General features: G+C 70.8%; 94 protein-coding genes and 5 pseudogenes (2 of these 99 cut by a window edge). 47 read left to right on the forward strand and 52 right to left on the reverse strand.

Annotated features, from left to right (window positions below; translation table 11 throughout):
- Both OG858_RS24115 and OG858_RS24120 read right to left on the reverse strand, forming a co-directional pair.
- Positions 1-2,478, reverse strand: the start of a protein-coding gene (locus OG858_RS24115; RefSeq protein WP_328544465.1) for a non-ribosomal peptide synthetase/type I polyketide synthase. Its footprint begins 10,395 nt before the window's first position; only the first 2,478 of its 12,873 coding nucleotides appear in the window; it begins with the start codon at positions 2,476-2,478; its stop codon lies off the left edge, out of view.
- Positions 2,479-2,782: 304 nt separating this feature from the next.
- The gene (locus OG858_RS24120) at positions 2,783-3,355 is read right to left on the reverse strand and encodes an AMIN-like domain-containing (lipo)protein (RefSeq protein WP_327744429.1); all 573 of its coding nucleotides are present in this window, start codon (positions 3,353-3,355) and stop codon (positions 2,783-2,785) included.
- 469 nt (positions 3,356-3,824) lie between these two features.
- On the opposite strand from OG858_RS24120, the gene OG858_RS24125 reads away from it, so the two are divergent.
- Complete coding sequence (locus OG858_RS24125) at positions 3,825-4,631, forward strand: hypothetical protein (RefSeq protein ID WP_319067713.1); 807 nt, start codon at positions 3,825-3,827, stop codon at positions 4,629-4,631.
- A gap of 43 nt (positions 4,632-4,674) precedes the next feature.
- Here the strand turns inward: OG858_RS24125 and OG858_RS24130 are convergent, their stop codons facing one another.
- A complete protein-coding gene (locus tag OG858_RS24130; RefSeq protein ID WP_328544464.1) occupies positions 4,675-5,415 on the reverse strand; it encodes a hypothetical protein in 741 nt (246 codons plus the stop codon).
- Positions 5,416-5,553: 138 nt separating this feature from the next.
- The gene (locus OG858_RS24135) at positions 5,554-6,129 is read right to left on the reverse strand and encodes a peptidase inhibitor family I36 protein (protein WP_086746665.1); all 576 of its coding nucleotides are present in this window, start codon (positions 6,127-6,129) and stop codon (positions 5,554-5,556) included.
- 419 nt (positions 6,130-6,548) lie between these two features.
- Between OG858_RS24135 and OG858_RS24140 the strand changes: the two genes are divergently transcribed.
- Positions 6,549-9,494: a SpoIIE family protein phosphatase gene (locus tag OG858_RS24140; protein ID WP_327748636.1), complete on the forward strand. Its 2,946-nt coding sequence runs from the start codon at positions 6,549-6,551 to the stop codon at positions 9,492-9,494.
- Positions 9,495-10,053: 559 nt separating this feature from the next.
- On the opposite strand, the gene OG858_RS24145 is transcribed toward OG858_RS24140, so the two are convergent.
- Complete coding sequence (locus tag OG858_RS24145) at positions 10,054-11,709, reverse strand: alpha/beta hydrolase (RefSeq protein ID WP_328544463.1); 1,656 nt, start codon at positions 11,707-11,709, stop codon at positions 10,054-10,056.
- Positions 11,710-11,958: 249 nt separating this feature from the next.
- Between OG858_RS24145 and OG858_RS24150 the strand changes: the two genes are divergently transcribed.
- Both OG858_RS24150 and OG858_RS24155 read left to right on the forward strand, forming a co-directional pair.
- Positions 11,959-12,462 (forward strand): signal peptide protein, encoded by a 504-nt coding sequence (locus OG858_RS24150; protein ID WP_327744431.1) that lies wholly within the window; start codon positions 11,959-11,961, stop codon positions 12,460-12,462.
- 264 nt (positions 12,463-12,726) lie between these two features.
- Positions 12,727-13,200, forward strand: a complete 474-nt coding sequence (locus tag OG858_RS24155; RefSeq protein ID WP_086746661.1) for a carboxymuconolactone decarboxylase family protein — start codon at positions 12,727-12,729, stop codon at positions 13,198-13,200.
- Between the two features lie 164 nt (positions 13,201-13,364).
- On the opposite strand, the gene OG858_RS24160 is transcribed toward OG858_RS24155, so the two are convergent.
- The 6 genes from OG858_RS24160 to OG858_RS24185 all read right to left on the reverse strand — a co-directional run bounded on the left by OG858_RS24160 (position 13,365) and on the right by OG858_RS24185 (position 19,838).
- The gene (locus tag OG858_RS24160; protein ID WP_037690053.1) at positions 13,365-13,715 is read right to left on the reverse strand and encodes a hypothetical protein; all 351 of its coding nucleotides are present in this window, start codon (positions 13,713-13,715) and stop codon (positions 13,365-13,367) included.
- Between the two features lie 97 nt (positions 13,716-13,812).
- Complete coding sequence (locus tag OG858_RS24165) at positions 13,813-14,997, reverse strand: Rieske 2Fe-2S domain-containing protein (RefSeq protein WP_319260591.1); 1,185 nt, start codon at positions 14,995-14,997, stop codon at positions 13,813-13,815.
- An 82-nt stretch (positions 14,998-15,079) separates the two neighbouring features.
- Positions 15,080-16,321, reverse strand: a complete 1,242-nt coding sequence (locus OG858_RS24170) for a serine hydrolase domain-containing protein (RefSeq protein WP_328544462.1) — start codon at positions 16,319-16,321, stop codon at positions 15,080-15,082.
- 125 nt (positions 16,322-16,446) lie between these two features.
- Positions 16,447-17,406 (reverse strand): response regulator, encoded by a 960-nt coding sequence (locus OG858_RS24175; protein WP_327748633.1) that lies wholly within the window; start codon positions 17,404-17,406, stop codon positions 16,447-16,449.
- Between the two features lie 14 nt (positions 17,407-17,420).
- Complete coding sequence (locus tag OG858_RS24180; RefSeq protein WP_455681693.1) at positions 17,421-18,647, reverse strand: sensor histidine kinase; 1,227 nt, start codon at positions 18,645-18,647, stop codon at positions 17,421-17,423.
- A gap of 165 nt (positions 18,648-18,812) precedes the next feature.
- On the reverse strand, positions 18,813-19,838 hold the full coding sequence (locus tag OG858_RS24185; RefSeq protein WP_319068701.1) for a LacI family DNA-binding transcriptional regulator: 1,026 nt from the start codon (positions 19,836-19,838) through the stop codon (positions 18,813-18,815).
- 483 nt (positions 19,839-20,321) lie between these two features.
- Between OG858_RS24185 and OG858_RS24190 the strand changes: the two genes are divergently transcribed.
- Positions 20,322-22,382, forward strand: coding sequence for an RICIN domain-containing protein (locus tag OG858_RS24190; RefSeq protein WP_086747051.1), 2,061 nt, complete (start codon positions 20,322-20,324; stop codon positions 22,380-22,382).
- On the opposite strand, the gene OG858_RS24195 is transcribed toward OG858_RS24190, so the two are convergent.
- Positions 22,337-22,858, reverse strand: coding sequence for an SUKH-4 family immunity protein (locus OG858_RS24195; protein ID WP_327724537.1), 522 nt, complete (start codon positions 22,856-22,858; stop codon positions 22,337-22,339). The two genes, OG858_RS24190 and OG858_RS24195, sit on opposite strands and share 46 nt — an antisense overlap.
- A 582-nt stretch (positions 22,859-23,440) precedes the next feature.
- On the opposite strand from OG858_RS24195, the gene OG858_RS24200 reads away from it, so the two are divergent.
- Positions 23,441-24,202, forward strand: a complete 762-nt coding sequence (locus OG858_RS24200) for a GNAT family N-acetyltransferase (RefSeq protein WP_319260608.1) — start codon at positions 23,441-23,443, stop codon at positions 24,200-24,202.
- Between the two features lie 351 nt (positions 24,203-24,553).
- Here the strand turns inward: OG858_RS24200 and OG858_RS24205 are convergent, their stop codons facing one another.
- Positions 24,554-24,751 (reverse strand): hypothetical protein, encoded by a 198-nt coding sequence (locus OG858_RS24205; RefSeq protein ID WP_328544461.1) that lies wholly within the window; start codon positions 24,749-24,751, stop codon positions 24,554-24,556.
- Positions 24,752-25,509: 758 nt separating this feature from the next.
- On the opposite strand from OG858_RS24205, the gene OG858_RS24210 reads away from it, so the two are divergent.
- The 5 genes from OG858_RS24210 (at position 25,510) to OG858_RS24230 (ending at position 29,255) form a co-directional block, all read left to right on the forward strand.
- Positions 25,510-26,262, forward strand: a complete 753-nt coding sequence (locus OG858_RS24210) for a GntR family transcriptional regulator (protein WP_327724538.1) — start codon at positions 25,510-25,512, stop codon at positions 26,260-26,262.
- An 86-nt stretch (positions 26,263-26,348) separates the two neighbouring features.
- Positions 26,349-26,840 carry a hypothetical protein gene (locus OG858_RS24215; RefSeq protein ID WP_327724539.1) on the forward strand — a complete coding sequence of 164 codons (492 nt, stop codon included), beginning with the start codon at positions 26,349-26,351 and terminating at the stop codon, positions 26,838-26,840.
- Positions 26,841-27,197: 357 nt separating this feature from the next.
- Positions 27,198-28,091 carry a sigma-70 family RNA polymerase sigma factor gene (locus tag OG858_RS24220; protein WP_086751821.1) on the forward strand — a complete coding sequence of 298 codons (894 nt, stop codon included), beginning with the start codon at positions 27,198-27,200 and terminating at the stop codon, positions 28,089-28,091.
- 350 nt (positions 28,092-28,441) lie between these two features.
- Positions 28,442-28,930, forward strand: coding sequence for a carboxymuconolactone decarboxylase family protein (locus OG858_RS24225; RefSeq protein ID WP_107482442.1), 489 nt, complete (start codon positions 28,442-28,444; stop codon positions 28,928-28,930).
- A 136-nt stretch (positions 28,931-29,066) separates the two neighbouring features.
- Positions 29,067-29,255, forward strand: a complete 189-nt coding sequence (locus OG858_RS24230; RefSeq protein ID WP_086751823.1) for a hypothetical protein — start codon at positions 29,067-29,069, stop codon at positions 29,253-29,255.
- 149 nt (positions 29,256-29,404) lie between these two features.
- Here the strand turns inward: OG858_RS24230 and helR are convergent, their stop codons facing one another.
- Both helR and OG858_RS24240 read right to left on the reverse strand, forming a co-directional pair.
- Complete coding sequence (helR, locus tag OG858_RS24235; RefSeq protein ID WP_327744438.1) at positions 29,405-31,660, reverse strand: RNA polymerase recycling motor ATPase HelR; 2,256 nt, start codon at positions 31,658-31,660, stop codon at positions 29,405-29,407.
- Positions 31,661-31,873: 213 nt separating this feature from the next.
- Complete coding sequence (locus tag OG858_RS24240) at positions 31,874-33,364, reverse strand: nucleotide disphospho-sugar-binding domain-containing protein (protein ID WP_328544460.1); 1,491 nt, start codon at positions 33,362-33,364, stop codon at positions 31,874-31,876.
- 403 nt (positions 33,365-33,767) lie between these two features.
- On the opposite strand from OG858_RS24240, the gene OG858_RS24245 reads away from it, so the two are divergent.
- From OG858_RS24245 to OG858_RS24255, 3 genes are all read left to right on the forward strand, one after another.
- The gene (locus OG858_RS24245) at positions 33,768-34,040 is read left to right on the forward strand and encodes a hypothetical protein (protein WP_319260618.1); all 273 of its coding nucleotides are present in this window, start codon (positions 33,768-33,770) and stop codon (positions 34,038-34,040) included.
- 10 nt (positions 34,041-34,050) lie between these two features.
- On the forward strand, positions 34,051-34,431 hold the full coding sequence (locus OG858_RS24250; RefSeq protein WP_327744441.1) for a hypothetical protein: 381 nt from the start codon (positions 34,051-34,053) through the stop codon (positions 34,429-34,431).
- Positions 34,432-34,745: 314 nt separating this feature from the next.
- Positions 34,746-36,323 carry a carbohydrate-binding protein gene (locus OG858_RS24255; RefSeq protein WP_319260623.1) on the forward strand — a complete coding sequence of 526 codons (1,578 nt, stop codon included), beginning with the start codon at positions 34,746-34,748 and terminating at the stop codon, positions 36,321-36,323.
- Between the two features lie 41 nt (positions 36,324-36,364).
- Here the strand turns inward: OG858_RS24255 and OG858_RS24260 are convergent, their stop codons facing one another.
- The 3 genes from OG858_RS24260 to OG858_RS24270 all read right to left on the reverse strand — a co-directional run bounded on the left by OG858_RS24260 (position 36,365) and on the right by OG858_RS24270 (position 38,642).
- Entirely contained in the window at positions 36,365-37,162 is a 798-nt protein-coding gene (locus tag OG858_RS24260; RefSeq protein WP_256960378.1) for an alpha/beta fold hydrolase, read from the reverse strand.
- Complete coding sequence (locus OG858_RS24265) at positions 37,057-37,878, reverse strand: hypothetical protein (protein ID WP_327744442.1); 822 nt, start codon at positions 37,876-37,878, stop codon at positions 37,057-37,059. Before OG858_RS24265 ends, OG858_RS24260 begins: the two co-directional genes overlap by 106 nt.
- A gap of 134 nt (positions 37,879-38,012) precedes the next feature.
- Complete coding sequence (locus OG858_RS24270) at positions 38,013-38,642, reverse strand: hypothetical protein (RefSeq protein WP_330346566.1); 630 nt, start codon at positions 38,640-38,642, stop codon at positions 38,013-38,015.
- On the opposite strand from OG858_RS24270, the gene OG858_RS24275 reads away from it, so the two are divergent.
- The 6 genes from OG858_RS24275 to OG858_RS24300 all read left to right on the forward strand — a co-directional run bounded on the left by OG858_RS24275 (position 38,632) and on the right by OG858_RS24300 (position 48,568).
- Positions 38,632-39,015 carry a hypothetical protein gene (locus OG858_RS24275; protein ID WP_330346567.1) on the forward strand — a complete coding sequence of 128 codons (384 nt, stop codon included), beginning with the start codon at positions 38,632-38,634 and terminating at the stop codon, positions 39,013-39,015. The two genes, OG858_RS24270 and OG858_RS24275, sit on opposite strands and share 11 nt — an antisense overlap.
- A gap of 356 nt (positions 39,016-39,371) precedes the next feature.
- The gene (locus OG858_RS24280; protein ID WP_086748150.1) at positions 39,372-39,626 is read left to right on the forward strand and encodes a three-helix bundle dimerization domain-containing protein; all 255 of its coding nucleotides are present in this window, start codon (positions 39,372-39,374) and stop codon (positions 39,624-39,626) included.
- A 5-nt stretch (positions 39,627-39,631) separates the two neighbouring features.
- Complete coding sequence (locus tag OG858_RS24285) at positions 39,632-40,621, forward strand: polyphosphate kinase 2 family protein (RefSeq protein ID WP_086748154.1); 990 nt, start codon at positions 39,632-39,634, stop codon at positions 40,619-40,621.
- 70 nt (positions 40,622-40,691) lie between these two features.
- Complete coding sequence (locus tag OG858_RS24290) at positions 40,692-43,412, forward strand: cation-translocating P-type ATPase (protein ID WP_327744444.1); 2,721 nt, start codon at positions 40,692-40,694, stop codon at positions 43,410-43,412.
- 57 nt (positions 43,413-43,469) lie between these two features.
- The gene (locus tag OG858_RS24295; RefSeq protein WP_327724544.1) at positions 43,470-48,068 is read left to right on the forward strand and encodes a DNRLRE domain-containing protein; all 4,599 of its coding nucleotides are present in this window, start codon (positions 43,470-43,472) and stop codon (positions 48,066-48,068) included.
- Positions 48,065-48,568 (forward strand): hypothetical protein, encoded by a 504-nt coding sequence (locus OG858_RS24300; protein WP_143677168.1) that lies wholly within the window; start codon positions 48,065-48,067, stop codon positions 48,566-48,568. Before OG858_RS24295 ends, OG858_RS24300 begins: the two co-directional genes overlap by 4 nt.
- Positions 48,569-48,823: 255 nt before the next feature.
- Here OG858_RS24300 and OG858_RS24305 read toward each other — a convergent pair.
- A pseudogene (locus OG858_RS24305) lies at positions 48,824-48,991 on the reverse strand (VOC family protein); the annotation flags it as partial.
- Between the two features lie 324 nt (positions 48,992-49,315).
- Here OG858_RS24305 and dacB point away from each other — a divergent pair.
- Positions 49,316-50,659, forward strand: a complete 1,344-nt coding sequence (dacB, locus tag OG858_RS24310; RefSeq protein ID WP_319068721.1) for a D-alanyl-D-alanine carboxypeptidase/D-alanyl-D-alanine endopeptidase — start codon at positions 49,316-49,318, stop codon at positions 50,657-50,659.
- A gap of 441 nt (positions 50,660-51,100) precedes the next feature.
- On the opposite strand, the gene OG858_RS24315 is transcribed toward dacB, so the two are convergent.
- From OG858_RS24315 to OG858_RS24330, 4 genes are all read right to left on the reverse strand, one after another.
- Positions 51,101-51,688, reverse strand: coding sequence for a tellurite resistance TerB family protein (locus OG858_RS24315; RefSeq protein ID WP_037690444.1), 588 nt, complete (start codon positions 51,686-51,688; stop codon positions 51,101-51,103).
- Between the two features lie 582 nt (positions 51,689-52,270).
- A complete protein-coding gene (locus OG858_RS24320; protein WP_086749132.1) occupies positions 52,271-53,914 on the reverse strand; it encodes a DEAD/DEAH box helicase in 1,644 nt (547 codons plus the stop codon).
- 93 nt (positions 53,915-54,007) lie between these two features.
- Entirely contained in the window at positions 54,008-54,211 is a 204-nt protein-coding gene (locus OG858_RS24325) for a cold-shock protein (RefSeq protein ID WP_005483357.1), read from the reverse strand.
- 357 nt (positions 54,212-54,568) lie between these two features.
- Positions 54,569-55,447, reverse strand: coding sequence for a hypothetical protein (locus OG858_RS24330; protein WP_328544456.1), 879 nt, complete (start codon positions 55,445-55,447; stop codon positions 54,569-54,571).
- A 165-nt stretch (positions 55,448-55,612) separates the two neighbouring features.
- On the opposite strand from OG858_RS24330, the gene OG858_RS24335 reads away from it, so the two are divergent.
- On the forward strand, positions 55,613-56,560 hold the full coding sequence (locus OG858_RS24335; protein WP_086752991.1) for a hypothetical protein: 948 nt from the start codon (positions 55,613-55,615) through the stop codon (positions 56,558-56,560).
- Positions 56,561-56,613: 53 nt separating this feature from the next.
- Here OG858_RS24335 and OG858_RS24340 read toward each other — a convergent pair whose 3' ends face one another.
- Positions 56,614-58,050 (reverse strand): APC family permease, encoded by a 1,437-nt coding sequence (locus OG858_RS24340; protein WP_328545310.1) that lies wholly within the window; start codon positions 58,048-58,050, stop codon positions 56,614-56,616.
- A 487-nt stretch (positions 58,051-58,537) separates the two neighbouring features.
- On the opposite strand from OG858_RS24340, the gene OG858_RS24345 reads away from it, so the two are divergent.
- Positions 58,538-61,018: a SpoIIE family protein phosphatase gene (locus OG858_RS24345; protein ID WP_328544455.1), complete on the forward strand. Its 2,481-nt coding sequence runs from the start codon at positions 58,538-58,540 to the stop codon at positions 61,016-61,018.
- A 21-nt stretch (positions 61,019-61,039) separates the two neighbouring features.
- On the opposite strand, the gene OG858_RS24350 is transcribed toward OG858_RS24345, so the two are convergent.
- Complete coding sequence (locus OG858_RS24350) at positions 61,040-61,789, reverse strand: DUF2637 domain-containing protein (protein ID WP_319068729.1); 750 nt, start codon at positions 61,787-61,789, stop codon at positions 61,040-61,042.
- A gap of 191 nt (positions 61,790-61,980) precedes the next feature.
- Here OG858_RS24350 and OG858_RS24355 point away from each other — a divergent pair, with 191 nt between their 5' ends.
- From OG858_RS24355 to OG858_RS24375, 5 genes are all read left to right on the forward strand, one after another.
- Positions 61,981-63,216 carry a serine hydrolase domain-containing protein gene (locus OG858_RS24355; RefSeq protein WP_086752770.1) on the forward strand — a complete coding sequence of 412 codons (1,236 nt, stop codon included), beginning with the start codon at positions 61,981-61,983 and terminating at the stop codon, positions 63,214-63,216.
- A gap of 54 nt (positions 63,217-63,270) precedes the next feature.
- On the forward strand, positions 63,271-64,311 hold the full coding sequence (locus tag OG858_RS24360; protein ID WP_086752768.1) for a YihY/virulence factor BrkB family protein: 1,041 nt from the start codon (positions 63,271-63,273) through the stop codon (positions 64,309-64,311).
- 47 nt (positions 64,312-64,358) lie between these two features.
- Positions 64,359-64,625 (forward strand): DUF4235 domain-containing protein, encoded by a 267-nt coding sequence (locus OG858_RS24365; RefSeq protein WP_319260648.1) that lies wholly within the window; start codon positions 64,359-64,361, stop codon positions 64,623-64,625.
- A 153-nt stretch (positions 64,626-64,778) separates the two neighbouring features.
- The gene (locus tag OG858_RS24370) at positions 64,779-65,840 is read left to right on the forward strand and encodes a right-handed parallel beta-helix repeat-containing protein (RefSeq protein ID WP_319068736.1); all 1,062 of its coding nucleotides are present in this window, start codon (positions 64,779-64,781) and stop codon (positions 65,838-65,840) included.
- A 41-nt stretch (positions 65,841-65,881) separates the two neighbouring features.
- A complete protein-coding gene (locus OG858_RS24375) occupies positions 65,882-66,988 on the forward strand; it encodes a methyltransferase (protein ID WP_373420752.1) in 1,107 nt (368 codons plus the stop codon).
- Positions 66,989-67,042: 54 nt separating this feature from the next.
- On the opposite strand, the gene OG858_RS24380 is transcribed toward OG858_RS24375, so the two are convergent.
- From OG858_RS24380 to OG858_RS24420, 9 genes are all read right to left on the reverse strand, one after another.
- Positions 67,043-67,375: a TcmI family type II polyketide cyclase gene (locus tag OG858_RS24380; RefSeq protein ID WP_086746136.1), complete on the reverse strand. Its 333-nt coding sequence runs from the start codon at positions 67,373-67,375 to the stop codon at positions 67,043-67,045.
- 34 nt (positions 67,376-67,409) lie between these two features.
- Entirely contained in the window at positions 67,410-67,889 is a 480-nt protein-coding gene (locus tag OG858_RS24385) for an SRPBCC family protein (RefSeq protein WP_319068737.1), read from the reverse strand.
- A gap of 1 nt (position 67,890) precedes the next feature.
- Entirely contained in the window at positions 67,891-68,148 is a 258-nt protein-coding gene (locus tag OG858_RS24390; RefSeq protein WP_086746134.1) for an acyl carrier protein, read from the reverse strand.
- A gap of 64 nt (positions 68,149-68,212) precedes the next feature.
- Entirely contained in the window at positions 68,213-69,463 is a 1,251-nt protein-coding gene (locus OG858_RS24395) for a beta-ketoacyl synthase N-terminal-like domain-containing protein (RefSeq protein ID WP_328544454.1), read from the reverse strand.
- Positions 69,460-70,731, reverse strand: coding sequence for a beta-ketoacyl-[acyl-carrier-protein] synthase family protein (locus tag OG858_RS24400; RefSeq protein ID WP_086746132.1), 1,272 nt, complete (start codon positions 70,729-70,731; stop codon positions 69,460-69,462). The genes OG858_RS24395 and OG858_RS24400 overlap by 4 nt, the downstream gene beginning before the upstream one ends.
- Positions 70,728-71,189 (reverse strand): cupin domain-containing protein, encoded by a 462-nt coding sequence (locus OG858_RS24405; protein WP_037690155.1) that lies wholly within the window; start codon positions 71,187-71,189, stop codon positions 70,728-70,730. Before OG858_RS24405 ends, OG858_RS24400 begins: the two co-directional genes overlap by 4 nt.
- Before the next feature lie 82 nt (positions 71,190-71,271).
- A complete protein-coding gene (locus tag OG858_RS24410; RefSeq protein ID WP_086746131.1) occupies positions 71,272-72,426 on the reverse strand; it encodes a SchA/CurD-like domain-containing protein in 1,155 nt (384 codons plus the stop codon).
- A gap of 226 nt (positions 72,427-72,652) precedes the next feature.
- Positions 72,653-73,150, reverse strand: coding sequence for a hypothetical protein (locus OG858_RS24415; protein WP_086746130.1), 498 nt, complete (start codon positions 73,148-73,150; stop codon positions 72,653-72,655).
- Between the two features lie 813 nt (positions 73,151-73,963).
- Positions 73,964-75,679 (reverse strand): FAD-dependent oxidoreductase, encoded by a 1,716-nt coding sequence (locus tag OG858_RS24420; protein ID WP_328544453.1) that lies wholly within the window; start codon positions 75,677-75,679, stop codon positions 73,964-73,966.
- Positions 75,680-75,870: 191 nt separating this feature from the next.
- Here OG858_RS24420 and OG858_RS24425 point away from each other — a divergent pair, with 191 nt between their 5' ends.
- A complete protein-coding gene (locus OG858_RS24425; RefSeq protein WP_319260662.1) occupies positions 75,871-76,284 on the forward strand; it encodes a hypothetical protein in 414 nt (137 codons plus the stop codon).
- Here the strand turns inward: OG858_RS24425 and OG858_RS24430 are convergent.
- Positions 76,257-77,813, reverse strand: a complete 1,557-nt coding sequence (locus OG858_RS24430) for a flavin-containing monooxygenase (protein WP_086748986.1) — start codon at positions 77,811-77,813, stop codon at positions 76,257-76,259. The two genes, OG858_RS24425 and OG858_RS24430, sit on opposite strands and share 28 nt — an antisense overlap.
- 1 nt (position 77,814) lies before the next feature.
- Positions 77,815-78,825: a patatin-like phospholipase family protein gene (locus OG858_RS24435; protein WP_328544452.1), complete on the reverse strand. Its 1,011-nt coding sequence runs from the start codon at positions 78,823-78,825 to the stop codon at positions 77,815-77,817.
- A gap of 160 nt (positions 78,826-78,985) precedes the next feature.
- Here OG858_RS24435 and OG858_RS24440 point away from each other — a divergent pair, with 160 nt between their 5' ends.
- On the forward strand, positions 78,986-79,594 hold the full coding sequence (locus OG858_RS24440) for a TetR/AcrR family transcriptional regulator (RefSeq protein ID WP_086748984.1): 609 nt from the start codon (positions 78,986-78,988) through the stop codon (positions 79,592-79,594).
- A 1-nt stretch (position 79,595) separates the two neighbouring features.
- On the opposite strand, the pseudogene OG858_RS24445 reads toward OG858_RS24440, so the two are convergent.
- The 4 genes and pseudogenes from OG858_RS24445 to OG858_RS24460 form a co-directional block, all read right to left on the reverse strand.
- A pseudogene (locus OG858_RS24445) lies at positions 79,596-79,820 on the reverse strand (DUF899 family protein); the annotation flags it as partial.
- Between the two features lie 121 nt (positions 79,821-79,941).
- A complete protein-coding gene (locus OG858_RS24450) occupies positions 79,942-81,213 on the reverse strand; it encodes a sugar ABC transporter permease (RefSeq protein ID WP_373420817.1) in 1,272 nt (423 codons plus the stop codon).
- A complete protein-coding gene (locus tag OG858_RS24455) occupies positions 81,204-81,980 on the reverse strand; it encodes an ATP-binding cassette domain-containing protein (RefSeq protein ID WP_234440984.1) in 777 nt (258 codons plus the stop codon). The genes OG858_RS24450 and OG858_RS24455 overlap by 10 nt, the downstream gene beginning before the upstream one ends.
- Positions 81,981-82,013: 33 nt before the next feature.
- Positions 82,014-83,144, reverse strand: coding sequence for a sugar ABC transporter substrate-binding protein (locus tag OG858_RS24460; RefSeq protein ID WP_319068749.1), 1,131 nt, complete (start codon positions 83,142-83,144; stop codon positions 82,014-82,016).
- A gap of 223 nt (positions 83,145-83,367) precedes the next feature.
- Between OG858_RS24460 and OG858_RS24465 the strand changes: the two genes are divergently transcribed.
- The 3 genes from OG858_RS24465 (at position 83,368) to OG858_RS24475 (ending at position 85,608) form a co-directional block, all read left to right on the forward strand.
- Positions 83,368-83,685 (forward strand): hypothetical protein, encoded by a 318-nt coding sequence (locus OG858_RS24465; RefSeq protein ID WP_328544451.1) that lies wholly within the window; start codon positions 83,368-83,370, stop codon positions 83,683-83,685.
- Positions 83,686-84,096: 411 nt separating this feature from the next.
- Positions 84,097-84,426 carry a hypothetical protein gene (locus OG858_RS24470; protein WP_330346568.1) on the forward strand — a complete coding sequence of 110 codons (330 nt, stop codon included), beginning with the start codon at positions 84,097-84,099 and terminating at the stop codon, positions 84,424-84,426.
- A gap of 465 nt (positions 84,427-84,891) precedes the next feature.
- Positions 84,892-85,608, forward strand: a complete 717-nt coding sequence (locus OG858_RS24475; protein WP_319068750.1) for a polysaccharide deacetylase family protein — start codon at positions 84,892-84,894, stop codon at positions 85,606-85,608.
- Between the two features lie 3 nt (positions 85,609-85,611).
- Here OG858_RS24475 and OG858_RS24480 read toward each other — a convergent pair whose 3' ends face one another.
- From OG858_RS24480 to OG858_RS24495, 4 genes are all read right to left on the reverse strand, one after another.
- Positions 85,612-85,965, reverse strand: coding sequence for a MerR family transcriptional regulator (locus OG858_RS24480; protein WP_086749612.1), 354 nt, complete (start codon positions 85,963-85,965; stop codon positions 85,612-85,614).
- Between the two features lie 856 nt (positions 85,966-86,821).
- Positions 86,822-87,025: a cold-shock protein gene (locus tag OG858_RS24485; RefSeq protein ID WP_030600152.1), complete on the reverse strand. Its 204-nt coding sequence runs from the start codon at positions 87,023-87,025 to the stop codon at positions 86,822-86,824.
- Between the two features lie 256 nt (positions 87,026-87,281).
- The gene (locus OG858_RS24490; protein ID WP_319068753.1) at positions 87,282-87,749 is read right to left on the reverse strand and encodes a DUF5990 family protein; all 468 of its coding nucleotides are present in this window, start codon (positions 87,747-87,749) and stop codon (positions 87,282-87,284) included.
- A gap of 100 nt (positions 87,750-87,849) precedes the next feature.
- On the reverse strand, positions 87,850-88,689 hold the full coding sequence (locus OG858_RS24495) for a hypothetical protein (RefSeq protein ID WP_319068755.1): 840 nt from the start codon (positions 88,687-88,689) through the stop codon (positions 87,850-87,852).
- Positions 88,690-89,802: 1,113 nt separating this feature from the next.
- Between OG858_RS24495 and OG858_RS48200 the strand changes: the two are divergent.
- From OG858_RS48200 to OG858_RS24525, 7 genes and pseudogenes are all read left to right on the forward strand, one after another.
- Positions 89,803-89,931, forward strand: a pseudogene (locus OG858_RS48200) (mandelate racemase/muconate lactonizing enzyme family protein); the annotation flags it as partial.
- 279 nt (positions 89,932-90,210) lie between these two features.
- Positions 90,211-91,299 carry a multiple monosaccharide ABC transporter substrate-binding protein gene (chvE, locus tag OG858_RS24500; protein ID WP_086748430.1) on the forward strand — a complete coding sequence of 363 codons (1,089 nt, stop codon included), beginning with the start codon at positions 90,211-90,213 and terminating at the stop codon, positions 91,297-91,299.
- A 231-nt stretch (positions 91,300-91,530) separates the two neighbouring features.
- A pseudogene (locus OG858_RS24505) lies at positions 91,531-91,898 on the forward strand (zinc ribbon domain-containing protein); the annotation flags it as partial.
- 69 nt (positions 91,899-91,967) lie between these two features.
- Positions 91,968-92,138: a DUF4287 domain-containing protein gene (locus OG858_RS24510; RefSeq protein WP_086748429.1), complete on the forward strand. Its 171-nt coding sequence runs from the start codon at positions 91,968-91,970 to the stop codon at positions 92,136-92,138.
- A gap of 102 nt (positions 92,139-92,240) precedes the next feature.
- Positions 92,241-93,248: a CPBP family intramembrane glutamic endopeptidase gene (locus OG858_RS24515; protein WP_086748428.1), complete on the forward strand. Its 1,008-nt coding sequence runs from the start codon at positions 92,241-92,243 to the stop codon at positions 93,246-93,248.
- Positions 93,249-93,711: 463 nt separating this feature from the next.
- Positions 93,712-95,352: a serine/threonine-protein kinase gene (locus OG858_RS24520; protein WP_319068759.1), complete on the forward strand. Its 1,641-nt coding sequence runs from the start codon at positions 93,712-93,714 to the stop codon at positions 95,350-95,352.
- Positions 95,349-96,230 (forward strand): hypothetical protein, encoded by an 882-nt coding sequence (locus OG858_RS24525; RefSeq protein ID WP_328544450.1) that lies wholly within the window; start codon positions 95,349-95,351, stop codon positions 96,228-96,230. The genes OG858_RS24520 and OG858_RS24525 overlap by 4 nt, the downstream gene beginning before the upstream one ends.
- Positions 96,231-96,590: 360 nt before the next feature.
- Here the strand turns inward: OG858_RS24525 and OG858_RS24530 are convergent, their stop codons facing one another.
- Positions 96,591-97,136: a sensor histidine kinase gene (locus tag OG858_RS24530; RefSeq protein WP_373420808.1), complete on the reverse strand. Its 546-nt coding sequence runs from the start codon at positions 97,134-97,136 to the stop codon at positions 96,591-96,593.
- Here OG858_RS24530 and OG858_RS24535 point away from each other — a divergent pair.
- Positions 97,039-97,530 carry a HupE/UreJ family protein gene (locus OG858_RS24535; protein ID WP_373420807.1) on the forward strand — a complete coding sequence of 164 codons (492 nt, stop codon included), beginning with the start codon at positions 97,039-97,041 and terminating at the stop codon, positions 97,528-97,530. The genes OG858_RS24530 and OG858_RS24535 overlap by 98 nt on opposite strands.
- 1,407 nt (positions 97,531-98,937) lie before the next feature.
- On the opposite strand, the gene OG858_RS24540 is transcribed toward OG858_RS24535, so the two are convergent.
- The gene (locus OG858_RS24540) at positions 98,938-101,583 is read right to left on the reverse strand and encodes an RICIN domain-containing protein (protein ID WP_086748425.1); all 2,646 of its coding nucleotides are present in this window, start codon (positions 101,581-101,583) and stop codon (positions 98,938-98,940) included.
- Between the two features lie 1,114 nt (positions 101,584-102,697).
- Between OG858_RS24540 and OG858_RS24545 the strand changes: the two genes are divergently transcribed.
- Genes OG858_RS24545 through OG858_RS24555 form a run of 3 tightly spaced genes read left to right on the forward strand, consistent with a single transcriptional unit; the run spans position 102,698 to position 104,153 of the window.
- On the forward strand, positions 102,698-103,066 hold the full coding sequence (locus OG858_RS24545) for a hypothetical protein (protein WP_319260703.1): 369 nt from the start codon (positions 102,698-102,700) through the stop codon (positions 103,064-103,066).
- On the forward strand, positions 103,063-103,737 hold the full coding sequence (locus OG858_RS24550) for a YeeE/YedE family protein (protein WP_328544449.1): 675 nt from the start codon (positions 103,063-103,065) through the stop codon (positions 103,735-103,737). Before OG858_RS24545 ends, OG858_RS24550 begins: the two co-directional genes overlap by 4 nt.
- Positions 103,737-104,153, forward strand: a complete 417-nt coding sequence (locus OG858_RS24555) for a YeeE/YedE thiosulfate transporter family protein (RefSeq protein WP_086747439.1) — start codon at positions 103,737-103,739, stop codon at positions 104,151-104,153. Before OG858_RS24550 ends, OG858_RS24555 begins: the two co-directional genes overlap by 1 nt.
- Before the next feature lie 367 nt (positions 104,154-104,520).
- Here OG858_RS24555 and OG858_RS24560 read toward each other — a convergent pair whose 3' ends face one another.
- Positions 104,521-105,372 carry an LppX_LprAFG lipoprotein gene (locus tag OG858_RS24560; RefSeq protein WP_086747440.1) on the reverse strand — a complete coding sequence of 284 codons (852 nt, stop codon included), beginning with the start codon at positions 105,370-105,372 and terminating at the stop codon, positions 104,521-104,523.
- A gap of 553 nt (positions 105,373-105,925) precedes the next feature.
- Here OG858_RS24560 and OG858_RS24565 point away from each other — a divergent pair.
- Both OG858_RS24565 and OG858_RS24570 read left to right on the forward strand, forming a co-directional pair.
- Positions 105,926-108,724, forward strand: a complete 2,799-nt coding sequence (locus OG858_RS24565) for an alpha/beta hydrolase (RefSeq protein WP_319260711.1) — start codon at positions 105,926-105,928, stop codon at positions 108,722-108,724.
- A 313-nt stretch (positions 108,725-109,037) separates the two neighbouring features.
- Entirely contained in the window at positions 109,038-109,802 is a 765-nt protein-coding gene (locus tag OG858_RS24570) for an alpha/beta fold hydrolase (RefSeq protein ID WP_086750952.1), read from the forward strand.
- A 227-nt stretch (positions 109,803-110,029) separates the two neighbouring features.
- Here OG858_RS24570 and OG858_RS24575 read toward each other — a convergent pair whose 3' ends face one another.
- Positions 110,030-110,653: a TetR family transcriptional regulator gene (locus tag OG858_RS24575; protein ID WP_179201275.1), complete on the reverse strand. Its 624-nt coding sequence runs from the start codon at positions 110,651-110,653 to the stop codon at positions 110,030-110,032.
- 308 nt (positions 110,654-110,961) lie between these two features.
- A complete protein-coding gene (locus OG858_RS24580; protein ID WP_086750950.1) occupies positions 110,962-111,786 on the reverse strand; it encodes an SDR family oxidoreductase in 825 nt (274 codons plus the stop codon).
- 168 nt (positions 111,787-111,954) lie between these two features.
- Between OG858_RS24580 and OG858_RS24585 the strand changes: the two genes are divergently transcribed.
- Positions 111,955-112,812: a helix-turn-helix domain-containing protein gene (locus OG858_RS24585; protein ID WP_330346569.1), complete on the forward strand. Its 858-nt coding sequence runs from the start codon at positions 111,955-111,957 to the stop codon at positions 112,810-112,812.
- Between the two features lie 114 nt (positions 112,813-112,926).
- Here the strand turns inward: OG858_RS24585 and OG858_RS48205 are convergent.
- The 3 genes and pseudogenes from OG858_RS48205 to OG858_RS24600 all read right to left on the reverse strand — a co-directional run.
- A pseudogene (locus OG858_RS48205) lies at positions 112,927-113,103 on the reverse strand (molybdenum cofactor biosynthesis protein MoaE); the annotation flags it as partial.
- Between the two features lie 34 nt (positions 113,104-113,137).
- Positions 113,138-114,127, reverse strand: a complete 990-nt coding sequence (moaA, locus tag OG858_RS24595) for a GTP 3',8-cyclase MoaA (protein ID WP_319260719.1) — start codon at positions 114,125-114,127, stop codon at positions 113,138-113,140.
- Positions 114,128-114,242: 115 nt separating this feature from the next.
- Positions 114,243-115,343, reverse strand: partial view of an XdhC family protein gene (locus OG858_RS24600; protein ID WP_319260722.1) — the 3' portion only. It continues 54 nt past the right edge of the window; only the last 1,101 of its 1,155 coding nucleotides appear in the window; the start codon falls outside the window, past its right edge — the gene reads right to left on this strand; its stop codon occupies positions 114,243-114,245.

Raw genomic sequence — 115,343 nt, forward strand, 5'->3', positions numbered from 1 at the left:
CGCGTACCCGGCACGCTCCAGAGCCTCATGGGCCAGCTCCAGAAAGATCCGTGCCTGTGGGTCGGTGGCCCGTGCCTCCACGTCGTCCATACCGAAGAAGACGGCGTCGAAGGCGGCGGGATCGGGAAGGAAGGAGCCCGTACGGGGCCCGTCCCCGTACCGGCCCCCGGGCAGGCCGCCGACCGTGTCACCACCGCCTGCGAGCAACTCCCAGAAGGCTTCGGGCGTCTCGACCCCCGGGAACCGACAGGCGACGGAGAGCACGGCAACAGCCCCGACAGGACCGGCGTCGGCATCACCCGGGCGCTTCGCAAGGGCCGCAGGCCCTTCTTCAGCGGCGCGGGGAACCGCGCGACCAGCCCCGACGGACCCGTGGTCACCACCAGCCGGCTCCCCCTGAGCTGTCAGGCGCCCCCGCGCACCCGAATCCCCCTCCTCCAACACCCCCACCACGTAACCCGCCAGCCCCGCCACCGTGTCGTGATCCCGCAGAGCGCCCGGCTCCACCGTCACCGAGAAGACGTCCTCCAGCCCGGCCAGCACAGCCATCGCCTTGAGCGAGGACCCCCCGAGGTCGAAGAACCGTTCCCGCAGCCCCACTTCGGACACGGGCACCTCCAGCACACGCGCCCACACCCCCCGTACCGCCTCCTGAACCTCCCGCAGTGAACGGGGGACGACCCGGGGGACGTCCCCTCCCACCCCGGCCGCACTCCCCACCGCCGCACGCGAGGCATCGCCCCAATGCCCCTCGCCCCGACGCCCCTCGCCCCAACGCCCCTCGACCGCCGCGTACGCCCCGGCCTCGAAGCGCGCCCGCAGCACCCCCCGGCGCAGTTTCCCGCTGGTCGTACGGGCGAACGCCCCCGGCGGCAACGGCAGTACCCGTACGTCGTCGTGCCCGAGAACCTCCCGCAGCCGTCCGGCGGCGACCCGCAGCACCGGAGCCGCAGCCGAGGGGGCGGGCCGCGCCCACTGCACGAACGCGACGACCCGCTCGCCCCCGCCGTCCGGATCGGTGGACCCCACGACCGCCACGGCCCCCGGCGGCAGCCCCGGCGTCGCGGCGACCGTCTCCTCCAGGTCGGCCGCGTGGAACGTACGGCCGTTGACGAACACCACGTCCTTGTGGCGACCGGTGACGCACAGCCGCCCGTCCCGCAGGAAGCCCAGGTCACCGGTACGCAGCCAGCCGTCAGCCCCGAACGCCTCCGCGCTCGCCCCGGGCGCCCGGTGGTATCCGCGCCCCAACTGCGGCCCCCGCACCTCCACATGCCCGACCCGCAGCTCACCCGACGGACCCCCGGAGTCACCGGTGATCCGTATCTCGCACCCCTCGACCGGCCGCCCCAGGTCCATCAACTCCACGGCGTGCGGCCCCTGTTCGGTCTCGGCCACCCGCCCCCGGCCGAGCGCGGCCCGGTCCAGCACCAGCGGGGTGGCGGTCTCGCCCAGCGGCGGTACGGTCACCGCGAGCGTGGCCTCGGCCAGCCCGTACACCGGCAGCGGAGCGCGCGGGTCCAGCCCCGCCGGAGCCGTCAGGGCCGTGAACTCCCGCCAGACGCGCGGCGCGATGGGCTCGGCGCCGACGAGCAGCAGGCGTACGCAGCTGAGATCGAGGGCGGTGAGCGCGGTGGCCGGGACGCGGCGTACCGCGAGGGCGAGGGCGAAGTTCGCGGCCGACAGAAGGGTCGCGCGGTGGCGGGCGACGGCCTCGAACCACAGGACGGGCCGCTTGGCGAAGGACAGCGGCTCGATCCGTACCTGCTTCAGACGCGCGGCCATGGGGACGAGATGCGTGCCGATGAGACCCATGTCGTGGAAGTACGGCATCCACGTCGCGAGCACGTCGTCGGCGGTGATCGCCATCGCGGCGCGGATCTGGCGGAGGTTGGCGAGGACGCCGGCGTGGGTCAGCTCCACGCCCTTGGGGGCGCCCGTGCTGCCGGAGGAGAACTGGAGGAAGGCGACATCGTGGGGGGAGGGGTGGTGGAGGTGCCGGGGCGGGCGGCCGCGACGGAGATCGTTAAGCCTCAACACCCTTATCTCTCCGGGGAGTTGGCTGCCAGTCTTCCCTTTGCCGTGGCTCATGTCGGTGACGACGGTGGTCGTGGCCTCGTCCACGACCACGGGCGGCCGGCCGAGGAGTTCCCACACCGGGCCGATCCGGCGGGGCTCCGGGGCGAGGGGGACGGGTATCGCTCCCGCCGCCAGCGCGCCCCAGAACATGGGCTGGAAGGCGTCGCCCCGGTCGGCGACCAGCGGCAACGGGGTGCCGGGTGTCACGCCCGCGGCGAGCAGGCCGCCCGCCACGCGCAGTGCGTCGTCGCGGAGCGATGCGAAGGTGACCGTGTGTTCCCCGCCGTCCCCCCGGACGTGCACGACGGTCTGGCCGGGTGCCTCCCGCGCCGCCCCGAGCAGCACGTCCAGCAGCGTCGACGCCGCTGCGCCGTTCACACCCTCATTCGATCTCTCCACCGTCCGGACCCTACAAGTCGGCTCGCATGGACGGACCGTCGTTGCCGGGCGTCCGCGTGTCCGCCGGCCGACCGGCGCCGTTCGGCCCGGGGGCGACCGCCTAGAGCGCTTCTGATGGCCCTTGGTCGGAGATCATCCGGCCGATCGGCGCCGCGCGAGGTGACTCGTGAGGCGCCGGCCGCCCCACCGGACTCGTCCGTGACCGCTCGCGAACGGCTTCAAGAGCCGTCAGAGACGGCCTAGGCGGGGCAGTGGGGCAGGGCCAGGCGGGGACAGTACGGCAGGGCTGCCCCCGCATCCCCTTCTAGGTCCAGCTGTGAGCCACGTCCACGACCAGCCGGTCGGGGAGCTGGAGCACCCGGAACGGCAGGCGGGCGCGGACACCCAGGCCGATCTGGGTCTCGCCCTCGAAGCTGCCGGCGAAGCGGGTGTCACGGAAGGTGCGGTAGCCGGAGATGTTCACGCCGGGCAGGGGCTCGGCCACGTCTCCCGGGTAGGCGACCCCGCCGGTCTCCGGGTCGTAGCTCGGTGCGGCGACCCGGATCTCCAGGATGGCCCCGCCGCTCACCGGGATGGGGTCGCCGGAACCCGACTGGTGGAGCCGGTCGACGTACTGGACCCAGTAGCCGATGTGGTCGCCGCCGTCGGGGATGTCGAACACGATGCGGTCGAAGCAGTCGTGCCGGCCTGTCCTGATGTCCGTCAGCGGCACGGCACCGCTGTCGGGGCTGCCCTTGACGCCACTGCCCCAGCCCGTCGGGCACGGCGCGGCGGCACGCGCGGCACCGCCGGGCACGGCGCTCGCGGTGGCCGCCGTCATCCCTATCGCGGTCCCCGCGAGCGCGAGTGCCACGACCGCTGCTCCGATTCGTCGCATGTTGTCCCCCTTGGTGACGCAACGCTGAGGTGGCGCTGGTATCGGGTGGGACGCCCTGGTATGGCGGAAGGTTGTACTCCGCGGGCTGCGGAAGTGTCCCAGGAATGTAACAGCGGGCCCGCTCACCGCCGGGAGAACGCCCGAATTTCCCCGGTTCGGGTGTCCGGTTGTGCCGCTTTGTTTCCCCTTCCTCCTGGGGGTTTGACAGTTGAAGCACCGGAAATCGATAGTACTTACCGGCGGGTAAGAAAGCGTTCCGGGATCCCTGGGCGCTCGAACCCCCGGACGCTCGAATCTCCGCATCCCCGAATCCCCGTATGTCTGAATCCCCGCATCCTCGAAAAGAGCGAATACTTCAGTGACGGAAAACACAGCTCGGTCCCGTTCCGGTTCTCTTTCCCCGACCCGTCTCCGTTCCCGGTTGCGGGTGCGGCGGGCCGCGGCGGTCGGTGCGGCTCTTCTCGGTGCCGTGGCGAGCGTTCTCGCGACGCAGCCCGCGCAGGCGGCCGGCGGCCCCAACGGCGCTGTGAACATCCGGGGCCAGGAGCCCTGGAACACCGACGGGATGATGGCGCGGGTCTGCGGCACCGACGGCGGCACCGGCTACCAGGACTGGTACGTCAACGTCACGACCGGTGAGCTGCGCGACCACTCCGCGTGGCGCGAGGCCCCCGTGTGGCACAAGGACGACGGCAAGTGGACGCTCCAGCCCGGCTGGGAGCGCTTCGAGGGCCACTGCGAGTACCCCGTCGCCTCCAGCTGGACCTACCGCGCCGCCTGGCGTCCCATCAGCGAGACCCGCACCAACTGCACCGACAGCGGGTACAGCCTGGAGCTCGCCCGCGAGTACGCCACCTCCAGGTCGTACTCCCACACCGTCGGCGGCTCCACCAGCGTCGAGGCCTCCATCGGCAGCTGGTTCGGCGTCTCCGCCGAGGCCTCCTACAGTTACTCCTGGGCCATCGAGAACTCCGTCGCCGTCACCAACAACGACGTCATCGAGATCGGCCCCGAGAAAACCGCCTGGATCGAGGCGAGCCCGACCAAGCGCGTCGTCCGTGTGAACCCGGTCTTCAAGGTCGAGTCGTACACCTGGAATTCGACCGGAAAGCGCGAGGATGTCGTCGATGTCACTTCCTGGCGTGGCCGCGGATACGACCGCATTTACTCCTACGGAAATTACATCGACGGCGTCGCCGACGAACTCAAGAACGACGGAACGCCGCTGATGACGTTCCGCAAGAAGGACCGCCCGGCCGCGACCGAGTGCGCCTGACCCACGCCCGGACACCCCCCGAGCCCGACAGGCTCCGGGACGCCTACTTCTGAGCCACGGGGGAGCCGTTGCGCTCCGGGTGGCGGCGGCGGGCCGACGGGGCGGGGGAGGGGACCTTGTGGAGCAGGGGCGCGGTGGTGGGGCGTCCGGTGCCGGGCGGACGGCTCACGTACTGGCTGTGCAGGCTGTCGTCGATCCGCCAGAGGATGCCCGTGGTGCGTCCCGTGGGCGCCGTCGCGTCGAGTTTGGCGGTGAAGGAGGCCAGCCGGTCGTAGAAGGTCCTGGCGCGGGCTCCGGTGGCGGTGAGTTCCGAGGCCGTGGCCTCGCGGAGGGCATCGAGGACGAGGACCAGGTTGTGGCCGGAGAGCTGGACGTCCTGCATGCCGCCGTCCGCCTTGGTGATGCGGCCCGGCGGCAGATTGGGGTCGGCGGTGAAGTGGGCCGCCCTGGTCGCGGTCGGGCCGACCCGGTCGTACGGGTCGCGCGTGCTCTGGGTCCAGCCGGGCTCCCAGGCGCCGAACGCCGTGCGGGCCAGGAACGTCCAGGTGTCCTCGTGGCAGCGCAGCGTGAGGTACGAGACGCCGGCCGCCCGCCGCAGCGTGCCGTTGTGCTCTTCGAGAGCGACCCGGTTCGCGGCGAGGGCGGCCTGGAGGACCACCCGGTCCTCCTCCCGCCAGCGCCGCTCCTGCTCACCACGTTGAGCCAGCAGATCCCGTTTGATCTGCTGGCTCTTCGCGTACTGCTCGACGAACGTCTTGACCAACGTCTTGAATGCCTTGAACATGCCGCCTGCTGAGGTCGGGCCGGAGATCCTGAGGCCGGGCCGGAGATCCTGGTGTCGCGACGATCCTGGTGTCGCAGCGGCCCAACGACCGTCAGCAGATCTTGGTCACGCCGGCCGTCCTGCGCGCCCGGTCCTCGGCTACGGGTACAACTCCACCACGTCGGCTTGGTCGTTGGCGTGTACCAGGGCCTCGTACGCGTAGGTCGGTCCGCCCCAGATCCGTTCCAGTTGACCGCTGCCGCCGGAGGTGACCCAGTTCTTGCCGACGATCCAGGCGCCGCCGGTCTGCGCGTTGTAGTAGGAGCTGACCTGGTCCTGCCAGCTTGTGCCGTCGGGCATCCTGTAGTTGGACAGGGTGTAGGAGCCGTAGTTGTAGAAGTCCAGTCGGTAGCCGGTCGCGTCGCGGTGCTGCCACACACAGGCGTATCCGGTACGGCAGTCGCCTGTTCCGTCGGCCGCCGCGCGGGTGGACGGTACGACCGACATCTCCACGCCCGGCGCCAGCCGCACGCGGTCCTTCGCGACGCGCTCGGCGCCCTCGTTGTGCCGCAGCAGGCCCTCGACCTGCCGCTCCAGCCGGGTGTCCGCCGTCCGGGCGGACGCGGAGGCCTCCGCCGTCGCGGCGGCCGACGGGGTGGCCAGAGCCGTCGCGAGTAAGGATGCGGCGACCAGTCCGAGTGCGAGCGAGGTGCGGCGCGTGCTCAGCGGATTCATGCGTCTCTCCCGTTTGTGCGTAGCCGGAACCGGGTGCTCCCGTGCCCCATGGTCGGCGGAGCCCTTCAGCCCGCACCAGGCGTTTCGGGCACGGTCGAATTCCGCTGGTCACCCCGCGTACCACCAGGTCCTCGCCGAGGTGGGTGACGGTGCGCGGGACGTTCACCGCCGATCCACCGCCCTCGTGTGGGCGCGGAGTGAGGCAGGAGACGGACGCCGGGTGTTGTCGCCGACGGAGGGGAGGACACCGATGTCATGCCGTCCGCCATTCAGGATTTGTCCGTCAACTTGCCCTGGAATCAACCCCGTTGGGGAATGTGCCACCTCGCGAACACGGCCTGGGGACGGCCCGGGGGAGCCACTGTGGAATTCCTGTGGCGGACTGCCTTACGTGTGAGTAGAACGTTAGGGTCTGCCGTATGAACGCTCGGCTGGCCCTGCTCAGCACGGTGGATCCCGGCGTCGCGGAGAGCGAGGTCTTCCGGCTGGCGCTCCAGCACGCGGTCGGGGAACTCGGCGCTCTCGGGGGAATGGTCCATCTGCGGGGCCCCATGTCCGCCCTGCGTCTGGTGTCGGTCACCGGCCTGCCGGCCGCTCTCACCCGCCCGTGGGAGATCATCGACCAGGAGGGCCCGCTGCCCCCGGCCCGCGCCCTGCACCAGGGCAGCGGAGTGTGGTCGCCGCTGGGCTCCATGTCCATCGCCTGGCCCGGCACCGGTCTCGCCGCGTTACCCGTGTCCGGCTGCGACCGCACGATAGGCGCGCTCACCGTCCTCACCGGCGACCGGGGCGAACCCACCGGCCTGGAATGGGACTTCCTGCGGGCGGTCGTCGACTGGACCGAGAACCGCATGGCGCAGGCGCCCCCGCCGTCGGCACCCGCGCAGCCCGAGCCGGGCGGTGAACGGCTGCGGCAGGCGCTGAAGGAGGTCAGCGTCGGCTCCTGGGACTGGGACATCCGCACCGGCGACCTGATCTGGGACGAGGCCGCACTGGAGCTCTACGGCACCAGGCCGGCCGAGTTCACCGGCCAGATAGAGAACTGGATGCGGATCGTCCACCCCGACGACCTCGCCCCGACACTGGCCGCGGCGGAGCGGGCCATCCGCGGCCACGGCGTCTACGAGGCGGAGTACCGCGTACGGCGGTTCGACGGCACCTGGGGCTGGACGAGGGCCCGCGGCCGGGCCACCTACGACGAGCACGGCGACCCCCACCGGATGATCGGCGTCGGCTGGGAGAGCAACGAGTCGCGGTCCGCGCGCGACGCACTCAGCCGGGCCCTGCGGCACATGAGCGACGGTTTCCTCGCCGTCGACGACGACTGGCGAATCACCTTCGCCAACCTGGAGGCGGAACGCACCCTCGGCCTCTCCGAGGAGGAGCTGTTCGGGCGGCTGCTGTGGGACCTGCCCTCCGTGCGCGAGACTCCCTGTCTGGAGAGCCGCTGCCGGGAGGCCGCCGCCGAGGAGAAGCCCGCCGGGTTCGACGTCCACGTGCCGGACAACGACCTCGTCTACCACCTGCGGCTGGTCCCCGGCCCCGACGGCCGCACCATCTACTTCACCGACGTCACCGACAGACGGCGGCACGAGGAGGAACGTCGCGAGGCCGAGCGCGCGGCCTCCGAACGGGCCCACCGCATCGCCGCGTTGACCGTCGCCCTCGCCAAGGCGACCACCTCGCAGGACGTCGTCGACGCGGTCGCCCTGCGGGTGCTGCCGCCGTTCGCCGCCACCGGCCTCCTCGTCCAGACCGTCGAGAACGGCCGCCTCCACAACGTCGGCTCCGTCGGTTACACGGACGAGTTCATCGCCCTCGTCAACCACCGCCACCGCACGCCCTACGGCCCGGCCTGGCACGCCATCAACACGGGCACCCCGATCTTCATCTCCTCGCCGCAGGAGTACGTCGAGTACGCCTCCCATGACGCCGATCTGCTCGCCCGGACCGGCAAACGGGCCTGGGCGTTCCTGCCGTTGACCGCGTCCGACCACACCTTCGGCGTGTGCGTCGTCTCCTTCGACCGGCCGCGCCGCCTCACCGACGAGGAACGCACCCTCCTCACCGCGATCAGCGCGCTCCTCGCCCAGGCCCTGGAACGCGCCCGGCTCTACGACCTCGAACACACCCGGTCCCGCGAACTCCAGCGCGCCCTGCTCCCCCAGGACCTGCCCGTCCTGGCCGCCTGCGAGTCAGCCGTCCGCTACCTCCCGGCCGGGCAGGGCATGGACGTCGGCGGCGACTGGTACGACGTCATCCCGCTCTCCAGCGGCCAGGTCGCCCTCGTCGTCGGCGACGTCATGGGCCACGGCCTGTCCGAGGCCGCCACCATGGGCCGCCTCCGCACGGCCGTCCACACCCTCGCCGACCTCGAACTGCCCCCCGACGAGATCATGAGCCACCTCAACGACATCGTCGCCGGCATGGGCGAGGAGTCGTACGTCACCTGCCTGTACGCCCTCTACGACTCCACCACCCAGATCTGCTCCATCGCCCGTGCCGGGCACCCGCCACCGGCCCTGGTGCGCCCCGACGGAACCGTGCACTTCCCGGAGTGGACAGCCGACCCGCCGCTCGGCGCGGCCGAGCCGCCGTTCGAGACGGTGGAGCTGAGTGTGCCCGAGGGCAGCCTGCTCGTGCTCTACACCGACGGTCTGGTCGAGTCGGCGAAACGCGGGATAGACGAGGGCATGGCCGACCTGGCCCGTCTCCTGCGCACCGCCCACGAGGACGGCACCGCCGCCGACCTGGAGCGCCTCTGCGACACCCTCACGCACGGCCTGCTCCCCGCCGAGCACGCGGCGGCGGACGACGCGGCCTTCCTCGTCGCCCGACTGCACGCCCTGACCGACGAACGGATGGCGTCCTGGTCCCTCCTCGACGACCCGAAGGCCGCCCGGCAGGCCCGCCGCCACGTCCGCGACCAGCTTGCCGTCTGGGGCCTGGACGACCTGGCCCCGACCACCGAACTCCTCGCCAGCGAACTCGTCGGCAACGTCGTACGCCATGCCAAGGGCCCCGTCCGGCTGCGCCTCCTGCACGGTTCCGCGCTGGTCTGCGAGGTCTTCGACGGCAGCCTCACCGTGCCCCGCATACGCCGGGCCACGGACACCGACGAGGGCGGCCGTGGCCTCCAGCTGATCACCGCGCTCTCCCAGCGCTGGGGCACCCGCTACACCGCCACCGGCAAGTGCATCTGGACCGAGCAGTCCCTCACCGGCCCCGACCGGACCCCGCAGCCCGACCCGCTGGAGCACCTGCTCCTGATCCCTGAGGACTTCGACGGCGACCTGGACGCGCTGTCCTTCGGGGACCTGGACATCGCCCCGGACCACGGCGACGAACACGACCGCGACCAGTAGCCGTCAGGCTCCGCCGCGGCAGCCGTGGCGGCCTCCTCCAGGGGACAGGACGGGGACGCCTCCGGCAGCGGGTCGCCTCTCGCTGTAGACGTCCGTGTCCTTCATGCAGCCCCAGGCGCCGTTGTCGGCCTTGGTCCGGATCCAGCGGTTGGGTGCGGGCCACCCATGTTGGCGCCGAAGTGGTAACTGCACTTGAACCAGGGGGTGCTGTACATGTGGCCCACGACTTCGAACGTGTACGGGTTCTTGTAGACGGCCGCCCCGGGCACGTTGTTGCACCACCAGGTGCCGCCGCTCTGCCGGCAGGGGTTCGCGGCGGACGCCGGGGGCGCGGTCACCCCCGGATCCGTGCGGCTCGACGTGGCGCGAACGTGCCGCAGACGTGCCGCGAACGTGCCCGCGAACGTGCCGCGAACGTGCCCGCAGACGTGCCGCGAACGTGCCCCAGACGTGCGGAACCCCGGTGCGCTCGCCGTGGAGGGGCGGGCGCACCGGGGTTCGTGTCGGTCGATCAGTTCACCGTCGGTCAGCCGGTCGGTTCACCGGCCGGTCAGCCGGGTCAGCTCACGTCGCCGATGCGGTCGACGCGCTCGTTGACGCCGTTGCGGAGTTCGCTGAGCGTCGTGCCGGGCGGCGCCGTCTTCGGGGTGGAGGACGGCGGCTGGGTCTCGTCCGAGCAGGTGGTGCCGGCGGCCGGGACCTTCAGGTCGACGAAGTAGTTGATGACCGCGTCCGTCGCGCAGGCGCTGCGGCCGAACGCGGTGTGGCCCTCGGCGTCGAACGTCACCAGCGCGGCGTTGTCGAGCTGGTGGGACAGGGCGACGGCGTCCCGGTAGGGGGTGTCCGGGTCACCGGTGGTGCCGAGGACCAGGATCGGCGCCGAGCCCCTGGCCCGGAAGGAGCCGTCGTAGCGGCTGACCTTCTCGGCGGGCCACTGGACGCAGGCGGTGGCGTGCTGGTGGTCGTAGGTCGGCGGACCGAACGCCATGGCCGGGCCCAGCAGCGGCGCCGCCTTCGCGTTGGCCTTGACGTTCCATTCCAGCTTGCGCAGGCTCTTCGGGTAGTCCTTGTCGACGCACTCGACGACCACGTTCGGGCCGAGGAAGTCGAAGCTGGCCGGGGACGGCGGACGCAGCAGGAACGAGGTGTTGTCCCGCAGCTGCGCCTTGCGCAGGGCCGCGCCGAGCGAGGGCCAGATGACCTTGCCCTCGTTGATGTTGAACATCAGCCGGTAGACCAGGGTGTAGCCGTTGGCCTTGCCACCGCTCGCGGTGGTCACGGGGTTCGTGTCGAGGTCCTTCTTCAGCTGCTCGAACGCCCCGCGCGGGTCCCCGTCGCCGAAGCCGCAGATCGCCTGGTCGGCGGCGCACCAGTCGAGGAAGCGGCCCATCGCGCCGTCCAGCGCCAGGTACTGCGTACGGTCGTAGGCGTACGGGCGGTTGGCGTAGTGGTCGGGGTCGTACGCCCCGTCGAGGGTCAGCGCCCGCACCCGCTTCGGGAACATCGCGGCGTAGACGGTGCCGATGTACGAGCCGAACGAGCGGCCGTAGTACGTCAGTTGCTCCTCGCCGAGGGCCTGACGCAGCAGGTCGATGTCACGGGCGACGTACTCGGTGCCGACGTACGGCAGCAGCGAGCCCGAGTTGGTCTGGCAGGCCTGGTCGAACTCGGCGGCCTCGCTCAGCGCCGGACCGTAGGCGTCCGGGCCCGGGACGCCCTTGGCGTCGGTGACGGCCTTGGTGTAGCGGGCGTCGTCGAAGCAGGTGAGCGCCGAACTGCGGCCGACGCCACGGACGTCGTAGCCGAAGACGTCGAACGAGTCGCGCAACGCGGCAGGGAGGCCCGCGTGGTTGTTGCGGACGAAGTCCACCCCGGAGTTGCCCGGCCCGCCGGGCTGCATGAAGAGCGTGCCCTTGCGCTTCGTCTGGTCGGCGGCCTTCTTACGGACGACCGCGAGGGTGATCTTGGTGCCCTGTGGCGCCCGGTAGTCCAGCGGCACGTCGGCGTTCGCGCACTCGAAGCCGCCCTGGCAGTCGGACCAGGTGAGGGTCGGCACGGGCGGCGGCGGTGTCTTCGACGCCTGGGTCTTCTGCGTCGTGGTCTGCGCGGCCATCGCCTGGGTCGCCGTCCCCGTCGCGGCGAGGACGAGCGCGGTCAGCGCGGCCCCGACGAGTCTGAGACGCGAGGAGCGTCTCGTCGTGTGATGCATGGTCATGGGTGTTGCCCCCCTGGGCTGTTGAATCCCCTGGACCCCACTGGTCGAGGTGAGGTCGGAGAATGTCTAACCCAAGAGAGGGGAAAATGGCCAGACGGGTGCCGCGGTGGCCGACATTCCACAATATCTCTTCACTACCTGGCGGTAGTTACCGTCTTCGAGCATCCCTTCGTAATCTTGGAACACCCCTGGCCGGTGCCCAGTGATGGGGCCCGGCCGGCCCCCCACGATCACGAAGGATCCGCGCACGTGTCGTCCAAGAACAGCCGTTTCAGGATCGCCCTCCTCGCCGTGACCGCGGCGGCCGCCGCTCTCGCCCTGGCGGGACCCGCCGCCGCGGCCACACCGCGCACCGCCACCACCGTGTCCACGGCCGACCAGGCGTCCGCCATACCCGTCGACTTCGTCGACCTCGCCACCGGCCCGCTCACCGCGGACGGCGAGAGCCACACGGTCACCCTCACCTACCGCAACGACTCGGCGGCGGACCGGACCGTCGCCCCCCAGCTTCTGGTGGAGTCACAGGACGCCGGACCGTTCCTCGACCCGACCGACGTCCAGGTCGAGCGCCGCACCGCCGACGGCTGCTGGAAGGCCGTCGGCCTCGGCAGCCAGACCGGCACCCTCTTCACCGACCTGACCACCGCGCGGCGCACCCTGCCCGCCGGCGGCACCCTCACCGAGGTCTACCGCGTCACCGTCACCGACCCGGCGGCCGAGGGCACGCTCCACCCGAGGATCGCCCTCTACTGACCGTCCCCCGCACCGCCTACGACCAGGGCCTCGCCCCGCTCCTCGGAGCGGGGCGAACCCGTCGGCCTGGGCGCCAGGCGCCGGCCCGGCAGGCTCCCGGCCCCTCCGCACGACCGCCCGTACGACCACCCCTACGACCACCTCTGCGACCGTCCATCGACGGTGACGATGTGCGTGACGGGGGTCACGTCCCTACGTGTCACATCGAACCGGCCCGGTCCGTCCTTGTGTTGTCACCGCATACGACGGCACAAGGAGCCCGCCATGGAAGCGCGTCTGAACCTGCTCGCCAACCCGGTCGCCGGGAAGCTCGTCAAGCACCTCGTCGGGGCCGGCAAGGCGGTCGACGAGACCGGCCTGCCGATCACCACCCAGGAGTTGGTGCGGATCCGCGCCAGTCAGATCAACGGCTGCGGGTACTGCCTCGACATGCACACCAAGGAGGCCGCGCACGCCGGGGAGACCGCCCAGCGGCTGCACCTGGTCGCCACCTGGCGGGAGGCCAAGGTCTTCACCGATGCCGAGCGCGCCGCGCTGGAGCTGGCCGAGCAGGGCACCCGGATCGCCGACGCGGCCGGCGGTGTCCCCGACGAGGTCTGGGCGAACGCGGCCAAGCACTACGACGAGGATCAGCTCGTCGCCCTGGTGGCGCTCATCGCCCTCATCAACACCTTCAACCGGCTGAACGTCATCCTGCAGCAGCCTGCGGGCGACTACCAGGTCGGCATGTTCGGCTGACCTCGGCATGGCAGGCCGACATCGGCCCCTCCGGCCGACCAGAGCCTCAACGGCGCATCCCCAGACCGTGGAAGGGCCTGGGGATGCGCCGTTCTCCGCCCGGTCATCCCGGTCGGTCGGCCGGCCGACCCGGTCGACACGGATGACGGCCGGGCGCAGTCGCGTTACGCCCCGTCCCGCTGTGCGAACTGCAGGGAGAGGGACCGCAGGACGTCGGTGGTCGTCGTATCGGTCCGCCCCTCGTCGTGCACCTCGGCAAGGTGGACGAAGGCGTAGGAGAAGCAGTTGGCCAGGGCCACGATCGCCGGTCCCAGGGCATCCGTGATGATGCCCGTGGCTTCCCGGGCGCTCGCGTCGGCGGGCAGTTTGATCTCGGGCAGGGTCTCCGCGAGCAGCGCGGAGACAGCTCCCGTCAAGGCCACTTCGGCGTCCGGGTTCTCGCGAACCTGCCGCCGTATCTCGATCGCTTCGGTGAGGATGCCGACGACTCGCTGCATGATCTCGGATTGCTCCATGGGGGGAGCCTAGGAGCGGTCGCGTCGTCGGGCGCGGTGAACCCACTGGTTAGGCCTGCACAAAAAGCCGGCGCGCACGCGGCCGGCCACCTGGTTCTCAACGGGCCCGGCTCGCTTCCTCGAACCGTGTCGCCCCGCCCACACCCTTTCCCGGCTGCACGGGCCGGGGCGGCACCATGCCGTCGCCGGTGCTCCTCGACGGCACTTGGTCGTCGCCCGTGCTTCCCGAAGGCACCTGGCCGTCGCCCGTGCTTCCCGACGGCACTTGGCCGTCGCCCGTGCAGCCCGACGGATAGAACTGCGCGTACCACCGCCGCAGCGCCCTGATCCCCTTCTCGTGCGGAAGCAGCACGGGCCGGGCCTGGTGGATCTTGTGGTCCCAGATCCGGACCTCCTCGCGCACCTCACCGAGCGCCTCGGCCCGGAAGACGAGCTTGAACAAGGGGGTGAGGAAGGGCAGCCAGGCCGGTTTGCGGAGGTAGTACAGCATCCGCAGCTCGCTGGTGCGGTCGTCGACGGGCGTGCTGAGCGCGACGGCCGTCACCGACAGCACCGGCCCGTGGGCCCGGACGACCATCACCCCCGGCCCGTACATGTACGCGTCGAACGTGTTGTGGATGTCCCAGCCGAACACCCGCCGGCTGATCGTCCCCCGCGCCTCGGCGAACGGCCCGTCCTCCCGCCACTCCTGGACCGGCGGTTCGCTCTGACCGTGGATGAAGTGGAAGTGGGACTCGTCGACGATGTTCTCGCGCATCTCCTGGATGTGGATCCGCGCCCGGCAGGTGTCGTCGATCGGCGCGGCGAAGTCCCGGGACCCCGTCTCCTCGATCTCCGGCACCTCCCACGAGGGCTCGCCCGGCCCGGCGTACACGAGGACGAGTCCGCTGTGTTCACGCACCGGAAGCCCGCCGATCGACACCTTGGGGGTACGGGCGGCGAACGGCGCCTCCACGCACCGCCCGTCCGCCCCGAACCGCCACCCGTGGAACGGGCACTGAACCGTCCCGTCCACGACCTTCCCGCCGACGCCCAGATGCGCGCCGTAGTGCGGACAGTGCGCGTCCCGCACGGCCGCCCGCCCGTCCGGCCCCCGGAACGCGATCAGCGCCCGCCCGAAGTAGTGCAGGCTGACGACCTTCCCCGCCCGCAACTCCCCGCTCCGCAGCACCGCGTACCACCCGTACGGCACGCTGGGCATCGGGTACTCGTCGGCGCGTGGATCACGGGGCAGAGCCGTCGCGTCGAGGTCGTTGTTGTCATGGCGCCGACGAATTCGCATGCGATCGATGCTAACGGTGGTCGTGATCGTTGACCCCCAACATGTCTCATGTGCACGGCAGTTGGCGCTCGGGAGAAATCCGCTACGACGGCATGCCGTAGGCGGCCACCATGACGTTGAGGGCCACCCTGTTCACGTCTCTGCCCTTGGCATCCGTGGAGTTGACGCTGTAGACGACGGTGCGGGAGCCGTCGCGGGTGGACGCGATGGCCGCGTTGTAGCCCCAGCGACCGCCCGTCTTGCCCCACACCTCACGCCCGCCGAGCATCTTCCTCGCGAGCCCGGCGGCGAACTCGGCGGGCTTGCCGCTCGTGAAGTCCGCCACCTTCGGCACCGTGAACATCTCCTCCAGTACCGGCCCGCGCGGCACGATCCGCCCCCGGAACAGCGCGTTCGTGAACCGCTCCAGATCCGCCGTGGTCGAGACGATGTCACCGGCCGCCCAGCCGTCCGTCACCCCCCACACGGTCACGTCCCGCAGCCCGGTCGTCCCGTCGTCCAGCGTCATCCGCTGATAGCCGTGGTTGTGCGGGCCGACGATCCGTGGATCGGTCCCCGGGAAGTACGTGTCCCGCAGCCCGAGCGGCTTCAGCACCCGCCGGGCGACCTGCCGCTCGTACGAGTCCCCGGTCACCCGCTCCACCAGCAACCCGGCGATGGTGTACCCGATGTTGAGGTAGTGCTGCCGCTCACCCGGCGCGAACTCCCGCTCCTTCGCCGTGGCCGACAGCACCATCTCCTCCGGCTGGTGGATCCGGAAACGGTTCGCGTACCACTCCTCGACCGTGGTCCCCGATGAGTCGGCCGCCGGGATGCCGTGCGTGTGATTGAGCAACTGCCGGACGGTGACACCGCCGTACGACGCCGGGATCAGCTCCGGCAGATACGAGCGGGCACTCCGGTCGAGGTCGACCTTCCCCTCGGCGGCCAGCTGCAGCACCACGGCCGCCGTGAACACCTTGGTCACGGACCCGGCCCGGAAGCGGGCGTCCGGATCGGCGGCCCGGCCGGTCGTCAGGTCGTGCACCCCCGAACTGCCCCGCCACCGGCCGTCGGTACCCCCGACGCGTACGAGCGCGGCGGTGGCGTCGGAGGCGGGGAGCCCGGCGATGGCGGTCTCCATGGCGGTGGCAAGTTCGGGGTCCGTCTGCGTCTGCGTCTGCGTCTGTGATTGCGATTGCGACTGCGACTGCGACCGTGCGGAGACGGTGTCTGTGGCGGCGGACGAGGACGAGGATGAGGCGGTGGCGGGCAGGGCCGCCGGTCCCGTCACCACCCCCAGGACGAAGGCGGCGGCGAGCAGCGTGCGGGTGGCGCTCTTCATGATCAACTCCGTGGATGTGAGCCGGTGTTCGCGACCGGTCGTGGTCGCTCTCGATGGCTCCATCCTTCTGACCGGCGGCTTTTCGCGGATCGCCCGCACAGGGGGTCTTCGGGAGGCGGGTTCGGTCACTCCCTCGCCGACGCGGGGGAGGAACCGGGCCGGTGGACTCCCCCGGGCGGGGGACCCGCGGCCCCGGGGGGCGCGTCACCGGCCGAGATCAGCCCCGTCTCGTACGCGCAGATCACCGCCTGGATACGGTCCCGCAGCCCGAGCTTGGCGAGCACGTTGCCGACATGCGTCTTGACCGTGTGGTCGCTGACGACCAGCTCGCCGGCGATCTCGGCGTTCGACAGCCCGCGCGCCAGCAGCAACAGCGTCTCCCGCTCCCTCCCCGTCAACGCGTCGAGCCGGGGATCGGGCCGCCGGGCCCGGGCGGCCGCAGGCCGGGTGTACTGCTCCACCAGCCGCCGCGCCACGGACGGCGCGAGCAACGAGTCACCCCGCGCCACGACCCGAACGGCATGCACGAGGTCGTCCCGCCGGACATCCTTGAGCAGAAACCCGCTCGCCCCCGCGTGCAGCGCCTCGTACACGTACTCGTCGGAATCGAAGGTCGTCAGCATCACGACCCGACAGACACCGCCCGCACGGCCCCCGCTGTTCGCATGGCCCCCGCTGTCCGCGCTGTTCGCATGGCCCCTGCTGTCCGCGCCGTCTGCACGGCCCCTGCTGTCTGCGCTGTTCGCATGGCCCCCGCTGTCCGCACCGTCCGCATGGCCTCCGCTGTCCGCACCGTCCGCATGGCCTCCGCTGTCCGCACCGTCCGCACGGCCTCCGCTGTCCGCGCTGCCCGCACGGCCGCCGCTGCCCGCACAGCCCCCGCCGTCCGCACTGATCGCCCGGCACGCCTCGATCCCGTCCATCCGGGGCATCCGGATGTCGAGCAGCGCCACGTCGGCGCGGTGCCGCCGCACCGCCTCGACCGCCTCCGCCCCGTCACCGACCTCGGCAACCACCTCGATGTCCGGCTGGACGTCGAGGATCAGCGCGAACCCGCTGCGCACCAGCTCCTGGTCATCGGCCACGACCACCCGGATCGTCAACGCCCCGCCTCCGCCACGGATGCCCTGTCCGCGAGGGACGCCACCGGTATCCGCACCCGCACCTCGAACCCCCGCCCATCGGGCCCCGCCCCGACCTCCGCCGTACCCCCGTGCGCGGCCGCCCGCTCCCGCACCCCGACGAGCCCATGCCCACCGCCGCCGTACCCGCCCTGGGGACCGCGCCCGTCATCCGTCACGCGAACACCCAAGTCCATTTCCCCATAGGTGAGTTGAACGGATGCCGTACGGGCAGCCGCATGCCTGACGGTGTTCGTCAGCGCCTCCTGGACGATCCGGAAGACGGACGCCCCGACCGCCCCCGGAAGCTCCCGCTCCCGCCCCACCACCTCGTACCCGACCGCAAGCCCACTGTCCCGCACCCGGTCGAGCAGCGTGAGCAGGTCCGCGAGCACGGGTTGCGGCTCACGAGGCGCACGCCCCGGTGTGTACCCTTCGCCGCCCCTCTCGCCGCCCCTCTCGTCACCCTCCCGCAGCACGCCCAGCATCCGCCGCAGCTGGACCATGGCGTCCCGCCCGGCCTCGGAGATCGCGTCGAAGGCGGCCTCGGCCCGCTCCGGAGCGGTACGCACCGCCACCGGCCCGGCCTCCGCCTGCACGATCATCAGGCTCACCGCATGGGACAGGATGTCGTGCATCTCGCGGGCGATCCGGGCCCGTTCACGCGCGGCGGCCTGCTCGGCCTCGACACGGTTCGCCCGCTGACGAGCATCGGTGAGCCGCCCGAAGACGTACGCCGCCGCGAACACGAAGGCGGAGAAGGTCAGTTCACGGGCCGACCGGCTGTTGAGCCCAACGCCCACCGGCACCGCGACCAGCACCAGCAGCCCGGTGACCATCCGCTTCCACGGCGACGACAGCGCGGCGATCGTGTAGACGATCACCAGCCCGTTGTACGGCAACGGCTGCCCGGGCCCGTCCAGCGCCAGCTTGTACACCATGCTGGTCACCAGGATCGACAGCAGCACGGCGAGCGGAGCCCGCCGTCGCCACACCAGCGGCACCACGGTCAGCGTCGTCAGCCCGTACGCCGCCCATGTCGCGGGCGGCAGTCCGGCAGCCCGCGGCACCACGAACGGCATCGTCATCGCCCCCTGCACCAGCAGCGCGACCCCGACATCCACCACCCACGGATGAGCGTCCCCGAGAGCCCGCCCCCGCTCCCACCACCCCCGCGCCCCGCGCACTCCCCGTAAGCCCGTCACGATTCCCCACCGTAACGGGCGCGGCGCACCCGCCGACGACGGGACTTGCCCAACCGCAGCCGCCCCCCGGATCCCGCCCCCCGGACCCCCGGCCCCCCGCCCGTGTCAGCCCGAAGTCCCGCCCGCCGCCACCCCGTACAACCCGGCACGCACCCGCCCGAGACCCTAGACGCCGCGCGCGATGCCCGGCGCCGGTGCCGTACTGCGGCGCCGTACCAGCCGCGTCGGCACCAGCGTCGTCCCGTGCTCCTGCTCCCCCTCGTCCTCCTCGCCCCCGCCCTCCCGCATCTTGCTGAGCACTCCCTCCACACACAGCCGCCCCACCTCGGCGAAGTCCTGGTGGACGGTGGTGAGGGGCGGCAGGAAGGAAGCGGCCTCGGGGATGTCGTCGAAGCCGACGACGCTGACGTCCTCGGGAACCCGGCGCCCGCGCTCGTTCAGGGCCCGCAGCAACCCGAGGGCCATCTGGTCGTTCGCGACGAACACGGCGGTACAGTCCGCCTGTTCGGCGATCCGCAGCCCGGCCCGGTACCCCGACTCCGCGGACCAGTCGCCGCGCACGAGGGGCGGCACCTCCCGGACGCCCGCCTCGTCGAGCGTGGCGCGCCACGCGTTCGCCCGCCGCTGCGCCGCGAAGGAGTCCTCGGGCCCGGCCAGATGCCACACCGTCCCGTGCCCCAGCTCCAGCAGATGCCGTACGGCGTCCCGCGCGCCGCCCGCCTGGTCGGTGTCGACGACGGTGTACCGGTCCCCGGCGTCCGAGTCGGCGACCACGACCTGCACACCGGGCGGCACCGACACGGTCGCCGCGTCGAGCAGATGGACCTCCATGATCACGATGACGGCGTCCACGGCCAGCTCCCCGAGCCGCGAGAACGCCCCGTTCACCTCGTCCTGCGTCGGCACGGCGACGGGCAGCAGTGTGACGGCGTACCCCTCCCGCGCGGCGGACGTGGCGATCGCGTCGAGCGTGCGGATGTTGCCCAGGGTGGAGAGGGAGAAGGTGATCACGCCGAGCGTCCGGAACTCCCCGCGCCGCAGCGCCCGCGCGGCGCTGTTGGGCCGGTAACCCAGCTCCCGCATCGCGGCGAGCACCTGCTGCCGGGTGTCCGCGTTGACCCCGGCGAACCCGTTGGACACTCGGGAGACGGTCTGGGACGAGACCCCGGCGAGCCGCGCGACGTCGCCCATGGAGGGCCCCTGCCGGGGCCGGGCGGAACGTCTCCTCGTACTACGACCGTCGGTCGCGTCCACCTGGTTCCCCCGACTCTTCCGGCTCGTGCGGCTGGTGCGGCTCATGAGGCTCACGCGGCTTGTGCGACTCTTGCGACCCGTCCGGCTGTTCCTGCTGTTCTGGCTGCTCCGGCCCTTGCGGCTCTTCCGACCCTTCCGGAACGACTTGTTGATCTCTTACGAATCCTTGACCGCCGCGATTCGGACAGTGTAGACATCCGCCTCAGTGAATGTTTACGTAAACATTCACTGAGACAAACCATACGAGAGCGCGCCGAACCACCTCGAAGCGAAGTAAAAGCTTCGCTCGAACCGCTGTAAAGACGCTTCGCACCGAACCGCTGTAAAGACGCGTCGTACCGAACCGCACCACGGCTGAACGCCGGCCCCGATCTCCGTGTCTCGCCGGGACGCGGCACACGGAAGAGTTGGAGTACTCGAATGGCACACCGCACCCGTACGAGACGGCTTTTCGGGGCCATCGGCGTCACGGCCCTGGCCACCGGAACCGTCATGGCCACGACCTCCCTGCCGATGGCGCACGCCGACACGTCGGCCGCCGTCGCCTCGGTGACGGTCCGCCCCGATCCCTCCTACAAGGGCGACAGCTTCGAGGGCTGGGGCACCAGCCTGGTCTGGTTCGCCAACGCCACCGGCGACTACCCCGCGGACGTACGCGAAAAGCTCGCCGACCTCCTCTTCGGCGAGGACGGCCTCGACCTCAACATCGCCCGCTACAACATCGGCGGCGGCAACGCCCCCGACGTCAAGGACTACCTGCGGGCCGGTGGCGCGGTCGAGGGCTGGTGGAAGGCCCCGGCGGGCACCACCCGCGAGGACGTCGACTGGTGGAGCGCCGACGACAAGAACGACTGGAACAACGACGCCGACGCCACCCAGCGCTGGTGGGTCGACCGCATCAAGAACGACATCGACCACTGGGAGACCTTCAGCAACTCCCCGCCGTGGTTCATGACGGAGAGCGGTTACGTCTCCGGCGGCTTCGACTCCACGAAGGACCAGCTGAAGGCCGACTCGGTCGACGACTTCGCCAAGTACCTGGTCGGCGCCACCGAGCGCCTGGAGAAGGCGCACCACATCAAGGTCGACACCCTCGACCCCTTCAACGAGCCCAACACCAACTACTGGGGCACCAAGCTCGGCGCCGACGGCCAGCCCACGGGCGGTCGCCAGGAGGGCGCCCACATCGGCCCCGAGCTCCAGCAGAAGGTCATCAAGGCACTCGCCCCGGTCCTGGAGAAGTCCCGTTCGGACGCGGAGATCTCCGCGATGGACGAGACCAACCCGGGCACCTTCGCCACGAACTGGAACTCCTACCCCCAGGCCGTGCGCGACCTCGTCGGCCAGATGAACGTCCACACCTACGGCACCAGCCAGCGCACCACGGTCCGCGACCTCGCCAAGGGCGCCGACAAGCCGCTGTGGATGAGCGAGGTCGAGGGCGACTGGGGCGACGGTCAGAGCTTCACCGACATGCGCCCCGGACTGGGCCTCGCCCAGCGCATGGTCGACGACCTCCGCGAGCTGGAGCCCCAGGCCTGGGTCTTCTGGCAGCCGGTCGAGGACTACGACAACATGAAGCCGGGCGGTGAGTCCGCCAAGGGCGGCAACTGGGGCTCCATCCAGCTCTCGTTCTCCTGCAAGTCGTCGGACACCCTGCAGTCGTGCCCGATCTACACGAACACCAAGTTCGACACGGCCCGTAACTTCACGCACTACATCAAGCCGGGCGACCGCCTCATCAAGACCAACGACGAGTCGAGCACGGCCGCGGTCGCGAAGAAGGGCAAGAAGGCCACGGTCGTCCACGTCAACAGCACGACGGCACCCCGCGCGGTGACCCTCGACCTGTCCAGGTTCGGCGACGTCGGCAAGCACGCGAGGGTCACCCCGGTGGTGACGGACGCCGCCGGCAAGCTGATCCGCCAGAAGGCCGTGGAGGTCACGGACAAGAAGGCCACGATCACGGTCCCGGCCCAGTCGGTGACGTCGTTCCTGATCAGTAACGTCTCGGGCGTGGACGCTGCCTCGGCCGAGATCCAGGACGACCACACCTACACTCTGACGGGCTTCCAGAGCAACAAGAACCTCTCCGTCGCCGCCGACGGCAAGAGCCTGGTCATCAAGACCCCGAACGCGACCAACCCCGCCGGCCAGCGGTGGACCCTGGACCGCATCGGTGACGCCCCCGCGGACAACCGCACCCGCTACGCCCTGACCGAGGCCTCCTCGAACAAGCGCCTGGCGATCCGCAACGGCTCCCTGGTGGCCGAGGCCGAAACGGGCACCGGCGACACCGCCGCTCAGTGGATCCTCTCCACCACGGGCGACGGCACCTGGACCCTGGTGAACGCGGCCACCGGCCAACTCGCCGACGTCGGCGGCCAGTCCACGAACGACGGCGCCGGTGTGGGCGTCTGGTGGCCCAACTCGGGCTACAACCAGCGCTGGAAGCTGACGGACGTGACACCGGCCGGCTGACGGCACAGCCAGGCCCTACGGCCGACAAGGAAGCCCCAGGCACTGCCTGGGGCTTCTTCGTGCCGGGCGAGCCATGCGACCGAGCCGCCCGTACTCGTACGACCACTCGGCCCGGCAACTCCCCCACACGCGATCCGTCGTCGTCGCCCGGAACCACCGTACGGCGGGCGGCCTTCGGGGCGGGATGCGGTTCCCTGGGCGTTGAGCAGCCAGCCGATGACGGGCCAATCGCCCGCGTCCTCCGAGGCGTCCTCGAAGTCCTTGGCATCGACGACGTCCTGGACGAGGGGCAGCCGACCGGAGTCCTCGTCGGGCTCACGCAGCGAAAACGTCCCGGTGGGGACGCCGACGGTCTGCAGGAGGCGGGCGCCCTCGGTGTCCGCGGCGGAGGGCGGGAAGGCGGTGGCGGGCAGGGCCGCGAGCCGGTCCTCGCCGAAGATGCCGGCCAGTTCGCCGCGGGTGACGTCGAAAAGCACTGCCGGAACTCCTCTCTTCAAAATGTGCTGATGTCAGCGAACCAGGGACTCGCGGAGCTGCCGAATCAAGGTATGCGGGCGGGTGGTGACGGCGAAGGTCTGACTCCGTTGCGCCGATGGGCTGTTGCGGGGCCGGTGCAGCCTCCCTGTGAGAGCGTGGGGAGTACTCATCAACTGTGCTGCGGCCACCCCCGACAGGCCCATGGAGGGTCCTGTCGGGAGCCGGTCCGATGACCTGCCTGTGCTGGGACGTTTTACGCGCGCCCACAGGATGTGCGCCGTTCCGGGCGAGGTCTGAACCGACTGACGGCAGTCCGGCGCGGTCGGGGGTGTCGGCTCGCCGTCGAGGGCGCGGCACAGGGCGGCGTGGAGATGCTCGGCCTCGGTGTTCGGCAGCACTTGTTTGGGCTCCAGTGCATGGGGTTGAAGTGGCTCCCGCGGAGTAAGAAGTTGATCTGGCTCCACTTGGCTGTCGGCGGCCACTTCACATTCCCCAGGTACGGCCAGATACGTGATCACAGTCGGTGATCGATGAGGGCTGGGTCACAGCGGGCCTCCAAGAACGCCTGGTAAGCACGGCGTATGGAGGAACTTGCACGGCTCAGCGATATCGAGCAGGCCACGGCCGGCGACGGACATCCGGTCTGGGCCGCCCAGGGACCAGGCGGTGACGGCCTGGGGCCGGGGGTACGGGCCTGGTGCCACGGCGCGGCGCTGGCGGTGGCGAGCCCGAACCCTCAACAGGACCGGCTTGCGGTCAAGGGCGACGGCGCCGACGTGGCCGTGTTGGTGCGGCGGATCCTGGAGGAGATCGGCCCGTCCTACCGAGTCTTGGGGGAAGCTGCCTTGATCGATGCGCTGGTGCGGCAGCTGCCCAACCTGGTGCCGGTCCACAACTTCTTCTGGATGGAGGCCACGTCCCCATCCGGTGCCGCCGCCCCAGGCGTGCGGTGGCTGAACGCCCGAGAGGAGAAGGAGGCGACCTCGCTGTTCGACCGCTTCTTCCCTGACTCCTACGCGCAGCCGGGACGCGCGGGCATGCGCCGCTGGGCCGGGGTCGTCGGCGAGGTGGACAGCAGCGTCGGGGTGAAGCCGCTAGCGGTGGCGGCGGACGCGTGGTCCGCGGCCGGCTGCGGGTTCATGGGCGGGGTGGTCACCCACCCCGCCGCACGCGGACGCGGCCTTTCGCGGGCCGTGTGCGGCTTCGTCGTGGACGCCCTCGTCAACCAGCACGGCCGCGCCGCGCTCATGGTGCTCACCGGTAACGCGCCGGCCATCGCCACGTATGAACGCCTCGGCATGACCAAGCGCCTGTTCGGGGCGGCGCACATCTCGGCCCGGTGAGGCCAGGGCTTCACCGTGGCAAGCCGACGCGGGCCCGCTCACGCGGAGTGATCACTGGCGGCCAGACAGCCGTCACCGGCCAGCGGAACCACCCGATCGAAGTGGGGCCAAATCACCTTGCTACAGGGGCGCGAACACCCTCCCCGCACGCCCATCCAGCCTGCCCATGGAGCCAAAAGAACTCGGTGCGGTGGAGCCCGAAGAAGTGCTCAGAGACAGCCTCGGCGAGAGTCAGAGCCAGCTCGGTGTCCGTGGCCTGCCCGCCGGTGAGACACAGGCGTAGCGGTACGGCGAGACGATTGTCGCCGGTGCGCCGTACAGGCCGACCAGGTGGGCGCTCGATGGTCCAGCTCATGACGCCGCCCTCCCGATGCGCGCGAGGCGGTACGTGCCCCACAGTCGCCGTCCGTCCTCGCAGCCGTCCTGTGCCTTGGGGGTGCCCCTGCAGCCGTCGGCGCACTTGCGAGTGTGCTCGAACCACAGGCGGTATGCGCGGAGCATGGGGATCTCTGTGCGGGGCGAGGCTGCGGTGTTCTGTCCATCGGTCATCAGCTTGCCTCCGCGAACTGCGTGGCTTGGCCGATACGTTGGTGCACCTCGGGCGGCAGGAGATAGGCACCCACGAGGGTGCTGCTGATGTCATCGGCGGTGATGGCGGGCAGTCCTGCGCGAGGTCGTGGAGGCGAGGTCCTGCGACGACGCGCGCTCGCGAGGAACGGGGCCCACATCTCCGGTGAGGGGCAGCGTGCCGGAGGGCTCGGGGTGGCCTCCGTGGAGGTGCCGATGTGCAGGTCAGGTGGCGGCGGGCGATGGGCGCCGGTCACATGCAGTCCGAAGAGCACTGCCCTGGACCAGGCAAGTGCCCGTGATACAAGGTGCATTGTCGATCTCCTGGTGGGTCGGCCATGCCCCGGGGCCGTGTCAGCGGTCGCCGGGGCTCTGTTGTGGCCTTGTTGATGACGAGCGCCCAGAGGCGGTCACCTTCGCCGGTGCGGCGATGCCCGTACGCGTCGGCGTCGGCGATGGCGGCCAGGACGGCTCTGCGCGTGGTCTCGCTCAGCTCCCGGGGGAGGTCCGCTTCCAGTCGGACACCGCCCGGGACCTCTTCGCGGCGCACCTCGGCTCCCGTGGCGTCGGCCAGTCGTGCGGCAATGCTCTCGGCCTTCGGACGCACGGATCTCCCAAGTGAGCGCGTGATCACACACCGTACTTCTACTTCAGTAGCTTCTACCTGATGCAGTAGCTTGTCAATGTCGTCGTCAACCGCACCATCAGCCCTGCGCGTTCAGGGCAGCACGGAGGGCCCTATGCCGCGAGAGGCCCCGTACCTCGATGTCGCGGACGATCTGCGCCGCCGGGTGAGGGCGGGCGACTGGGCCGTCGGTGAACGCCTGCCCTCCCGAGCACAGCTCGCCGAGGAGTACGGGGTGGGCCGCAATGTCACGCAACGTGCGATGGAACGCCTGATCATCGAGGGCATCCTGGAAGGCCGGGCCGGATCAGGCACCTATGTCCGAGCCGCACGTGAGCGGTTGCGCATGATCCGGTCCCGGCACCGTGAGCATCGAGGTGGTTCGCCATTCCGTGCCGACATGAACGAGCAGGGACGGCGCGGCACTTGGGAGTCCCACAGCCAGGCCCGCGTCCCCGCACCGGGGCACATCGCCGAGCGCCTTGCCATCGATCCGGGTGACCCCTGCGTCGTCACCCGGTACGAATTCCTCGCTGACAGCCAGTCCGTTCAGTTGTCCGAGTCGTGGGAGCCGATGGCCGTCACCGATGGGACGCCGATCGTCCTGCCCGAGATGGGGCCGCTCGCCGGTATGGGTGTGGTGGAGCGGATGCGTTCCATCGGGGTCGTCATCGAGACAGCCGTGGAGGTGCCGCGGCCGGGGCGGGTCACCCAGGAAGAGGCCAATCTGCTGGGTGTCAGCGTTGGTGAGCTGCTGACCCGCATCGAGCGCACCTACTACGACAGCGACGGTCGTCCCGTCGAGACGGCGGACATCACCGTGCCGGACGTGCGTTGGGAAATCGCCTACGAGATCTCGATCGAGTGAGCCGCGCGCCGACCGCGTACGCGCCGACCGCGATAACATCCGCGCCCTGACGTCGACTTGACCTCGACCTGAAGGGGGCGAGCGCTGTGACGACCATCGCGGTGACCGGGCACCTGGACCTGACCGAGGGCACCGTGCCTCTGGTGCGGGCGGCTCTGGATTCCCTGCTCGGGCCGTACGCCGTCGGGGGGCGGCTCGTCGGGGTTTCGTGTATCGCCAAAGGGGCCGACACCCTGTTCGCCGAGGCCGTTCTCGCCCTCGGCGGGCGGCTGGTCGTCGTCACCCCGTCGCGTGACTATCGCCGGAACACGGTCGAGGCCGAGCACGGGGTTTCCTACGATCGGCTCGTCGAGGCCGCCGGGGAGGTCGTCGTTCTTCCCTACGAGACGGCCGGCCGGCAGGCGTACGAGGCCGCCAACGCGGTGCTCGTCGAGCGGGCCGATCGTCTCGTCGCCGTATGGGACGGCGCTCCGCCCACCGGCAGCGGCGGCGGCACCGCAGATGCCGTTCTCGAAGCGCGGGCGGCCGGCATCCCCGTGGATGTCGTATGGCCGGACGGGGCCGCGCGGCGAGGGTGAGGGGCGCGGGGGTGAGCCGGGCTCTCGGGGTGCGGGTAGATCCACCCTCGGTTCGGTGGGGGACCGCATGGCTTCGGGGACTCGGAAGCGGGCCTGTTGAAGTGGGGCGGTCCCCGGAAGCGCAGGTTCTCGAACGCAGAGAGCCCCACGAAGTCGACGCGGCCTTCAGAGACACGTGCCACCGAGGTGCCGGACGGGGGCGGGTTCGGCCCGCTGCTCGGGTGGCGCGGATCGACCTCAGCGCGCCAGCGTGTTCTCCTCCCCGGGCCCCGGGCCCCGGGCGGCTGCTGCGGCTGCCGCGCGGGCCGGTTGGCGTCCGACACTGCACTGACGGATCGCGACACGAGGATGTGACAGGTGAGCGGGACAGAGTTTCTGGCCGGGGTCTTCGAGGAGCATCGCTCCCATCTGCGGGCGGTGGCCTACCGGATGCTGGGCTCGCTCAGCGATGCCGACGACGCCGTTCAGGAGGCCTGGTTGAAGCTGAACCGCTCCGACGTCTCCGGAGTGCAGAACCTGGGTGGCTGGCTGACCACCGTGGTGAGCCGGGTGTGCCTGGACATGCTGCGTTCTCGCGCCACGCGCCGTGAGGAGTCGCTGCACGATCAGGACGGCCGGATCCGGCTGCCCGACCCGGTCGTCAGCGGCCCGAACGGCGTGGACCCGGAGCAGGAGATACTCGTGGCCGACTCGGTGGGCATCGCCCTCATGATCGTCCTGCAGACCCTCTCTCCCGCCGAGCGGCTCGCGTTCGTCCTGCACGACTTGTTCGCCGTCCCCTTCGACGAGATCGGCCCTGTGCTCGGCCGCACCGCTGCTTCCACCCGGCAGCTCGCCAGCCGCGCCCGCCGCCGGGTCAACGGGGCCGCCCCCGTCCCCGACACCGATCTCGCCCGCAGGCGGCAGGTCGTGGACGCCTTCCTCACCGCATCGCGCGGCGGCGACTTCGAGGCGCTCCTCGCCGTCCTGGACCCGGAAGTCGTGGCGCGCTCCGACGGCGGCGCCCTGCGCCCGAGCCTGCTGCGGCGCGGCGCGGCAGAGGTCGCCTCCCAGGCGATCACCTTTGCCCGCTTCGCGGAGGCCGGGTACGCGGCGCTGGTCAATGGCACGCCCGGCGTGGTCGCGGTCGCGGAGGGCCGCGCGTTGTCGGTCATGGCGTTCACGATCCAGGGTGGCAGGATCACTGCCATCGACATCCTCACCGACCCCGAACGCCTTGCACGGATCGACCTTGGTGTCCTGGGAGGCTGAGCCACCGGGTACGTGTCGCGCGGCGGGCAGCTGAGCCCGCCGCACGACCAGCTCATTTCGGTTTGTCCGCGGTGGTGATGGCGAGGGTGGAGCCACAGCGGGAACACGGCTCGCCGTTCGGCCTCCGACCGGTGGGGACGGGCGCCGGGGCGGCCGCGCAGCTTGCGGCCCGCGGCCAGGTCCAGGCGCCGCCCGGCGGCCAGGTCCAGGCGCCGCCCGGGGGAGGACACCGGTGCCACCAGGCTCGGAGCACGCCGGGAAAAATCTTTCCGGATCCCTGTCACATGTCCGTGGGCCCATCCGTCAATGCTGCGAAGACGCCGACCAGGCCGATGCGAAGGAGAGCAGCCATGACGAACACCTCCATCTCCCGGATGCCCAACCCGGCCGAGTTCGTGCCCGAACTGAACGACATCAGCGCGGCCCTCTTCAGGGCCACGGGCAACCGCTCGGTGCCGCGTACCACGATGAGCCTCGTCCACCTGCGCGCCGGGCAGATCGTCGGCAACACCTACCTGACCATCCTCAACACCGGCTTCCTGCGCAAGGCCGGGGAGTCCGAGGAGCGCATCACCGCGGTCTCCTCCTGGCAGGACGCCCCCTACTTCACCGACGCCGAGCGCGCCGCCCTCGCCTTGCTGGAGGCCACCCTCCAGCCCGCCCCGCACGGCAGGGAGCGCGTCTCCGACGAACTGTACGCAGAGGTGGCGAAGCACTACGACGAGAAGGCACTGGCCACCCTCACCATCGCGATCGGCCAGATCAACTTCTTCATCGCCCTGGCCGTCATCGGCAAGCCGCAGCCGGTCGGCTCCCTCGCGGACGAGCAGTGGGACTGACCTGATCCGTTCGCAGCCTGGCCCCGCTGCGAACGGATCAGTGGGGGACCGCATGGCTTCGGGGACTCGGAAGCGGGACTGTTGGAGTAAGGCGGGTCCCGGAAGCGCTGGGTTCCCCAGACGGAGGGAGAGTCCCATGAAGCCGACGCGGCCTTCAGAGACGCGTGCCACCGAGGGGCAGGACGAGGGCGGGTTCGGTCCGTTGCTCGTCGCATGGGATCGGGCGCATCCCGCCCCCGTCGCGGACCCCGACTGGCGGCACCTGCTCGACGAGATGGTTCACCCCGGTACTACTCGGGCGTTCCACCGGCTGGCCGAGGCGTAGGCCGGTGCCGGTGCCGCTGCGGCCCCGAGGTCGCGCCCGTACGAGGGGTCCGGGCCGGCCCTGGCGACCCAACTGGCGGCGGTGCCATGGGACTTGGGGCCCCGACTCAACAGAGCGGATGCCGGGGCCCGTCGCGTACGCCGTCCGTCTCAGGCGGTCGTCAGGATGACCAGTCGCTGTGTCGCCCGCGTCATCGCCACGTAGTGGTCCACGGCTCCCTCGATGCCCTCGCCGAAGTCCTCCGGGTCGATCAGGACCACGAGGTCGAATTCGAGGCCCTTCGACAGCTCGGGGGTCAGGGAGCGGACCCGGGGTGCCGTACGCAGGAGCGGGCGTGACAGGGACGTCGTACGCGAGCCCGGGGCCGCGATGACGCAGGCGATGCCGTCGGCGTTGGCGGCCAGCCAGGTGTCCAGGGTCGCGTCCAGGTCCGAGGCCGGGCCGTGTACGACCGGGACACCCCCGCTGCGGATCGAGGTCGGGACGTTCGCGTCCGGAAGCACGGCGCGGATCACCGGTTCGGCCTCCGTCATGATCTCCTCCGGCGTCCGGTAGTTGATGGTCAGGGAGGCCAGGTTGATGCGGTCGAGGCCCACGCGCTTCAGGCGTTCCTGCCAGGACTCCGTGAAGCCGTGCCGGGCCTGGGCGCGGTCGCCGACGATCGTGAAGCTCCGGGACGGGCAGCGCTGCAACAGCATCTGCCACTCCGCGTCCGTCAGCTCCTGCGCCTCGTCCACGACGATGTGGGCGAACGGGCCGACGAGCAGGTCGGGGTCGGCGGTGACGAGTTCGGAGTCGTCGACCAGGCTGACCTGGGCGTCCTCGCCGCGGAGCATGTTCACCAGGCCGATACCCTCGTCCCCGTCGGCGCCGGAGTTGGCCACGGCATCGATCAGGTTGTCGACGACCTGGGTCATGCGCTCACGCTGGGCGGCGAGGGTGGCCGCGTGCCGGCGCTTGCGGCGGGCCGTCTCGGGGTCGCCGAGGCGTTGGCGGGCCGCGTCCAGGAGGGGGAGGTCGGACGTCGTCCAGGCCTGGGGCTCGTCGCGCTGGAGGCGCTGTACTTCCTCGCGGTTCAGCCAGGGCGCGCACATGCGGAGGTACGCCGGTACCGACCACAGGTCCCCGACCAGGTCCGCCGCCTCCAGGAGGGGCCAGGCACGGTTGAAGGTCGTGACCAGGTCCCTGTTCTGGAGGAGGGACCTGCGCAGAAGAGCGGGGGAGGGGGAGGCGGCGGTGTCCGGGTCGGGGTCGGGGTCGGCTTCGGCGTCGTGTTTGTCCGTCAGGATCGTCAGGAGTTCCTCCCAGACCTGGTGACGGGCCTCGTTGTGCGGGGTGCCGGGTTCCGCCGCGTCGAAGGCCGCGGTCCAGTCCTCGGGGCTCAGCCAGATGTCGGACCAGGGGGTCGTGACCGTCATGCCCTTGGCGGGGGGTTCCTCGTAGAAGCGGACGGCCTTCTCGATCGAGCCCACCAGAGCCGCCGACGACTTCAGGCGCGCCACCTCCGGGTCGCTCTCCGTACCGGCCGCCGCCCCCTCCGCGACCAGGTCGCGCAGGATGCACGTCTGTACGCCCTCCTCGCCGAGGCTCGGGAGCACGTCGGCGACGTAGGAGAGGTACGGGCGGTGCGGGCCCACGAAGAGGACGCCGCCCCGGCGGTGCCCCAGACGGGGGTCGGAGTGGAGAAGGTACGCGGAGCGGTGGAGGGCCACGACGGTCTTGCCGGTGCCGGGCCCGCCGTCCACGACCAGGGCGCCGCGGGAGCCTGCGCGGATGATGGCGTCCTGGTCGGCCTGGATGGTGCCGAGGACGTCCCGCATGCGCTCCGACCTGTTGGTGCCCAGGCTGGCGATGAACGCGGACTGGTCGTCGAGGGAAGCGGCGTGGTGGTCGGTGAGCCCGTCCAGTTCGTCCCGGGAGAAGACCTCGTCCCAGTAGTCGCTGATACGGCCGTTGGTCCAGCGGTAGCGGCGGCGGCTCGTCAGGCCCATCGGGTTGGCGTGGGTCGCGCCGAAGAACGGCTCGGCCGCCGGGGACCGCCAGTCGATCAGCAGGCGCCGGCCGGTGGCGCTGTCCGTGAGGCCCAGGCGGCCGATGTAGACGGGGTCGGTGTCGTCCGGGCTCACCATGTGGCCGAGGCACAGGTCCAGGCCGAAGCGGCGCAGGGTGCGCAGGCGGGAGGTCAGGCGGTGGACCTCCGTGTCCCGGTCCATCGCCTGCCGGCCCATGCCGCCGGGGGCCCTGCGTGCGGCGTCGAGCTGGGCGGACACCTCGGCGATGGACTGTGCGAGGCACGCGGCGAGCGCCGCGAAGTACCGCTCGTCGGCGGCGATCAGGGCCGGGGCGGCCTTGGCGGAGAGGCGGTCGGGGAGGTCGAACGCGCTGGGGGTGGTCGGGGGGGTCACTTCATTCGCTCCGAACGCTCCGAATGTGAGGTCGTTTACGACCATGGGCCCTTCTGGGTGTCCTACTGGGTTCTGCTGAGTCCTACTGGGTCTGGGTGTCCGGCTGGGTGTCCTGCCGGATGGTCCCGCTCGACGGGGCTGGTCGAAGCATCCCGGATGGGTCGACGGACCTGGATGGGCCGGCGGACCTGGATGACGGGTCTGCCCGATCGGTCAGCTGCGAACGATGGTGTCAAGGAGCAGTTTCGCCGCCACCGCCGCCCCGTCCGTGTGGACCATCTGGGCGACGGCGGCCGCCCGTACCCGCGTCTCGGGGGCCAAGGCCACCTCCAGCGCCGCAGACAGGGACTCGAACGTCGGGGTCGGGCCGTCGTGCGCCGCGCCGATACCGAGCGCGGCGACCCGGCTCGCGAAGTACGGCTGGTCCGCACCCTGGGGTACCACCACCTGGGGCGCGCCCGCCCAGGTCGCCGTGGTCGTCGTGCCCGAGCCACCGTGGTGGATGACGGCGGCGACCCGGCGGAACAGTACGTGATGGTTGGTTTCGCCGACGACGAAGCAGTCGTCCCGGTCGTCGACGAGGGCCAGCCCGGCCCAGCCCCGGGAGACGATCGCGCGGCGCCCCTGCGCACGGACGGCCTCGATGGATGCCCAGGCGACGTCCTCGGAGCCGCCCATGGTGATGCTGCCGAAGCCGACGTACACGGGCGGCGCGCCGGCGTCCAGGAACGCCGTCAGCTCGGGCGGGAGCGGACGCTCGTCGGGAACGATCCACGTGCCGGTCTGTACGACGCCGGCCTCGGAGGGTTCCGGCCGTGGGTTCGAGGTGGTGCCGGAGGGTTCCGGCCGTGGGTTCGAGGTGGTGCCGGAGGGTTCCGTGCGCGGGTTCGAGGTGGTGCCGGAGGGTTCCGTGCGCGGGTTCGAGGTGGTGCCGGAGGGTTCCGACCGCAGGTCCGAGGTGGAGCCGGAAGGTCCCGACCGCAGGTCCGAGGTGGAGCCGGAAGGTCCCGACCGCAGGTCCGACAGAGGAGCCGACACGGGATCCGACGGCTCCTGCCCTGGGTCCCACGGGTCCCACGGTTCCCACGGGTCCAGGACCGGATCCGTCGCCAGCCACGGGCGGTCGGTGAAGACGTGGTCGCGCACGTCCTCCACCGGCGGCAGACCGACCGACGCCCGGTGGGCATTGATCACCTCACGGAACAGGTCGTTCGCGCTCTGCGCGTCCAGATCCCACAGCGCGCGGTTGTCGGTCACGTCCGGCGGCAACGGCTTGCCCGGCCGCTGCATCGGCGGGTGGTGCGGCGACGGCAGGGAGACGGACTGGAAGCTCGCGTACACGTACGGGATGTCCAGCTTGTCGGCCACCGACCGTACGCAGGCCGCGGCCGGGAGCAGGCCGGTCGCCACCAGCACGTCGCAGCCCTCGGCCGCCTCGGCGACCGTGTCGAACCGGGCGAGCAGTTCGGCCGCGCGCCGGGGCACACCGCACGCCGTCGGCGGCGTCGCCGCGGTCATCAGCGCACGCACCGACCGGCCGAACGGCACCAGCGGTACGCCCACACCGGCCAGCCGCCGCGCGAACTCCCCGTCCGGAGGTGCGCATACCCGCACCTCCGCGCCGAGTCCACGCAGCCTGACCGCGAGCCCCAGCAGTGGTTCGAGGCCCCCACGCGAGTCGTAGTTCGCCAGCAGCACACGCATTCAGGGCCCCCGGTTTCGCTCGATACTGGCCTAGGCCGGAGATTCTGCGCCACGACGGGGGCCTTGCCGCAAGCCCCCCGGTGCGCTATACGTTGAGAGTGGCAAGGAGTGGGAAATCTCCTTGCCTTTGTTCTTTGCCCCCGCCTTCGTTTGTTCGCTCATCGGAGGACGGCCCGCTGTCAGGTACCAGGTCCGCCCAGGTCCGCCCAGGTCCGCCGCACACTCCGACCAGGACACCGCCACCGGCTGGAACACGGCTGCGGCGGAGTCACCCCTGCGGGGCATGGGTAGTGCGCAAGGCATGCCGGAAGACATATCCGACCACGTCCTTCGAGAAGTCGTCGCGGAAGTCCGCAGGTGGTCGGCGGAATGCCACGAGCACGCCCCCCGAAACATCAGGGTCGTGTCGACCACGCGCGACGCCGCACATGCCTTGTTGTATCCGGGCAGCGGATCCAGCGACCAGCCGGTGTTCTTCGCTTCCGCCGAGGGCGACTTCCATCTGGTCGGCCCAGGTCCCCCACGCAGCGGGGTGTGGGCCGGTTTGTTCGTCACCTACCCCCCTGCCCGTGTCACCACATTCACGCTGAGGCCGGAGGCGTACGTTCCCCGGCTGGAGCTTGGCCGGCTGGGGCGGGTGTACACGGCGGACCGACCCAGGGGCACGGACTCGTAGGGTCCGGACCATGCACAGCAACCCGTCCTCGCACGACAATCCGTCCTCGCACAGCACCCTGACGGAGCACGCCCGGTGTCTCTACGGCGACGAGTACCGCCCCACGCCCGAGTGCGGCCTCGAACACCGGGAGCACTACTTCGTCGAGGAGCTGACGTTCGCCGACGCGGAGTCCATTCTCGCCATGCTGCGCGAACTCTGCCCGCACGTGGCTGACGGCCATCTGCCGGTGTGGGTTCGGAACCTGGCCTACCGGCTGGTGCTCCTGCAGCGGCCGGACGAGCCGGCGCTGATGCGAGAGGCTGCCGGGAACCTGTGGATGCACGGCCCGGAGTGGGACGACATCGCAGCCGATCTGACGCAGCGGGCCGACGCCCTTGAGGCGGGCTGAGCAGGGCCGCCCGCCGTTCACAAACTCGGATGAACGCCTGCTCGTGATGTGAAATCCGATCCCTTCGCGGCCTCGTGGCAGTCCGGAATCCGCCAGCCAGAAGCCGTCTGATCAGCTGCGATGCTCATGCTCCCTCATGCTCGACACTGCCCCCGCTCCGTCATTCATGGTTCATCCATGTGAACACAACCCACGTACCGATCTATTGACGTGTTCAGGCCACCCTCCGACACTCATGAGGGGAAAGCGCTTTCTGATCCGAGTGAACCTGAATGAACCCGAATGAATCGGCCAACCCGTCCAGGAGATCAACGATGCAAAAGACGCACGTGAGACCCGTCATGGCGACGGCGAGCGCAGGTCTGGTGGCAGGCCTGCTGGTCGCGTCGTCCGGTACGGCGGCGCAGGCCGCGACCGCGCGGTACGAGGCCGAGACGTCGCCGGCCGTCTGCACCGGCACGATCGACTCCGACTGGACCGGATACTCGGGCAGCGGATTCTGCAACGGCACCAACGCCGCAGGCGCGTACGCGCAGTTCACCGTGACCGCACCCGCATCGGGCACGGCGACACTGTCCGTACGGTTCGCCAACGGCACCACCGCGGCACGGGCCGCGAGCGTCGCGGTGAACGGTACGACCGCCGCCACCACGTCGTTCGAGAGCACCGGCACATGGACGGGGTGGACCACCAAGACGCTGACCGTGCCCGTGACGTCGGGCAGCAACGTCATCCGGATCAACCCCACCGTCGCCACCGGGCTGCCCAACATCGACCGCCTCGACGCCGACGTGCCCGACGGCACCACCACCCCACCGCCGACCGCCTCCGCGCTGTACGTCTCGCCGAGCGGGACGGACGGAGCCGCCGGAACGATCTCGAACCCCACCACCCTCACCTCGGCGATCAGCCGGATCACCGCCGGCGGGACCATCTACCTGCGCGGCGGGACGTACGCCCACTCGTCCACCGTCACCATCCCGGCCGGCAGCTCGGGTACCGCCGCCGCCCGTACGAAGCTGTCGGCCTACCCGGGCGAGACGCCGGTCCTCAACTTCTCCGCGCAGAGCGAGAGTTCATCGAACCGCGGACTTCAGATCAACGGCTCCTACTGGCATGTCTTCGGGCTCGTCGTCGAGCGCGCCGGGGACAACGGGATCTACGTCGGCGGCAGCGACAACGTCATCGAGCGGACCGTGACGCGGTTCAACCGGGACACGGGGCTGCAGTTGGGGCGGATGGCCTCCACCACTCCCGCTGCCGACTGGCCGTCGGACAACCTCGTCCTGAGCGCCGAGTCGCACGACAACGCCGACTCCGACGGGGAGGACGCGGACGGGTTCGCGGCGAAGCTCACCACCGGGACCGGGAACGTCTTCCGGTACGCCGTGGCCCACAACAACATCGACGACGGCTGGGACCTCTACACCAAGACGGACACCGGGCCCATCGGACCGGTGACCGTCGAGGACTCGCTCGCCTACGAGAACGGCACACTCAGCGACGGCTCGCAGGCCGGGAACGGCGACCGCAACGGCTACAAACTCGGCGGCGACGACATCTCCGTGAACCACGTCGTCCGGCGCAGCATCGCCTACGACAACGGCAAGCACGGTTTCACGTGGAACAGCAACCCGGGCTCCATGGCGGTCTCCGGGAACGTGAGCATCGACAACACCGAGCGGAACTTCAACTTCGACGGCGGTACGTCGGTGTTCCGAGACAACACGTCGTGCCGCAGCGGCAGCGGTACGAACGACCGGATCATCGGCAGCTCCGACAGCTCCAACCAGTTCTGGTCCGGGGCGAACGGCTCCCGCTGCTCCTCGTACTCCGGCGGCCTGCACTGGTCCTTCGGCAGCGACGGCGGCCTTGACGTCACCTTCGGGTGAGGGACGAATGACGTGTCGCCCCCGCCCGCGACGGTTCGCCGTCACGGGCGGGGGCTTTCCCGCCTCGGGCCGGTGCCGTCGACGAAGGCCGTCACGACCCGCGCGTACTCCCTCGGATGGGTCACGTGGGGAATGTGGCCGGCGCCCTCGAAGGTGAAGGTGTCCGCCTGGGGGAGGGCTTCGGCGAGGCGGGTGGTGACCGTGGCGAACCAGGGTGGGCCGGCCGTGCCCCGGGTGAGGAGGGCCGGGCCGGTGTAGGCGGAGAGGCCGGGGAGGTCCAGGTCGGCCCAGTGCGGGTCGTCGTGTTCGTCGAGGAACGTGGGGGCGTTGGCCAGGAAGGTCTGCCGGACCGGGGAAGGCAGTTGGTCCCAGGTGCCGGGGCCGACGGCGATCTCGTCCGTGAACTGGCGGGCCGCCGCCAGGGGTTCGTGCCCGCGCAGGTGGGTGAGGACGGAGGCGAACCTCTCGGCGATCTCCGTCATGAGCGGCTGTGGGCGGGGGTCCTCGGGGACGATGCCCGTGAGCGGGGGGTCGTGGGCGATGATGCCCCGGAAGAGGTCGGGGCGGCGAGCGGCCAGGCCGAGCGTGGTCGAGGCGCCGAAGGAGTTGCCGGCGACGTAGGCCGGGGCGAAGTCCAGGGTCTCCATCAGGGCCGCCAGGTCCTCCTCGTCCTCGTGCCGTGAGCCCTGTCCCGGGGGACGTTCGCTGCGGCTGTGACCGCGGCGGTCGTAGATCAGGACGCGGAAGCGTTCGGTGAGGGCGGGGAGGGCCGGGAGCCAGGCGTGGTGGTCGCCCCAGGAGCCGTGCACCAGGACCAGCGGGTCGCCGGACCCGGCCACCTCGTAGAAGAGTTCGACGCCGTTCGCCTCGGCCCTTGGCACGCCCGGTCTCCTTGTCCGTCGGGTCCACCGGGTGGTGGTGTGGACATGTACCCCAACGAGACGGCGCCCCCTCCGGCACTGTGGCTCCGCCGGTGCTCAGCCCTGCGGCTCGGAGATGTTGACCAGTGTTCGCCGGCGGCGACCGAGCTGATCCCGGAGTTGGTGCCGTACGCGTAGGCGATCAGGAGCAGGCGTTCCAGGAGCTTGGCCTCGTCGATGGCCTCGCGGGTGCCGACCGGGGCGAGGGCCTTGAGCATCCCGGTGCGCAGGGCGGCTTCCTTGAGGATGTCGATCAGGGCGACGGTGCCCCACTTCTTGCGGATCGCCTTTTTGAGCTTGCGCAGGTTCTTCGGTTCCTTCTGCGGCTCGGGCTCGGTGAACTTGATCGCGCCGTTGCGGTGCTTGCCGCTGATCGTCACCCACGGCAGTTTCGGCAGCCTGGTGTCCAGGGCGCCGAGCTCGGCGCGCATCTCGCTCTTCAGCTGGGCGGTGAAGACCTTCCCGTCGCGCGGCTTGTTGAGCTTCTCGTAGTACTCCGCGCGCCTGACCTCGAAGTCGTCGGGCAGGTCGTCGTCGGGGTTGCGCCACTTGTCGGCGCCGGTCACCCAGATCTCCTTGCAGCGCAGCCGGTCGCGCAGGGCCTGGAAGACGCACGCCTCGTAGACCGTGCGCATGACGCGCTTGGGCCCTTTGTCGGGGGTGAAGATCGCGAACTCCATCCAGTCCTTGCGGACTACTCCGTCCAGCGGGATGGTCTCGCCGAGCGGCAGGTAGGTGGTGGAGGAGTCCTTGTGCCGCTCGATGAGCTTCAGCGCCTCCAGAAGTCGAGGACGCCGAGCAGCTTCATCAGCCCGCTGCGGTAGTGGTTGCTGTAGGAGGGCTTGAACACCTCCCGCTTGGAGCGGGCGAACTCGGCGTTGGTGGCCTTCATCTCGGCGACCAGGTCCTTGAGGGTCTTCTCCCCGCCGGCCGCCGGGTAGATCACGTCCCGTACCGAGCCCTCGGGGGCGCCGAGGGAGGCTGCGGCGATCTTCCCGAGCAGCCCGGACTTGCCACGGACCTTGGTGAGCTCGGCCACGAACGCCTCGGTGACCTTCTTCTCCGCCCGCGCGTTGATGCGGTGCACCGTGGAGTTCAGCAGCTCCACCAGGGTGTCGGTGATCTCCCGCTCCCGCTGGAACAGCAGCGCGGCCAGCAGCACGTGCCGGACAGGCGTGTCGAAGCGGCGCAGGTGACTCGGTGAGGCGGCCGATGCCCTGGCCCGCCACGCGTTGATGACCTGCACGCCGATCCCGGCGAACACCTTCGCTGGGACACTGACGGCGCGGACCTGCCCCAGCTTGGATATCTCGTCGAGCAGCGAGTTGAGGCTGACGTTTGCCCGGATGGGCCTTGATGTCTGCCAGCACCGACTCCGCGTCGTCTTCGTGGTCCTCACCGTCGCCGTCCACGGCTGCCTCGTCGCCCTGCTCGGCGCCGGGCAGGGCAGTGAAGACCAGCGCGTCCAGCCGACGGGGACATTCCTCGGCCTGCGTGAGCCGTGCGGCGACCTCGGTGACAGCCCGTTCGTCGGCCTGGTGCAGCGCGGAGCGGATGACCGTGGTGACCTGGGCCGCGGTTGGCGGCTCGATCAGGTCCACGCGCATCTGCCGCAGGAGCTCGGCCCGCACCTGTTCCTCGCGGCGTTCGTCGTGCCAGATCACGTCCACCAGGTGCGAGACGAGCTTGACCAGGTCGGTCCTGGTGCACTCGTGCCAGCCGGTCAGATCCCGCAGCTCGCTGCGGTGCCGCTTCGCGGGCGCGCGAGGTGAAGTCGTAGAACCCCAGCTCGGACGCGGCAACGCCGAGTTCCCTCGATCAGCGGCCCGGCCGCGGCGCCGACGCCTGCCTCGGCGGTTTCCCGCCCCCGGCCTCAGGGGGCGATCTTGTCCGGACGAACAGACAATGAGCGCGAGGGATCCTGTCACAGCTGTGGCGGGATGTGCGGTTCTGCGGTCTGGAGGTCGTGGGAGATGGGACACGTGCGGCCATGACGGTCGAAGAACAGACTCCTGACGTCCGTGGATGCCTCCCCGTCGGGAGCTTGATCCGCCGCCCCGGGCCGGTGAAGCGCACCGGTCCCGCAGGGCCTGCGACCGCCCCGCCGCCCGGCTCGCAGGACGAACTGGTGTCCGTCCGGAACATGATGGCTCGGCTGAGGGCCGTCTATCCCTCCGTCGACGCGGTCACCGTCGAGGCCACAGTCAGGACCGCTTATGACTCCTTCCACCAGGCCAGGGTCAGAGCCTACGTCCCGATCCTGGTCGAACGCCGGTCCCGGAGAGTGCTCCGTGCCGCCTGCCGCACCGCTCCCGGTCAGGCTGTCGACCGCAGCGCGGCCCCCGAGACGCGCCGCGCTCACCCCGGACCGGAGAAGGACTGATCGTGATGTCGGACGACAGAGCCGAACGCATTGCGGACTTCATCGCGCCACTCCGGGTGAAACCGGGGTCGAAGGTGCGCCTGGAGCGGGACTTCGATCCTCGCTACAAGGCAGGTCTGAAGAAGCGGGAGGGGATCGAGCTGCTGCGGACCGGGGTGTCTCTGCTGGCCGAGTACCAGGAGCGGCTGGCCGCCCAGGACACCTACGGCGTACTCCTGTGCCTCCAGGCCCTTGATGCCGGTGGCAAGGACGGGACGATCCGCCATGTGATGAGCGGCGTCAATCCTCAGGGCGTACGGGTCAGCAGCTTCAAGGTGCCCTCCGCCGAGGAACTCGACCACGACTACCTGTGGCGCTACGCCCAGCGCCTGCCCACGCGCGGTGAGATCGCTATCTTCAACCGCTCGCACTACGAGGAGGTTCTCGTCGTGCGCGTCCACCCCGAGAACCTGGTCCGGCAGAGCCTGCCGGACGACACGCGCGGGCCGGACATATGGCAGCGGCGCTACCGGGAGATCAACCACTGGGAGCACTACCTCACGGACAACGGGTTCAAGGTGGTGAAGATCTTCCTGAACCTGTCCAAGGAGGAGCAGCGCACCCGTTTCCTGAAGCGGATCGACCGGCCGGAGAAGAACTGGAAGTTCTCCGCGGCCGACGTCCGCGAGCGGCGCCGGTGGGACGACTACCAGCACGCGTTCTCCGAGATGCTGTCGGCCACGAGTACGAAGTGGGCGCCGTGGTACGTCGTGCCGGCGGACCGGAAGTGGTTCGGGCGGATCTGCGCGGCGGCGATCCTCGCGCACACCCTGATGGACATCGATCCTCAGTTCCCCGACGTCGGGGAAGAGGCACGCAAGGACCTGCTCGTCACCAAACGGGACCTGGAGCAGGAGGCCCCTGCCGGGGCACCGGCCGATCCGTACGCCGACCGGCACCCATCAGCCGCGCGGGCCACCGGGCGGAAAGACCGGCCGAGGAGGAAGCGAGGCTAGGACCTGTCGGAGCGGCGCGCGACCGGCCTGGACGCAGCCGCGGCCACGGCCACGGATCGGAGGCAGAACGATGACGGTGCGTTCGCATTCCGTGGGAGAACAGCCTCCGTCCTCGGGTGACGACTGGTACGCACAGGCTCCCGAGGAGGTCGTAGCGGCGTTCGGTGTCGATCCGCCGGTCGGTCTCTCCGCGGCACGGGCCACGCAGCTGCTGACCGCGCACGGCCCGAACTCGCTGCCCGAGGAGAAGCGGCCTGCGGCCTGGCGCCGGTCCCTCGCGCAGTACCGCAGTTACATGCAGATCGTCCTCGTGGCCGCGGCGGTCGTCTCGCTGCTCATCAAGGAGTGGACCACTGCGGTCCTGCTGATCGTCCTGACCCTGCTGAACGCGGTCGTGGGCCTGCGCCAGGAGGGCAAGGCCGAGAGCGCGATGAACGCGCTGCAATCGATGATGAAGGCGACGGCACGGGTACGCAGGGACGGCACGGAGGCCGAGATCCCCGCCGAACAGCTCGTCGTCGGCGACATAGTGCTCATCACCGCCGGGGACCAGGTGGCGGCGGACGGACGCATCATCGAGGCCAGTGCCCTGCAGATCGACGAGTCGGCACTCACCGGCGAGAGCGTCCCGGCCGCGAAGAACGCCGGCACACTCCCTGGCCCCCTGCCGGCCCCCGGCGACCGGACGAACATGGCCTTCATGAACACCCCGGTCACCCACGGCAGCGGCGTGCTCGTCGTCACCGCGACCGGCGCCGCAACTGAGGTCGGCAAGATCTCCGGGATGCTGTCGGCCACCGAGAAAGAGGTACCGCCACTCACCAGGGAACTCGACACCCTGACGCTGTGGATCACCGGGGCGGCGGCTCTGACCATGATCGTGATGTTCGCCCTGGGACGCGGGCGGGACCAGGCCTGGGACGTCCTGTTCGTCAGCGCGGTCTCGCTGGCCATCGCCGCCATCCCCGAGGCCCTGCCGACCGTGACCCAGGCGATCCTCTCCGTCGGCAGCCTCAACCTGGCGAAGCGGAACGCCATCGTCAAGGAACTCCCGTCCGTCGAGACCCTGGCGTTCACGTCGGCGATCAACTCGGACAAGACCGGCACCCTGACCATGAACCAGATGACCGCCGTCGAAGTCGTGAGTCCCACCGACCGGTACACCGTCTCGGGCACCGGCTACGGGCTCGACGGGAAGATCCACCATGCCGCGGGGGCCTCCGCAGGCATCGAAGACGCGATCCTGCCGTACGTGGTGGCCAGCGACGCGAAGCTGGTGGACGGCGAGGTGGTGGGCGATCCCACCGAGGGCGCGCTGCTGGTGCTCGCGCACAAGGCCGGGCTGGACATCGACGCCACCAGGGAGGGACTTCCCCGGCTCGCCACGCTGCCGTTCGACCCGGACTACAAGCTCATGGCCACCTTCAACCAAGCGGTCGACGCCTCCGGGCAGCAGATCGTCCGGTGCTTCGTCAAAGGCGCGGTCCCGGCAGTGACGGCGCGGGCCGCCACCGCGCTCGCGGCCGGCGCGACCATCCCGTGGGACGCCGAGCTGAACGCGCGCGCCGACGCGCAGACCGAGCGGATGGGCGGCGAGGGACGCCGGGTGATGGCCGCGGCCACCCGTGATCTGGACCCCGCCGGCTTCGATCCGGACGGCGACCTCCTCGCCTACATCACCGAGCTGCGGATGACCAGCCTCGTCGGCATGGTCGATCCGCCCCGAGAAGACGCCAAGGCAGCCGTGGCCGGCGCGCAGGCGGGGCACATCCGAGTCCGCATGGTGACCGGTGACGACGTCACCACCGGCGCGGCGATCGCCCGGCAGCTCGGCATCCCCGGCGACGCGGTCCTCGGCGCCGACTTCGCCGCCATGAGCGAGGACGAGCAGCTCGCCCGCATCGACGGCATCGGGGTGGTGGGCCGCGTCGCACCGGAGCACAAAGTACTGCTCGCCGACACGCTCAAGAAGAAGGGCGATGTCGTGGCGATGACCGGGGACGGTGTCAACGACGCGCCTGCCATCAAAGCCGCCGACATCGGTATCGCCATGGGCAGCGGCACGGATGTGGCGAAGAACGCCGGACGCATGATCCTCTCCGACGACCGCTTCGCCACCATCGTCTACGCCGTGGAGCAGGGCCGGCGAATCTACGACAACCTGACCAAGTACATCCGGTTCGTCCTGCTCCTGCTCGTCACCTTCGTGCTGACCTTTCTCGGGGCCACCGTCTTCAACATCGCCGCCGGTGAGCCGTTCACCCCGCCGCAGGTGCTGTGGATCCACTTCGTCGTCAACGCCTCCTTCGGCTTCGCGCTCGGTTTCGACCGGGAGAGCCCCGGGCTCATGCGACGCAGGCCGCGTCCGCGAGGGGAGTCCGTGCTCACCCGGCCCGTACTGGTCACGGTCGGACTCGGCGGGCTGGCGATCACCGTCGTCCTGCTCGGACTGATCAAGCTCGGTCAGACCCACTTCGACAGTGTCGAGACCGGTCGGTCGATCGCGTTCACTGCCTTCGCCCTCTGTCTGATCGTGGCCGCGTTCGAGTGCCGCAGCGAGACGGACTCGGTGCTGACGACGTCCACCTTCGACAGCAGGCAGATGAACTGGGTGGCACTGACCCAGTTCGTACTCGCGGTCCTGGTGACCCAGATGGACGGCTTCCGCCGCATCCTCGGAACGACCCAGATCAACGCGCGGCAGTTCGGCTGGGCGCTGCTGGCCGCCCTCGCGCTCCTGCTCCTGTGGGAACTGGGAAAGTTCCTGGCCCGTCGGTCAAGAGACACCTGATGCGTTGGCACTTCACGGCCCGGTGAGACGCTCAGGGACGCCTGTGACACTTTGCCGGTGAGACACAGAACCGCACGCATACCCGGATTCAGACACAGACCCGGGCACCACACAGCCACCGCAGCCCTGCTCGTCCTCGCCCTGACCGGTGGCGCGTTCGCCGCCGTGGGACAGGCGGTCGCCGACGACACCACGACCACGGCCGACACCGCCACGGAGACCGTCGAGGAGCGCGATCTCGGCCCCGCGGAGGCCGACGACGAGGCGACCGCACGGCTGCTCGCACAGGCACAGGACCGTCGTATCGAGATCCTCTCCGCCCGTACCGAGACCGGCTCCACGTACGCCAACCCCGACGGCACCCTCACGGCGGAGGCGTTCGCCGCGCAGGTGCGGGTGAAGGAGGACGGGCGATGGAAGGAGCTCGACACCTCACTGTCCGACACAGGTACCGCCCTCACTCCCGACACCGCGGCCGCCGACATCACTGTCTCCGACGGCGGGGACACCGCCCTCGCCTCGGTCTCCGAAGACGGCAGGACCTTCGGGCTCGGCTGGGCGGAGAAGCTGCCCAGCCCAACCGTGGACGGTGACACCGCCTCGTACGACCTCGGCGCGGGCGAGACACTCGAAGTCACCGCGCTCCCCCAGGGGTTCTCGCAGAACGTCCTGCTGGACCGGGCGCCGGACGAGCCGGTGTCGTACCGGATCCCCCTGGAGCTCGACGGGCTCACCCTCGCCGAGGCGGACTCCGGGCATCTGCTGCTCACGGACCCCTCCGGCGCGCTGATCGCCGAGGCGCCCGCGCCGATGATGTGGGACTCCAGCCGGAACGAGCTGTCCGGCGAACCGGAGCGCCAGGCCCGGGTCGACGCGGACATCGAGACCGCCGCCGACGGCAGCCAGACCCTGGTCCTCACCCCGGACGCCGGTTTCCTCGCCGAGGCCACCTACCCCGTGACGGTTGATCCGACCTCCACCCTCGCGGTGACCACGGACACTTGGGTGGCCACTAACTACACCGACTCGCAGGTCTCCTCCACAGAGCTGAAGTCGGGAACGTACGACGCCGGTGGCACCAAGGCCCGTTCGTATCTGAAGTTCGACGTCTCGGACTTCGCTGACAAGCACATCACCGACACCAACCTGTCGCTCTACTCGTACTGGTCCTCGTCCTGCTCGACCGCGGGCGCCGGCACCCAGATCCGGCGGATCACCTCCACCTGGTCCTCGTCGACCGTCACCTGGGACGAGCAGCCGTCGACGACCACCACGGGCGCGGTCACCAGCACCGCCGCCAAGGGCTACTCGGACGACTGCCCGGCCGGCACGGTCAACTTCGACATCGACGACATCGTGCAGGACTGGGCCGACGGGTCCACCAACTACGGCATCCAGGTGCGCGGGGCGAGCGAGACGGACTCGCTGACCTGGCGCCGCTACCGGTCGGCGAACTACATCGCCAGCGACTCTGCCGTCGAGCCGCACCTGACCGTCACCTACAACTCGTACCCGAGCACGGCCACCCAGATCCTGCCGCCCGCCTCGGCCGTCACCCCCGACGCCACCCCCACCCTGTGGGCCAGGGCGAGCGACGCCGACGCCGACCAGCTCCGCTACACCTTCGAGGTCTGGGACAGCGGCCTGACGACCCGGAAGACCACCGGCAACTCCAAGTACCTGCTCTCCGGCCGGATGGGCACCTGGACCTCGGGCACGCTCGCCGCCGGGACCTACAAGTGGCGGGTCAAGGCGTACGACGCGACCGACCTGTCCAAGTCCTGGTCGGCCTGGCGGACCCTGACCGTCGACCCGACGGCACCGGCCGCGCCCGGCATCACCAGCACCAGCCACGCCTCGTCCACCGGCTGGTACGCCGCCGACGACTTCACCGGCACGCTCACCGCCGACGACACCAGCGGCATCGACGGCTACGCCGTGAAGATCGACCGCTCCCCGGCCACCGGCGCCGGCACCACGGTCACCCAGACCTCCACCACCGTTAGCGCCGCCGACCGGGCCGACGGCACCTGGTACGTCCACGCCGCCGCCCGCAATAAGGCGGGCCTGTGGTCGACGACCCAGAGCCTCCCGTTCAACGTCGACACCACCGCCCCGAGCGCCCCGACGGTCACCTCGTCCACGCACCCGCTCGGCACGTCCACGTACGCGAGTCGCACGGCCTCCTTCACCTGGACCGCGCCGACCGATACTTCGGGCGTGGCCGCGTACGCCGTGAGCGTGGACCAGAATGCCTCGACGCTGCCGTCGAGCAGCTCGACCACCCAGACAGCCGCTTCCCTCACCACCACGGTGAGCGCCGACGGCACCTGGTACCTGCACGTACGGGCCAAGGACAAGGCGGGCAACTGGGCAGCGTCCGCCGCTCATTACTCCTTCGGTGTCGACTCGACCCTGGCGCTGCTGCCGACCGTCAGCTCGGCCACACACCCGGACCAGGCCGCCGCCTACAAGACGACCGCCTTCACGGCGACCTGGGCGACGAGTGCCGCCGCGGCCGGGTACAGCTACGTCCTGGACGCCGCATCGGACACGGTCCCGAACACCACCACCGACTCCACCACCGCGTCCTACGCCGGCACGGTCACGGAGGGCACCTGGTACCTACACGTCCGCGCGGCCGACGCCGCCGGGACATGGGGACCCACGGCCCACTACCGCTTCACCGTCGACACCACCGCACCCGCCGTCCCCACGGTCTCCTCGCCGGACTTCCCCGACGAAGTATGGGCCGGTGACGCGGGCGACACCGGAACGTTCACCCTGAGTTCCGGCGACAAGGGCCTGAAGTCGTTCACCTACGCGCTCGACGGCGGAACGGCCACGACGGTCACCGCGACCGCGGCGGCCGAGGCGATCGACCTGACCCCGGCAAGCGACGGCAGCCACAAGCTCACCGTCACCGCCACCGACAAGGCGGGCAACACCTCCGCCGCCACCGCCTACACCTTCCACGTCGGCGGCGCCGGGCTCACGGCTCCCCTGGCAGGGGAGGAGGCCGGGCACTCGGTCACACTCACCGCGGCGGGGCCGGCTGATCTGACGGGAGCGACCTTCCAGTACCGGCGGGGTGACAGCGACGCCTGGGCGGACATTCCCGTCTCGGCCGTCAGCCTCGCCTCGGACGCGTCCGCGGTGACGTGGCCGGTCGCCATGACGGACGGAATCACGCCAGACCTGACCTGGGACACCGACGCGCTGGCCGACGACGGGGAGCTGCAGCTGCGGGCGGTCTTCACCGGGGCGAACTCTCCGGCGCCGTCGGACGCGGTCGAGGTGCTGCTGAAGCGGGTCGACGTCACAGAGGAGGGCACCGACCTGGACAGCATGACCGAGCCGACCACGGTCCAGTCCTACGCCCTGGAGGCGGCCGAGGAACGCGCCGAGGTGTCCGCGGACACGCTCGCACCGCCCTACCTCGACCAGGACACCGGCGACATCGTCGCCCCGGTCGCCGAGACCGACGCCAAGGACGACGCCACGGCCGCCATCTCCCTGACCGACGTACCGGTCGACCTGGGCACGGGCGACGGCAGCACGGAGGATACCGCCGAGGCCGCCGACGGCACCACCACGACCGAGGACGACGTCGCGGGCACGGTCGCCACGACCGACGCGACGGTGACCCCGGTCACCGAGGTCGTCGCGCACAGCCAGGCCGAACTCGACTCCGTCGCCGACGAGATCCTCTACCTCGACGAGGACGACATCACCGGCGCCACCGCCCTCGCCTCCGCTCGGGTCGACGCCGAGACCAACAAGGTCGTCGTCGAGATCGCGGCCGAGGACGACGGTTTGGCGGACCGGCTCGGACAGCGGTACGGCAACGACATGATCACCGTCCGGGTCAACCCCGGCGTCACCGAGATCAACGAGACCGCGGACCGCTGGAGCGACAAGAACCCGTTCAAGGGCGGAGCCGGCTACGAGTCCCACTGGCCGGCCGGTGAGGCCGCCAACAAGTTCGCGGCCTGCACCACCGGGTTCGCCTGGACCTACAAGGGCAACCCCTACATCGTCACCGCCGGGCACTGCACGACCCTCGACGGCTGGATGAACACCTGGGACAAGACCCCCCCTGACAACTCGATGAGCGTCGGCAGCGTCGACTACGACAACTACACGAACGGCAAGGGCTCGGCCAAGCTCTCCGGCCAGAGCTACTACTCCGGGGACCTGTCGCTGATCCGCATCTACGAGAACAAGTACAACGTCTCCGCGCGCATCTACAAGAAGGGCTCCACACTGCGCAGGGTCGAGAACCGGTGGACCACCCGCTCCAAGAAGGCCGAGCAGTTCTGCACCGGAGGCGCCCGCAGCTCGGAGGTCTGCGGCTGGAAGGTCACCGAGACCAAGAAGCGGTGGAAGTACGGCAACGGAGACGTCGCCCAGAACATGACTGTGGCAGAGAAGAACTCCGGGGCGTGCATCATCGGCGGGGACTCCGGAGGCCCCGTCTACACCGTGAAGTCCAACGGCTATGTCTACGCGAAGGGCATCATTTCGGGCTCGGGATGCGTCTCCCTCACCGACGACGGCGAGTGCAGCGACTCCTGGGACGGTAAGTGCCGCGTATTCTTTACTGACATCTCCCTGGCGGAGAAGGCGCTTCCCGGAGGGGTGAAGAAGTGGTGACCACGGCACGGCACGCCCGCGTGCTAGGCGGTGCCGCCGCCCTCCTCGTGGGTCTGTCCGGCTGTGTCGACTCGTCAACCTGCGCCGGGATCGACGTGGTGTCCCAGGTCGGCGTGTACGTCGTGCAGGACGGCTACGGCGATCTCGCGGGCGCCACCTACGAGTTGTGTACGCGCGGTGAGTGCGCCAAGGGCGAGTTGGAGCAGACGGGCATCGCGAACGTGACCGTCGGGCTGCCGGACGACGTCGACCCCGACACCGCCCCGGTCCGCCTCCGCGTCACCCGCGCGGGCGCGGCCAAGCCCTTCATCGACGACTCCGTGGACGTCAAGCTCGCCCACCAGTCCGACGGCTGCGGCGGCGGTGGCTACTCGCAGGGGCTGGCGTACACCAAGGAGGACGGTCTGCTGCCGAACGTCCCGAAGGAGATCGGGAAGGCCTGGGTCCAGCAGCGCACGGCCGAGGCCACCGCGGATCCCAGCCCCACGGCATCCTCCTGATCCTCGGCAACCCCGTGCCCGGCCCCTCCTCGGAGCGGCCGGGCACGGCCTTTGTGTTCGGGGGCTAGGCATTCAGGGGGCTCAGACACGTCCGCTCGCACCCTGTCGATTCCTTGACAGCTATGCCCGTTCTCGGCTCCTGCTGAAGCCCCGAGACCGTTATCCGCCGCTTGATTGATCCTGACCCCGAACCCGCAGCTGACCGTCAGGTTGGCTACAGAAAGCTACTTGTCACTTGGTTCGCCGCTCGTTAACGGTGCCCCGCATGCCGTGCATGATCTTGTCGGAGTCCGGGGTGTCGGGTTGGCCGAAGCTGCCGAAGGTGTTCAGCGTCAGATCGCCGCCGAAGACCTCCTTGTAGAACTCCAGCGCCGGCCGGGCGTCGCCGTCGAAGCTGAGATAGGGGTTGAGCCGCGAGACCACGAGAACCTCCTGAAAGCAGAGCAAACGGAGCGAACGGTCAGTTGTCCGGAGACTAGCCCCCGCCACTGACAACGGCATGCCGGACCGTCGAGCGCCTCCGGTGCCGGCCGCGCGGCGCGCCCGTCCGTCGGTCCGTCAGCCCGTACGGCGTGGCGTCCGTCACAAACGGAGGCCGACGCGTCAAGTCTTCACAAAGAACCCATCGGTAGCGGGAGTTCATGCTGTTACTTTCGCTTTCAAGATTCTGGCGTTTCCGTGTTTCCGTGTTTCCGTGCTCCCCGCATTTCCTCGAAGCTTCCTGAACCTCCCCCCACCGAGGCCCCCATGTCCAGCTCCTCCTCTCCGTCCTCCGCCCTCCGCGCGAGCGGCCGGCACCGCAAGGCCAAGGCTCCGAACCCGGCGCTGCGCCGGGCGGCCGTGATCGCCGTGGTCGCCCCCGTCGCCGGCACGATCCTGGCCGGGACGTCCGCCTTCGCCGCCGACAAGGCGACCGTGAAGGCCGGTGCCACCGAACTCGACGCCGCCGAGCAGAAGATCGCGGACAACCTGAACACGCGCAGCCAGGACGCGCGCCTCGGCAGCAAGCTGGGTGGAGTCGTCATCGACGCCGGGTCCGACAAGGTGGTGTGGGGTCACAACGCGGACACCGCGCTGATGGCCGCGTCGAACACGAAGCTCGCGACCTCCACCGCCGCGCTGACGGTGCTCGGCCCGGACCACCGGTTCACCACGAAGGTCGTGTACGGCGACGGCACGCTGACCCTCGTCGGCGGTGGCGACCGCACCCTGACGACCGACGACCTCGACGCGCTCGCCAAGACCGCCGTCGCCGGGCTGAAGAACGCCGGGCTCACCTCGGTGAAGGTCCGCATCGACGACAGTCTCTTCCCCGAGCCGACCCTCGCGAATGGCTGGAACACCGGCTACTACCCCGACTCCATTGCCCCCGTCCGCGCGCTGGTCGTCGACTCCCACAACGTCGACGACACCTCCCTCGACGCGGGCGGCGTCTTCGCCAAGCTCCTGGCCGGGCGTGGCGTGACGGTCGACGGTGGGGTCACGCGCGGGGTCGTCGGCAAGGGAGACGTGCCCGTCGCCTCGCACACGTCCGACAAGCTGTCCACGGTCGTCAAGCAGATGCTCAAGGTCAGCGACAACGACATCGCCGAGTCGCTGCTGCGGCTCACCGCGCTCGGCGCGGGCCGCTCCGCCACCTTCGAGGACGGCACGGCCGTCGTCCGCGACGTCCTCACCCGGTACGGCATCTCGCTCGACAACTTCGAGATGTACGACGGCAGCGGCCTGTCCCGCGCGACCCGTATCCCGGCGCGGACCATCGCCGACATCGTCGACCTGGCCGCCGACCCCCGGCACGCCCAGACGCTGAAGTACATCATCGACGGGCTGCCCGTCTCGGGTGAGGCGGGCGCCACGCTGGGCCCGGAGTTCGGCCGCTTCGACACCGCCGACTCCAAGTGCGCCGTCGGCCAGGTCAAGGCCAAGACCGGCACCCTGACCGGTGCCGTCGCCCTGAGCGGTCTCACCAAGGCCCAGGACGGCGAGTGGAAGGTCTTCTCCTTCATCGAGAACGACTCCACCGCCGGGCCGTCCGACATCAAGGACGCCCTGGACGGCCTCGCGGCCACGGTCAACGGCTGCTGGGTGTAGCGCACCCCCCTCAAGACTCACGGACGCCGGGTGTGGGGACGGCCGGCGTCCGTGGGGCACGGCGACATGCGTCCGCGTGCCGACGGACAGCGACTCACCCCGACACTCGCCCGGGTGACGTGCGGTGACTTCGCTCTGCCGCCCGCCCACTCGTCGTGCCCAGGTGCCGCCCCGCGGACTTCCGCGATCCGCGCCGTCCCTGCGCCGTCCCCGCACCGACCGACCCCCGGACCGGGCATCGCTCCGGTGACATGGCCCGGGGGTCCGCGCGGAGCGACGACCCGGCGAGGTCCGTCGGCCACCGGGTGAGACGGTCCGCCAGATGGCCGAGCGCCCCGTCGGCGGCCGTCACGCCGACGCCGGGGTGCCAGGTCTCGTCCGGGACGTCGTACGCGTCGAGAGAGCGCGCCCTGGGGCGCGCCCTGCGTCCGAGCGGCCCTGTCAGAGGCCGAACTCCTGCGGGGACAGGCCGAGGGCCGCACACGCCTCGCGCAGGACCTGCTCCTCGGACTGGGCGATGTACCCGTCCGCGCCCGCCACCACGAAACCGGTCTGGACGACCGCCCGCGCCTCCGTCGGTTTCTTCGCGGCCTTGGCGATCTCCTGCATGGCCTCGGCCTTGCCCTGCTGGAAGTTGAAGGACAGCTGGTCGACGTGCTTGTTGAAGCGCTGCCGCAGCTGGTCGGCCGGGAAGTTCTGCAGGACGTCGTTGTTCAGGATCAGCGACTCCACGTGCGCCCGCTCGTGCTCGTCCACATTCCCGTCGGCGGCGGCGACCAGGGCGCACATGGCCATGCTGGCGTCCCGGTAGGCCCCGCTCTTCAACTCCGTCTTGAGGGAGGTGAGCTGGGACTTGAGCGCGCTCACCAGCTGGGCCTTCGAGCCGCCGCCGGACCGCCCGGAGCCGGAGGACCCGGTGGAGCCCATGGGCCCCGCGCCGGGCCGACCGTGTCCGGTACCGCCCCGCGTCCCCTGCGCCTGCTGCTGCAGACCCTTGGCCTGGTCCTTGATCCGATCCCACATCGCCATGCGTGCCACCTCGGCTTGAGCCCGTGTCGTGCCGGTCGTCCGCGTGCGTTCCGCACGTCCCCCGGTGAACGGCTGCCGCCCCCTCCAGAGTTCCTGAGTACGTCAGTGCCGTACCGCCGCCCGACCCCGGATCGCTGCGCGGCCGGGCCGGCGACGGCGTCACCGGGCTCTTCCAGCCGCTCGCCACGATCTGCCTGGTCATCGGTTCCGTGGTCATCGGTTCCGTGGGTATCGGTTCCGTGGATGTCGCCGACACCACGCTGGTCGCCGTCCTGGAACACACCGGGGGAGGTCGGTCCACGCCGGTCGCGGGGGCGCGCGCCCGCCACAGCACGGTGCGGTCACCGGTGGAGTCGGGCGTCCCGGGCATGCTGGGCGGCCTGGTCGGCGCTTTCCCGGGCGTGGCGCCCGTGGTGGCGGTCGCAGTCGCCCGCGACCGGACACCGGTGATCCACTCCGTCACACGGTCGCGGCGGCCCCGACCATCGGCCCGGCCGCCGGCCGCTGCCCGGCCTGGCGCGCCTCCCGCGTCCAGCGGCGGAGGCACCGCGCCGCCGAGCGCCGAGGTCTACGCGGCCGCGCTCAGCGGCCGTTGCCCTTCGCGGGGGCGCGGCGGCGGCCCTGGGCGGGCCGGCTGCGGCGGCCGCGTGACGTGGAGGACGGGCGGGTGGCCGGCTGTGCGGTGACGGGCGGGGCGAGGACGACCGGGACGCCCGAGGGGGCCTGGGCGCCGGTGATGCGGTTCAGGTCGGCGTCCCCGGAACGGACCCTGGTGGTCGTCGGGGTGATGCCGGCGACGGCCATCAGGCGGGTCACGTCACGGCGCTGGTGCGGCAGGACGAGCGTGACGACCGTGCCGGACTCGCCGGCGCGGGCCGTACGGCCGCCCCGGTGCAGGTAGTCCTTGTGGTCGCCGGGCGGGTCGACGTTGACGACGAGGTCGAGGTCGTCGACGTGGATGCCCCGTGCCGCGACGTTCGTGGCGACCAGGGCCGTCACGTCGCCGTCCTTGAACTGGCTCAGGGCCCGGTTGCGCTGGGACTGCGACTTGCCGCCGTGCAGCGCGGCGGCGCGCACGCCGACCGCCAGCAGCTTCTTGACCAGCCGGTCCGTCGCGTGCTTGCTGTCCAGGAACATGATCACCCGTCCCTCACGGGCGGCGATCTCGGTCGTGGTGGCGTGCTTGTCGTCGTCCTCGATGTGCAGCACGTGGTGGTCCATCGTGGTGACGGCGCCCGCGGACGGGTCGACCGAGTGGACGACGGGGTCGTGCAGGTAGTCGCGGACCAGACGGTCGACGTTGCGGTCGAGGGTGGCCGAGAACAGCAGCCGCTGGCCGTCGGGACGCACCTGGTCGAGCAGCGCGGTCACCTGCGGCATGAAGCCCATGTCGGCCATCTGGTCGGCCTCGTCCAGCACGGTGATCGCGACCCGGTCCAGCCGGCAGTCGTCGCGGTCTATGAGGTCCTTGAGCCGTCCGGGTGTCGCGACGACCACCTCGGCGCCGCCGCGCAGGGCGCTCGCCTGACGGCCGATGGACATGCCGCCGACCACCGTGGCGAGCCGCAGACGCAGCGCGCGGGCGTAGGGGGTGAGGGCGTCGGTGACCTGCTGGGCCAGTTCCCGGGTGGGTACGAGGACGAGGGCCAGCGGCTGCCGGGGCTCGGCCCGCTGTCCCGACGTACGGGCCAGCATCGCGAGACCGAAGGCGAGCGTCTTGCCCGACCCGGTGCGCCCCCGGCCCAGAACATCCCGGCCGGCGAGCGAGTTCGGCAGCGTCGCGGCCTGGATGGGGAAGGGGGAGGTCACCCCTTCGGCGCGGAGGGTCTCCAGCAGCCGCGCGGGAAGCTCCAGTTCATCGAAAGCCTCGACCGCGGGCAGTGCGGGTGTGACCGTCACCGGCAGTGCGAACTCCCCACCGGTGGCCACGGGGGGCCGACCGCCGCCGCGCCGGGTCCGGCCGTTCTGGGAAGAGCTGTTCCTGGCCGCACCGGCCTTGGCCGCACCGTTCTTCGGCGAGCCGTTCTTGGCCGCGCCGTTCCTGGCCGCACGAGAAGGAGCGCTCGGGTTGCCCGACCCCGTCCCTGTTCCCGTCCCCTGTGCGCGGGTGCGGTTGCCCCGGGCGGCTCCCGCACCGGTGGAACCCTTGTCCGTGCGGGCGGCAGAGCCCTTCTCCGTACGGGGGCGGGAGGAGCTGCTGCTGTTCGTACGAGCCGTGCGGTTCATGGGGACCTTCCTCGATGCGGCGACGCCGGTCACACACGAGCCGGGGCCCGCGCCTTTCGGGCGCGGGCCCCGGCTCATGCGTTCGCGTCAGAGTCAGGCGGGAACGATGTTCTCGGCCTGGGGGCCCTTCTGGCCCTGCGTGACGTCGAAGGTCACCTTCTGGCCTTCCTGAAGCTCACGGAAGCCGGAGGTGGCGATGTTCGAGTAGTGGGCGAAGACGTCCGGGCCGCCACCCTCCTGCTCGATGAAGCCGAAGCCCTTTTCCGAGTTGAACCACTTCACGGTGCCGGATGCCATGCTGAAACTCCCTTGATGCCAAGCCCGGGGTCCGCACTTTGCGGACCCGGTGTCGCAGCAACGGTTTAGACCCGACGGGAAGATTTGAAAAGTCCCGGAAAGCCCCGGAAACAACAAAGAGTGCTCGTCGACGGAAGGTCGAAGAGCACTCAGAAGCCTCTGGTAACCAAAACTGCCACTTCAGGTCAAGGTAGCACAGGCTTGGGAGGTCTGGTGTGAGACGTGGGACACCCGCGGCGAAAATCTTCGGCGCTCCGGATCCCCGCCGCCGTGGCCTGCGCGTTTGTACGCCTACCCGGGCGGAGAGGACGCATGCATCGGCCCTGCGACGGGGACGGCGCGGCGAGTCGCCGGGCCTCAGTCGGCGGGCGGCTGCGGCGGCTGGTGCGGTGCCGGAGGCGGGGCCGACGGGTACGGCTGGGCGGCGGGTGCGCCGGGAGCGGCCGGCCAGGGCTGCGCGGGCTGCGGAGGCTGTGGGACCTGTGGCGGCTGTGCGGCCTGGAACCCGGACGGTGCGGGGAAGGCGCCGGCGGGCCGGCGGCCGGCGAGGACGGTGGTCACGGTCGCGCCGAGTGCCAGCAGGGAGGCGACGGTCAGCAGATAGAAGCCGGGGCCGAAGGTCGTGGTCCGGCCGTCCCCGTCCCACTGGGTGTCGTTGAACGCGTCCGTCAGCACCGTGAGCGTCGTGCCGAGAAGCAGCACCGCGCCCGCGACGCCGAGTGCGGGCCCCAGCGGGAGCCGGCGGCTGCGGCCGGTCAGGAGGAGCACGGCCGCGGCGATGGCCAGCAGGCCGCCGAGGAGCAGCGGGACCCCGGAGAACTGCGTGACCTCGGTCGTCTCTCCGCCCACTTCCCAACTGGAGTACGACCACGCCTTCGCGACGTTCTCGTAGACCGGCTCCCCCTTCTCTTCGTCGCCGAGGTACTGGACCGACTTGTCCAGCGTGGCGAAGGAACCGCCGATGGCGAGGAGGGCGCCGAGGATCAGCAGCGCGCCGGAGGCGCGGTCGGAGGCCGCCGCCGGGTCTCCCGGCGGGGCGGGCGGTCTGCCGTAGCCGGCGGGCGGCGTGGTCGCGTAGGGATAGGGAGCCCCTTGCTGCGGGGGCGGGGCCGACCAGCCGGGTGCGGGCGCCGTCGGCTGGGGCGGAGGGGCGGGCTGACCCGGGTACGGGCCGGGCTGACCCGGGTACGGGCCGGGCTGGCCCGCGTACGGGCCGGACTGCGTCGGTTCCGTCATTTTCCGATCATAGGGAGTGGAGATCGTGCACAAAAGGTGAAGTGCCCCTCCATGTAGGGGAGTTGGGCATAAAGTGCTGGCCCCCGCTCCCCGGTCGGGATATCTGATCGACATACGTCCATCTCAAAGCATCACTGTGCGACCGAAATTCGTTACTCTCCGGGCATGGCTCTCCTCGGTCGCCGGCGAAGCACGACCAGACTCGCTCCCGAACTCGACGACACCGACCTCGGTAAGGTGCGCAAGCGTCTTGTGGAGAGGGGGAGTTCGGGTGGCCGCAGTCTCGCGGTGGCCATGATCGAGCAGTTGCTGCGCGACACCGGCCGGGACTGGGACCGCCGGGCCCACCGCCTGAGCGTCCTCGCGGAGTCGGCGTCACCCGCCCTGCAGCGTTCCTGGGCCGAGGAGCAGCCGCAGGACCCGGACGCGCAGCTGCTGTTCGCCTGGGGTGTCCTGCTGCGGGCGCGGTACGAGGAGCAGCCGGTCCCGGGGGAGACCCGGGAGGCGCTCGACGCCTGCGAACATGCCGTCGGGCTGCGGCCCGAGGACCCCACCCCCTGGGTGGTGCGTCTCGGTCTGCTGCGGTTGTGGCGCCGGCCGGGCGCGGAGGTCTTCCCGCTCTGGGAGGAGATCGTCCGACGCGATCCCTGGCACCGCGAGGCCCACTTCCAGATGCTGGGCTATCTGTCCCCGTGGGAGTGCGGCTCGCACGCGCAGACCGTCGACTTCCTGGACCGGGTACGCGCGGGCGCGGCGCCCACGGCCCCGACGGCGGGCCTGGAGATGGCGGCCCTCATCGACCTCTACCAGGGCACCCTCGACCAGGGCGGCCTCGAAGCCCTCACCGCCGTCCATCTGTGGAGCCGTCCGAACGCGGTGGCGGCCCTGGACCGCGCGCTGGCCGACTGGCCCCGCCCCGGGTATCTGACCCACGCGGCGGCCGTCGCGGACCTCAACCTCCTGGCGTACGCGCTGGTGCAGGCGAAGCGGGCCGGCGAGGCGGGCGAGGTGTTCCGTGCGATCGGGGGCCTGGCGACGGCGTACCCGTGGGCCCTGGAGAACGGCGATCCCCTGCAGTCCTTCGGCGGCTGGCAGCAGCGCGCGACAGGCTGACGGCCGGGACACCCGTACGGGGTGTTCCCGGCCGTGACCGTGTGAGGTTCTTGCTACCGCCTGCGGGGCGAACGGGCCAGCAGGGGCATCGCCATGCCCGCCAGCAGCGCGCCCGGGACGGCCAGGCCGAGCCAGACGGCCGTGGCGGTGTCCCCGCCGATGAGGGTGGTGAAGTTGGAGATGATCAGCCAGATGGCACCGGCGATGCCGCCGGCGCCCAGGGCCGGGGCGATCAGGGTGTTCCAGAGGCGGGTGTCGCCGGACCGCTCGTGGCGGAAGTACACGATGACCGACACGGAGGTCAACAAGTACAGCAGCATGATCGCCAGTACGGCGAGACCGCTGAGCCAGGAGAAGAGGGTGAGGACGGGGTCCTTGCCCGCCAGGGCGAAGGGGAAGACCAGCAGCGCGGCGACCCCGGTCTGCACGACACCCGCGAGCCACGGCGACTGGCGGCCGTTGAGCGAGCTCAGCGTGCGCGGCAGCAGGCCCTCCCGGCCCAGGGAGAACAGATAGCGGTTGGCGGAGTTGTGGAAGGCCAGGATGCTGGCGAAGAGCGAGGTGGCCAGCAGGATCGGCAGCGCGTCCCCCGCCCACGCGCCCAGCTCCGCCGAGACCGGCGCGGCGACGAAGGCCGCCCCGTCCCCGGCCTCCAGGGCCTTGCCCGCGGCGGCCGCACTGGAGGACGGGCCGTGCGCCGAGATCAGCATCCAGGACGTGAAGGCGAAGAACGCCGTGACGAGGACGACCGCGAGATAGGTGGCCCGGGGAACCGTCTTGTGCGGCTCGCGCGCCTCCTCGCCGTAGATCGCGGTCGCCTCGAAGCCGAACATCGACGCCACCGCGAACATCAGTGCCACGCCGGGCGCGCCCTCCAGCGCGGCCGACAGGGAGAAGGAGGAGCCCGGGGCCAGTCCCTCGGGGCCGCCGCCCTTGAGGAGCATCACCACGCCGAAGACCAGCAGCAGGCTGATCTCGGCCAGCACGAACACCGCGAGCACCTTGGCGCCCACGTCGACGCCGGTCGCGCCGAGCCCCTGCACGATCACCATCGTGCCCAGCGCGAACAGCCACCAGGGCACGTCCGTCTCCAGGTACTGCAGCGCCAGCCCGTTCATCACGGCGCCGAACAGGCCGTACACCGCCGCCTGGATGGCGTGGTAGGCGAGCAGGGCCACGCCCGCGCTGCCCGCGGCGGCCGTACCGCCGAGGCCCTTGCCGACGTACGAGTAGAAGGCGCCCGCGTCGACCACATGGCGGCCCATCGCGACGTAGCCGACGGAGAAGAGCAGGACGACCACCCCCGCCACGACGTACATCGCGGGGACTCCCGGGCCGTTGCCGATGGCTATCGCCACCGGTGCCGCCCCGGCGACACCGGTCAGTGGCGCCTGCGCGGAGAGAACGAAGAAGAGGATGCCCAGGACGCCGAGCGCGTTCTGTTTGAGGGAGCCGGTGGACGCGTAACCGTCGCCGGCCGCGTGCCGCATTCTGGACGCACTTGTAGACATGCCTCACCTGTCGGGCGGAAATGAAGGATGTGGTTTCGGCTCAAACGAGCTGCCCCATGTTGGCCTCAACGCGCCTGCCTGGCAAGGGAGTGACACGTGTAGGGCCACAGATTGTTCGGGTGCTTACGACTGTCTGTGCGCGCCCGCCCGGCGCGTGAGGGCCGCGCCGCGATCGCCGACGAGGCAGGCCCGACCCTGATCCGGCCCGACCTTGATCCGCCCGCGCTGCTCACCCCGTCACCGCGTCACCCCGTCACCCCGTCACCGCGGACCGCCGTGAGGACGCCGGAACCCGCCGGGTCGGCGTAGTGCGGGGGCAGGGGTGGGGTGGGACGGGGTGGAGGCGGGGGCGGTGAAGCCCATGTGGCGGTCGCGAAATAGAGTGAAACGGGTGTGACGGGACATATCAAAGGTAGCGAGGAGAGCCTCGACGGGGGGTGCTCGGGCGAGAGTGAGATGAGCGGCCATGGAGCGGCATGTCGTCGACGAACCGGGGGTGGACCCGGGCCCGGACGCGTTCGGGGAGGCGCTCACCGTGCGGGCCACCGTCGACGAACACGGCACCGTGACCGGCTGGAGCGCCGGCGCCGAACGCCTGCTCGGCTACACGCCGACGCAGATCCTGGGTCGGCCGGCCGCCTCCCTGCTCGCCGAGGAGCCCCCGGCGAGCGCCCTCCCGTCCTCCTCCGGCCTGCCGAGATGGCACGGCACGCTCGTCCTGCGGCACCGTGACGGCCGCCGCCTGGAGGTCAGGGTCCTGGCGCATCACCGCACGACGTACTGCGGGACCCGCGACTGGTTTCTGGTCTCCGCCCTGGCGGGGACGCGGCCCCGCCCCGGTGACGACGCGCTCGCGCTGCGCGGTTTCCTCGACTCCCCGAGCTGCGCCACCTCGGTGCACGACACGGACCTGCGCTGGCGCCGGTCCAACCGGGCCTCACGGGACGCCCTGGGGCTGGGCGACGACGACCTGCGCGGGCTGCGGATGACGGAGGCGATCGACGACCCGGCCATGGGGGAGGTCGAGCGGCTGATGCGGCAGGTCCTGGAAACTGGCGAACCGCAGTACATGGAGAACCACGCGCGGGCACCCGGCGAGACCCGCGAACACGCTTGGTCGGTCCACCTCTACCGGCTGGAGGCCGAAGACGGCCGCGTCCTCGGCGTGGCCACCACCGGGCACGACATGACGGAGCAGTACTGGGCCCGCAAACGCCTCCAGCTCATCGCAGAGGCCGGCCAACGCATCGGCAGCACCCTCGACGTGACGCGGACGGCGCAGGAACTGGCGGACATCGCGGTCCCGGACCTCGCCGACTTCATCAGCGTCGACCTCCTGGCGTCCCTCGACGACCTGCGCGAACCACCCCCGCAGGCCGCCGAGGCCGGCCGCGCCATCGCCCTGCGGCGCATCGCCCACCAGTCCGTGCTGCCGGGGAGCCCGGAGGCGGTCGTCGCGCCGGGCGGGGTGGACGCGTACCCGGACGGCTCGCCGCCGGTGGAGAGTCTGCGCTCGGGCCGTGCCGCGCTGTACCGGGTGACCGAGCCCGCGATCGCCGACTGGGTGGCCCAGGACCAGCTCCGGACCTCCCGTATCCGCGATTTCGGGTTCCACTCGGTGATGACCGTGCCCCTGTCGGCACGCGGAACCACCCTGGGCGTCGCCGTCTTCGCCCGGCACCGGCATCCCGAGCCCTTCCAGCAGGACGACCTCGTCCTGGCCGAGGAACTGTCGGCCCGAGCGGCCGTCAGCATCGACAACGCCCTGCGCTACACGCGCGAACGCGCGACGGCCGTCACCCTGCAGCGCAGCCTGCTGCCGCAGAGCCTGCCCGAGCAGGCCGCGGTCGAGGTCGTCACCCGCTACCTCCCGGCCGGCGCCCGCGCCGGGGTGGGCGGCGACTGGTTCGACGTCATCCCGCTGTCCGGGGCCAGGGTGGCACTGGTCGTGGGCGACGTCGTGGGCCACGGCATCCACGCCTCCGCGACCATGGGCCGGCTGCGGACCGCCGTACGCACCCTCGCCGACATCGACCTGCCTCCGGACGAACTGCTCACCCACCTCGACGACCTCGTGGCCCGTCTGGCCACCGATGCGGAGGCCGGTGCGGAGCGGGCCGCCGAGGGAGGGGCGGCGCCAGGGGACGTGACCGCGGGCGTCGTCGGCGCGACGTGTCTGTACGCCGTGTACGACCCCGTCTCGCGCCGGTGCACGCTCGCCCGGGCGGGGCATCCGCTGCCGGTCGTGGTGAGCCCGGACGGCACCGCCGAACTGCTCGACCTTCCGGCGGGACCCCCGCTGGGCCTGGGTGGGCTGCCCTTCGAGTCACGGGAGACCGAACTGCCGGAGAACAGCCTGCTAGCTCTCTACACGGACGGCCTGATCGAATCCCGGGACGGTGAGAACAACGGCGGCGCCACCGGCATCGACGACGGCATCACCCGGCTGCGTCGGACCCTCGCCGCCCCCGCCGCCTCCCTGGACGCGCTGTGCGACCGGGTCCTGGGCGCCGTACTGCCCGAGCGACCCACCGACGACGTGGCCCTGCTCGTCGCCCGCCCCCGCGCACTCGACCCCGACCGGGTCGCCACCTGGGACGTGGCCTCCGACCCCTCCTCGGTCGCCGAGGCCCGCAAGAACGCCCTCTGCCGGCTGGAGAGCTGGGGTCTCAACGACGCGGCCTTCGTCACCGAGCTGGTCGTCAGCGAACTGGTCACCAACGCCATCCGGCACGCCGAACCGCCCGTCCAGCTGCGGCTGATCCACGACAGAAGCCTCATCTGCGAGGTCTCGGACGGCAGCAGCACGACACCTCACATGCGCCGCGCCCGCGCCTACGACGAAGGAGGCCGGGGTCTGCTCCTGGTCGCCCAGCTGACCGAACGCTGGGGCACCCGCCCCACCCCCACGGGCAAGACGATCTGGACGGAACAGACCCTCGAATGACCCCGTGGATCCTTCGGGGGCCTACGGCCTGCCCTGCTTCGGCCCGTTGAGGGTGTCGGCGGCGTGGCGGGGGCCGTGCCCGGACGAGAACTGGCCGACGAGTTCACGGAAGCAGACGAGGGCCGTGATCGGCGGGATCCCGACGATCGCCATGGCCAGCAGGGAACCCGGAGACTGGCCGATGCACAGGGCCACCGCCGTGCCGGAGCAGAGCAGCATCACCGCCCAGGACCGCCGGGCGGTCCGCTGCTGAACGGATGCCCGCAGGATGGACAGACCCGCCAGGAGCCACGGCCCGTACACGGTCAGGGGCCACCATCGCGCCAGATGTTCCGCCACGACCAGCAGCGCGATGCCGCGAAGCTGACCGTACGAATAAGAGACGGACCAATAAAGCATCGTCAGTGCGCACACGGCGATTGTCGTAATTAAGAAAACGACTGGGACGATCCTAGGGTTTTTGGAAAAGATGTGGGCGCCCGGGCGTGGCCGCCGTCGGCTGACCGGGCGGCGCGGGCGCTCGCGCACGTCCGGCAGGGGAGGGGTGGGATCCACGTGGTGCGTCATGTACGGCATGTGGATCAGCTCGTCGTTCGGGTCCCACACGCCGGACGCGGCCCTTGGGCCGGGGAGCCAGATGGGCTGTGTCTCGAAGGGCTGCCCGTCGAAGTGTTGATCTACCGAATCATAATCGGTTCTCATTTGAATCAGTCCATTCGGGGTCCGCTTTTCCGACCGGCACGAGAGGAGTCGATACCTGATTTTGGGCATTCGGGAGAATAGCGATCGATGGGGATTTTCGCGAGTTTCGAACCGCACTGGATGGTGGTTGAAATGGTGAAGGTTCGCTTGGCTCCGAACGAGTGGACTCGCCCCCGCACGTCCCGGACGGGGGCCTCGGCCCGGGGCCCGGATGGTGACGTTGGCCCCTCTGGTCCCTGATCCGGAAGAGGCGCCCCGACATGCGACGTACCCCCTCCCGCCGTCTGTTCGCCGCCGCGTTGCTGGTGGCGTCCGTCCTGGCCCCGATGGCGGTGACGCCCGCCGCGGCCGTCCACACCGCACGCGTCGACCGGTACGACAAGGTGGACCGCCACGACAAGGGCGACCCGCACAGCAAGGACGAGTGCCCATCGGGCGGCCTCGGCCGTGGAGTGACCGCCCGGCTGGACAAGGCCGTCGCGGACGTCCGCCGGGAGGCCGGCATCCCCGGCGTCGCCGTCGGACTGTGGATGCCGGGCAAGGGGTGCTACGTCCGCGCGACCGGGGTCGCCGACACGGTCACCCGCAGGCGGATGACCACCGACCAGTTCATGCGGATCGGCAGCGAGACCAAGACCTTCACGGTCACCGCGCTGCTCGAACTCGTCGACGACCGTCTGATCCGGCTGGACGACCAGATCTCCCGCTACGTCCGCGGTGTGCCGAACGGTGCCCGGATCACCCTGCGCCATCTCGCGGAGATGCGCAGCGGCCTGTTCCCGTACAGCGCGGACTCGGACTTCGCGCGGGCCCTGCTGAGCGACCCGGGCCGTTCGTTCACCCCGCGGGAGCTGCTCGCGTACGGCTTCCGGCATCCGAACACCTTTGCGCCGGGTGAGGAGTTCCAGTACTCCAACACCAACCTCATCCTGCTCGGACTGGTGGTCGAGAAGGTCGGCGGGCGGCCCCTCGCCGACTTCATCCGCGAGCGGGTGCTCCACCCGGCCCGGCTGCGCCACACGCTGTTCCCCGAGGGCCGCGAGTTCCCCGAGCCGCACGCACACGGCTACACCAACCAGACGCTGAGCGGTGAGATCGAGGACGCCACGGACTGGAACCCCAGCTGGGCCTGGGCGGCCGGGGCGATGATCTCGGACCTGCACGACCTGCGCCGCTGGGCCAGGATCGTCGCCACCGGGACGCTGCTCAGCCCGCAGACCCAGCGGGAGCGGCTCAGGATGCTGCCGACCGGCTTCCCCGGGACCAGCTACGGCCTCGGCATCTTCGACTCCGGCGGCTGGATCGGGCACAACGGCTCCATCCCGGGATACCAGAGCGTCACCGTCTACCTGCCGTCGCGGAAGGCCACCCTGGTGCTGCTGCTCAACACCGACGTCACCCACGACGGCCAGGAGCCGTCCTCGCTCCTCGCCCGCGCGATCACGGAGATCGTCACCCCGGACAACGTCTACGACCGCCCGGCGCCCCCGCGCTGACTGTTATGTCGTGAATGTGCGCATGGGTCGGTACTGGTCGGATACCCGCCCGGAATGATGCGGACGCTGAAGCGACATGACAAGCGGTCGGACACAAAGCCGGAGGCGGGGCCGAACGCCGGGCCGGACGAGCAGGTGGAGCGGCGGGCGCCGGACAGTCCCACGGACCTGTCCGGGCGCTCCTGGCGTTCGGTGCTGAAAGGCACCCTGAAGGAGTTCAAGAAGGACGAGCTGACCGACCGGGCGGCGGCACTGACCTACTACGGGATCCTGGCCCTGTTCCCGGCGCTGCTGGCACTCGTGTCCCTGCTGGGGATCGTCGGGGAGTCGGCGACGCAGCAGGTGCTGGACAACATCCAGAAACTCGCCCCCGGCGCCGCCCGGGACGTGTTGACCAACGCGGTCCAGCAGATGCAGGGCAACGCGGGGCTCGGTTCGGTCATGGCGATCGTGGCTCTGGCGCTCGCGGTGTGGTCGGCCTCCGGCTACGTCGCGGCGTTCATCAGGAGCGCGAACGCGGTGTACGACGTCCCCGAGGGCCGCCCGGTCTGGAAGGTGCTGCCGGTCCGGGTCGGCGTGACGGTGCTGCTGATGGTCATGGCCGTGATCAGCGCGCTGATCGTGGTGTTCACCGGCGGCCTCGCGCGGGAGCTGGGCACCGCGCTCGGGGTCGGCGACACGGCTCTCACCGTGTGGTCGATCGCGAAGTGGCCGGTGCTGGTCCTCCTGGTCACGGTCATGATCGCGGTCCTGTACTGGGCCACACCGAACGCGAAGGTCCGCGGCTTCCGCTGGATCACACCGGGCAGCTTCCTCGCCCTGCTGATCTGGATGATCGCCTCCGCCGGGTTCGCGTTCTACGTGGCGAACTTCGGCTCGTACAACAGGACGTACGGTGCCCTCGCCGGCGTGATCATCTTCCTGGTCTGGCTGTGGATCACGAACCTGGCGATCCTGCTCGGCCTGGAGTTCGACGCGGAGCTGGCCCGCCGCCGTGCCATCGAGGGCGGTCATCCCCCGCACGAGGAGCCGTACGTCCAACCGCGCGACACCCGGAAGTGGGACGAGGAGGACCACCGCCGTCTCGAACACTGAGGCGGCGGGGAGGGGCGGGGGGCAGGCTTCGGCAGCGAGGAGACGTGATGAAGGCCTCGAAGATCGCCTACAAGCCCGTCGGTCCGGCGCTGGGCGCCGTCAGCGGTGCGCCGGCCGGCGGGGTGTTCAAACAGGTGTGGAAGAAGCTCGGGCATGATCAGGGCGCCCCCGACGCGACCGACGAGGACCGTACCTGGCGCGAGGTCGTGTCGGCGGCCGTCGTACAGGGCGCGATATTCGCCGGAGTCAAAGCCGTCGTCGACCGCGGTGGTGCCGTGGCGACCCGGCGTCTGACCGGCGCCTGGCCCGGCTGACCCCGGCCGACCCCATCCGCGGAAGTCCGAGACGTCCGCCGCGGCCCCGAGGAGAGGCCGGAGCCGGGCCGTGAGGGGAGTCGACGGGCGGGACACGCCGTCGGATGGACTATCGGGCCTGTTCTTGACGCATGTGGTCATATCTTGCGGAATATGACGAAATGGCATATCGCCTCCATGGCATGTATCGCGGCACTCATCGGGGTGGGGCTCGGGGCCGCCCCGCAGGCTGTCGCCCACCACCGGACCCATGTGGTCTTTCCGGGGCAGTCGATCCAGAAGGCGGTGAACGCCGCCGCGGCGGGGGACACCGTCCTCGTGACCTCCGGCAAGTTCCGCGAGAGCGTCAGGGTGAGCACACCCGGGATCACCCTGCGCGGCATGGGCCGCGGCACGGTCGTCTCACCCCCCGCGAAGAAGGCCGCCGGCGGCTGTGCCGACGGCAACGGCATCTGCGTGATCGGGACCAAGGACAGCAAGGTCGAGGACGTCACCGTCGCCGCCCTGACCGTCACCGGGTTCACCGGGTCCGGAGTGTTCGCCCAGGACACCGACGGGCTGACCGTGCGGCACGTGACCGCGGTGAAGAACGGCGTGTGGGGCATCGCCCAGGAGCGTTCGGTGCGCGGCGTGTTCCGGAAGAACACCGCCCGGGACAACGGCGACGCGGGCCTGTTCCTCGCGAACACCATCAAGGCCGAGCAGGGCGCCACCGACAGCGGCGGGACCGTGGTCGCGCACAACCGCCTGGAGGGCAACCGGATCGGCCTCACCGTCCGGCGGCTGCGCAACCTCACCGTGGCGGACAACCACCTCACCGGCAACTGCGCGGGCGTCTTCGTCGTGGGCGACGAGAACAAGCCGAGGGCCGGCGCGCTGACCGTGCGCGACAACCTCATCGACCGGAACAACAAGTCCTGCCCGAAGACCGCGCGGCTGGACGCCCTGCAGGGCATCGGCATCGTGCTGACCGGTACCGAGGACACCCTCGTCACCCGGAACCGGATCCTGGGGAACGTCGGCGCCTCCCCGCTGTCGGGCGGCATCGTCGTCTGGAAGAGCTTCGTGGGCACCACCAGTCAGCGGAACCGGATCACCGACAACCTGCTGGAGGCCAACTCCCCGGCGGACATCGTCAACACGGACACCGCCGGCAAGGGCAACACCTTCACGGGCAACACCTGCCGGGCGTCCAAGCCCGCGGGACTGTGCTGACCGGCCCGGTCGCTCATGAACTCGAAGAAGAAGGGCGTCACATGACGACCGCTCAGACCGGACGGACGGCACAGCCACCACCCACCGCTCCGACCTCACGGACCCAGGCCGCGCACACGGCCCAGGGCGCCCAGGCATCACCTCCGCCCCCCATGCGGTTCAGGGAACTCGTGTTCGGCGCGGCCTGTGCCGCCGCCCTGCGCGCGGCCGCCCGGCTGGGGGTCGCCGACGCCCTCGACGACACTCCGCAGACCGTGGAGAACCTCGCGGCGGCGGTGAAGGCCGAACCGAAGCCGCTGCGACGGCTGTTGCGGGCCCTGTCCTGCTACGGCGTCTTCACCGAACGGCCGGACGGGACGTTCGCGCACACCGACATGTCCCGGCTGCTGCGCGAGGACGACCCGCACAGCCTGCGCGCCATCGCCCTGTGGTGCACCGAACCGTGGACCTGGGACGCCTGGCCGAAGCTGGACGAGGCGGTGCGCTCCGGCCACAACGTCGTCGAGGAGCTGTACGGCAAGGAGTTCTTCGTCTACCTCAACGAGGACGCCCCGGAGTCGGCCGACGTCTTCAACCGAGCCATGACGACCTCCAGTGTGCAGTCCGCGCGGGACGTCGCCGAGCTTCTCGACCTGTCGGGGAGTTCGTCCGTCGCCGACATCGGCGGCGGCCAGGGGCACGTGGTGGCGAGCCTGTTGGAGAAGCACCCGTCGCTGCACGGCACCCTGCTCGACCTGCCGCGCGTGGTGGAGAACGCCGACCCGCGGCTGCGTCCGGGCGGCGCGCTCGCAGACCGGATGCGCGTCGTCCCCGGCGACTGCCGCGAGGCCGTCCCGGTCCGGGCCGATGTGTACGTCATCAAGAACATCCTGGAGTGGGACGACGACAGCACGGCCCGGCTGCTGCGCAACGTCATCGGGGCGGGCGGCCCCGGGACACGGGTCGTGGTCATCGAGAACCTCGTCGACGACTCGCCCTCGATGCGGTTCAGCACCGCCATGGACCTGCTGCTGCTCCTGAACGTCGGAGGGGCCAAGCACACCACCGAGAGCATGACCCGCAGGCTGACGGACGCGGGGCTGGTGATCGACGACGTGCGGCCGGTCAACGCCTATCTGCACGCCTTCGACTGCCACGTGCCCGGCTGATCGCACAGGCCGCCGGGCACGTGGTCCTCACGTGCCCGGCGGCCGGCGGCGGGTTCAGGAGCGGCCGTCCCGCTCCCACCGGTAGAAGCAGTTCGCCATCGCGTCCTTCGGCGAACGCCAGGTCGCCGGGTCGTACGCGGTGACGTACGCCGACAGCCGTTCGCTGATGCCCCGGAACTCCGGGTGACCGGCCAGCTTCGTGATGGCAGGGGTGGGGTCCCGCTCGGACTCGACGAGGTGGAGGTACACGTCGTCGAACTGGAAGAGGCTGCGCCGGGACACCCCGATGAGGTGCGGCAGCTCCCCTCGGTCGGACTCCTCGAAGATCTTGGCGATGTCGGGGGCGGCGCCCGGGGCCATCCGGGCGACGATCAGGGACTGGTGCATGAGGTGTTCTCCGTCCGGCTCGGTCGGCTGGCGCTCAGTCGGTCAGGCCCGGCGCGGCACCCTGCTCGGCGGCGGCCTTCTCGATGCGGTCCCGGATCAGGGCCATCTGGACCTTGGAGTTCCGGTTGATGTTGTCCGTCATCCAGTCGTCGTCGACCGGCGCGTCCGGCTTCATCGAGAAGTCCTGCGTCCACATCATCCGGGTGCCGCCCGGGACCTTCTCGTACTCCCACAGGATGTTCATGTAGGCGAAGGGCCCGGTCTCGACGCGGCGGGCCTCCACGCTGAGCGTCTCGCGGTCCGTCTCCCGTTCCGAGACCCAGCTCCACACCTTGCCGTTCTCGTCGGGGTGCATGGTCAGCCGGAACGTCACCCGGTTCCCCTCCTCGGAGAGGATCTCGGCGGTGGCGTACTCGCTGAACAGCCGGGGCCAGTTCGCGACGTCGTTGGTCATGTCCCAGACCAGGTCGACCGGCGCGGCGATGGTGATCTCGTTCTGCGTGTGCCCGGCCATCTCAGGCACCTGCCAGAAGCGCGCCGTTGACCTGTTCGAGGAACTGCCGGGGGCTGCGGCTCTTCTCCGCGTCCGGCGGCATCGGCGTGCCGTACCGGTTCTCCAGCTCGCCCACGATGCCGAGCAGACCGAGCGAGTCGATGCCGATGACATCGAAGCCGGACTCCAGGCGCTGCTTGAGCTCCTCCGGGGTGACGGTGACCCCGGCGGCCTTCTTCATGAGCTCGGACAGCTCTTCCACGGTGATGCGGTCACTCATGCGGTTCTCCTTGGTGCGTAGGTGATGCGTTGGTGGTGCGTTGGTGGTGCCTGGTGCGGGATGGTCAGGAGGGATCGCCGGTGCCGAGCCGGAGCACCAGCGCCGAGTTCGACCCCATGAGTCCCCGGCTGAGGACCAGTGCCGTGCGCGGCTCGGCGGCACGGGCGCCGACGGTGACGAGGTCGAGGTCGTGGCAGACGTCGAAGACGTTGGGGGTGGGCGGGATCACGCCGTGCTCCATCGCGAGCACCGCCGCCGCGACGTCCAGTACGGCCGCCGCGCCGTTGCCCCGGCCGATGGCTGTCTTCGGCGCGGTGACGGGGACGCGGGTGCCGTGCGCGCCGAGGGCGTCCGCGATCGCCTGCGCCTCGGCGCGGTCCGCCGCCTGTACGCCGAGGGCGTCGGCGAAGACCACGTCGATCTCCTCGGGGGCGCAGCCGGCCTCGTCCAGGGCGACCCGGATCGCCTCGGCGAGTCCGGCCCGGGACTCCTCCCAGCGGGAGGCGCCGGTGAACGTCGCCCCGTGGCCCGCCAGGAGGGCCCGTACGGGCGCGCCCCGTTCCCGGGCCTCGGCCTCGGCCTCCACGACCAGCATGGCGCCGCCCTCGGCGGGCACGAATCCGCAGGCCGTGGCGGTGAACGGACGGTAGGCGCGGTCCGGGTCGGCGACGGTGCTCAGCTCCTCGTAACCGAGCTGGCAGACCACCGAGTAGGGGGCGAGCGGCGCCTCGGTCGCGCCGGCCACCATCACGTCGGTGCCGCGCCGCACGGCCCGCGCCGCGTGCGCCAGGGCGTCCAGGCCGCCGGCCTCGTCGGAGGCGATGACCCCGCAGGGGCCCTTGAAGCCGCGGCGGATGGAGATCTGGCCGGTGGTCGCGGCGTAGAACCAGGCGATGGACTGGTAGGGCCCCACGAAGCGGCTGCCCTTGGACCACAGTTGCTGCAGCTCCCGCTGCCCGAACTCGCCGCCGCCGGAGCCGGCCGCGGTGACCACGCCCACGGAGAACGGCGCGGCGTCGGTCTCGGGCCGGTCGAGGCGGGCGTCGTCGAGCGCCTGGTCGGCGGCGGCCATCGCGAAGTGCGTGAAGCGGTCGGTCTGGACGAGGTAGCGCTCCTCGACCGCCGACGGCGGGTCGAAGTTCCGGACCTCGCCGGCCACCCGCAGCGGCAGGTGCTCGCAGCCCTCACGGGTGACCCGGTCCAGGACGCTGATGCCCTCCCTGGTGGACTTCCAGAACGTCTCGGTGCTGGTTCCGTTGGGCGCGACCACGCCGATTCCGGTGACGGCCGCGCGCCGAGGACGCCGTTCGCTCATCGTGTCCTCTCCTCCCTCGGCAGGCTCAGGACCACCGCGGACTGGAACCCGCCGAACCCGCTGCCCACGGAGAGCACATTGGTCAGCCGCCGCTCGCGGGCGACGCGCGGGACGTAGTCCAGGTCGCACTCGGGGTCCGGGGTCTCGTAGTTCGCGGTGGGCGGGACGACCTGGTGGGCCAGGGCCAGGGCACAGGCGACGACCTCGATCGCGCCGATCGCGCCCAGGGAGTGGCCCACCATGGACTTGATGGAGCTCATGGGTGTGTCGTAGGCGTGCGCGCCGAGCGTCCGTTTGACGGCGGCGGTCTCGTGCCGGTCGTTCTGCTTGGTGCCCGACCCGTGCGCGTTGACGTAGTCGACGGCCGTGCGGTCGATCCGGGCGTGGTCGAGGGCGTCCTCGATGGCCCGTGCCATCTCCAGGCCCTCGGTGGTCAGACCGGTCATGTGGTAGGCGTTGCCGAAGGTGGCGTAGCCGCCGATCTCGCAGTACACATGGGCGCCGCGGGCCCGGGCGTGTTCCAGCTCCTCCAGGACGAGTACGGCGCCGCCCTCGCCCATGACGAACCCGTTGCGGTTGGCGTCGAAGGGGCGGGAGGCGTGGGCCGGGTCGTCGTTGTCGGGGGAGGTGGCCTTGATCGCGTCGAAGCAGGCCATGGTGATCGGGGAGATCGGCGAGTCCGAGGCGCCGGCTATGCAGATGTCGGCCCGGCCCTCCTCGATCGTGTGGAAGGCGTACCCGACGGCGTCGAGCCCCGAGGTGCAGCCGGTGGAGACGGTCTGCACCGGCCCGCGGGCCTCGAAGCGTTCGGCGACCGTAGAGGCGAGGGTGCTGGGCGCGAACGCCCGGTGCAGATGCGGCCCGGCCTCCCGGTGGTCCACGTCCCAGCGCTGCCCGCGGTGGCTGACCAGGACGTAGTCGTGCTCCAGCCGGGTGGTGCCACCGACCGCCGTGCCCAGGGAGACACCGACCCGCCAGGGGTTCTCCGAGGCGAGGTCGAGGCCGGAGTCCAGGATCGCCTCCTCACCGGCCACCAGGGCGAACTGGATGTACCGGTCGCAGCGGGCGACCTGCTCCGCGTCCAGTCCGTGGGCCGCCGGGTCGAAGTCGCACTCGGCGGCGATCCGCGAACGCAGCCCGGACGGGTCGAAGAAGGTGATGCCGCGTGTCGCCGTACGACCGTCGGCCAGCAGGTTCCAGAACGCCGGGACACCGATGCCGCCCGGAGCGACGATGCCTATGCCGGTGACCGCCACGCGCCTGGTCATGAGCGGACCTGAGGCCGTTCGGCCGCCCGTCCCGCACCCGAGTGGGCCGCCTCCACCGGGATCGGTACGCCGTTCGCGTCCTCGGTGTCGACATGGCCGAGCGGCGGGCTCGGGGCCAGCGGACCGAGGTGGAAGACCATGCGGGCCTCCACCTTGCCGACGTTGCGGAAGCGGTGGCGCATGTGGGCGGGGATCAGCAGCCCCTGCTCGGGCCGCAGCTCGTGCGGCTCGCCGTCCAGGTCGACCTCCAGCTGGCCGCAGACGACGTAGATGAACTCCTCGGAGTACGGGTGGTAGTGCTCGGCGATGCGGTCGCCGGGCGGCACGATGGCGACGCCCATGAAACCGCTGGTGGAGCCGACTGTGGTGGGGGTGAGCATGGCGCGCAGGTCGCCGCCGCGCCGGGTGTTGGGCTCGACCTCGCTGACATCCACGATGCCGGGATGGCGATTGATCACGACGTTCCTCCGAACATGAGCTGCATCGGACAGGTGCTGCACCGGCAGGGCGCGGGGCCGTCACGGCCCGGGTGCCGGAGGGTCAGGCGTCGGGCGCCCGGCGGTCGGTGACGAGTTCCATGCGGGCGACCGTGAGCAGCCGGGCGGGAGCACCGTCCTTCGGTGAACCCTTCGCGCCGAGCGCGCCGCCGTCGAGGAGCGCCGTCAGCTCGGCAGCGCGGGCACGGTCGGTGAGACCGAGCACGGGGCCGGGGTCGTTGTCGATCCCGCCGCGTACGTCGACCAGCCGCACCACGATGTCGTCGCGCTGGAAGATCGTGCTGCGCAGCACCGGCCCCTGCGGGTCGTCCGCCGCCGCCTCGTCCTGCCGGGCGAGCAACTCGGCCAGCCGCAGACCGCAGCCCTCACGGGCCGGGTAGTACAGCGCGTGCCGTACGGCGTCCGGGCTCTCCTGGCCGGCCGTCACATGGTGGACGGCGGGCAGCGCCGCGCGGGTGAAGAAGACCCGGGCGGAGTCGGGGTCGTCGAGGTCCCGGTCCTGCTCCAGATAGGGGTTGAGGGCCTCCTCGACGGCCCGCACCTCGGGCTGCCGGGCGACGTGCCGCAGCGCGGCGAGCAGGTCGCCCCGCACCTCGACGGCGCGGACGACCCGGTTGCCGTGCATGAACAGGGAGGTGCGGCAGAGCCGGGTGGTGTCGTCGACCTTCGGTTCCGGCGCGGCGTAGTCGGCGAGGATCCTGGCGACCTTCTCCTCGCTGCCCGGCTTGACCGTGAAGGTGAGCGCGTGCCGGATGAGGCCGTCACCGATCCGGGGCGAGGTCTGGAGCCGACGCTCGCCCGACTCGGCCTGCACGGCCGGGCCGCCGGTCTCGCGGACGATGTGGAAGCGCAGCGAACGGGTGTCCCGGACGCAGTTGTGCAGCGGCTTCACCATCTGCACGTGTTCCTCGCTGTTCACCCAGGTGAGGAAGGGCGGGGCGCTCTCCCACTCACTGGTGATGAGCCATTGGGAGGGGTTCTCGATGGACTGGCACAGCTGGTCGCTGACATGGCCGGGGACGGACGCGACCTGGTTGCACAGCTGCTCGTACGCCTCCAGGAACTGCTGCTGGGCCCCGTCGTAGACGTCCACCAGCAGGACGACACGGAGCCGGGAGCCGTCGAAGACGGACTGGGAGACCCGCTGCGACACCTGTCGCTTCAGTGTCTCCGTAAGACGTTCGGAGGTGGTGGTCATCCTGCGCACATCTCCTCGGTGGGGGGCGGGACGGACGGACGTCGGCCGGATCGGCGTGACGTCGGCGTGCCTCGATCCTGAGCCCGCCCCTTCCGGCGCGCGACTCGTATGCACTGCGCGGGTGACCGGTGCGCCGCACGGGTGACCGGCCGGGCCGCCACGCGGCGGCGGCGGCCGGTGATGGCGGCCGGCGCGCCGGTCATGGCGGCCGGCGCGCCGGTCACGGTCAGGCCGCGCTTCCGGCCGTCTTCTTGCGGCGCGCCGCGTACAGACCGGTCGCGGCGACGGCCAGGACGGCGAGCCCGCCGGCGGTCACGGACGGCGAGGCGAGACCGCCACCACCGGTGTGCACCCCACCACTGGGCTTCTCGGGCTTGCCGCTCCAGGACTCCCCGCCCTGCTTGCCGCTCCAGGAGTTCTCGTCCTGCTTCGTGGCGCCGGGGCCGGTGTCCTGCTTCGCGGCGCCGGGCGCCGTGCCCTGCTCGCCGCCCTTGGTGGTCTCCGAGTCCTGCTTGCTCCAGCCGTTGTCGGTCGCGGTGGTCGGCGTGCCGCCACCCGTGGGCATGTCCCCGCGCGGCGCCTCGTGGCTGTCCTTGCCGTGTTCCTCGCTGGAGGAGGAGTCCGTGGTGTCCCAGCCTCCGGACGCGTACGCGACGCCGGGCGCGCCGAGCGTGAGGACGGCCGAAGCCGCCGCGGTGACCAGGAGCATGCGAGCAGAGCGCATCTGACGATCCTTCCGTCGGTGGACGGGCAGCCGACGCTTCGTCAGCTGGGGTGACCCGCCCCCGACGTGATCCACCGTCAGCCCGCTGTCTCCCCGTCACCACTCAAGACGATCACTTGGGTGAACCCGCCCGGCCCGGCAGGCGAGTTCACGGCGGAGGCGACGCGGACGCAACGCGGGACGACGCGGAGGTGATGCGGGGCGACGCGGAGGTGATGCGGGACGACGCGGAGGTGATGCGGGGAGACGCGGGGCGACGCGGAGGTGATGCGGGGAGACGCGGGGCGATGCGGGGAGACGCGGGACGACGCGGAGGTGATGCGGGGCGATGCGGGGCGACGCGGGGCGACGCGGGGCGATGCGACCGCATGACGCAGCCGGCCGGCCCCGGAGTCTCCCGGAGCCGGCCGGCTGGGTGCGTCGAGGGTTTGAACTGCTCACCAAGGAGAGCGCACAAGGCCGAATTGGCTCGATCGTGTGCTCGTCCGCCGGCGGGCTTGCGGGGCCCTGGGCCGATCGAGCTGACGTGGCCGTGCGACCTGGGACACCGGATACGGCGTCAGCGTGCGGGGCCCTGCTCCACCAGAGCGTGGTTCAGGGCCTCGCCGTCGCCTCTGGCCGTGCCCTCCTTCTGGCCAGGTCGCGCAGGACCGTGTCCATCGGCGGCCTCCGGTCGCGGGGGCGGCCCGGGCCCGGACCACGCACAGGATGCGTGTCGCCACCCGGGGCCGAGAACGCCGGGGACCGGCTCGCCCAGGACCGTTCGGGGCGCGCGGCCGAACGGACTCACCCCTGCTCAGCCCACAGGAACGGTCAGACCGTCCCCAGCAGCGTGGTCAGGACGTCGCGCAGTGCGGACTCGGTGTCCGGGACCGCCCCCGGCGACCGCCACGCCACGAACCCGTCGGGCCGGACGAGTACGGCACCCGAGGGCGTCGTGCCGTGGGCCGCCGCCCAGTCCCTGTCGCCCTCGGGCGTCAGCTCGGCATCGGGTCCCGTGCCGAAGCGGTACGAGGCAAGGGGTACGGACATCGTCTCGGCGAGGCGGAGGGCGGCCTCGTGCCAGTTGCCGGGTCCGCCGGCGTCCGCGTCCGCGCCGGTGTCGGCGTCGGTGTCGGCGTCGCTGAGCAGGACGAGCGAGCGTTCGTAGAGGTCCAGGGTGGAGATGCTTTCGCCCCGGTGCCGTACCGCCATGTGGGGTGCCCTGCTGCCGGGTTCGCCGGACAGGTCGAGGCGTTCCGGGACGACCGGGGTCTCGGGGTCGGTGCCGAGGACGGCACCCTGCGGATAGCGGTAGCCGAGGGCCACGTTGAGGATGCCGCGCTGCGGGCCGCCGCCACCGCCTACGCCGGGCGCCGGGGCGAAGCCGGGGTGGCTGTGTTCGACCGACCGGGCGGCGGCGCGGGCGCTGGTCGCCTCCGCCACCGGGCGGCGCTCGGCGTCGTACGTCTCCAGCAGGCTTTCGCCCGCCCAGCCGCCGAGCACCGCCGCCAGCTTCCAGGCGAGGTTGTGGGCGTCCTGGATCCCGGTGTTGGAGCCGAAGGCCCCCGTGGGGGACATCTCGTGGGCCGAGTCGCCGGCCAGGAAGACACGTCCCGACCGGTAGCTGAGGGCGACGCGCTGGGCGGCGTGCCAGGGGGCCTTGCCGGTGATCTCGACGTCGAGGTCGGCGACCCCGACCGCGCGGCGGATGTGCTCGACGCACCGCTCCTCGGTGAACTCCTCCAGGGTTTCGCCGTGTTCGGGGTGCCAGGGGGCGTGGAAGACCCAGTTCTCCCGGTTGTCCACGGGCAGCAGCGCCCCGTCGGCGTCCGGGTTCGTCAGGTAGCAGACGATGAAGCGGCGGTCGCCGACGACCTCGGCGAGGCCGCGGGAGCGGAAGGTGACGCTGACGTTGTGGAACAGGTCGCCGGGCCCGCTGTGGCCGATGCCGAGCTGTTCGCGGACGGGGCTGCGGGGGCCGTCGGCGGCGATGAGGTAGTCCGCGCGGATGGTGGTGTGCTCGCCGGTCTCCCGGCTCTTGACGATCGCGGTGACACCGGAGGCATCGCTGTCGAACGACATCATCTCGGTGGAGTACCGCAGATCGCCGCCGTATTGCGCGGCGTGCTCGATCAGCACCGGCTCCAGGTCGTTCTGGCTGCACAGGCACCATGAACTGGGGCTGAACCGGGCCAGGCCGCCGCCCGCGTCGATCTCCTTGAAGAGCCACTCGCCCGCGTCGCCGACCAGGGTGGGCGTCTGCAGGATGCCGTGGTTGCCGGCCAGCGTGGCGGCGGCCCGCCGGATGCCCGGCTCGACGCCGGCCGTCCGGAACAGCTCCATCGTGCGGACGTTGTTGCCCCGGCCGCGCGGGTGGATGGAGGTGCCGGAGTGCCGCTCCACGAGCATGTGCGGCACCCCCAGCCGGCCCAGGAACACCGAGGCCGACAGGCCGACGAGGGAACCCCCGACGACGAGGACCGGGACGCGGTGGGTCGTGGTGCCGGTGGGGTCGGTCCGGTCAGGGTTCTGCTTCATCGGTTTCATCGCTCAACTCCAGCGTGTCGTGTCCGCCGACTCGGCCGGATACGGCCGGGGGCTTCATCCATGCCCCGCGCCACGAGCCAGGGCCCAGGCTTCACCCGCTTAGGGGGCAGCTCCCCTACCGCTCATGTACTCGGGTGGAGCTGAGTACTTGCGCTCTGGTGGGCAAAGGGGCGTACCGAGAGGCTGGGGTCATGAGCCAACGCCTTCGTGCACACGTTCCCCACCTGCTGTCGGCCCTGGTGACGGCCGTGGCCGCCCTGACGATGTGGGCCGCCTGGCTGGGCTGGGACCAGCGGCGTGACCTGCATCCTGACGGTTCGTCGACCGGCCCGTACGAGGCGTGGCAGGTGATCGGCCTGGTGCTGACCCTGCTGATACCGGTGGTCTGGGCGGCGTCCCGGCGCCACATCACGGGCGCCGTCGTCGGCACCACGGCCGGCCTGACCGTCGCCTCCTTCCACGACTGGTCGGACGACGCCAGCGGCCTCTTCGTCATCGGCGTCACGATGGTCATGCTGGGGACCGCCGCCGTGACCACGGGCCTGTCCTTCCTGGTCGCGGCCATCGGGCGGCGGCCTCAGCCGGCGGCACCCGTCACGGCATAGGCCTCGGGGTCGAACCGCGCCAGCCGTCGGCGCATCCGGCCCGTCGACCAGGGCCAGCTGAAGCTGTTGACGCCGTTGTCGTCGAGGTAGTAGCTGGAGCAGCCGCCCGCGTTGTACACGGTGGACGGCAGCGCCTGCTGGACCTCGGCGTGGAAGGCGGCCTGCACCTCGGGACGTACGTCCATGCTGGTCCAGCCCGCCGAGCGGAAGTGGCGCACCGCACCCGCCACGTAGTCCAGTTGTGCTTCGAGGACCGTGTACGCGGAGGAGTGGCCGGTGCCGAGGTGCGGTCCGAGAAGGACGAACGCGTTGGGGAAGCCGCTGACGGTGGTGCCGAGGTAGGCGTCGGGGCTGCCCTTCCAGTGGTCGTCGAGGCCGGCACCGCCTGCGTCGAACACGCGCTGGGCGATGGGCATGTCGAGGATGTGGAAGCCGGTGCCCAGGATGATCGTGTCGACGTCCGCGCGGCTGCCGTCCTCGCCGATGACGCGGCTGCCCTCGACGGCCCTCACCGCCGTGGCGTGCACGGTGACGTTGGGCCGGGTCAGGGCGGGATAGTAGGTGTTGGAGAGCAGGAGCCGTTTGCAGCCCAGGGTGTAGTCGGGGGTCAGCGCCCGCCGCAGGGCCGGGTCCTTGACGGTGGCCCGGAGGTGCAGCGTGCCCACCTTCTGCACCGCCCGCAGGAGGGCCGGGTGGCGGAAGCCGACGCCGAGGGCCTCCAGCGCCGCGTACTCCGCGCCCCGCAGCGCCCGTTGGGCTCCGGGGAGACTCCGCAGCAGCCGGCGTTCGGCGCGCGGTACCGGGTGGTCGGGCTTGGGCAGCACCCACTGGGCGGTGCGCTGGAACAGGTGGAGCCGGCCGACGCGGGGCTGGACGGCGGGCACGAACTGCACGGCCGAGGCGCCGCTGCCGACGACGGCCACACGGGCGCCGGTGAGGTCGTGGTCGTGGCGCCAGCGCGAGGAGTGGAAGACCTCGCCGGGGAAGTCGGCGAGGCCGGGTATGTCGGGGAGCAGGGGTTCGTGCCAGGGCCCGGCCGCCGCTATCAGGAACCGGGCCGTGTAGTGGTCGCGGCTGGTCTCGACGTGCCAGCGGGCGTCGGCGGGGTTCCACTGCGCCCGGGTGACCTCGGTGCCGTAGCGGATGAGTGGGGTGATGCCGTACGCGGCCGCCGTGTCGCGGAGGTAGGAGTGGATCTCGGGCTGGCCGGCGAAGGCCCGCGTCCATTCCGGGTTGGGCGCGAAGGAGTACGAGTACAGGGCGGAGGGCACGTCGCAGGCGCAGCCCGGGTAGGTGTTGTCGCGCCAGGTGCCGCCCAGGTCGTCCGCCTTCTCGACGAGGACCAGGTCACGTACGCCCGCCTCGCGCAGCTTGACGGCCGCTCCGATGCCGGAGAGACCACTGCCGATGATCAGCGCCTCGACGTGGCGGGTCTCGCGGGTGACGGTTCCGGCGGGGCTTTCGGGGCTCTCGGGGTTCTCCGGCGTCTTGGGGCTGTCGGGGCTGTCGGGACTTTCGGGCTGGTGCATCTCAGGCTCCTGTCCGGGCGCCGGCGTCGGCGTCGGCGGTGGCGTCGGCGCGTACGGCCTCGCGGACGAGGGCGCGTGTCGTGCGCAGGGAGGTCTCCAGGACCGTCAGGCGGCGCCGGGGGTCCATGAAGTTGCCGCCCATCACCTCCAGGTCGGCGGCGGTGGGCTCGATCCGGACGACCCGGGTGCCAGCCGCGCGCAGCGCGGCGCACTCCGCGTCCAGCGTGCGGGTCATGACGCGGCGCAGCAGCGCCTCCGCGCGGCCGAGTCCCCGGCGCGGTCCGGGGGAGCGGGAGCTCATCGGCGCGATGACGTACACCTCGTCGAGTCCGCTCGGGATCAGGAGGTCGGCGGACGCGGTGGAGAGGATGCCGCCGTCGGCGTAGCGGCGGCCCCCGATGCGTACGGGCGGGAACCAGCCCGGCACCGCCCAGGACGCCCGCAGCGCGTCCCGCAGGGCGACCGGCCGGGTGTCGGAGTGCCCGAAGACGGTACGGCGGCCCGTGTCGAAGTCGGTGGCCACCAGCCAGGTCGCCGGATGCCGGACCCACTGTCCGGGAGGCGTCAGACAGTCCGCGAGGGTGGTCAGCCGGCGGGCGTCGCCGCGGCCCTGGGGCAGTAGGCCGGACAGCCCGGCCGGCGCGGGAGCGGTGCGGCCCAGCGCGTGGCGTGCCAGCCGGGGCGACCCGAGGAAGGCCGCGGGCCGGGGCGGAAGCGCCCGGGGCGGGGCGGCGAAGTGTCGGCGGAGTTCCGGACGGGCGTCCTGTCGGCCCAGCTGCGCGGCCAGCAGCTCCTCCACGCCGACACCGGCACCGAGCATCGCCGCCACCTCGGCCCCGGCGGAGGTGCCCACCAGGACCTCCGCGTCGCGCGGGTCCCAGCTCGTGGCCCGCTGGAGCGAGTGCAGGGCGCCGGTCGTCCAGGCCGCGCCGAGCGTTCCGCCGCAGCCCAGGACCAGTCCCCGGGAGGGGGTCGTGCGAGAAGGGGTCGTTGGTGTGCTCGTCGCGGTCACTGAGGTCTCCGCCCATTCGGGATACCGACGAGATCCGGATACTAGCGGTATCCGAAAGCGGTGGACAGACCGTGCCGGAGTTAGGATCCGGGGGCTGGGAGAGTACGGAACCGCGGGAGGTTCCCGAGAACGCCGCGCAGGACGGGAGAGGGAGCGAGACATGGCCCGCCTCAGCCGCGTCGAGAGTCAGGAACGCACGCGTGAGCGGCTCGTCGCCACCGCGCGACAGTTGTTCCTCTCCCACGGGTACGCCGCCACCTCGCTCAGCGACGTCGCGGAGACGGCCGGCTACTCCAAGGGCGCCGTCTACTCCAACTTCCGCAGCAAGGACCACCTGTGCCTTGCCGCGCTGGACGACATCCGGGCCGAACAGCTGGCGCTGCTCACGGACGCCGTCATGGGCGAGGCCGCCCTCGACGACCGCCTGGCGGCCTTCGCCGCGTGGGCCGAGGCGCACATCGGCGACGAGGCCTGGACCACGCTGGAGGTCGAGTTCCTCACCAGCGCGCGTCACGACGACGAGCTGCGGCAGGAGATCACCGCGCGCGTCGCCGCGGTCCGCGAGGCCCTGGCCCAGCTGCTCGACGCGCTCGCCCAGGAGCGGGGCGTCCCCCCGGCCATGCCCGCCGACCGGGCCGCGATGGCCCTCCTCAGCCTGGGCATCGGCCTCGGTGTCCAACGTGTCGCCGACCCCTCCGTCCCCACCGCCGTCCTGACCGAGACCCTGCGGCTCGTCCTGCGCATGGGCGCCCCGGAGGGCCGGGAGTGACTCAGTGGTGGTGGCCGCTGCGGCCGAGGGTGTCCACGGGGGTCGCGCCGGGGCGGGTCCACTGCGGTACGGGGCGGCTGGTCGGTCCCCAGGTGGGGTTCCCGTCCGCGTCCGAGCGCCAGGAGCAGCACGGGCCGCGCCCCTCGGGGTTGTCCTCCCACGCCTCGCCACGGCCGTAGGGCGTCATGTCCAGGAGGCCGGGGGACCCGTTGACCCGCTCGTTGCCTGACGCCGGACGATGAGCAGGTGCTGCTCGGCAGGGGGCCCTCGTACGAGCGGGGCCCTCGTTCGAGCGCCTCCGGACTGCACGGACCATGTCGGGCCGACAGATTCACGGACGCGCGCTGTCAGGCCCGCCCCCGGGACTCCGCCGCGCGGCGGGCCAGTGAGTCGAAGACCACCGCGACGAGCAGCACCCCACCGGTGATCATGAACTGGACCGCGGGCTGGACCCCCAGCAGCGCCATGCCGGAGGCGATCGACTGGATGATGAGCACGCCCAGCAGCGCGGACCAGGTCGAGCCGCGGCCGCCGAACAGGCTGGTGCCCCCGATGACGGCGGCGGCGATCGCGTTGATCAGCAGCATCCCGGAGCCCGGTACCTGGGTCGCCGAGGTGAGCCGCGACGCGACGAACAGACCGCCGACCGCGGCGAGGGTCCCCGACACCACGAACACCGCGATCCGTACGCGCGCCACGTCGACGCCGGACCGCCGGGCCGCCTCCACACCGCTGCCCAGCGCGAGGACCTGCCGGCCGTACACCGTGCGGCGCAGGAAGAGGTCCGAGGCGACGATGACGCCGAGGAAGATCAGTAGCGCCAGCGGCAGCCCCTCGAACCGGTCCAGTACGTAGACCGTGGCGAAGGCGACCACCGCGAGCAGGGCCGTACGCACCCAGATGCCGCCCCTCGCCCGGTACGGCATCCCGGCGGCGGCGCGGCGTCCTCGGTCGCGGAGGCACAGAAGGAGGTACGCGGCCGGGCCGAGCGCCGCCAGGCCGTAGGTGACGGCGGGGGAGCCGAAGGAGCGGCTGGTCAGCTCGGCGACCAGCCCGTCGTCGCTGAAGCCGATGGAGCTCTCCGGCCCCAGCAGATAGAGCATCAGGCCGTTCCAGGCCAGCAGACCCGCGAGGGTGACGACGAACGCGGGCACGCCGATCCGGGTGAAGATGAACCCGTGGACGGCTCCGGCCGCCGCGCCGCAGGAAACCGCGACGAGCACGGCGAGCCCCTCCGGCATGCCGTGGTTCACGTTCAGCGCCGCGAACATGGCGCCGGAGAGGCCGGCCAGCGAGCCCACCGACAGGTCGATCTCGCCGATCAGCAGCACGAAGACGACGCCGACGGCGACCATGCCGGTCCCCACGATCTCCACGCTGAGGACGGACAGGTTGCGCGGCGAGAGGAAGTTCTCGTTGAGGCTCTGGAAGACGATCCAGGTCACGGCGAGAGCGAGGAGGGCCGGCGCCGGGCCCAGCTCGGCTTCGTGCACTCTGCGGCGCACGGCATGGGCGTACGCGCGGGCACGCTCGCCGTACCACCGGTCTCCGTCCGCCTGCGGACTCCCCGTCTCCTCGCCCTTGCCCCTTTCTCTCCTCCCCCTCCACCTCACGGCCACGTCTCCTCCGGGTCGGTGGGGCGGTGGTTGGCGGCGTTGTCCACCGCGCCGGTGATGGAGGAGATGATCTGCTCCTGCGAGGTGGTGCTCACGTTGAAGAAGCCGTTGTTGCGGCCGAGGCGCAGGACGGCGATCCGGTCGGCGACGGCCTTGATGTCCCCCATGTTGTGGCTGATGAGGAGGACCCCGGTGCCCCGGTCGCGCAGTTCCTCGATGAGGTCGAGGAGCTGGTTGGTCTGTTCCAGGCCCAGGGAGGCGGTGGGCTCGTCGAGCAGGAGGAGTCTGGGCGCGCTGACGAACGAGCGGGTGATCGCGACGACCTGGCGCTGTCCGCCGGACAGGGTGGCGAGCGGTACGCGGACGTCGGGGATGCGGATGGAGAGGGTGCGCAGCAGCTCACGGGTCCGGCGCTCCATCTCCACCTCGTCGAGGACGCCGAACCGGTGGATCTCCCGGCCGAGGAAGAGGTTGCCGACGACGTCGAGGTTTCCGCACATCGCGAGGTCCTGGTAGACGGCCGCGATCCCGAGGAGCTGGGCGTCCTGGGGCCGCCGGATCTGTACCGCGGCGCCCTCCCACTCGATGACGCCCCTGTCGGCGGGACCGACCCCCGAGATCACCTTGACCAGGGTGGACTTCCCGGCGGCGTTGTCGCCCACCAGGGCGACCACCTCACCGGCCCTGATCTCCAGTTCGACGTCCACCAGCGCCTGGACGGCGGCGAAGCGTTTGGACACACCGCGCAACGCCAGCAGAGGCTGAACCACGGGGACACCTCCCGGATGAGGCTCATGGGGCGATCATGGGGTGAGTCCGGCCTTGTCGCAGGCGGGCCGGAGCTTCGGGGTGCAGATCTGGTCGATGGTGTACATACCGTCCTTGACCAGAGTCTCCTCGATGTTGCCGGCCGTCACCGAGACCGACGGGAGCAGGACCGCCGGGATGTCCTTGTCGGTGGGGCTGTCGACGGTGCCGGTGGCGATGGAGTCGACGCTCTCGTCGCGCCCCAGGGCGACCGCCATCTCGACGGCGGCGTCGGCCGCGGGCTTGAACGGCTTGTAGATGGTCATGTACTGGCTGCCCTGGACGATGCGCTGCACGGCCGCGAGGTCGGCGTCCTGTCCGGTGATCGGGGGCAGCGGCCGCACCGCGCTGGCGTTGAGGGCGGAGACCACGGCGCCGGCGAGGCTGTCGTTGGCGGCCAGGACCCCGTCGATGTTGTCCGCGCCCAGGGCGGAGATGGCGCCGCTCATGTTGACGTAGGCGTTCTCCGGCCGCCATCCGACGGTGTCGTACGACTTGCCGATCCGCACCTTGTCCTCCAGGACGGAGAGCGCGCCGCGCTTGTACCAGCCGGCGTTGGGATCGGTCGTGGCGCCGTTCATCATGACGATCTGGCCGCCGTCCGCCTTGTCGCCCATGGCCTTGAGGAGCGCCTCGCCCTGCAGCCTGCCGACGGTCTCCCCGTCGAAGGTGACGTAACCGGAGATGGGCCCCTGGGCGAGCCGGTCATAGGCGACGACCGGGATACCGGCCCGGTCCGCGGCCTCGACCGACGAGCGCAGCGCCTTGGCGTCGACGGCGGCGACGATCAGCACGTCCACACCCTGGGTGATCATGGCGTCGAGCTGCTGCCGCTGGACCGCGGGCTCGGCCGTGGCGGCGACGTTCGCCGCCGGGCAGTCCGGGCACAGCTCCTTCAGCTTCTTCTCGATCAGGGGCCGGTCGAACTGTCCGAAGCGAGAGGCTCCGCCACCCGGGAGCAGCACGCCGACGGTGAGGCTGTCACCCCCGCCCCCGCCCCCGCCCTCGCTGCCCCCGCTGTCGCCACACGCCCCGGTCAGGACCAGGCCGACGGCGACCACGGCCGCCGCACCCGCCCGGCTGAGGGACCTTCGCTTCACGGCCGAGAGGCCGACACCGAGACCCATTTTCGGTTCCTTAGGGTTCTTTGGGAAAATTGCCCGATCTTACTCAACTTTGGGTGCTTTTCATCCAGCGTAGTCAAGCGGCCGGAGCGGTCCAGTGCGAGTCGGTGGGGCGGGCGGGACCTGGGGGTGCCCGGTGCCCGGGGTCGTGGGGGCGTTGGGGTGACGTGAAGAAGATCATGACGCCGGCCCTGCTGCCCGCAGCCGCTCTCGCTCTTCTTGTGTCGTGGAGACGATGGGAGGCGCCTTTCAGGCTCAGCTTCTCGCCACCGTCCAGGACTTCTCCGGGCCGGCCGTGACACCGCATGGGGAGCGGATCGGCGCCCATCCGGACGGAGCACGGGAAGCGCTGTGGGACACCATGTGCCGGGACGGAGTCGGAGCACTGCTCGCGCGCCTCGGGCCCGGTATCCGGTGGAGGGCGCCCGTGCCGGAGATCGAGGGCATGGGCTCGGGCGAACTGAGGACGGACGGACGGGGCCTCGTGCTGACGCGCTCGTTGTTCCTGCGGCGCGCTGCTCATGTAGGGCCGACTCCCGTGTGACGGGCGGCAGTTGTACCGTCCGAAACGTGGCTTCCTGTGGGTATCGGCCTGATGCCCATGGTGTCGTGGGGCAGGGACCCGGCGGTATCGGCCGTTCGCCAGACCCGGGCCCTCCTCCGTGGCGGCGGAACCTGTGTCCGAGCCGTCAAGCCGGACTCCCAGTCCAGCGGCGATGCCCACGTGGTTTGGGTCTTGACCGTGCCTGCCGTGATGAACAGCTCCGCACCGATCTGGGAGTTGCTCAGCCCTTCCGCCCTTCCGCCACGAGCCGGGCCACTTCTTCCTCACGTGACGTGAGCGGTTCGGTGGCTGGACCAGGTCGTCACCGCACTCGACCTCACGGACCGGCTCACCCACAGGCCGGCGGAACTCTCCGGAGGCCAGCAGCAACGCGTCGCCGCGTTTGCGCCCGTGAGTTGGCGGGGCGCCCGGAGATCCTGTTCGCCGACGAGCCGACGAGCCGACGAGCCGACGAGCCGACGGGCGGACGAGCCGACGGGCGACCTCGACACTCGCGCGGGCGCCGAAGTTCTCTCCCTGCTCGGGCACTTGGGCCACGCCATGGGGCAGACCAACGTCATGGTCACGCACGCCTCGGCCGCCGCGGCCTGTGCGGACCGGGTCGTCTTCCTCGTCGACGGCCACGTCGTCGGTGACCTCCGGCAGCCGGACACGGGCGCACTCCTGGAGCGCATGAAGCGGTTCGACGGTCCGAGGCGCACTCAGCCGCACGGCCGCTGAGGGCGCGCGCGTACTGAATTCGCGCTCGCAGTCCTTGGCCGGCACGTCCTCGGCCTGAGCCACACCGGCAACAGGGGGCCCGTACTCCGAGGTGTCCGCCGGGCCGTGGGGGGACCCGGCCGCCGGGCACTAGGTGGTCGTCGGCGAGCGGTCCGTCGTCCCGGGCCGGGACCGGGCGTCCGGACACGCCGAACTCCAGCGCCCCGAGGGCTGCTTCCCGACCGGCTACGGCGTCCGTGGCGGCGACGTCGCACAGGGCCACGGCAGGCCGGTGCGCGGACCACGAGTGCGCCGCGGGAAACGCCTGCACGGCCCGCGCGGGCTCGTCTCGCACGGCCGGCGCGCCGTACTGCCGAAAGCTGACCCGATTCCGCTCCGCCTGGCGTACATCCCAGCCCACGTCGAGTGCGTCTTACAGACAAGTCCGCTGCTCGCACGGGAAGTTCACCGCCACCGGAGGATCCAATGCAACGACGCCTCGTCATCTCGGCCGTCACCGCCGCGCTTTGCGGCACCACACTGGCCGGCACCGCCACGTCCGCCTCCGCCGCTCCCCAGGCCGTCGACTGCCGCAAGGTGAAGTGTGTCGCCCTCACCTTCGACGACGGGCCGGTCAAGGACACCCAGCGGCTGCTGGGCATACTGAAGGACCGTGACGTCAGAGCGACCTTCTACGCGGTCGGCACGAACGTCCAGAAGAACCCGTCGACGGTGCGCGCCGCGGCGCTCGCCGACCATCAGATAGGCAACCACAGCTGGGACCACGCCGATCTGACCAAGCTCAGCGCCACGAAGATCAAGTCACAGTTCTCCCGCACGGACACGGTGATCAAGCAGGCGACAGGCAAGAAGCCCACCACCGTCCGCGCCCCGTACGGCGCCCACAACGCGGCTGTCCGCTCGGCGGCCGGGCGTCCGCTGGTGCACTGGAGCGTCGACACCCTCGACTGGAAGTACCGAGACTCCGCGCGGCTCGTCAAGTACGTCAACGCGGAGACCAGGCCGGGCGACATCGTCCTCATGCACGACATACACAAGACGACGGTCGACGCGGTGCCTGGCATCATCAAGGCCCTCAAGGCCCGAGGCTTCCACTTCGTGACCGTCGACCAGCTCTTCGCCCCGGCCAAGCTGCCCGCCGGAAAGGTCACCTACCACAACCGCGCCGCCTACCGGCCGTGACCTTCAGCCGGAACCGGCCACGGAGCTGTCGGGCGCCTCGTGCCCGGCACGGCGGCGGTACTCGGCGTTGATGCGCTGAGCTTCCTCGAGCTGGTCCTCAAGGATGACGATGCGGCAGGCGGCATCGATCGGGGTGCCCCTGTCGACGAGCTCGCGGGCGCGCGCGGCGATCCGCAGCTGGTAGCGGGAGTACCGGCGGTGTCCGCCCTCCGAGCGCAGCGGAGTGATCAGACGAGCCTCACCGATGGCTCGGAGGAACGCCGGGGTGGCGCCGAGCATCTCGGCGGCGCGCCCCATCGTGTAGGCGGGGTAGTCGTCGTCGTCCAGACGATTACTGAGGGGGATATCTGCTGTCATGTCACCTCGTTGTACAACGCGTCGAGGGGCCCTGGCGCCGTACGGCACCAAGGCCCCGAAGGAAATTCAACACCATCTGTCGGCTCTTGTGCTCTGCCGACCTTCTGTTTCCGCTACCAGCCCTGCAGAAGGGGGGTGCGGGGATCGCGGCTGCCTGACCGGGGACCACCTTCCAATCCGGGGTCTTGCGGTACCCGGGCCGAGTGCATCTCGGGCCGGGCGATCCTGATGGCGTCTGCTCCTCCGTCCTTGTCATGTACTGCGACCCCGCCAGTTCGTGTCTGCCGGGTCGCCAATCCTTCTCAACGAGTCAAAGGCTAACCGCGTTGGCGCCCAATGTCTACTGTGTCAAAAGCAGATTTCAGTCTTCTGGGGGCATAGATAGCCTGTGACCAGGGGTAACGGGTGAGGTGAGGCCAGTCACGGACGGCGGTCCGGTCGCCGCCGGCCGGGCCGACCGGGCCGGCCGGGCCGACCGGGCCGGCCGGGCGACCGACTCCCGACCGGCCGGGGCGGGCGAGGTCCGGGTGTCGGGCTTCGCCGGGCGCGGGCGTACGGCCGCGCGGTGCGGGCATGCGGTGCGGGCGCGCGGGCATGCGGCGTGGGCATGTGGGTGCGTAGGCGCGCGGCATAGGGAATTTCCGCCGCGAAAATGAACTGTGCGGAGAATCGAGAGAACGGCCCGGAGAATGGCGGCTGCCGACTCGGATTGACATGACTGCCGAAATTGACGGGGGGTGTGTCACCGTCCGGTGGTGTGGTGGGGGCGTCCCAACACGCGTCCTGCAATGCAAAAAACTGGGGCCCGCACCTCAAGGTGCGGGCCCCAGCTGTCAAGTATGCGTTGCGGCGAGCGTCAGGCGGGAACGATGTTCTCGGCCGTCGGGCCCTTCTGGCCCTGCGCGATGTCGAAGGACACCTTCTGGCCTTCCTGCAGCTCGCGGAAGCCCTGGGTGGCGATGTTCGAGTAGTGGGCGAAGACGTCGGGGCCGCCGCCGTCCTGCTCGATGAAGCCGAAGCCCTTTTCCGCGTTGAACCACTTCACGGTGCCAGTAGCCATGTCAATTCTCCTTCGGAGACGAGGTACGGAATTCGCCGTGTGCGGATTCCGCGTCGCCGTGCTGATTAACCCGTCGGAAAATGAACCTTCTGGCAACCACACCTGCAACTGGTAACGACATTAGCACGGCGGGATCGGCCCCGAGTGATCGATAATTCCGCTCCGGTCGACGGTCGAGGAATACTCGTCGCGCACCCCACCTATTTCTCACTTCACGGATACAGATATTGATCCGCGCAGACGCGGTGTTCCTGAGCTACCCGACGCGCTCGGCGGTCCAGGTGATGTGCGGGGGCTCGACGCGGGCACACAGGGGCCCGCCCTGCGCGTCGGTCAGGCCGAGGCGTCCGACCAGCAGCCCGTCGCGTGCGGCGGCGGCGAGTACGTCGGCGGGGACGCGGTCGAGCATGAGCTTGGCGCGGCGGAACATCGTGAAGGTGCCCGACTCGTCGACCGTGCCCCAGGACAGGTAGACGAACCGCCGGCCCAGACGGTCCTGCACGTAGGGGCCCTTGACCTCGATGCCGGTCGGCGAGGTGCTCGTGGTGCACTCCAGGGTCCAGGTCGCGGACGGTGCGTCGCCGGGCTGTGGTTCGAGGAGTTCGGCCGGGCGGTCGCGGCGTTGTACGGCGACGTGGAGGTTGCCGTACCCGGGGACTCGGCCGTCGGCGGAGGCGGGACGGGTGAGGCCGGGCAGGTCGACGGCGTCGATGCGGATGCGCATGACGACCATCATCCCGCCGACGGCGTCCTCGCCACCCCCGCCACCCCCGCCACCCCCGGCCCCCGCATGGCGACCGGGCCGCCGCTCGGGCCGTCCTGGCTCAGTGGTCGTCGCGGATGGTGGTCGCGATGCCGTTGCTGATCACGACCTCGGCGCTGAAGCCCTTCTTGGCGGCCGCCTCCAGCTCGGTCTCGGTGCACTCGGTGCCGCCCTGGCCGCCCTCGTCGGTGTTCGTGTCGCCGCAGATGTCGCCGTAGCCCCAGATCTCGGTGTCCTCGGCGAGGAGGAACTGCTGCTCGACGCCCTTCATGTCGGAGACCGTGTACTTGCCCGGCGCCAGGTAGGAGACGTTGCCGAACCAGGTTCCGTCGACACCCTTGCCCTTGTCGACGCCCTCGATGACGGTCTCGCGGGAGTCGGAGTCGGAACCACTGCCCGAGCCGGAGCCGGAGTCACTGTCGGAGCCGCTGCCGGACCCGGACCCGGAGCCGCTGCCCTGCTGAGTGGCACGCCGCTCGGTCACCAGGGTCGCGACACCGTTCTTCATCTCCACGTCGGCGCTCACGGCGGCCTTCTTGACGGCCGACTCCAGCTGATCCAGCGTGCACGGCGCGTCCACCTTGGACCCCGCCTCGCCGCATATCGTGCCGACGCCGTAGACCTCGGTGTCGTCGGCGACCCAGAACTGCTGGTCGTCCTTGCCCGGCACGGACACGATGTACTTGCCCGGCGCGAGATAGGCGACCTTCCCGTTCTTGAAGGAGCCGCTGACGCCCTTCGTGCTCTTGGAATCCGACGCCTTCTCCGCGACCGCGGCCGCATCCGTACCGCCCTTGCCGGACGAGCTGCCGTCGGCGCCGTTCTGGCACGCCGTCATCAGCAGTCCGGCGGTGATCGCGGCGGTGACGACGACGGCCTTGCGCAGGTGGCGGTTGATCACGGGAGGTTCCTTCCGGGGCGGGGGCAGCAGGGGCCGGCGATGCTCCCGCCGGTTCCCGCTCTGTGCCGACTATGAGGAGCCTCGGCACCCGCAGGTCACGCCCGTCTTCCCTTCAGGACATCGCTGTGGCACCGCCGTGACACGGCAACACATCGGCTGTGGAAGGCGGTTCGTCGACGCGCCGCCTTGCGTCACCTGGGCACGCGCGCCACCGCGCTGCTGGGCGAACCGGACTCGGCACACCGGGATCGCCCGCATCGCGCCCACTACCGTTCCTGTGGACTGAGCGGGGGTGAGTCCGTTCGGCCGCGCGCCCCGAGCGGTCCTGGGCGAGCTGGTCCCCGGCGTTCTCGACCCCGGGTGGTGACACGCATCCTGTGCGTGGTCCGGGCCCGGGAGGCCAGTTCCCTGAGCGACCTGGCCATGTGGTTACGGCCAGAGGGCGACGGGGAGGCCCTGAACCATCCTCTGGTGGAGCAGGGGCCCCGCACGTTGACGCCGTACCCGGTGTCCCAGGTCGTACGATCGCGTTAGCCCGATCAGCCGAGGGCACCGCAAGCCCGCAAACGGACGATCACACGATCGAGCTCATTCGGCCTTGTGCGCACTCCTTGGCGAGCAGTTCCAACCCCTGGCTCACGGACCCGGCCGAGCGCCTGTACCGCCCCCAGGAGGACCACGAGGACGACGCCCGCACCCGGGTGGCACGTCTACGGAGCACGTCTGCGGGGCGCGCCGGCCTCCGGCGGCGACACCCCCGGAGTCGCCCGCGTCGTCGCCGAACTCCCGGACCGCGGGTCCGAGAGAACCGGGCCCAGCTCCTCGTCGTCCTGACCACCCGCCCCGGCATGGACGTCACAACAGGCCCAAGCCGCAACTGCTCTCCGTCGTAGGCCACCAGCGGTTCGCACCCTGACCGGCAGGGTTCCCGACGGACGAAATCTCGAACAGAATCGGACAACAAGGGCTCGGAGAAAGGGATTTCTGGCGGCTTTCTGGAGCCGTTTGTGTGCGTTCCGTTGACACCTTGCACATCCGCTCCTATCGTCTCGCCAGTCTCGCCAACCTTCCGATCATGTGACGAGATTTCGAACGACGGGAAAGGCGAGTGCCCTGCGTAGCAACGGAGTCAGCACACACGTGGCCGGAACGCCGTGGCGCAGCCTGACCCATGCCCAGGTGCACACCGACAGCGGGATCGCGGCAGCCGACGGGACCCGGGACGCCCAGGCGTTGGGGCACCGGCTTGAGCGACGTGCCGGGCGACCTGATTCGCGATGATCCCAGCGAGGTCCGTCGGCCGCTCGGCACCGCTGAGGCGCGTGCACCAGGCCCGCCGACGACCTCGGCGAACCATGTGCGGACCCATGACGCCGCCGTGCGGACCCATGAGGTCGCCGTGCGGTGCCGCGAGGTCGCAGGACGGATTCACGGGGTCGCGGAACGGATCCTCCGCGGCTCGCACCGCTCCACCTGACGTTCGGTCCGTCTCGACGACGACAAGAACAGGGAACGATCACCATGCCCAACCGAAGAGCCGCCCTTGCCGCCCTCGCCGGAGCGGTCTCCCTCGCCCTCACGGTGTCCGCCTGTGGCGGCCAGACCAGCGAGAGCACCCCCGAACGCGGCACCATCGGCATCGCCATGCCGACCCGGGCCTCCGAGCGCTGGCTCACCGACGGCAAGAGCGTTGTCGAGGACCTCCAGGCCAAGGGGTACAAGACCGAGCTGCTCTACGGCGAGGACAACCCGCGGACCCAGGTCTCGCAGATCCAGAAACTGATCAAGCAGGGCGTCGACGCACTGATCGTCGCGGCCATCGACAACAAGTCGCTGAACGGCGCGCTCGAACAGGCCGCCGCCGCGGACATTCCCGTGATCTCCTACGACCGACTCATCCTCGGCTCCAAGAACGTCGACTACTACGTCTCCTTCGACAACGAGCAGGTCGGCCGGCTCCAGGCCCGCCACATCATCGAGAAGCTCGGCCTGGAGGACGGCAAGGGCCCGTTCAACATCGAACTGTTCGCCGGCTCTCCCGACGACAACAACACCAAGTTCTTCTTCGACGGCGCGATGCACCTGCTGCAGCCGTACCTGGACAACAAGCAGTTGGTCGTCCCGTCCGGCCAGACCGAGCTCGACCAGATCACCACTCTCCGCTGGGACGGGCCCACCGCGCAGAAGCGCATGACCGGGGTCCTCGCCGAGTCGTACGGGAGCAAGCAGGTCGACGCGGTCCTGTCGCCGTACGACGGCATCTCCATCGGCGTCCTGACCGCGCTGAAGGCGGTCGGCTACGGCACCGCCGGCAAGCCCCTCCCGGTCATCACCGGCCAGGACGCCGAACTGGCCTCGGTGAAGTCGATCATCGCGGGTGAGCAGTCGCAGACCGTCTTCAAGGACCTCCGCCAACTCGCCGAGGTCGCCGCGAACATGGCCGACGACATCCTCAACGGCGAGACACCGGAGCTGAACAACAGACGGGCGTACAAGAACGGCGTCAAGGCCGTGCCCGCCTACCTGCTGCAGCCGATCAGCGTCGACAAGAGCAACTACGAGTACGTCCTGGCCGCGAGCGACCTCTACACCGACGACGAGCTCAAGTAGCCGTACGACCGTGCAGGACCCGCCTCGCCCGTCGAGCAGGCGCTGCGGGCTCCGTGGCCGAGTGACCCGGATCACTTCTGGAGGCCGATGACATCCGCGGCCCCGCGCCGGTCATGACCGACAACACACGCCGACGTGCGTCGTCCGGCTGGCCGTTCGGCCGGCCGAGGGAAAGGACGCGACCGACATGACGGCACCTGTGAAGGGCCCCGCCGGCTACCGGGATTCAAAGGACTCGCGCGCGGCAAGCTGGCCAAGAGTGTCCACGATGCCGGATGGTCGGCAGTCGTCCACATGCTGGAGTACAAGGCCGCTCGGTACGGGCGGACCCTGGTGAAGATCGGCCGGTTCGAGCCGACCTCCCAGACCTGCTCGGCGGCGGTATCAAAGACGGACCCAAGCCCCTTAACGTCAGGGAATGGACCTGCACCGCCTGCGGCACCCTCCACGACCGGGGCCACAAGGCCGCGATCAACGTCAAGAAAGCCGCCGGACTGGCGGTATCAGCCTGCGGAGCGCCGGTCAGACCGGGACTCGTCCCGGCACAGCGCGAAGAAACAGGAAGCCGCGGATTCCCGCCCGAAACCTGTGCCGCGTAGCGGCACAACAACGGACGAGAAGGCCGGAATCCTCGGGCTTCAGCCCGAGGAGCAAGTCAATTCCCTTCGATCGAGAAGAAGTACGGCCGTCCGATAGGGGAGTGGACGGACCTGACCCGGGCCTCGCCCCTCACCAAGCACATGGAACTCGTCTCCTGGCTCGAGAACGAACACGGCCTCGGCCACGGCCACGCCAACGCGCTCGTGGCGCACACGCTCGCCGAACACGCCGGCGGGTGAACCGGCCACGGCCGCTGCCGGGACGGCGTCTGCCCCGGGTCGGAGACATTGATCGTCCCCACGGCTGACGTCACGGCCGTCCACCGCCGGGATGCTCGTCACATGACGACGCACACCACCGACGGGCCGCACCAGTTTCCGGGCCTACCCCGGTACCCGGCCGCCACACCGCCTGCGGAGCCGCTCCCGTACCACCGGCTGGCCCTGGCGACCGGCGATCACCGGTGGTGGCGACCGCTGCTGGGGACCGGCGTGGTGCTGGTCGGAGCGGTCCTCGTCACGGTGGCGGTGCTCGTCGGCAGCGAGATCGCCGGTGCGGTCCTCGACCGTCCCCGCGACGCCGACGGCAACCTTCTCTGGGGCGGCATCGGCGACACCGCCCTGGCGCTGCTGTCCCTCGCCCTCACCATTCCGGTGGTGGCGCTGGCCGCGCGATGGGTCCAGGGCCGCCCGCTGGGGACGGTCTCGTCGGTGGCGGGCGCGCTGCGGTGGCGTCGGCTGGGGATGTGCCTCGCGGTGGCCCTGCCCGTGGCCGCGGCCACCCTGGGCATCTCCATGCTTCTGCCCGAACCTGCGGGCAGCTCGCCGGAACCGACGTGGGCCGGCCTGTCGCCGTTCCTGCTCGGCCTCGCGGCCGTATGCATGCTGGTGCCGTTCCAGGCCGCGGCCGAGGAGTACGTGTTCCGCGGCTGGCTGGCGCAGGCCGTCGGAGCCTGGTGTCGCTCACCGTGGATCGCGGTCACACCTCAGGCGGTGCTCTTCGCCGCCGCGCACGGCTGGGGGACCCCGTGGGGGTTCGCCGACCTGGTGGTGTTCGGCCTCATCACGGGCCTGCTGACCATCCGCACGGGCGGACTCGAAGCGGCGATCGCACTGCACGTCCTCAACAACCTCCTCCCCATGGGCATGCTGTCGGCGATCGCAGGCGGCCTCGAAACCGACGAGACGGCCGCCGACATGAACTGGATGATGCTGGCCGTCGACGTCCCCCTGGTCTCCCTCTACGCGGCAGCCGTCCTGTGGCTGAGCCACCGCCGCGACCTCCGCGCATCGACCGCTCCTCCGCGTAGCGCCCAGGCCGTTTCTGACGGCTCTGGAAGCCGTTCGTGAGCGGTCACGGACGGGTCCGGTGAGGCAGCCGGCGCCTCACGAGTCACCTCGCGTGGCGCCGATCGGCCGGATGATCTCCGACCGGCAGCCATCAGAAGCGCCCTGGGGAGTAGGGAGCGGGCGTGCGGGCCGCGACCCGGCCCTCTACCCCCTGCCGTGATGCGTCATACGCTCCGGTATATGGCGCCACCTGCGTCACGTCCACTATTCCCGTCACATCCACTATTCCCGTCACGTCCATCATTCGCGTCGCGAGACCGAACCCCGGGGACCCGAGCGCTGGACGATGGCGAGATTCGTTCCCCTTCGCGCAGAGCGCGGCGGCGATGGCGCGGCTGTGCGCACTCCACCCACCGTCTGCCCGCACTGCAACCGCGGTGGCTGAAAAGTGTGTCTCTGGGTGCGTGGTCCGAAGCTGCGGGGCGAGTGAGGTTCCGGCAGCACTGCAGCCTTGGGGGCTGGAATGAACGCATGGGCGGTGCCCGGATACACCGAGGCGTCGGAGCTCGGATCAGGGGCGAGCGGGCGGGTCGTCCTTGCCGTGCACCAGGAGACCGGCGTCCCGGTCGCGATGAAGTACCTCAGCGAGTCACTGCGTACCCGGCCCGGCTTCGTACGCGACTTCAGGGCGGAGGCGCGCCTGCTGGGCGGCCTGGAGAGCCCGTACGTCGCCGGGCTGTACGAGTACGTCGAGAGTCCGGACGGCGCCGCGATCGTGATGGAGCTGGTGGACGGTGTCTCGTTGCGGGCCCTGCTGACCGGCCGGGGCCCGCTCGATCCCGAGGCCGCCCTCGTGATCCTGAAGGGCTCGTTGCTCGGTCTGGCCGACGCGCACCGTGTCGGCGTCGTCCACCGCGACTACAAGCCGGCGAACGTCCTGGTCATGCCGGACGGGGCGTCCAAGCTCGTCGACTTCGGGATCGCGGCGGACGTCGGCACCAGTGCCGGAGCGGCGGGAACCCCCTCCTACATGGCCCCGGAGCAGTGGACCGGCGCGCCGGCCTCTCCATCCGCCGACGTCTACGCGGCCACGGCCACGTTCTTCGAGTGCCTCACGGGCCACAAGCCGTACCCGGGCGACAATCTCGCCGAACTCGCGCTGCAGCACGCCGATGCGCCCGTCCCCGCCGAGGAGGTCCCCGAGGCGGTGCGGGACCTGGTGCGGCGCGGTCTGGCCAAGGACCCGCACGAACGGCCCACGCACGCCGAGGCGTTCGTCAGGGACCTGGAGATGGCCGCCGGCGCCGCCTACGGGCCCGACTGGGAGGAACGCGGCCGCGGTCGGCTCGCCGCGCTGGTGGCCCTGCTGCCGCTGCTGCTGCCTTCGGCCCGCGGCGGCCCACGGACCACCACGGACACCGCACGCACGGTACTGACCCGGGACCCGGGGCACGGCTGGGCGCGGTCGTGGCGGCCCGACCGGCCGGGGATGCTGGTCTCCGGTGCGGCCGCGCTGCTGGGCGTGATCCTGACCTACGGCATCCAGCACACCCCCGGAGCGGCTCCGCAGCAGGCGGCGCAGGCCCTGGCCACCACCAGTGCCCAGCCCGGTGTGGAGTCGGGAGGGCCCACCGCTCCGACCGCGACGACCGACACCTCCTCGCCGCCCCCGACGCCCACTGTGTCACCCAGCCCGTCGGCCTCGGCCTCGGAGACCGCCGCCACCGGAGAGCCCTCGGCGGCCCCCACCACGGCTGGGGCCCCGGAGACGACGACGCCCGGTGAGACGACCCCCGGAGCGACGCCGACGACCGCTTCCCCCAGCTCTCCGGCCGCTCCCGCCGTCAAGGACGTCACGGTGTCGGGCTTCCGGCAGACGGGTCCGACGACCGCCACGACGACGATCGACATCACCACGGACGGCACCGGGCCGCTCTCCCTCACCGTCTCGTGGTTCGCGGGCGACGTCGGCGGACAACCCGGCACCCCGGACGGTGCGGTCCAGACGCTGGAACGCAGCGGCGCCACCCAGTACACGCTCACCGTCGATCACACCTTCCAGAGCAACGGCTGCTACTGGTCGGTGCGGGCCACGACGACTCCGGCCTCCGCCGACGGCGGTGCCTCGCAGCAGCTCCTGACCAGACGGTGTGACATCCGATGACCGCTCAGAACGACCGCACCGGCACGTCCGCCGAGGACCAGGAGCCCACCTGGGTGCTTGACCATGTGGGGGACGGGGAGCCCACTGGGGTGCTTGCTCCTGCCGAGGATGGGGGCTCCACCCGGGTGTTCGATCATGTGGAGGATGGTGAGCCCACCTGGGTGCTCGCTCCTGCCGAGGATGGGGGCTCCACCCGGCTGCTTGCCCCCGCCGACGAACCTGCCCGGAGCGACGAACACGCCACGAGCGACGAACCCCGCTCCGCCGACGCCGAGTACAGCGCCACCGTGCTGGCCAGCCACTGGATCCAGAGGCCCGAGCCGGACGCCACCCTCCACGGGCCGTTCTCCACGGAGATCCCGCCGACGCCGCCGGATCGTGCCGAAGGCACGATGCTGCGTTTCGGCCCGGGAGTGACAGCCGCCCTCGCGCACCGAACCCACAGGACGCTGCCTGCGGTGCCGCCGCCCCCGGCGCCACCACGCCGCCGACGTCTGCGCCGGCATGCTCTGCCCGCGCTGGTACTGATCTCCGTCCTGGCCCTCCTCGCCTGGCAGCGTCTCGGCCCCTCCGTCGCGGTGCGCACGGCGGCGGTCACGGCCCGGCCGACGGTTCTGGGATGCGGTGACACAGCGGAGATAGTCGGCCTCGTCGCCACGAACGGTCGGCCGGGCACGCTCTCCTACCGCTGGATCCGCAGTGACGGCACCGCCTCCGGCACGCTGCGCGAAGTGGTGGTCAAGGGCCAGAGACAGGCACGTCTGCACCTGCTGTGGACCTTCCAGGGCAAGGGCCGTTACGCGGCACGGGTCGAGCTGCGCATCCTTTCCCCCACGAACCGCACGGTCACCACCGACCTCACGTACCGATGCCCCTGACCGATCCCCGCCGACAGGCGGGGTGATCCGGGCCGGGAGGCGGGGCACCTTCCGAAGCCCGCCGGATGGTTGACCGCCTCCGCCTCGGCGGAACATGCTGCGCCGACGGCGCGGCCGGGTTGGACTCGGCGCGGTTCCGGTACCTCCGGTGACATCACCGGCGGACGGAGGCAGGACGACGGCCTCGCGAGCCATGGCACGGCCGGACGACTCACCGGACCACTTACCGGACCACTCACCGGACCACTCACCGGTCCGGTCCGGCTGTGGCACCGGCCGGGCGTCGCGTTCGGCAGAGCCGAGATCGCACACGACAGGCAGCGGGCGGCACGGGCCCCGAGCCGTCGGTGACGTGTGCGGTCAGTCCGTCGCCGCGGTCGTCGTCCGAGGGCCGGGACCGGGCAGGAGACGTGACCGGCTCACACTGAAGCCCACGGTGGCGCCGCCGCCGGGCCGCGTGCCCGCCGACACGTCTCCGCCGTGGGCCGTCGCGACATCGTGGACGATGGCGAGGCCGAGTCCGGACCCGGCCAGGCCGCGAGCGCTGTCGGCCCGGTAGAAGCGGTCGAACACCCGGCTGATGTCGGCGGCGGCGATGCCGGGGCCCCGGTCGCGGACGGTGATCTCTCCCCGACGGACGCGTACCTCGATGGGGTCGTCGCCGTCGGCGTCGAACTTGGCGGCGTTCTCCAGCAGATTGCCCACCGCGCGTTCGAGGGCCTGGGGGCGGCCGCGGACCACGGGGCCGTCGGCGTTCGCCGTGGGCCACTCGCTCACCCTGGCCCTGGCGGCCTCGGGATTGGTCCATGTGCCGTCACGGCCGGTCGAGACGCTCATCGCCTTCTCGATCGCGGTGTCCGCGGTCCATGCGCTACGGCCCCTGGTGGCACGCGGTGAAGTGCTCATCGCCGCCAGGTTCGGTCTCGTCCGCGGGCTGGCGTTCGCCTTGCTCATCAGCGACCTCGGCCTGGACCGCGGGTCGCTCGTGGCCACGCTGCTGGGCTTCAACCTGGGGATCGAACTGACCCAGTTGCTCGTCGTCGCCCTGATGATGCCGTCGCTGGTCGTGCTGGCCCGCACCCCGCTCTACCCCGCTTTCCGCATCGGGGTGGCGGTGATCGGGCTCGTGTTCTCGGTGTCCTGGATGCTGGAGCGCGCGACGCTGACCGCCGTCGACCCGTTCGAGGGCGTCCAGACCTGGCTGGTCGGGCACCCCCTGCTCGTCGCCGGGACGGTCGCGACACTCGCCGTCGCCGCCCGCCTCCGGTCGCGGGTGCCCTGGACGCCGGCCGGAAGGTGAGTTCCGCGTCCGGCGGAGCTGTCCGCCGGCCCGGGTGTCACTCCGGGGCGCGCATGGAGGGGCCCTGGTGCCGTACGGCACCAGGGCCCCGAAGGAACTGCTACACCATCTGCCGGCCCTGGAACGGCGCCGGCCCTGTGTTTCCGCACGCCCGACCGAGACACTGTCGGGGACGCCGGGATCGCGGTTGCTCGACCGGAGACCACCTCACTATCGATGTCCTGCGGTACCCGGACTCAGGACTTCAGCCCGGGCGATCCTGATGGCGCTCGGCTCCTCCGTTCTTCCCTCGGCGATCAACTGCTTTTCAAACGGGGGACTGCGACTGCTGGATACTGCTCAACTGCGTACTGCTGGTGATGCGTGCTGCTCGGTGGCCTGTGACAGCGCCACTCTTCGGCAGCCAGCCCCGTCGCCCGTCCTGCGTCCGCTCTGGCTTGGAACCCCACTGCCGAACCTCCCGGTGCGCGCGCCCGCAGCCGACGCCTTCACCGAGGTACTGCTCACTGACTTCACTGCTGGGTACTGCGCACTGCACCTACGGGTACTGCCACCGCGTCGACCGCGGCCCTGCTCACGGCGGCCCCTGATCACCGCGGGCCACCCGGTCCGGTCGTCAGCCCCGTCGCCGTCCTGCGACAACCCTGGCTTCGGAACTCCACCACCGCACCGTCCTGCGAACTGCAACTGCGTACTGCTGCCCGGCAGTTCGTGTCTGCCGGGCCCTGCTGTCTCTCTGGGCTACGAGAGAAACCATAACCACAGCACCATCCAATGTCTACTCTAGCCGACATAGATTTTCGCGTGTTCGACAGTGAAGTAATCGACTTCGAACAGTGATGGAGAGGGGGCGGGGCGTCACCGCCGGTTCAGCGGGCCGCAGGCCGGGGCACAAGCACCGGGCAGGCGGGACCAGGCATTGCCGATGAGTGCGGCTGAGGAACTGTGTCCGTCGGGAGACGCGAGAGCCGTACGGCTGCCACCGCATGTGGTGACCCTGTGGCACGAGTGGCGACTGCGCGCGGTCAAGGCGGCCTGGGACCGGACAACCTGCTCCGCTTCAACAAGAACATCCCTCCGGCGACTGCGGGATGACCCGCACGCCGACGGAGGGGCAACGGAGGGCAACGGAGGGCAACGGAGGGGCATACGGGCGGTCCGACGCGTCAGGGCGCTGCTCCATGGCTCGGTCAAGGGCTGACCACCACCCCCACCACACCTTCGAACGGTCAGGCACCGAGCGCATGTGCGTCTCGACCCCATGAACGGCACTCTCGCCGTTGCCCATCAGTGATCACCCCGCCCCGAACCCTGGGCCGCCCCTGACGGACGCGGGACGGAGCGAGGTCCCGCAGCCGTGGCGGGGCCGCAGGCCGTTGTGCCCGCGGCCCCGCCACGGCGTCGGGCTCAGGACGGGTTGCCGTACTGGAGGCCGCGTCCGTTGGTGCCGACGTACACGCGCCCGAAGGTGTCGGGGTCGCCGGTGATGACACCTACGCCGCCGATGCTGCCCCACTGGTGGGCGTCGTCGTTGACGCGGAGCCAGGTGGCGCCCTTGTCGGTGGAGCGGAAGACCCCGGTGACGTCCTTGACGGTACCGATCAGGTACAGGGCCTGATGATCGGCGCCCGGTGCGGCCTTGCCGAAGCCGAGGGCGGAGGCGGACTTCACCGTGGTGAGTGTGGTGAAGGTCCGGCCGCCGTCGGTGGAGTGCAGCAGCCCCTTGCCGCCGCCGGAGATCCACAGGTCTCCGGCGATGCCGGGGACGGCCGTGAGCTCGCCGTCGGGCAGGTTGGTGGCGCGGGCGGAGAAGGTCGCGCCGCCGTCGGTGCTGGCGTGGAGCTTGCCGTCTGCCAGTGAGTAGAAGGTCCTGGCCGAGGAGCGGTCGGCGACGACCACGGCGCCGGTGCCCAGGCCGCCGACCTTCGACCAGCTCGCCCCCTTGTCGGTCGAGCGGTACGGGGCCTGACCGGACTGGGTCCACACGACGGCGGAGCCGTCCGCCGCGAGCGCGACCTGACCGCTGTCGGCGCTGCCCACCGGCTCCGATTTGAAGCCCTTCCAGCTGCTGCCGCCGTCGGTGGAGTACGCGCCGTCCTGCGCGCCGCCACGGCCGACGCGGACCATCGCCGAGGGGTTGGACTGGGCGAAATCGATGTCGGTGCTGGTGATCATCATCGGGTTGTCCAGCCGCCCGGCGGGCACCTTCGTCAAGGAGTCGTGGCGGAAACCGCCCAGGTCACCCATGGCGGAGATGACGGTGGCGCCGCCCGGCGGGGCGATCGCGTCGAACAGGGCGGTCTCCTCCAGCCCCTGGGACCCCACGGTCCAGTGGCTGGTGCCGCCGTTGTCGGTGGCGCCCGCGTCCTTGCTGCGCCAGATGCCGCTGCCGGTTCCGTACAGCACGTGCCCGGAGTCGAACGGGTCGATGGCCAGGGCGGTCATCCAGTGCCCGATGCCGGTACCGACGTAGGGCGCACCGGAGGCGTCCCGCTCCGACTTCGCGGCCTGTGCCTTCCAGGTCGTGCCACCGTCGGTGGTCCGGTACAACTCGTCCTGAGGCCACCAGCGGTGGAGGGTGGCGACCATCACCGTGGACGGCTTCCGCGGGTCGACGGCCAGACCGGAGAACCCGTAGTTGCCCCGGGACGGGGAGACGTCCTTCCACGCACCCCCGGCCGGCGTGTACTTCCACACCGAACCCGCCGTCGCGTCGCCGATGGAGTTGGCGTACGCCAGGTACAGCGAGCCGTCGCCGGAGACCACGCCGTGCTGCGGCATCTCGCCGGTGGGCTGCCCGGAGACGGCCTGCCAGGTGCTGCCGCCGTCGGTGGAGCGGTACAGGGAGGTGGACTTGTCGGCGACGCCGACATAGACCGTCCTGCTGCCGGCCGAGCCGTACGTCACGAAGGCGATGCCCGCGCCGCTGCTCGCCCCGTCCTTGACGGGGAACGAGGAGACCTGACTCCATGTCACGCCGTGGTCGGTGCTGCGCCACAGGCCGTTCTTGCGGGTGCCCAGCAGCAGGGTGCCGCTGTCCGCCGGGTTGATCGCCAGCCGTTCGCCCGCCCCGCGGCCGTGTTCGTTGGCGCCCAGCTTGAACGGCAGTGCGGTGCGCTTGAAGGTGCGGCCCCGGTCCGTGGAGCGCAGCAACTCGGCGTTGCCCGCCCAGCCGTTGGTGTAGGTGCCCGCCGCTGCGTAGAACCGGTCGGGGTCGACGGGGTCCGTGGCCAGCGAATCGATGCCCAGCAGGTTCCAGTCCTTCTCGTCGACCCAGTCGGTCAGCGGGATCCACCGCTCGGCGGCGGCGTCCCAGCGGTAGGCGCCGCCCATGTCGGTGCGCGCGTACAACAGGCCCTTCTCGCGCGGGTTGAAGACCAGCCCGGTGACGTAACCGCCGCCCACCACCTGGGCGTTGTCCCACACATACGGTCCGGCCGCGGCCGTGGTCTGCTCCTTGCCGGACCCGGCCGCCTTGGGCTCGGCCGTTCTCACCAGCTTCCACTGCTGGTTGGTGCTGCCCTTGGCGTGGTACTGGATGACCGCCGCGCCGTTGGCCGTGGAGCCTCCGGAGACGTCCAGGACCCGGCCGCTCCTGCGGGAGGTGAAGGTGACGGCGTCGGAACCGCTCACATCGTCGATCCGCCACTCCTGGGAGGTGGAGGAACTGTCGGTCTGCTGCTCGGCTGCGGCCTTCTCGGCGGTCGAATCGCCCGCTATCCCCAGCACCTTGCCGCTGTTGCGGTTCACCAGCTCGTAGTAGCCGCCCCCGGTGGGCTTCAGCTTCCACTGCTGGTTGGCGGTGTTCTGGTCGGTCCACTGCTGGATACGGGTGCCGTCGGCGGTGGAGAAGCTGTTGACGTCCAACACCTTGCCGCTCTGCACGGAGACCAGCCGGTAGTAGGCATCGCCGTCGACCGTCGCGGCCTGCGAGTCCTCCTGCGCGAACAGGAGATACGGCACGACGAGGGCGGGCGCGCCGAGCAGTAGACCGGTCGCGGTCCAGCGACGGCGGTGACGCCCGCGGCGCCCGCCGGTCGTGGGGTTGTTCATCGGGAGGTGTTCTCCTTGCATGCCGATCACCAGACGAAGGCGGATCCATGCCTCGGAATGGCCGGATCCGACTCCTTGTGGTCACAGGCGGCGCAAAGGGTTGCCTTGATCCGGAAACTCTCTGCAGGTCACCTCGTGTGCGGGAGGCGTTGCTCAGCATCGGGGTGTCGTTGGTGCTCATGGAGCCGACGGGCTCGGCCAAGAAGGACACCGAGCCGGGTGTCCCTGGCCCGGCCCGGCGTCACCGACCGCTTGCGGTCGGCGGTCGTACGGTCGTACGGACGGACGTGAGGGCACGCCGCTCCCAGACTGGACTGGACTGGACTGGACTGGACTGGACTGGACTGGACTGGGCCGGGCCGGGCCGGGCTGGGCCGGGCCGGGCTGGGCCGGGCCGGGCTGGGCCGGGCTGGGCTGGGTAACAGGCAACACCGGGCAGTTGACCCGGGAGTGTCACTTGGAGTGGGTGACGTGACAGGAACTGGTGCCCCGAGCTCGGGAAGTGACGGCGCTCGCGTCACCGGATGGCTTCCGGCCTGGGCATACGCCACTCGGTCTCATGATCGACGTGGCCGACGAGATGGGCCTGATGGTCATCGACGAGACCGCGATCCGCGGCACGGGTGCGGCCGCGAGCCGTTCGGGCGTCCTCGGTGCGTTCCTCGGCTCCCGGTCGAGGCGGGTCCGTGAACGGCCGCCGGCGAAGCAGGGGCGGCGGCATGCAGACCAGGATCGAGGTCCTTGCCTGAGCGGCACTGCCTCGGGCGACGGCGACGGCGACGCGCGACTGTGCCGGCGGGTGCGTCACGCCTCGCTGACGGCGGAGAAGCCATTGGCGAGGACTCAGCGCACCTGCGGCCACTGCCACGTGTGCGGCGAGGACTCAGCGCACCTGCGGGCACTGCCGCGTGTGCGTGCACTGCCTGCCACCCTCGGAATCCTCGCCCGAACCGCCGAAACAGGAGTCTCCTCAGTATTGCCGGGCGCCCGTTGCCCGTGCCGGTTCACCAGTGCTTGACTTCGCAGGCTCGGTGACTGTGCGACAGACACGAACAGCTAGGTGCCGACGACAACTACCCCGCGTACGGGCGGTTCACGTCGGAAAGGAGAACGCGTGAGCTGCCTACACGCGACCAGATGTCCCCTCTTCCCCTACCTCAGGTCGAGTCTGCAGGGCTGGCGGGACTACTACTGCGACAGCGAACAAGAGTGGCGCGGCTGTGCGCGCTACCGGATGTCACTTGCCGGTGAGGGCGTGCCGATCACCCTGCTGCCCAACGGAAAAACGGCGAGCTACATCGACTTCACGGGTACCGACGCGTCCCCCTCCGATCCGTCCACCCCCACCACTCCCACCACTCCCACCACCCCCACCACTTCCGTTCCACAGTCACCCGACGCCGGGGGCCGGCCCGGCTCACGGCAGCCTGGCCCCGAGGGCGGCTGGAGCCGGTTCGTCAAGTGGATGAGAGGCTCCGCGTGAGTACCTACTGGCCCTGGTGGGCGGGGGCCCTCGGGCTTGCCGTGCTGACCATCGGCTACACCCTCGCCACCGACCGGTCCTTCGGCGTCTCGGGCGCCTGGGACCGCGTGCTGCACTGGCGCCGCGAACGCGAACTCGAGCGGGCGGAGGAGGAGTTCGCCGACGAACGTGCTCTCACCGCCGCGCTCGTCAAGGCCGGCGCCGACCATTTCGCCACCCTCCCGGCCGTACCGGCCCCGAGGGATAGGTCGCATGGGGAACCGTCGTCGGCCCCGCCCGTCGAACCGTCGGCGGCCTCGGCCTCGGCGTCGGCGGTCACGACGACGGCGGTCACGCGTCAGCGCCCGGCCCCGTTGGCCACCCAGGCCGCCCTGCTGATATCGATTTTCCTCGGCGGGCTGATCGCCTCCCTCGCCTCAGGGCGGTTCCACCTCCGCCTCGACATGGGACCGGGTTTCCGGAACCTGGTCACGGCCGACCCGGTCGCCGTGGTCGTCCTGCTGTTCACGGGAGGCGTGCTGGTCGGCTTCGGTACCCGTCTGGCCGGTGGTTGCAGCTCCGGCCACGGGCTCAACGGCTGTGGTCGGCGCGACCCGGTCAGCATCGTGGCGACGGCGACGTTCTTCGGTACCGCCGTCGCCGTGTCGTTCCTGCTGTGGAAGGTGATCTGATGCGTACCAGGGGCGGAATCCTGCTGGCCAACATCATCACCGGGTTGGCGCTCGGCTTCACCGTCACCAGCATCGGCTTCGGTGACTACATGGAACTGAACCGCATGTTCACCTTCCAGGACCTGCGGATGCTCCTGTCGTTCGCCGGAGCAGTCGTGATCATCGTGTGCGTGTTCGCGCTGCTGCGCGTCCGTCGCACCCCGGGCCGCATACACGCCGGAGTGATCCCCGGCGCAGTACTGTTCGGCACCGGCTGGGCGATCTCCGGTGGCTGCCCGGCAATCCCGATCATCCAGGTGGCCGGCGGTTACCTGCCCGCACTGGTCACGATCGTCGGCATCGTCGTCGGCATCCGGCTGTGTCGCTGGGCAAGGGGCCGGTTCCTTCGCATCGACAGCGGCTCGTGCGAACTGTGAGACCCGTCCGGACCCGAGCCGACTGAGCCGTCCGGACATGACCGGACCTGACCGGACCTGACCGGACCTGACCGGACCTGAGACGACAGAGCAGGAAGCGGCGGGCGGAACGACGGAGGGATGCTGAACGCCCGGCATGGTGACACCGACGAGTGTCTGCACAACGTAGCGGCGTGGCGTGAGGCGCCGTTCTACTCGGTGGTGGGGTGTTGGGCTCCGTGCGGGGGCGTACACCTGGTTCGTGGGCGACCGGCTGCCGGTGCAGGGACGGCTGCGGGTCTCGTCTGAACGGCAGTGATACGGGGTTGAATGAGACGGAAACCGAGACGGGCCGGCGGTCAGGCGTTCTCCTCTGCCCAGGTGACGCTCAGCCTTCCTGCGTGTCGTCCCCGAGTGGGGTGGTGTCCTTGGCCGGCGGGGCTTTGATGGCCACAGGCTGATTGATGTCGAGGAAGGTGATGGTCAGGTCGAGCGGTCCGTCTCCGGTGCCGGCAAGCATGTCGTTGTGTTCGGCCCGCATACGGAACTGTTTGGTGCGGTCGTCGCCGTCTGTCCACAGGTCCATGGTGAGCGGGTCGGAAACTTCCAGCTGCATGAACTGATCGAGGCGCTCTCGAATCAGACTGCCGCTGTTGACCGTCCCCTTGTAGTGCGTGGTCCTGGCGCCGTCGACGGTCTCAGTGCCGATCAGCCGCAGGTCCTTGGACCCGGTCAGAAGCGTGGACTGAGCAGTTGGGGTTCCCTGCAACTGACTGGGCAGCACGCCGTAGGACTGGTTGTCCACCGCGCCGCGTCCCCAAGTGGCTGGTGCAGCACTGAGCCAGCGCTTGCCGTTCAGCTTCTCGGAACGCACCCCACTCCCGCCGACGTACATCGCCTCGTCGACGAACCGGATTTCCAGATCGCCGTCCCCGCCCTGGCCGGCAGCAGAGGTCATCTTCATACTCATGGCCAGTGGTTGCGTGCTCATGGAGACCTCGGCCTCCAGACGGCCTTTCGACGGCACGGTCCCGCTGATCCGATAGTGGAGTGACGTGATGTCCTCGGAGTACTTCGCTGCCTTCGCCACGGCCGCCGCGGGAGTCACCTCGGGTGGGTCTGCAACCGCGGAATCGGTCTTGGTACCCCCTCCGCAGGCAACCGATCCCCCCGCGAGCAGTACGGCCACGCACGCCACTCTCGTCACTACTCTGCGCGGTACGGAAACAAGAGCGGACATTCCCGCAAACCCCCATAGTCAGATGGCAGATCCATGCCAAGGCCGCGAGCCTAACTCGGGCTGTGTCCTGGGGGCTTGTGAGATATGCGCGACGCGAGCAGCGAACTCGGTGTCGTACCGATGACGAGTGATGGTGCGTCAGTGGCTCCGCCCTTGGCTGGTTTGCGGCTTCAGGCCCGTGCCGCTGGACCGCCGGCCGGTGACGGCGGCGATGCACTCGAAGTCCCGGTCGCGGCGCAGCGGAGTGACCCCTGCGACTCGGCCGTGGTTGCCCCCACCGTCGGCACGCCATGGCCCCTGCTCCACCTACCGGGCGGGCACGCCGCCGTACCCGCGACCGGCGATCGGTGAACCCCCTTCACCTTCACGGACGTTGGCCAACCGGCAGACCAACTGCCCCTGGTGACACGTGTGTTGTTGTCCGAAAGGGGCGGAAGTTGTGCCAATGCTGTGCGAGGAGGTGACAGAGTGATCGGATGTGTTGCATTTGGTGCGTCGGGGGAGCCCGGGGCCCGTGGGGTTCTCGGGGCACTGACCATGAGGAGGAACAGAAGTGATCCGTGTCTCGCGCGTGACGGCCGCTGTGGCAGCGGTCCTCGCGCTGGCGCTGGTGTCGCCGGGGGCGGCGCTGGCGGTGCCGGAACCGGACCCCGGGCTGCCGTCCGCTCCCGCGTCAGCGGGGCGGCTTCCCGAGGGCTGGCGGACCACCGGGTCCGGGGAGTCGGCAGAGCTGGTGTGGCGCTCGCCCGAGAAGGTGCCGGTGGGCGATGCCCAGGTCGAGTTCCGCAGCGGGGAACGCCTGTTGGGCACCCCCAGACCCGCCGCGGACGGGCGCACCTTCCGGCTGCCGCTCGACGGGGTGCGCCTCGGAAGGACGGACGACCTGCGGGTCGAGGCCGCAGGGCGCCGTCTGGACGCGGCCGGAGCGAAGGCCACGGCCCGTGAGCGCCGCGGACTCGACAGCCCGTCGGGCCCGTCGCGCCTGCCGCAGGCCGCGACCGTGAACAAGGTCGACCCCGGTGTGGCCGGTTCGTTCCGTACGACCAGCGGTGAGTACTCCCTGCCGTCGGTCCACCTGCCCGGCTACGACACCGACGTGGAGATGAAGGCCGTGGTGGTCGCACCGGAGGGCGCCACGGGCAGCCGCCCACTGGCGCTGTTCCTCCATGGCCGCCACGCCACCTGCTTCAAGGGCGACGACCTGACCCTCGAATGGCCTTGCCCGGCCGGCCACGAGGCGGTGCCGAGCTACCGCGGATACCTGCACGACCAGCAACTCCTTGCGTCCCAGGGCTATGTGACGGTCTCAATCTCGGCCAACTCCGTCAACGCCCAGGACTGGCAGGCCGACGACGCCGGCGCCCAGGCCCGCTCCTCGCTGATACGGCTGCACCTGGCCCACTGGGCGGACTGGGCCGCCGACCCGTCCACGGCCCCCGACGTCGTACGACGGGCGCCCCGCGCCGACCTCGGCCGGGTGCTGCTGGTGGGCCACTCCCGCGGCGGTGAGGGCGCCGACAGGGCCGCGCTGGACAGCCTCACCCCGCCGCCCGCCGACCAGGACGGCTACCACGGCCGAACCCGCTGGACGATACGTGGAACCGTCCTCATAGGCCCCACGATCTTCGGCCAGAACCCCGCACCCGATGTGCCGTCCGTGTCGATCCTGCCGGGCTGCGACGGAGACGTCATCGACCTCCAGGGCGAGTACTACGTCGACGGCACCCGTGGCGTCAGCCGCGGCAAGGCCCTGCACAGCGCGGTCTACATGACGGGTGCGAACCACAACTACTTCAACAGCGAGTGGACCCCCGGCCAGGCCGCGGCACCGGCCGACGACGACTTCTCCTACGGCGGTGACGAGCACGACCCGCTGTGCTCGCCGGGTACCGCCACCCGGCTCACCGCCGGGCAGCAGCAGAAGGCGGGCTCGACGTACATAGCCGCCGCGGCCCGGCTGTTCGTCGCCGGTGACGACCGGGTCCGCCCGCTGCTCGACGGGTCCCCCGCGCGTGCAGCCTCCGCCGGGCCCGCCCGCGTCCTCACGCACGCCGTCGGCGCCGCCCGCTCGGGGGCGTTCCTTCCCGCCTCCTCCGCCAAGGTCAGTGGCGGCCGGCTGTGCGCCCAGGTGGACCCGGACCCGAAGGTCTCCTGTCTGGACCCCTCCCTCAGGACCGCTTCCCCGCACTTCGCCCAGTGGCGGAGGGTGACCCCCGGCAAGGAGCCGGACCGGTACGCGCTGGCCATGAACTGGAGCCGCTCCGGCACCACCACCGAGCTCAGCCCCGCCCACCCGGTCTCCCTGCCCGGCGCGACATCGCTGAGCCTGCGCGTGATCGTCCCGCCGAACACCACCGGCACCGAGCTGGACGTCGCCCTCACCGACACCTCCGGCAAGCGGGCGAACCTCGGCCGGGTCCGCGTCGACGGCGTGCCGGGCACCTCCCGCACCTCCTCCTACTGGGCGCGTGAGGTCCGCGTACCGCTGTCCGCCGAGACCCGGGAGCGCATCGACCTCGGCCACGTCAGAACCCTGCACCTGACCCCGCGTACCGAGTCCGGGAAGGCATGGCTGGTGGACGCCTACGGCCGGCGCCCCGGCACCCCCGTCGTCGAGCCCGCCAAGCTGGCGCGCGTGGACGTCGGCAACCTGACCGTCAAGGAGGGCGACTCCGGCTCGCGTACCTACCAGGTGCCGGTACGGGTGTCCGGGTCGGGCAGCGGCGTGGTCCGGCTGTTCGTGGACGAGCCGGGCAGTGACTTCCCCGTCGTGCGCACGGTGAAGGTCCGGGCGGGCACCCGCGTCGACGTACCGGTGACGGTCGAGGGCAACACCCGCTACAGCTCCGACACGGACCACCGGGTGGCCGTCAAGACCGTACGTGGCGCGGTGGTCGGCTCCTTCCTGGGCGGCGTCACCGCGCAGAACGACGACCCCCAGCCCACGGTGACCATGACACCGGTCGTGGACCAGGTCACCGAGGGGCAACCGCTGGTCTGGCGGATCACCCTCTCCGCCGCCGCCGACGTGGCCATGTGGACGGACCTGCAGATGCTGCCCGTCTCCGAGGGCGCCGAACTGTCCACCGAGGACGTCCCCGCGACGTGGCTGGACGAGCACTTCGGGGCCTCGCCGGATCCCGAGCGACCCCTGTCCGCGGTGTCGGACGGCGCGCTGCTCATGTCCGAAGTGCCCGCGGGCAGCCTGAGCATCGACATGTCCGTGCCCACCGTCACCGATCAGCTGAGCGAGGACACGGAGTCGCTGCGGCTGCGTCTTTGGACCTACGACGCCGACGGGGAGGCAGTCGAGGGCCCGGAGTTCACCGGCACGGTACGTGACGCCTCCTAGCGGAACACCCGTGCCGTACAAGGTTCCATGACGTGTCGTCGGCCCTCCCGCTCCCGGCGGGAGGGCCGACGACACCGCCACGCCGCCCACCGCCACGCCGCCCACCGCCACGCCGCCCGCCGCGACGGCTCTGATCGGACTCCGGCAACCGGGCGGGCGCCGTCCCTGGTCCGGGCGACCGTACGTACGTCCACGAAGTTCGCCCGGACAGGTCCTGGTGCTGCGACCGGCGTGGTTCGCCGGGCTGATGGGCGGGGAAGCGGCGGTGCCGATCGGGAGGCGTTTCGAACAGCCGCTGCGTAGGGTCTGCCGGATGACGCTCTCTCATGATGTGGCCGGAGACGGTCCGGTGCTGGTGCTGTTGCATTCCGGGGTGTGTGACCGGCGGATGTGGGATGCCCAGTGGCCGGCCTTGATCGACGCCGGTTACCGCCCGGTGCGCTGCGATCTTCGGGGCTTCGGTGAGACCCCAGCGCCGGACCGGCCTCACAGCGACGCCGAGGATGTGCTGGCCCTCCTGAACGGTCTGGGCATCGCGCAGGCGGCACTGGTGGGGTCCTCGTACGGGGGGCAGGTCGCCTTGGAGATCGCCGCGCGCTGGCCGGATCGGGTGAGCGCCATGGGGTTGATCTGTTCCGCCCTGCCCGGTCATGAACCTTCTGCCGAATTGAGTGCGCTCGGGGAGCGCGAGGAAGCGCTGATCGAGGCGGGGGACATCGGCGGCGCGACGGAACTGATGGTCGAAACCTGGCTCGGCCCGGACGCCGACGACACCGCCCGCGAGATGGTACGCCAGATGCAGCGGCACGCCTTCGAGCTGCAGCTGGCCGCCGCTGAGGAGTTCGAGCCGGTCGAGGCCGTGGTTGATCTGGCGGCAATTCAAGCGCCCTGCCTCGTCCTGTCGGGCGCGCATGATCTGGCGGACTTCCGACAGATCGCTGCCCGACTGCCGCGTCTGCTCGCGAACGCCGACCACGTCGAACTGCCATGGGCAGGTCACCTTCCCAGCCTGGAGCGGCCATCGGCCGTTACCGATCTGCTGATCGGCTTTCTCAAGGAGAGAGTCCCTGCCGGTTGAGCCTGCTCGCGGCCCGTCCTGTCATGCGGCGTTGAGGAGGGGGCGTCCACCAGGTGATCTCGCGGCGGGCCGGCAGACGGCGCAGGGCCTCGCGGCCGATCCGTATCGGGCGGGCGACCCGCCCACCGAGGGTCCAGGCAGCCGAGCCCGATCTCGTTGGCGTGATGGACGGGTCAGCCGCTTCCGGCCGTGGCAGAGCCGGCGTGCCGACGGGGCGGCGGGCCCGGTTACTCCCTCAACGCGCCCATCGCCCGGTCGAGCAGCACGGCCAGCGGGACAGTACCCTCACAGGCCACCCATCCCGTGGCGGCGACATCCAGGCAGGCGAGCGCGGCGGCGGCCAGTGCGCTCGGTCTGGTGTCCTCGGGCCGGTCAGGGCTGGTCCCCAGCCGCCGGGCGATCTCCGGCAGCAGCAGTTTTTGCCAGCTCAGTTGCTTCTCGTAGTGCCGGGCGCGCAGTGACGGGGTCTCCTGGAGCATGCGCAGATAGCTGAGTGCCTGCTCGGGCGCCTGGTCGTTCATCCGCGTGAGGACGTCGAACGACCGGCGCAGTGCCTCCCAGGGCCGTTCGTCATCGGGGCGGGCGGCGAGCGCCTCCGTGATCTGGCGGCCGGATTCCGCCAGGCGTCCCAGGACGATGTCTTCCTTGGTGCCGAAGTACCGGAACAGACTGGCGCGCGACAGGCCCACCTCGCCGGCGATCTGGTCGACGGTCGTCCGGTCGAACCCCTGCTCGGTGAAGAGCCGGTGCGCCACCTCGACCACCTCGGCCTGAACCGTCGCACGCATGCGCTCACGCAAGCCGGGCGGCTTGCGTGCGGGCTGGTCGGCGGTACGGGCGGTCTCGGCCATACGAAAAGGGTACAGCAAGGGCTCAATTTGATACTCAGTATCAGGCCGTAGGCTGCGCGGGGTCGTGGCCGCCTCCCTGCCTGCCTGCCCGGGCAGGCAGGCAGGGAGGCGGCGACCCGATGCAGGCCACGGACCGAACCCACACCCCACGGCACCTGCCGGACCTGCCGGACCTACTGGCACTTCGGGCCGTTCAACGCCTCGGTCGGCGAGGCCGCAGCCGCCCGCTGCGGACGTGCGCACGCTCGCCGACCGCTCCCGTGGTTGCGGGGGCGTGCGCCGGCCTGGCCGGCGCTGCCGACGCACGGCTATGCGGCGTCGCCCTGGGCCTGCGTGGCGACGTCGGCCCATTCCTCCCAGGTCTTCAGTCGCTCGGCGTAGACCTGTGGGACGAGGTGGAGCGGGGCGGTGCCGAAGAAGGCCCGCAGGGGCGGGTTGTCGGCGTCAACGATCCTCAGCAGGGCCGCGCCGGTGGCGGCCGGATCGCCGGACTTGATGTCACCCCAGGCGGCGGCGACGGCCGCGCGCAGCTCGTCGTAGGCGGGCAGTTGCGCGGCGAAGGTGGCGGAGGAGCCGGCCCAGTCGGTTTCGAAGCCGCCGGGCTCGACCAGGGTGACCTTGATGCCGAAGCCGGCGACCTCCTGGGCGAGGGCCTCGGTCAGGCCTTCCAGGGCCCACTTGGAGGCGTTGTAGCCGCCCAGGTTGGGGAAGGAGACGACGCCGCCGACCGTGGATATCTGCACGATGTGGCCGCTGCCCTGGGCCCGCAGAAGGGGCAGGGCGGCCTGGGTGACCCACAGGGCGCCGTAGAAATTGGTCTCCATCTGCCCGCGGACCTGCTGTTCCGTCAGCTCCTCGACCGCGCCGAACAGGCCGTAGCCGGCGTTGTTGACGACGACGTCCAGGCGGCCGAAGTGCTCGTGCGCCCGCCGGACGGCCTCGAACGCGGCGGCCTTGTCGGTGACGTCCAGCTTCAGCGGCAGGATCGCCGCGCCATGGGCGGTCACCAGGTCCGCCAGGGAGTCGGTGTTGCGGGCGGTGGCCACGACCTTGTCGCCGCGCTCCAGGGCCGCCTGGGCGAACTGGCGGCCGAAGCCGCGCGACGAGCCGGTGATGAACCAGATCTTGCTCATGAGAACACTCCTGTTTGCAATGAAGTCTTATTCAGAGACTCTATACCCATGTGAGACTGAGTATCAAGATGAGTGGTGGGGTCGATGCTGTACGCTGCTCCGCACCAGCGAGGCCCGTTCGGCAACTGGAGGACAGAGATGTCTTCGCATGTGGTGTCCGGTGACCAAGTGACGTCCGGACTCGACCGGCGTACCGAGCTGAGGGAGTTCCTGCGTTCCCGCAGGGCCCGGCTCAGGCCCGAGGACGTGGACCTGCCCTCGTACGGGCGGCGGCGGGTTCCCGGGTTGCGGCGCGAGGAGCTGGCGCAGTTGGCGGGGGTGTCGTACGCGTACTACGCACGCCTGGAACAGGGATACGGCGACACCATGTCGGCAGAGGTGCTGGACGCCGTCGCCCGCGCCCTGCGTCTGACCGAGGAGGAGTGTGGCCATCTGATCCGGCTGGCCCAGCCCGACCGGCAGAGCACGACGCAGCCCGTGCCGCCCCCGCAGCGACTGCGGCCCACCGTCCAGCACCTGATCGACACGCTCGGCGTGCCCGCCTATGCCGTAGGCCGGCGCATGGACATCCTGGGGTGGAACCGACTCGCCGCCGCCGTCTTCGGGGACTGGGGCCAACTGCCGCCCGAGGAGCGCAACGTGGCCCGGCTGGCCTTCCTCTCGCCCGAGGCGCGCAGCCGCTTCGCCGACCCGGAGCGCGTGGCACTGAGGGTCGCCGGCGTTCTGCGCATGAACGCCGGCAAAAGTCCCGGTGACGCACACTTCTCCTCCCTGATCCAGGAGTTGTCGCAGAAGAGCGAGGAGTTCCGGCGGCTGTGGGCACGGCACGACGTGAGCTGCGGAATCGTCGGCGAGACCGTGCGGATGCGGCACCCGCTGGTGGGGGAGTTCGACCTCGTCCACGAACCCATGACGCTGCCCGGGGGCGCCCCTATGCGGCTGATGACCTACTCCGTCGAGCCGGGATCCCGGTCGGAGGAAGCCCTGCGGATGCTGGCCAGTTGGGAGATGGAGCAGCTGCGCTGAGACCTGGGACCCATGACACGATGCGCCGACCCGGTCATCGGTACCGTCCCTGAACTTCTGGTGTTTCCGGATGGGCACCTCGGGCTTGAGGTCGCCGGCCGGTTTCCTGCGGGCTACGAAGGCATCTCCTCGGTGCGGACACGGCACGGCGACCACGAATGCCGGATCTCCCACCTCGTCGTCACCGCCCCGGTGCATCGCGTCGAGGGCGCGCACCGGGTGGTTCCCCAGGCCGTCGACGTCCGCGCCCGCGTCCTGACCGGGGTGCTCATGGGCTCGGTCGGCGGCCATGGCTCCGTACCTCTCTGTCTGCCCTGCCACTGGGTCAGCCCCCGATCGCCGACATCGGTCTCTCCGGCTGGACGAACGAGGGATCGTCCAGGCCCGAACCCGCCTTCTTGCTCCACATCGCCGTCCGCCAGATCCGGGCGATCTCCTCGTCGGGGACGGCCGAGCGGAGCGCGGCACGCAGATCTGTCTCCTCGCGGGCGAACAGACAGGTGCGTACCTGGCCGTCGGCCGTGAGGCGGGTGCGGTCGCAGGCCGCGCAGAAGGGGCGGGTGACCGAGGCGATCACGCCGACGCGGCGCGGGCCGCCGTTCACGAGCCAGCGCTCGGCCGGGGCGGAGCCGCGCTCCTCGTCGCCCTCGGCAGTGAGGTCGAAGCGGGTGCGCAGGGAGGTCAGTATGTCGTCGGCGGTGATCATGCCGTCGCGCTTCCAGCCGTGCTGGGCGTCCAGGGGCATCTGCTCGATGAAGCGCAGCTCGTAGTCGTGCTCGACCGCCCAGGCCAGGAGGTCGGGAGCCTCGTCCTCATTGAGCCCGGGTACCAGGACGGAGTTGACCTTGACGGGGTTCAGTCCGGCGGCGCGGGCGGCTGCGATGCCGTCGAGGACGTCCTGATGGCGGTCCCGGCGGGTCAAGGTCCTGAAGACGTCCGGGCGCAGGGTGTCCAGGGAGACGTTGACCCGGTCCAGGCCCGCGGCCTTCAGGGCCGTCGCCGTGCGTTTCAGGCCGATGCCGTTGGTGGTGAGGGACATCCGAGGGCGCGGGCCGAGGGCGGCGATCCGCTCGACGATGCCGACCAGGCCGGGGCGCAGCAGGGGCTCGCCGCCCGTGAAGCGGACCTCCTCGATGCCGAGGGAGGTGACCGCGATGTCGATCAGGCGGACGATCTCGTCGTCCGAGAGCAGGTCGGGCTTGGCCAGCCACCGCAGGCCCTCCTCGGGCATGCAGTAACTGCAGCGCAGATTGCAGCGGTCGGTCAGTGAGACCCTCAGGTCGGTGGCCACCCGGCCATGGGTGTCGATGAGCACGTGGGGCCTCTCCTCAACGCCGATCGGATTCTTGTGGCTCGTGGCTCGTGGCTCGTGGCATGTGGCTCGTGGCTTGTGGCTCGTCTGTGAGCGGGCGACGACTCGGCGCGCGCTGTCATACGGCCAGGAGTTCGGCCGGAGATGGCATCCGGGCCGCGGGGACGGACCTGTGGATGGGACCGGGGACGCGGGACAGAGGCAGGCCGGTGCCGTTGTTGGAGTGGGCGATGATCTCGGCGGTGATGGAGATCGCTGTTTCCTCGGGTGTGCGGGCGCCGAGGTCGAGCCCGATCGGTGAGTGCAGGCGCGCGAGGTGCTCATCGCGCACACCGGTCTCCCGCAGCCGGTCCAGGCGGTGTTCGTGGGTGCGGCGGGAGCCCATGGCGCCGATGTAGCCGACGGGGAGGCCGAGGGCGAGGCGGAGGAGGGGGATGTCGAACTTGGCGTCGTGGGTCAGGACGCAGATCGCGGTGCGGGCGTCCACCTGCGTGCCCTCCAGGTAGCGGTGGGGCCAGTCGACGACCACCTCGTCCGCGTGCGGAAAGCGGGCGTGGGTGGCGAAGACGGGGCGGGCGTCGCAGACGGTGACCCGGTAGCCGAGAAAGTGTCCGGCCCGGCTGAGGGCGGCGGCGAAGTCGACGGCGCCGAAGATCAGCATGCGGGGCGGCGCCGCGCGGGTGTGGACCAGGAGCGTCAGCTTCTCGGGGCAGGTGTCGGCGTCCCCGCCGACGTCGACGCGGCCGGTCCGGCCCGCCCGCAGCAGCGCGCGGACCCGAGTGGCCGCCGCCCGGTCCTCCCCCTGACCGCCCAGTGTCCCCTCGTACGCGCTGCCGCCCCCGGAAACGGACAGGGTGCGGCCGAGAAGGCGCTGCGGCCCGTCCACCACCTGTGCCACGGCGACGGGCAGACCGGACAGCACCTGTTCCAGGGCGGTGGTGAGGTGGGGCCGGCCGGCGGGGTCGACCCGCTGCACCAGGACCTCCAGTTCGCCACCGCAGGTCAGGCCCACGGCGAAGGCGTCGTCGTCGGAGTAGCCGAACCAGGCCCGTTGCGGGGGTTCGCCCGGCTCCAGCACCTGTTGGCACAGCTCGTGGACGGCGCCTTCCACGCATCCGCCGGAGATGCTGCCGACGACGTTGCCGTCGGCGTCCACGGCCAGTGCGGTGCCGACCGGCAGGGGCGCGCTGCCGCTGACCTGGACGACGGTGGCGAGGGC

Origin of the sequence: Streptomyces europaeiscabiei, assembly GCF_036346855.1 — a bacterium.
Lineage (GTDB): Bacteria > Actinomycetota > Actinomycetes > Streptomycetales > Streptomycetaceae > Streptomyces > Streptomyces europaeiscabiei.

Coding starts and splice junctions, on each gene's coding strand:
- OG858_RS24120 (WP_327744429.1), bottom strand. CDS start 3,355: ATGCGACGAATCGGAGCAGCGGTCGTGGCACTCGCGCTCGCGGGGACC.
- OG858_RS24130 (WP_328544464.1), bottom strand. CDS start 5,415: ATGTTCAAGGCATTCAAGACGTTGGTCAAGACGTTCGTCGAGCAGTAC.
- OG858_RS24135 (WP_086746665.1), bottom strand. CDS start 6,129: ATGAATCCGCTGAGCACGCGCCGCACCTCGCTCGCACTCGGACTGGTC.
- OG858_RS24140 (WP_327748636.1), top strand. CDS start 6,549: ATGAACGCTCGGCTGGCCCTGCTCAGCACGGTGGATCCCGGCGTCGCG.
- OG858_RS24145 (WP_328544463.1), bottom strand. CDS start 11,709: ATGACCATGCATCACACGACGAGACGCTCCTCGCGTCTCAGACTCGTC.
- OG858_RS24155 (WP_086746661.1), top strand. CDS start 12,727: ATGGAAGCGCGTCTGAACCTGCTCGCCAACCCGGTCGCCGGGAAGCTC.
- OG858_RS24160 (WP_037690053.1), bottom strand. CDS start 13,715: ATGGAGCAATCCGAGATCATGCAGCGAGTCGTCGGCATCCTCACCGAA.
- OG858_RS24165 (WP_319260591.1), bottom strand. CDS start 14,997: ATGCGAATTCGTCGGCGCCATGACAACAACGACCTCGACGCGACGGCT.
- OG858_RS24170 (WP_328544462.1), bottom strand. CDS start 16,321: ATGAAGAGCGCCACCCGCACGCTGCTCGCCGCCGCCTTCGTCCTGGGG.
- OG858_RS24185 (WP_319068701.1), bottom strand. CDS start 19,838: ATGGGCGACGTCGCGCGGCTCGCCGGGGTCTCGTCCCAGACCGTCTCC.
- OG858_RS24190 (WP_086747051.1), top strand. CDS start 20,322: ATGGCACACCGCACCCGTACGAGACGGCTTTTCGGGGCCATCGGCGTC.
- OG858_RS24200 (WP_319260608.1), top strand. CDS start 23,441: ATGGAGGAACTTGCACGGCTCAGCGATATCGAGCAGGCCACGGCCGGC.
- OG858_RS24205 (WP_328544461.1), bottom strand. CDS start 24,751: ATGACCGATGGACAGAACACCGCAGCCTCGCCCCGCACAGAGATCCCC.
- OG858_RS24210 (WP_327724538.1), top strand. CDS start 25,510: ATGCCGCGAGAGGCCCCGTACCTCGATGTCGCGGACGATCTGCGCCGC.
- OG858_RS24225 (WP_107482442.1), top strand. CDS start 28,442: ATGACGAACACCTCCATCTCCCGGATGCCCAACCCGGCCGAGTTCGTG.
- OG858_RS24230 (WP_086751823.1), top strand. CDS start 29,067: ATGAAGCCGACGCGGCCTTCAGAGACGCGTGCCACCGAGGGGCAGGAC.
- OG858_RS24240 (WP_328544460.1), bottom strand. CDS start 33,364: ATGCGTGTGCTGCTGGCGAACTACGACTCGCGTGGGGGCCTCGAACCA.
- OG858_RS24250 (WP_327744441.1), top strand. CDS start 34,051: ATGCACAGCAACCCGTCCTCGCACGACAATCCGTCCTCGCACAGCACC.
- OG858_RS24255 (WP_319260623.1), top strand. CDS start 34,746: ATGCAAAAGACGCACGTGAGACCCGTCATGGCGACGGCGAGCGCAGGT.
- OG858_RS24265 (WP_327744442.1), bottom strand. CDS start 37,878: ATGCGCACGGTCTACGAGGCGTGCGTCTTCCAGGCCCTGCGCGACCGG.
- OG858_RS24285 (WP_086748154.1), top strand. CDS start 39,632: ATGTCGGACGACAGAGCCGAACGCATTGCGGACTTCATCGCGCCACTC.
- OG858_RS24290 (WP_327744444.1), top strand. CDS start 40,692: ATGACGGTGCGTTCGCATTCCGTGGGAGAACAGCCTCCGTCCTCGGGT.
- dacB (WP_319068721.1), top strand. CDS start 49,316: ATGTCCAGCTCCTCCTCTCCGTCCTCCGCCCTCCGCGCGAGCGGCCGG.
- OG858_RS24315 (WP_037690444.1), bottom strand. CDS start 51,688: ATGGCGATGTGGGATCGGATCAAGGACCAGGCCAAGGGTCTGCAGCAG.
- OG858_RS24320 (WP_086749132.1), bottom strand. CDS start 53,914: ATGAACCGCACGGCTCGTACGAACAGCAGCAGCTCCTCCCGCCCCCGT.
- OG858_RS24325 (WP_005483357.1), bottom strand. CDS start 54,211: ATGGCATCCGGCACCGTGAAGTGGTTCAACTCGGAAAAGGGCTTCGGC.
- OG858_RS24330 (WP_328544456.1), bottom strand. CDS start 55,447: ATGACGGAACCGACGCAGTCCGGCCCGTACGCGGGCCAGCCCGGCCCG.
- OG858_RS24335 (WP_086752991.1), top strand. CDS start 55,613: ATGGCTCTCCTCGGTCGCCGGCGAAGCACGACCAGACTCGCTCCCGAA.
- OG858_RS24340 (WP_328545310.1), bottom strand. CDS start 58,050: ATGCGGCACGCGGCCGGCGACGGTTACGCGTCCACCGGCTCCCTCAAA.
- OG858_RS24345 (WP_328544455.1), top strand. CDS start 58,538: ATGGAGCGGCATGTCGTCGACGAACCGGGGGTGGACCCGGGCCCGGAC.
- OG858_RS24350 (WP_319068729.1), bottom strand. CDS start 61,789: ATGCCCAAAATCAGGTATCGACTCCTCTCGTGCCGGTCGGAAAAGCGG.
- OG858_RS24355 (WP_086752770.1), top strand. CDS start 61,981: ATGCGACGTACCCCCTCCCGCCGTCTGTTCGCCGCCGCGTTGCTGGTG.
- OG858_RS24360 (WP_086752768.1), top strand. CDS start 63,271: ATGATGCGGACGCTGAAGCGACATGACAAGCGGTCGGACACAAAGCCG.
- OG858_RS24365 (WP_319260648.1), top strand. CDS start 64,359: ATGAAGGCCTCGAAGATCGCCTACAAGCCCGTCGGTCCGGCGCTGGGC.
- OG858_RS24370 (WP_319068736.1), top strand. CDS start 64,779: ATGACGAAATGGCATATCGCCTCCATGGCATGTATCGCGGCACTCATC.
- OG858_RS24375 (WP_373420752.1), top strand. CDS start 65,882: ATGACGACCGCTCAGACCGGACGGACGGCACAGCCACCACCCACCGCT.
- OG858_RS24380 (WP_086746136.1), bottom strand. CDS start 67,375: ATGCACCAGTCCCTGATCGTCGCCCGGATGGCCCCGGGCGCCGCCCCC.
- OG858_RS24385 (WP_319068737.1), bottom strand. CDS start 67,889: ATGGCCGGGCACACGCAGAACGAGATCACCATCGCCGCGCCGGTCGAC.
- OG858_RS24390 (WP_086746134.1), bottom strand. CDS start 68,148: ATGAGTGACCGCATCACCGTGGAAGAGCTGTCCGAGCTCATGAAGAAG.
- OG858_RS24395 (WP_328544454.1), bottom strand. CDS start 69,463: ATGAGCGAACGGCGTCCTCGGCGCGCGGCCGTCACCGGAATCGGCGTG.
- OG858_RS24400 (WP_086746132.1), bottom strand. CDS start 70,731: ATGACCAGGCGCGTGGCGGTCACCGGCATAGGCATCGTCGCTCCGGGC.
- OG858_RS24410 (WP_086746131.1), bottom strand. CDS start 72,426: ATGACCACCACCTCCGAACGTCTTACGGAGACACTGAAGCGACAGGTG.
- OG858_RS24415 (WP_086746130.1), bottom strand. CDS start 73,150: ATGCGCTCTGCTCGCATGCTCCTGGTCACCGCGGCGGCTTCGGCCGTC.
- OG858_RS24420 (WP_328544453.1), bottom strand. CDS start 75,679: ATGAAACCGATGAAGCAGAACCCTGACCGGACCGACCCCACCGGCACC.
- OG858_RS24425 (WP_319260662.1), top strand. CDS start 75,871: ATGAGCCAACGCCTTCGTGCACACGTTCCCCACCTGCTGTCGGCCCTG.
- OG858_RS24430 (WP_086748986.1), bottom strand. CDS start 77,813: ATGCACCAGCCCGAAAGTCCCGACAGCCCCGACAGCCCCAAGACGCCG.
- OG858_RS24440 (WP_086748984.1), top strand. CDS start 78,986: ATGGCCCGCCTCAGCCGCGTCGAGAGTCAGGAACGCACGCGTGAGCGG.
- OG858_RS24460 (WP_319068749.1), bottom strand. CDS start 83,144: ATGGGTCTCGGTGTCGGCCTCTCGGCCGTGAAGCGAAGGTCCCTCAGC.
- OG858_RS24475 (WP_319068750.1), top strand. CDS start 84,892: ATGCAACGACGCCTCGTCATCTCGGCCGTCACCGCCGCGCTTTGCGGC.
- OG858_RS24480 (WP_086749612.1), bottom strand. CDS start 85,965: ATGACAGCAGATATCCCCCTCAGTAATCGTCTGGACGACGACGACTAC.
- OG858_RS24485 (WP_030600152.1), bottom strand. CDS start 87,025: ATGGCTACTGGCACCGTGAAGTGGTTCAACGCGGAAAAGGGCTTCGGC.
- OG858_RS24490 (WP_319068753.1), bottom strand. CDS start 87,749: ATGCGCATCCGCATCGACGCCGTCGACCTGCCCGGCCTCACCCGTCCC.
- chvE (WP_086748430.1), top strand. CDS start 90,211: ATGCCCAACCGAAGAGCCGCCCTTGCCGCCCTCGCCGGAGCGGTCTCC.
- OG858_RS24515 (WP_086748428.1), top strand. CDS start 92,241: ATGACGACGCACACCACCGACGGGCCGCACCAGTTTCCGGGCCTACCC.
- OG858_RS24520 (WP_319068759.1), top strand. CDS start 93,712: ATGAACGCATGGGCGGTGCCCGGATACACCGAGGCGTCGGAGCTCGGA.
- OG858_RS24525 (WP_328544450.1), top strand. CDS start 95,349: ATGACCGCTCAGAACGACCGCACCGGCACGTCCGCCGAGGACCAGGAG.
- OG858_RS24530 (WP_373420808.1), bottom strand. CDS start 97,136: ATGAGCACTTCACCGCGTGCCACCAGGGGCCGTAGCGCATGGACCGCG.
- OG858_RS24540 (WP_086748425.1), bottom strand. CDS start 101,583: ATGAACAACCCCACGACCGGCGGGCGCCGCGGGCGTCACCGCCGTCGC.
- OG858_RS24555 (WP_086747439.1), top strand. CDS start 103,737: ATGCGTACCAGGGGCGGAATCCTGCTGGCCAACATCATCACCGGGTTG.
- OG858_RS24560 (WP_086747440.1), bottom strand. CDS start 105,372: ATGTCCGCTCTTGTTTCCGTACCGCGCAGAGTAGTGACGAGAGTGGCG.
- OG858_RS24570 (WP_086750952.1), top strand. CDS start 109,038: ATGACGCTCTCTCATGATGTGGCCGGAGACGGTCCGGTGCTGGTGCTG.
- OG858_RS24575 (WP_179201275.1), bottom strand. CDS start 110,653: ATGGCCGAGACCGCCCGTACCGCCGACCAGCCCGCACGCAAGCCGCCC.
- OG858_RS24580 (WP_086750950.1), bottom strand. CDS start 111,786: ATGAGCAAGATCTGGTTCATCACCGGCTCGTCGCGCGGCTTCGGCCGC.